This window comes from Dietzia sp. NPDC055877 (assembly GCF_053615975.1).
On record NZ_JBSHCV010000013.1, the window covers coordinates 1 to 89,580 of the forward strand.

The 89,580-nt window shown below is 69.5% G+C and carries 88 protein-coding genes; 54 read left to right on the top strand and 34 right to left on the bottom strand.

The features are described 5' to 3' along the window. The first annotated feature begins 127 nt into the window (after window positions 1-127). Complete coding sequence (gene arfB, locus ACWGLC_RS12940; RefSeq protein ID WP_452100267.1) at window positions 128-568, top strand: alternative ribosome rescue aminoacyl-tRNA hydrolase ArfB; 441 nt, start codon at window positions 128-130, stop codon at window positions 566-568. An 80-nt stretch (window positions 569-648) separates the two neighbouring features. On the opposite strand, the gene ACWGLC_RS12945 is transcribed toward arfB, so the two are convergent. Then, window positions 649-1,596, bottom strand: coding sequence for a LysR family transcriptional regulator (locus ACWGLC_RS12945; RefSeq protein WP_452100268.1), 948 nt, complete (start codon window positions 1,594-1,596; stop codon window positions 649-651). 125 nt (window positions 1,597-1,721) lie between these two features. Between ACWGLC_RS12945 and ACWGLC_RS12950 the strand changes: the two genes are divergently transcribed. Then, a complete protein-coding gene (locus ACWGLC_RS12950; protein ID WP_452100269.1) occupies window positions 1,722-2,714 on the top strand; it encodes a putative oxygenase MesX in 993 nt (330 codons plus the stop codon). Between the two features lie 20 nt (window positions 2,715-2,734). Continuing rightward, entirely contained in the window at window positions 2,735-3,787 is a 1,053-nt protein-coding gene (locus ACWGLC_RS12955; RefSeq protein WP_452100270.1) for a methionine synthase, read from the top strand. A gap of 86 nt (window positions 3,788-3,873) precedes the next feature. On the opposite strand, the gene ACWGLC_RS12960 is transcribed toward ACWGLC_RS12955, so the two are convergent. Next, complete coding sequence (locus ACWGLC_RS12960) at window positions 3,874-4,410, bottom strand: dihydrofolate reductase family protein (RefSeq protein WP_452100271.1); 537 nt, start codon at window positions 4,408-4,410, stop codon at window positions 3,874-3,876. A 152-nt stretch (window positions 4,411-4,562) separates the two neighbouring features. Between ACWGLC_RS12960 and ACWGLC_RS12965 the strand changes: the two genes are divergently transcribed. Next, the gene (locus ACWGLC_RS12965; RefSeq protein ID WP_452100272.1) at window positions 4,563-4,910 is read left to right on the top strand and encodes a VOC family protein; all 348 of its coding nucleotides are present in this window, start codon (window positions 4,563-4,565) and stop codon (window positions 4,908-4,910) included. Window positions 4,911-4,919: 9 nt separating this feature from the next. On the opposite strand, the gene ychF is transcribed toward ACWGLC_RS12965, so the two are convergent. Continuing rightward, window positions 4,920-5,999: a redox-regulated ATPase YchF gene (ychF, locus tag ACWGLC_RS12970; RefSeq protein ID WP_452100273.1), complete on the bottom strand. Its 1,080-nt coding sequence runs from the start codon at window positions 5,997-5,999 to the stop codon at window positions 4,920-4,922. A 98-nt stretch (window positions 6,000-6,097) separates the two neighbouring features. Between ychF and ACWGLC_RS12975 the strand changes: the two genes are divergently transcribed. Beyond that, entirely contained in the window at window positions 6,098-7,597 is a 1,500-nt protein-coding gene (locus tag ACWGLC_RS12975) for an AI-2E family transporter (RefSeq protein WP_452100274.1), read from the top strand. An 11-nt stretch (window positions 7,598-7,608) separates the two neighbouring features. Continuing rightward, window positions 7,609-8,097, top strand: a complete 489-nt coding sequence (locus ACWGLC_RS12980; RefSeq protein ID WP_452100275.1) for a DUF6542 domain-containing protein — start codon at window positions 7,609-7,611, stop codon at window positions 8,095-8,097. Window positions 8,098-8,161: 64 nt separating this feature from the next. On the opposite strand, the gene ACWGLC_RS12985 is transcribed toward ACWGLC_RS12980, so the two are convergent. Then, window positions 8,162-9,148, bottom strand: coding sequence for a 4-hydroxy-3-methylbut-2-enyl diphosphate reductase (locus ACWGLC_RS12985; RefSeq protein WP_230930621.1), 987 nt, complete (start codon window positions 9,146-9,148; stop codon window positions 8,162-8,164). A gap of 71 nt (window positions 9,149-9,219) precedes the next feature. Between ACWGLC_RS12985 and ACWGLC_RS12990 the strand changes: the two genes are divergently transcribed. The 3 genes from ACWGLC_RS12990 to ACWGLC_RS13000 are packed head-to-tail and all read left to right on the top strand — an operon-like array spanning window position 9,220 to window position 11,119. Then, a complete protein-coding gene (locus tag ACWGLC_RS12990) occupies window positions 9,220-9,570 on the top strand; it encodes a hypothetical protein (protein ID WP_452100276.1) in 351 nt (116 codons plus the stop codon). After that, window positions 9,567-10,886 carry an exodeoxyribonuclease VII large subunit gene (gene xseA, locus ACWGLC_RS12995; protein WP_452100277.1) on the top strand — a complete coding sequence of 440 codons (1,320 nt, stop codon included), beginning with the start codon at window positions 9,567-9,569 and terminating at the stop codon, window positions 10,884-10,886. The genes ACWGLC_RS12990 and xseA overlap by 4 nt, the downstream gene beginning before the upstream one ends. Next, on the top strand, window positions 10,886-11,119 hold the full coding sequence (locus ACWGLC_RS13000) for an exodeoxyribonuclease VII small subunit (protein WP_452100278.1): 234 nt from the start codon (window positions 10,886-10,888) through the stop codon (window positions 11,117-11,119). Before xseA ends, ACWGLC_RS13000 begins: the two co-directional genes overlap by 1 nt. A gap of 25 nt (window positions 11,120-11,144) precedes the next feature. On the opposite strand, the gene ACWGLC_RS13005 is transcribed toward ACWGLC_RS13000, so the two are convergent. Further along, entirely contained in the window at window positions 11,145-11,705 is a 561-nt protein-coding gene (locus ACWGLC_RS13005; RefSeq protein ID WP_230930625.1) for a DUF4245 domain-containing protein, read from the bottom strand. Between the two features lie 148 nt (window positions 11,706-11,853). Between ACWGLC_RS13005 and glpX the strand changes: the two genes are divergently transcribed. Both glpX and ACWGLC_RS13015 read left to right on the top strand, forming a co-directional pair. After that, window positions 11,854-12,855: a class II fructose-bisphosphatase gene (glpX, locus tag ACWGLC_RS13010; RefSeq protein ID WP_452100279.1), complete on the top strand. Its 1,002-nt coding sequence runs from the start codon at window positions 11,854-11,856 to the stop codon at window positions 12,853-12,855. Between the two features lie 146 nt (window positions 12,856-13,001). Continuing rightward, window positions 13,002-14,405 (top strand): class II fumarate hydratase, encoded by a 1,404-nt coding sequence (locus tag ACWGLC_RS13015; RefSeq protein WP_452100280.1) that lies wholly within the window; start codon window positions 13,002-13,004, stop codon window positions 14,403-14,405. 71 nt (window positions 14,406-14,476) lie between these two features. On the opposite strand, the gene ACWGLC_RS13020 is transcribed toward ACWGLC_RS13015, so the two are convergent. From ACWGLC_RS13020 to ACWGLC_RS13030, 3 genes are all read right to left on the bottom strand, one after another. Beyond that, on the bottom strand, window positions 14,477-15,832 hold the full coding sequence (locus ACWGLC_RS13020) for a PhoH family protein (protein ID WP_452100281.1): 1,356 nt from the start codon (window positions 15,830-15,832) through the stop codon (window positions 14,477-14,479). 234 nt (window positions 15,833-16,066) lie between these two features. Then, a complete protein-coding gene (locus ACWGLC_RS13025; protein WP_452100282.1) occupies window positions 16,067-16,531 on the bottom strand; it encodes a MaoC family dehydratase in 465 nt (154 codons plus the stop codon). Next, window positions 16,528-17,682, bottom strand: a complete 1,155-nt coding sequence (locus ACWGLC_RS13030; RefSeq protein ID WP_452100283.1) for an acyl-CoA dehydrogenase family protein — start codon at window positions 17,680-17,682, stop codon at window positions 16,528-16,530. Before ACWGLC_RS13030 ends, ACWGLC_RS13025 begins: the two co-directional genes overlap by 4 nt. A gap of 65 nt (window positions 17,683-17,747) precedes the next feature. Between ACWGLC_RS13030 and ACWGLC_RS13035 the strand changes: the two genes are divergently transcribed. Together ACWGLC_RS13035 and ACWGLC_RS13040 are read left to right on the top strand one after the other, a co-directional pair. Next, on the top strand, window positions 17,748-18,779 hold the full coding sequence (locus ACWGLC_RS13035) for a MaoC family dehydratase (RefSeq protein WP_452100284.1): 1,032 nt from the start codon (window positions 17,748-17,750) through the stop codon (window positions 18,777-18,779). Continuing rightward, entirely contained in the window at window positions 18,776-19,543 is a 768-nt protein-coding gene (locus ACWGLC_RS13040) for a FadR/GntR family transcriptional regulator (protein ID WP_452100285.1), read from the top strand. The genes ACWGLC_RS13035 and ACWGLC_RS13040 overlap by 4 nt, the downstream gene beginning before the upstream one ends. 16 nt (window positions 19,544-19,559) lie before the next feature. Here ACWGLC_RS13040 and fabG read toward each other — a convergent pair whose 3' ends face one another. Both fabG and ACWGLC_RS13050 read right to left on the bottom strand, forming a co-directional pair. After that, the gene (gene fabG, locus ACWGLC_RS13045; protein WP_452100286.1) at window positions 19,560-20,303 is read right to left on the bottom strand and encodes a 3-oxoacyl-ACP reductase FabG; all 744 of its coding nucleotides are present in this window, start codon (window positions 20,301-20,303) and stop codon (window positions 19,560-19,562) included. A gap of 199 nt (window positions 20,304-20,502) precedes the next feature. Continuing rightward, window positions 20,503-21,672 (bottom strand): acyl-CoA dehydrogenase family protein, encoded by a 1,170-nt coding sequence (locus ACWGLC_RS13050; RefSeq protein ID WP_452100287.1) that lies wholly within the window; start codon window positions 21,670-21,672, stop codon window positions 20,503-20,505. 123 nt (window positions 21,673-21,795) lie between these two features. Here ACWGLC_RS13050 and ACWGLC_RS13055 point away from each other — a divergent pair, with 123 nt between their 5' ends. Beyond that, entirely contained in the window at window positions 21,796-22,905 is a 1,110-nt protein-coding gene (locus ACWGLC_RS13055) for a zinc-binding dehydrogenase (RefSeq protein WP_452100288.1), read from the top strand. Window positions 22,906-23,232: 327 nt separating this feature from the next. Here the strand turns inward: ACWGLC_RS13055 and ACWGLC_RS13060 are convergent, their stop codons facing one another. From ACWGLC_RS13060 to ACWGLC_RS13085, 6 genes are all read right to left on the bottom strand, one after another. Further along, window positions 23,233-24,375, bottom strand: coding sequence for a thiolase family protein (locus tag ACWGLC_RS13060; protein ID WP_452100289.1), 1,143 nt, complete (start codon window positions 24,373-24,375; stop codon window positions 23,233-23,235). Between the two features lie 94 nt (window positions 24,376-24,469). Then, the gene (locus tag ACWGLC_RS13065; RefSeq protein ID WP_452100290.1) at window positions 24,470-25,675 is read right to left on the bottom strand and encodes an acyl-CoA dehydrogenase family protein; all 1,206 of its coding nucleotides are present in this window, start codon (window positions 25,673-25,675) and stop codon (window positions 24,470-24,472) included. A 45-nt stretch (window positions 25,676-25,720) separates the two neighbouring features. Beyond that, a complete protein-coding gene (locus ACWGLC_RS13070; protein ID WP_452100347.1) occupies window positions 25,721-26,482 on the bottom strand; it encodes an SDR family NAD(P)-dependent oxidoreductase in 762 nt (253 codons plus the stop codon). Between the two features lie 74 nt (window positions 26,483-26,556). Beyond that, the gene (locus ACWGLC_RS13075; RefSeq protein WP_452100291.1) at window positions 26,557-27,636 is read right to left on the bottom strand and encodes a phosphotransferase family protein; all 1,080 of its coding nucleotides are present in this window, start codon (window positions 27,634-27,636) and stop codon (window positions 26,557-26,559) included. 52 nt (window positions 27,637-27,688) lie between these two features. After that, a complete protein-coding gene (locus tag ACWGLC_RS13080) occupies window positions 27,689-29,068 on the bottom strand; it encodes an MFS transporter (RefSeq protein WP_452100292.1) in 1,380 nt (459 codons plus the stop codon). 50 nt (window positions 29,069-29,118) lie between these two features. Then, on the bottom strand, window positions 29,119-30,744 hold the full coding sequence (locus ACWGLC_RS13085; RefSeq protein WP_452100348.1) for a class I adenylate-forming enzyme family protein: 1,626 nt from the start codon (window positions 30,742-30,744) through the stop codon (window positions 29,119-29,121). A gap of 170 nt (window positions 30,745-30,914) precedes the next feature. Between ACWGLC_RS13085 and ACWGLC_RS13090 the strand changes: the two genes are divergently transcribed. After that, the gene (locus ACWGLC_RS13090) at window positions 30,915-31,514 is read left to right on the top strand and encodes a TetR/AcrR family transcriptional regulator (RefSeq protein WP_452100293.1); all 600 of its coding nucleotides are present in this window, start codon (window positions 30,915-30,917) and stop codon (window positions 31,512-31,514) included. A 21-nt stretch (window positions 31,515-31,535) separates the two neighbouring features. Here ACWGLC_RS13090 and ACWGLC_RS13095 read toward each other — a convergent pair whose 3' ends face one another. Together ACWGLC_RS13095 and glyA are read right to left on the bottom strand one after the other, a co-directional pair. Then, on the bottom strand, window positions 31,536-32,300 hold the full coding sequence (locus tag ACWGLC_RS13095; protein ID WP_452100294.1) for a LysR substrate-binding domain-containing protein: 765 nt from the start codon (window positions 32,298-32,300) through the stop codon (window positions 31,536-31,538). Window positions 32,301-32,408: 108 nt separating this feature from the next. Next, complete coding sequence (gene glyA, locus ACWGLC_RS13100; protein WP_452100295.1) at window positions 32,409-33,713, bottom strand: serine hydroxymethyltransferase; 1,305 nt, start codon at window positions 33,711-33,713, stop codon at window positions 32,409-32,411. A 145-nt stretch (window positions 33,714-33,858) separates the two neighbouring features. Here glyA and coaA point away from each other — a divergent pair, with 145 nt between their 5' ends. From coaA to ACWGLC_RS13120, 4 genes are all read left to right on the top strand, one after another. Next, on the top strand, window positions 33,859-34,791 hold the full coding sequence (gene coaA, locus ACWGLC_RS13105) for a type I pantothenate kinase (RefSeq protein WP_230930668.1): 933 nt from the start codon (window positions 33,859-33,861) through the stop codon (window positions 34,789-34,791). 205 nt (window positions 34,792-34,996) lie between these two features. Next, window positions 34,997-35,374, top strand: coding sequence for a GntR family transcriptional regulator (locus ACWGLC_RS13110; protein WP_452100296.1), 378 nt, complete (start codon window positions 34,997-34,999; stop codon window positions 35,372-35,374). Next, window positions 35,375-36,325 carry an ATP-binding cassette domain-containing protein gene (locus tag ACWGLC_RS13115; RefSeq protein ID WP_452100297.1) on the top strand — a complete coding sequence of 317 codons (951 nt, stop codon included), beginning with the start codon at window positions 35,375-35,377 and terminating at the stop codon, window positions 36,323-36,325. Then, window positions 36,322-37,098: a hypothetical protein gene (locus ACWGLC_RS13120; protein ID WP_452100298.1), complete on the top strand. Its 777-nt coding sequence runs from the start codon at window positions 36,322-36,324 to the stop codon at window positions 37,096-37,098. Before ACWGLC_RS13115 ends, ACWGLC_RS13120 begins: the two co-directional genes overlap by 4 nt. Before the next feature lie 28 nt (window positions 37,099-37,126). Here ACWGLC_RS13120 and ACWGLC_RS13125 read toward each other — a convergent pair whose 3' ends face one another. Next, window positions 37,127-38,215, bottom strand: coding sequence for a tocopherol cyclase family protein (locus ACWGLC_RS13125; RefSeq protein WP_452100299.1), 1,089 nt, complete (start codon window positions 38,213-38,215; stop codon window positions 37,127-37,129). Between the two features lie 37 nt (window positions 38,216-38,252). Between ACWGLC_RS13125 and ACWGLC_RS13130 the strand changes: the two genes are divergently transcribed. Further along, window positions 38,253-38,741, top strand: coding sequence for a PH domain-containing protein (locus ACWGLC_RS13130; protein WP_452100300.1), 489 nt, complete (start codon window positions 38,253-38,255; stop codon window positions 38,739-38,741). Next, window positions 38,738-40,201, top strand: coding sequence for a PH domain-containing protein (locus ACWGLC_RS13135; protein ID WP_452100301.1), 1,464 nt, complete (start codon window positions 38,738-38,740; stop codon window positions 40,199-40,201). Before ACWGLC_RS13130 ends, ACWGLC_RS13135 begins: the two co-directional genes overlap by 4 nt. Here the strand turns inward: ACWGLC_RS13135 and ACWGLC_RS13140 are convergent. From ACWGLC_RS13140 to ACWGLC_RS13150, 3 genes are read right to left on the bottom strand one after another with little or no spacing between them, the layout of a single operon-like run. Further along, window positions 40,198-40,884 carry an MOSC domain-containing protein gene (locus ACWGLC_RS13140; RefSeq protein WP_452100302.1) on the bottom strand — a complete coding sequence of 229 codons (687 nt, stop codon included), beginning with the start codon at window positions 40,882-40,884 and terminating at the stop codon, window positions 40,198-40,200. The two genes, ACWGLC_RS13135 and ACWGLC_RS13140, sit on opposite strands and share 4 nt — an antisense overlap. Next, window positions 40,884-41,651 (bottom strand): isoprenyl transferase, encoded by a 768-nt coding sequence (locus ACWGLC_RS13145; RefSeq protein WP_452100303.1) that lies wholly within the window; start codon window positions 41,649-41,651, stop codon window positions 40,884-40,886. The genes ACWGLC_RS13140 and ACWGLC_RS13145 overlap by 1 nt, the downstream gene beginning before the upstream one ends. Window positions 41,652-41,710: 59 nt before the next feature. Further along, a complete protein-coding gene (locus ACWGLC_RS13150; protein WP_452100304.1) occupies window positions 41,711-42,784 on the bottom strand; it encodes a 3-deoxy-7-phosphoheptulonate synthase in 1,074 nt (357 codons plus the stop codon). Window positions 42,785-43,183: 399 nt separating this feature from the next. Between ACWGLC_RS13150 and ACWGLC_RS13155 the strand changes: the two genes are divergently transcribed. After that, window positions 43,184-44,671 carry a DUF222 domain-containing protein gene (locus tag ACWGLC_RS13155; protein ID WP_452100305.1) on the top strand — a complete coding sequence of 496 codons (1,488 nt, stop codon included), beginning with the start codon at window positions 43,184-43,186 and terminating at the stop codon, window positions 44,669-44,671. A gap of 25 nt (window positions 44,672-44,696) precedes the next feature. Here the strand turns inward: ACWGLC_RS13155 and ACWGLC_RS13160 are convergent, their stop codons facing one another. Beyond that, window positions 44,697-45,719: a nuclease-related domain-containing protein gene (locus ACWGLC_RS13160; protein WP_452100306.1), complete on the bottom strand. Its 1,023-nt coding sequence runs from the start codon at window positions 45,717-45,719 to the stop codon at window positions 44,697-44,699. A gap of 246 nt (window positions 45,720-45,965) precedes the next feature. Between ACWGLC_RS13160 and ACWGLC_RS13165 the strand changes: the two genes are divergently transcribed. Both ACWGLC_RS13165 and ACWGLC_RS13170 read left to right on the top strand, forming a co-directional pair. After that, window positions 45,966-47,216, top strand: a complete 1,251-nt coding sequence (locus ACWGLC_RS13165) for an LLM class flavin-dependent oxidoreductase (protein ID WP_452100307.1) — start codon at window positions 45,966-45,968, stop codon at window positions 47,214-47,216. Further along, window positions 47,213-47,914: a CE1759 family FMN reductase gene (locus tag ACWGLC_RS13170; RefSeq protein ID WP_452100308.1), complete on the top strand. Its 702-nt coding sequence runs from the start codon at window positions 47,213-47,215 to the stop codon at window positions 47,912-47,914. The genes ACWGLC_RS13165 and ACWGLC_RS13170 overlap by 4 nt, the downstream gene beginning before the upstream one ends. A 25-nt stretch (window positions 47,915-47,939) precedes the next feature. Here ACWGLC_RS13170 and ACWGLC_RS13175 read toward each other — a convergent pair whose 3' ends face one another. Together ACWGLC_RS13175 and mca are read right to left on the bottom strand one after the other, a co-directional pair. Beyond that, complete coding sequence (locus ACWGLC_RS13175) at window positions 47,940-48,254, bottom strand: hypothetical protein (RefSeq protein WP_452100309.1); 315 nt, start codon at window positions 48,252-48,254, stop codon at window positions 47,940-47,942. Next, on the bottom strand, window positions 48,251-49,174 hold the full coding sequence (gene mca / locus ACWGLC_RS13180) for a mycothiol conjugate amidase Mca (RefSeq protein WP_452100310.1): 924 nt from the start codon (window positions 49,172-49,174) through the stop codon (window positions 48,251-48,253). Before mca ends, ACWGLC_RS13175 begins: the two co-directional genes overlap by 4 nt. A gap of 113 nt (window positions 49,175-49,287) precedes the next feature. On the opposite strand from mca, the gene ACWGLC_RS13185 reads away from it, so the two are divergent. The 6 genes from ACWGLC_RS13185 to ACWGLC_RS13210 all read left to right on the top strand — a co-directional run bounded on the left by ACWGLC_RS13185 (window position 49,288) and on the right by ACWGLC_RS13210 (window position 56,523). After that, window positions 49,288-49,746: a DUF4307 domain-containing protein gene (locus tag ACWGLC_RS13185; protein ID WP_295647548.1), complete on the top strand. Its 459-nt coding sequence runs from the start codon at window positions 49,288-49,290 to the stop codon at window positions 49,744-49,746. A 110-nt stretch (window positions 49,747-49,856) separates the two neighbouring features. Beyond that, entirely contained in the window at window positions 49,857-50,354 is a 498-nt protein-coding gene (gene greA / locus ACWGLC_RS13190; protein ID WP_230930698.1) for a transcription elongation factor GreA, read from the top strand. A gap of 92 nt (window positions 50,355-50,446) precedes the next feature. Further along, window positions 50,447-52,675, top strand: a complete 2,229-nt coding sequence (locus ACWGLC_RS13195) for an McrB family protein (protein WP_452100311.1) — start codon at window positions 50,447-50,449, stop codon at window positions 52,673-52,675. Beyond that, entirely contained in the window at window positions 52,672-54,102 is a 1,431-nt protein-coding gene (locus ACWGLC_RS13200) for an McrC family protein (protein WP_452100312.1), read from the top strand. Before ACWGLC_RS13195 ends, ACWGLC_RS13200 begins: the two co-directional genes overlap by 4 nt. Beyond that, entirely contained in the window at window positions 54,099-55,241 is a 1,143-nt protein-coding gene (locus ACWGLC_RS13205; RefSeq protein WP_452100313.1) for an SGNH/GDSL hydrolase family protein, read from the top strand. The genes ACWGLC_RS13200 and ACWGLC_RS13205 overlap by 4 nt, the downstream gene beginning before the upstream one ends. A gap of 61 nt (window positions 55,242-55,302) precedes the next feature. Beyond that, window positions 55,303-56,523, top strand: a complete 1,221-nt coding sequence (locus ACWGLC_RS13210; RefSeq protein ID WP_230930702.1) for an acetyl-CoA C-acetyltransferase — start codon at window positions 55,303-55,305, stop codon at window positions 56,521-56,523. A 406-nt stretch (window positions 56,524-56,929) separates the two neighbouring features. On the opposite strand, the gene ACWGLC_RS13215 is transcribed toward ACWGLC_RS13210, so the two are convergent. Further along, window positions 56,930-57,781 (bottom strand): Bax inhibitor-1/YccA family protein, encoded by an 852-nt coding sequence (locus ACWGLC_RS13215; protein ID WP_452100314.1) that lies wholly within the window; start codon window positions 57,779-57,781, stop codon window positions 56,930-56,932. 254 nt (window positions 57,782-58,035) lie between these two features. Between ACWGLC_RS13215 and ACWGLC_RS13220 the strand changes: the two genes are divergently transcribed. The 3 genes from ACWGLC_RS13220 (at window position 58,036) to ACWGLC_RS13230 (ending at window position 60,587) form a co-directional block, all read left to right on the top strand. Beyond that, the gene (locus ACWGLC_RS13220; protein ID WP_452100315.1) at window positions 58,036-58,791 is read left to right on the top strand and encodes a PadR family transcriptional regulator; all 756 of its coding nucleotides are present in this window, start codon (window positions 58,036-58,038) and stop codon (window positions 58,789-58,791) included. 132 nt (window positions 58,792-58,923) lie between these two features. Beyond that, window positions 58,924-60,252, top strand: coding sequence for a hypothetical protein (locus ACWGLC_RS13225; protein ID WP_452100316.1), 1,329 nt, complete (start codon window positions 58,924-58,926; stop codon window positions 60,250-60,252). 35 nt (window positions 60,253-60,287) lie between these two features. Beyond that, window positions 60,288-60,587, top strand: coding sequence for a gamma-glutamylcyclotransferase (locus tag ACWGLC_RS13230; protein WP_452100317.1), 300 nt, complete (start codon window positions 60,288-60,290; stop codon window positions 60,585-60,587). Here ACWGLC_RS13230 and ACWGLC_RS13235 read toward each other — a convergent pair. The 4 genes from ACWGLC_RS13235 to ACWGLC_RS13250 form a co-directional block, all read right to left on the bottom strand. Continuing rightward, on the bottom strand, window positions 60,523-61,344 hold the full coding sequence (locus ACWGLC_RS13235; protein ID WP_452100318.1) for a hypothetical protein: 822 nt from the start codon (window positions 61,342-61,344) through the stop codon (window positions 60,523-60,525). The genes ACWGLC_RS13230 and ACWGLC_RS13235 overlap by 65 nt on opposite strands. Further along, window positions 61,341-62,084 (bottom strand): ABC transporter ATP-binding protein, encoded by a 744-nt coding sequence (locus ACWGLC_RS13240; RefSeq protein WP_452100319.1) that lies wholly within the window; start codon window positions 62,082-62,084, stop codon window positions 61,341-61,343. The genes ACWGLC_RS13235 and ACWGLC_RS13240 overlap by 4 nt, the downstream gene beginning before the upstream one ends. A gap of 1 nt (window position 62,085) precedes the next feature. Further along, window positions 62,086-62,484, bottom strand: a complete 399-nt coding sequence (locus ACWGLC_RS13245) for a GntR family transcriptional regulator (RefSeq protein ID WP_452100320.1) — start codon at window positions 62,482-62,484, stop codon at window positions 62,086-62,088. Between the two features lie 456 nt (window positions 62,485-62,940). Next, on the bottom strand, window positions 62,941-64,437 hold the full coding sequence (locus ACWGLC_RS13250) for an MDR family MFS transporter (protein WP_452100321.1): 1,497 nt from the start codon (window positions 64,435-64,437) through the stop codon (window positions 62,941-62,943). A 288-nt stretch (window positions 64,438-64,725) separates the two neighbouring features. On the opposite strand from ACWGLC_RS13250, the gene ACWGLC_RS13255 reads away from it, so the two are divergent. The 8 genes from ACWGLC_RS13255 (at window position 64,726) to ACWGLC_RS13290 (ending at window position 72,681) form a co-directional block, all read left to right on the top strand. Then, window positions 64,726-66,117: an MBL fold metallo-hydrolase gene (locus ACWGLC_RS13255; RefSeq protein WP_452100322.1), complete on the top strand. Its 1,392-nt coding sequence runs from the start codon at window positions 64,726-64,728 to the stop codon at window positions 66,115-66,117. Window positions 66,118-66,125: 8 nt separating this feature from the next. Continuing rightward, window positions 66,126-67,022, top strand: coding sequence for a sulfite exporter TauE/SafE family protein (locus tag ACWGLC_RS13260; protein ID WP_452100323.1), 897 nt, complete (start codon window positions 66,126-66,128; stop codon window positions 67,020-67,022). A 205-nt stretch (window positions 67,023-67,227) separates the two neighbouring features. Beyond that, complete coding sequence (locus ACWGLC_RS13265) at window positions 67,228-68,064, top strand: helix-turn-helix domain-containing protein (protein ID WP_452100324.1); 837 nt, start codon at window positions 67,228-67,230, stop codon at window positions 68,062-68,064. Between the two features lie 125 nt (window positions 68,065-68,189). After that, window positions 68,190-69,221: an iron-siderophore ABC transporter substrate-binding protein gene (locus ACWGLC_RS13270; protein WP_452100325.1), complete on the top strand. Its 1,032-nt coding sequence runs from the start codon at window positions 68,190-68,192 to the stop codon at window positions 69,219-69,221. Window positions 69,222-69,228: 7 nt separating this feature from the next. Continuing rightward, window positions 69,229-70,299 (top strand): FecCD family ABC transporter permease, encoded by a 1,071-nt coding sequence (locus ACWGLC_RS13275; protein WP_452100326.1) that lies wholly within the window; start codon window positions 69,229-69,231, stop codon window positions 70,297-70,299. Continuing rightward, window positions 70,296-71,348: a FecCD family ABC transporter permease gene (locus tag ACWGLC_RS13280; protein ID WP_452100327.1), complete on the top strand. Its 1,053-nt coding sequence runs from the start codon at window positions 70,296-70,298 to the stop codon at window positions 71,346-71,348. The genes ACWGLC_RS13275 and ACWGLC_RS13280 overlap by 4 nt, the downstream gene beginning before the upstream one ends. Then, complete coding sequence (locus ACWGLC_RS13285; RefSeq protein ID WP_452100328.1) at window positions 71,345-72,190, top strand: ABC transporter ATP-binding protein; 846 nt, start codon at window positions 71,345-71,347, stop codon at window positions 72,188-72,190. Before ACWGLC_RS13280 ends, ACWGLC_RS13285 begins: the two co-directional genes overlap by 4 nt. 32 nt (window positions 72,191-72,222) lie before the next feature. Next, window positions 72,223-72,681 (top strand): nitroreductase family deazaflavin-dependent oxidoreductase, encoded by a 459-nt coding sequence (locus ACWGLC_RS13290; RefSeq protein ID WP_452100329.1) that lies wholly within the window; start codon window positions 72,223-72,225, stop codon window positions 72,679-72,681. Between the two features lie 20 nt (window positions 72,682-72,701). Here ACWGLC_RS13290 and ACWGLC_RS13295 read toward each other — a convergent pair whose 3' ends face one another. After that, window positions 72,702-73,826 carry a sterol desaturase family protein gene (locus tag ACWGLC_RS13295; RefSeq protein ID WP_452100330.1) on the bottom strand — a complete coding sequence of 375 codons (1,125 nt, stop codon included), beginning with the start codon at window positions 73,824-73,826 and terminating at the stop codon, window positions 72,702-72,704. 155 nt (window positions 73,827-73,981) lie between these two features. Here ACWGLC_RS13295 and ACWGLC_RS13300 point away from each other — a divergent pair, with 155 nt between their 5' ends. The 7 genes from ACWGLC_RS13300 (at window position 73,982) to ACWGLC_RS13330 (ending at window position 81,115) form a co-directional block, all read left to right on the top strand. Then, window positions 73,982-75,280: a DUF3500 domain-containing protein gene (locus tag ACWGLC_RS13300; RefSeq protein ID WP_452100331.1), complete on the top strand. Its 1,299-nt coding sequence runs from the start codon at window positions 73,982-73,984 to the stop codon at window positions 75,278-75,280. Between the two features lie 71 nt (window positions 75,281-75,351). Beyond that, window positions 75,352-76,371: an AraC family transcriptional regulator gene (locus ACWGLC_RS13305; protein ID WP_452100332.1), complete on the top strand. Its 1,020-nt coding sequence runs from the start codon at window positions 75,352-75,354 to the stop codon at window positions 76,369-76,371. A 38-nt stretch (window positions 76,372-76,409) separates the two neighbouring features. Next, window positions 76,410-77,567, top strand: coding sequence for a hypothetical protein (locus ACWGLC_RS13310; protein ID WP_452100333.1), 1,158 nt, complete (start codon window positions 76,410-76,412; stop codon window positions 77,565-77,567). Further along, on the top strand, window positions 77,564-78,412 hold the full coding sequence (locus tag ACWGLC_RS13315; RefSeq protein ID WP_452100334.1) for an SDR family oxidoreductase: 849 nt from the start codon (window positions 77,564-77,566) through the stop codon (window positions 78,410-78,412). Before ACWGLC_RS13310 ends, ACWGLC_RS13315 begins: the two co-directional genes overlap by 4 nt. Next, entirely contained in the window at window positions 78,409-79,368 is a 960-nt protein-coding gene (locus ACWGLC_RS13320; protein WP_452100335.1) for an alpha/beta hydrolase, read from the top strand. Before ACWGLC_RS13315 ends, ACWGLC_RS13320 begins: the two co-directional genes overlap by 4 nt. A 138-nt stretch (window positions 79,369-79,506) precedes the next feature. Then, the gene (locus ACWGLC_RS13325; RefSeq protein ID WP_452100336.1) at window positions 79,507-80,979 is read left to right on the top strand and encodes a class I adenylate-forming enzyme family protein; all 1,473 of its coding nucleotides are present in this window, start codon (window positions 79,507-79,509) and stop codon (window positions 80,977-80,979) included. Next, window positions 80,894-81,115, top strand: coding sequence for an AMP-binding enzyme (locus ACWGLC_RS13330; RefSeq protein WP_452100337.1), 222 nt, complete (start codon window positions 80,894-80,896; stop codon window positions 81,113-81,115). The genes ACWGLC_RS13325 and ACWGLC_RS13330 overlap by 86 nt, the downstream gene beginning before the upstream one ends. Before the next feature lie 12 nt (window positions 81,116-81,127). Here ACWGLC_RS13330 and ACWGLC_RS13335 read toward each other — a convergent pair whose 3' ends face one another. The 3 genes from ACWGLC_RS13335 to ACWGLC_RS13345 form a co-directional block, all read right to left on the bottom strand. After that, the gene (locus tag ACWGLC_RS13335) at window positions 81,128-83,398 is read right to left on the bottom strand and encodes an alpha-glucosidase (protein ID WP_452100338.1); all 2,271 of its coding nucleotides are present in this window, start codon (window positions 83,396-83,398) and stop codon (window positions 81,128-81,130) included. An 86-nt stretch (window positions 83,399-83,484) separates the two neighbouring features. After that, on the bottom strand, window positions 83,485-83,829 hold the full coding sequence (locus tag ACWGLC_RS13340; protein ID WP_452100339.1) for a cupin: 345 nt from the start codon (window positions 83,827-83,829) through the stop codon (window positions 83,485-83,487). Window positions 83,830-83,931: 102 nt separating this feature from the next. Next, on the bottom strand, window positions 83,932-84,771 hold the full coding sequence (locus tag ACWGLC_RS13345; protein WP_452100340.1) for an SDR family oxidoreductase: 840 nt from the start codon (window positions 84,769-84,771) through the stop codon (window positions 83,932-83,934). A 193-nt stretch (window positions 84,772-84,964) separates the two neighbouring features. Here ACWGLC_RS13345 and phnD point away from each other — a divergent pair, with 193 nt between their 5' ends. From phnD to ACWGLC_RS13375, 6 genes are read left to right on the top strand one after another with little or no spacing between them, the layout of a single operon-like run. After that, the gene (phnD, locus tag ACWGLC_RS13350; protein WP_452100341.1) at window positions 84,965-85,879 is read left to right on the top strand and encodes a phosphate/phosphite/phosphonate ABC transporter substrate-binding protein; all 915 of its coding nucleotides are present in this window, start codon (window positions 84,965-84,967) and stop codon (window positions 85,877-85,879) included. A 20-nt stretch (window positions 85,880-85,899) separates the two neighbouring features. Then, window positions 85,900-86,766, top strand: a complete 867-nt coding sequence (locus ACWGLC_RS13355) for a phosphonate ABC transporter ATP-binding protein (RefSeq protein WP_452100342.1) — start codon at window positions 85,900-85,902, stop codon at window positions 86,764-86,766. Further along, window positions 86,763-87,608 carry a phosphonate ABC transporter, permease protein PhnE gene (gene phnE, locus ACWGLC_RS13360; RefSeq protein WP_452100343.1) on the top strand — a complete coding sequence of 282 codons (846 nt, stop codon included), beginning with the start codon at window positions 86,763-86,765 and terminating at the stop codon, window positions 87,606-87,608. The genes ACWGLC_RS13355 and phnE overlap by 4 nt, the downstream gene beginning before the upstream one ends. Next, on the top strand, window positions 87,608-88,444 hold the full coding sequence (locus ACWGLC_RS13365; RefSeq protein WP_452100344.1) for a tyrosine-protein phosphatase: 837 nt from the start codon (window positions 87,608-87,610) through the stop codon (window positions 88,442-88,444). The genes phnE and ACWGLC_RS13365 overlap by 1 nt, the downstream gene beginning before the upstream one ends. Window positions 88,445-88,446: 2 nt before the next feature. Further along, complete coding sequence (locus ACWGLC_RS13370; protein ID WP_452100345.1) at window positions 88,447-89,055, top strand: TetR/AcrR family transcriptional regulator; 609 nt, start codon at window positions 88,447-88,449, stop codon at window positions 89,053-89,055. A gap of 49 nt (window positions 89,056-89,104) precedes the next feature. Continuing rightward, window positions 89,105-89,479: a DUF1622 domain-containing protein gene (locus tag ACWGLC_RS13375; protein WP_452100346.1), complete on the top strand. Its 375-nt coding sequence runs from the start codon at window positions 89,105-89,107 to the stop codon at window positions 89,477-89,479. Window positions 89,480-89,580 lie beyond the last annotated feature (101 nt).

The window sequence follows — 89,580 nt, forward strand, 5'->3', positions numbered from 1 at the left end:
ACCGCATCAACCAATATCTCTGACCACCCGCATACACAGAAATCTTGACAGGCTCGGTGGGCGTGATCGAACTTCGACTGCCACCTGCGACCGGCGGGAACCTCGAGAACCTCGGGACAATAGAACTATGGACGATCTGCTCATCCCTCTCGGCCCGGGTGCGCCTCATGGCCTCCGAGTGCCAGCAAATGAACTCGTCGAGCTGTTCTCCCGTTCCTCCGGCCCCGGCGGGCAGGGCGTCAACACCACCGATTCACGGGTCCAGCTCAGCCTCGATCTGGCCACCACCTCCGCCCTCGACGACGCGCAGCGATCTCGGGCGCTGCGCAATCTGGACGCCCGGCTTGACGGCACCGTGCTGACCGTCGCCGCCTCCGAGGAACGCTCCCAGAGGCGCAACCGAGCGGCGGCCCGTTCCCGCCTCTCCGAACTGCTGCGCGACGCCGTCGCCCCGGCCGTCCCGCGGCGCCCGACCCGCCCGACCAGGGGGTCACGGCGTCGCCGCCTGGAGGCGAAGACCCGACGCGGCGCGATCAAGGCGAACCGGCGCCGCCCCGATTCGGAGTAAGACCGCCGACGCCGCCAGTCACCTGCACACCGTTGGTTCATACGACGACGAGGTGATCACCACCGTCGGAACTGCGGCGTTCACCGCGAGTCGATCAGCTCGATTCCGTATGCCGCGACGACAGCCCGCACCTCGGCGAGGTAGCGCTGCGCCTGCCCGGTGAGCGGGATCCCGGAATGGCTGATCCAGCCGATCTCGATGCTCTCGTCCACCTCGAGCGGGATGGCGACGATCTCCGGGTCGAGGTCGTCACTGATGATGCCGGTCGAGATCGTGTAGCCGTCGAGTCCGATCATGAGGTTGAAGATGGTCGCGCGGTCGGAGACCCGGATCTCCCGCTTGCTCGACAGGGTGGAGAGGATCTCCTCGGCGAAGTAGAACGAGTTGTTCGCGCCCTGATCGAAAGTGAGCCGCGGCAGGTCAGCCAGATCGTCGAGTGTGACGCGATCCCGGGAGGCCAGCGGGTTCTGCCGGGAGATGAAGATGTGCGGTACCGCCGCGAAGAGCGGGTGAAAGACCAGCCCGGAATCCCGAAGGAGTTTGTCGATGACCTTGCGGTTGAAGTCGTTCCGGTAGAGAACGCCCACCTCGCTGCGGAGTGTGCGGACATCCTCGATGATGTCCCAGGTCCGGGTTTCGCGAAGCGAGAACTCGTACTGTTGAGCGTCGCCGGACCGCACCATCCGGATGAACGCCTCCACCACGAACGAGTAATGCTGCGCCGACACCCCGAGCAGCCGGCGGGACGGTGGCTGACCGAGGTATCGCTGCTCCAAGAGCGACATCTGTTCGACGACCTGCCGGGCGTAGCCGAGGAACTCCGCACCCTCGTCGGTCAGCGTCACCCCCCGGGCAGAACGAACGAGGAGGGTGCGCCCCACTCGGGATTCAAGGTCCTTCATCGCGGCAGACATGGTCGGCTGGGCGACGTACAGCAACTCCGCAGCGCCGGTGATCGAGCCCTCCGCGGCGACCTCGATGAAGTAGTGCAGCTGCTGGAGTGTGATACCTCTGGATTCTCGATGCATAGCTACAGGCTATAGCGATCCATAGTAAACGATAGTTACCCGATATCTGAACTGGGACTGCAGGATGGGGATACAGAATTTCCGTAGCGCCGAGCCCGGCCGACCAAGCCCTGAATTGGACGTACATGTCGAACGAACTCACGTTCAGCATCACCACCACCCGCTTCGACGAGAACTACTCGCCGTCGGAGAGCTCTCGGGCCACCACGAACTTCGCCAACCTGGCCCGGGGCGAGCACCGGCAGCAGAATCTCCGCCGAACCCTGTCGATGATCAACCACCGATTCAACGACCTCGCACGCCGGGATAATCCGACCGGGGACCGCTATTCGGTCGACCTCAAGATCGTTTCAGCGGACCTACAGTTCCATACGGCCGATGCCAATCACCGGTTCCCGCTGATCGAGGTGCTGGATATCCAGATCGTCGACCACCGGACCGGGCACCGCCTGCCGGGGATCGTGGGCAACAATTTCTCGTCCTACGTCCGCGACTACGACTTCAGCGTCCGGCTGCCGGCGGTCAACGAGGGAAGCTCCGAGTTCACCGTGCCCGGCGACTTCGGTGTCCTGCACGGCAAGCTGTTTCAGCATTTTCTCGACTCCGCGGCGTTCGGGGAACGATTCGAGGTGGATCCCGTGATCTGCATCAGCGTGTCGACGAGCAGGACCTATCGCCGGACCGGGAGCCACCACCCGACTCTCGGCGTGGAGTACCAGCAGGACGACTACTCGTTGACCGACGAGTACTTCCACAAGATGGGTCTCCAGGTCAGGTATTTCATGCCGCCCGGCGGGGTCGCCCCGCTCGCGTTCTATTTCCGCGGCGATCTGCTCAACGACTACTCGGACCTGCAGCTCATCGGCACGATCAGCGTCATGGAGACGTTCCAGAAGATCTATCGGCCAGAGATCTACAACGCTCACTCGCCCGCCGCTGAGGTCTACCGGCCATCCTTGGATCAACAGGACTACTCGCGTACCCCGATCGTCTACGACCGCGACGAGCGCAGTCAGCTCGCGAAAAAACAGGGTGCCTACACGGAAGAACACTTCATCAAGCCGCACCGAGAACTCCTCGAGCAGTGGGCCGCCCGCAACCCCGTTCTCGTCGGATGACCACCGGAGGAAAGTCGACCATGAACCGAATCCTGCCCACGTCTACCGTCGGCAGCCTGCCCAAGCCCTCGTGGCTCGCCCAGCCGGAAGTCCTCTGGTCGCCCTGGCGGTTGCAGGGCGACGAGCTGATCGAGGGCAAACAGGACGCACTTCGCATCGCAGCCCACGAACAGAGCAACCGCGGTATCGACATCGTCAGCGACGGCGAGCAGACCCGTCAGCACTTCGTCACCACGTTCATCGAGCATCTGGACGGCGTCGACTTCGAGCAGCGCGAGACCGTCCGGATCCGCGACCGCTACAACGCGAGCGTGCCTACGGTGATCGGCGACGTGAGCCGCTCCGAGCCCGTGTTCGTCGACGACGCGAGGTTTCTCCGGCAGCAGACCGATCAGCCGATCAAGTGGGCGCTCCCCGGCCCCATGACGATGATCGACACGCTCTACGACGGCCACTACAAGAGCCGAGAGAAGTTGGCGTGGGAGTTCGCGACGATCCTCAACCAGGAGGCCCGCGATCTCGAGGCCGCGGGGGTCGACATCATCCAGTTCGACGAGCCCGCGTTCAACGTCTACTTCGACGAGATGAAGGACTGGGGCGTGGCGGCACTGGAACGAGCAGCCGAGGGACTACGCGCGGAGACCGCGGTACACATCTGCTACGGCTACGGGATCAAGGCCAACACCGACTGGAAGGCCTCCCTCGGGTCGGAATGGCGACAGTATGAGGAGTCGTTTCCCCTCCTGCAGCAATCCAGCATCGACATCATCTCGCTGGAGTGCCACAACTCTCGTGTCCCGATTGACCTCGTCGAGCTCGTCCGGGGCAAGAAGGTCATGCTCGGGGCGATCGACGTGGCAGACGAGCGGGTCGAGACCCCGCAGGAAGTCGCCGCCACCCTCCGGCGGGCACTCGAGTTCGTCGACGCGGACAAACTCCTGCCGAGCACGAACTGCGGGATGGCGCCCTTCCCCCGGGACATCGCGCTCGCGAAGTTGAGCGCGCTCAGCGCGGGAGCACACATCGTTCGCGAGGAGATTTCTGCCGCGTCCCTGACCGAGGCAGTGAGGTAGCTAGGGTTCAGTCATCCGGATCCCGGGCGACCCCGTGGCACAGCTCGCGCGTTCATCACGTCAGCTGGGCTCGACCGCGCGCGTTTTCAAGGGCTTGTCAGTGGCCCCTGGACGTCGTACCGGACCACCACGAAGTCACGGTTCCGCTCGCACCCCTTGAGTTCGAGATCGAAGGCACCGCCGAACAGCGGCTTTCCCGAACCGAGGGTCACGGGCGCGATCGAGACCACCACCTCGTCGAGCATCCCGGCCCCGGCGAATTCGGCCGCGATGCCACCACCCCCCATCACCCACACATCGCGGCCGCCGGCCGCGGATTCAAGAGCCCCGCGATGATCCGCAGGGTCCCCGGCGACGAAGGAAACATGCTCGTTCACCGCCTCCAGACTGCGGTGGGTGAACACGAAGGTGGGGATCTCCGGCAGCCACTCACGGTCGTGCTCGAGCACCCACATATACGTGGACGAGCCCATGACCTGGGCCCCCACATCGACGAGGAACGCCGCGGTGTTGTCCGGCCCGTTCTCGTCGATGTCGTGCTTGAACAGCCAGGCCAGGGAGTGCTCATCGTCGGCCAGAAACCCATCGAGGGTCGAGGCGGTGAAGAAGCGGTAACGGGTCATGGAAGTCCTCCTGAGGCGCGGCGGTTCCGCGTGATCGGATCCGGATCGAGGTGCGCGATGTCCCGGTTACTGCATGGTAAACCGGCATCCCACCGAGCCCCGGCACACACCATTCTCTTGTGCGGCGAATCGCAGGGGGCGATGGTGCTGTCATGAGCATCGAACGAATCGTTCCCGATCTGACGGTCACAGACCTCGGACGGGCGGTCAATGAACACGTCACGGTACTAGGGCTCGAAGTCGTCATGGACCACGGGTGGATCGTCACGCTGGCTGACTCTGCAGGCCATCAGCTGAGCCTGATCACCGCCGATGACACAGCTCCCGAGAACCCCGACGTCTCCGTCTTCGTGGATGACGTCCAGATCGCGTACGACCGCACCGTGGCGGCAGGTCTCGAGATCGTGCACCCTCTCACGACAGAAGAATGGGGCGTCGCCCGGTTCTTCTACCGCGACGCGTCAGGCAATGTGATCAACGTCGGCACGCATGCTCGGTGACCGCCCGACTCACACGTTGAACCGGAACTCCACCACGTCTCCGTCGACCATCACGTAGTCCTTGCCCTCCATACGGACCTTGCCGGCGGCCTTCGCAGCAGCCATGGAACCGTGCTCGTCGAGGTCGGAAAACGACACGATCTCGGCCTTGATGAAGCCCTTCTCGAAGTCGGTGTGGATCACGCCGGCCGCCTTGGGCGCGGTGTCGCCCTTGCGGATGGTCCAGGCGCGCGACTCCTTGGGGCCGGCGGTGAGGTAGGTCTGCAACCCGAGGGTGTGGAACCCGGCGCGGGCGAGTGCCGCGAGGCCGGGCTCGGTCTGGCCGATCGACTCGAGGAGCTCCATGGCGTCGTCCTCGTCGAGCTCGAGCAGCTCGGCCTCGACCTTGGCGTCGAGGAACACGGCGTCGGCCGGCGCCACGGCGGCGGTCAGCTCGGCCTTGCGCTCGTCGCTGGTCAGCACCGCCTCGTCGGCGTTGAACACATACAGGAACGGCTTCGCCGTCATGAGGTGCAGGTCGCGCAGCAGTCCGCGGTCGATCTCGTCCTGCGCCTTGAACAGGGTCCGGCCTTCCCCTAGCACGGCCTGAGCTTTGCGGACCTCGTCCAGGACCGGCGCGAGTGACTTGTCCTTGCGGGAGTCCTTCTCCAGGCGCGGGATGGCCTTCTCGACCGTCTCGAGGTCCGCGAGGATCAGCTCGGTGGCGATCACCTCGATGTCGGACATCGGGTCGACCTTGCCGTCGACGTGGATGACGTCCGGGTCGTCGAACACCCGCACCACCTGGCAGATGGCGTCGGCCTCGCGAATGTTCGCGAGGAACTTGTTGCCCATTCCCTCACCGGTGCTCGCGCCCTTGACGATGCCGGCGATGTCCACGAAGGACACCACGGCCGGCAGGATCCGCTCCGAGCCGAAGATCTCGGCCAGGCGGTTCAGCCGCGGATCGGGCAGGTCCACGACGCCGACGTTGGGTTCGATCGTGGCGAACGGATAGTTCGCCGCGAGTACGTCGTTGTTCGTCAGGGCATTGAACAGGGTCGACTTCCCGACGTTGGGCAGTCCGACGATTCCGAGGGTGAGGCTCACGGGACCCGAGTCTACGTCCCACTCCCCTGCCGGCCCGCCTCGCCACCCACGCCGGTGTCCGGCAGCACACCGCCGCTCCCTCTGACATCATGAACCCCATGAGTGACGAGCCGGTACGTCCGCCCACGCAGGACTCCGACGACCAGCATGTCGACCGTTCAGTACTACTCGGGATCGGGGGCCGCTGGCTCACGGACTGGGCACTGCGCCTGGCCATCGTCCTGGTGGCCGGTTGGCTGCTGTCCCGGGTCGGCGGCGCCCTGTGGGTCGGCATTCTGCCGATCCTGCTGGCGCTCATCGTCGCCACCGTGCTGTGGCCGCCGACGGGCTGGATGACGAGACACCACGTCCCCAAGTCCCTCGCCGCGCTCATCTCGATCCTCGGATCGCTGGGCGTCGTCGCCGGAGTGATCGCCCTCATCGCGCCGTCGATCGTCGAGCAGAGCGTCCAGCTGGCCGACCAGACGTCGGAGGCGATCGGCACGGTGCAGGACTGGCTGCGCGGGCCCCCGCTCAACATCCGGGACGAGCAGCTCGACGGGGTTCTCAACCAGCTCAGCACCACCCTTCAGGACCGCGGTGACCAGATCGCCAACGGCGTGTTCACCGGTGTGAGCGCCGTCGGCTCGCTCGTCGTCACCGTCGTCATGGTCCTGGTCCTCACGTTCTTCTTCATCAAGGATGGGCCGCGGTTCCTGCCGTTGGTGCGCCGGGTCGCGGGCCGCAACGCGGGCCGTCACCTCACCGAGGTGCTCACCCGCAGCTGGAACACCCTGGGCGGGTACATCCGTACCCAGGCGATCGTCTCGTTCGTCGACGCGGCGCTCATCGGACTCGCGCTGGTGATCCTCGGCGTGCCGCTGGCGTGGGCGCTGGCGGTCATCACGTTCATCGCCGGCTTCATCCCCATCGTGGGTGCGTTCACGGCCGGCGCGCTCGCGGTGCTCATCGCGCTGGTGGCCAACGGTTTGACCACGGCGATCATCGTGCTCGTCGTGATCATCGCGGTGCAGCAGCTGGAGGGCAACGTGCTCCAGCCGATCCTGCAGTCCCGCGCCATGAACCTGCACCCGGTCGTGGTCCTGCTGGGCGTCGCGGCGGGTGGCACCCTGTTCGGCATCATCGGCGCGTTCCTCGCCGTGCCCGTGCTGGCGGTGGTCGCGGTGATCCTGAGGTACCTCGGCGAGCAGATCGACCTGCGCACGGGCGACGTCACGGCATCGGATCTGGCCTCCGCGACGGATGAGGGCCGACTCACGGCGTGGCTCGGCGAGATGTCCAGCTCGCGGTTCGCTCCGCTGCGCAAGAGCAGCAGCGCGATCATGGCCGGGATGATCGACGAGAAGCCCCACATCGCCGCGACGGGAACCGCGGGCGGGCGCGTCGCCACGGGCACCGGCGAGAGTGTCGGGGACGACGACGACAACGCCGCCACCGCTCCCGGCGGCGACGATCTGGTGCCGACACAGGGTGAGCTTCCCGAGCCCGGCCCGGTCGATCCGGACGCCGTGACCGGTAACCGCCCGTCGCCCGCGGAGCAGAAGCCGAACCCGCTGCGCCGCTTCGGTCGATTCCTCGCTCGCAGGCTCGAGGGTTAGAGTCTTGTCCCGTGAGTAGACGCAGGAGTGGACGGGTGCCGGCGGACGAGAGGTCTGTCGTGTCCTCGATGCGTGGACTGCCCGCATGGACTGCGGTCCTGCTGACGGTGGCCATCTCGCTGACCGGGGTGGCGATCGATTCGCTCTCCGGTGAGCTCGGTGCGGCGTTCACCGTCTTGTTCTTCGTCGGCTGTGTCCTCGCGGTGCTGATGGTCTCGCGCCGTTCGCTGTTCGTCGCCGGCGTGCAGCCGCCGATCGTGATGGCGATCCTGGTGCCGCTCGTCTACGTGATCGCCGGCGTGGGCGGGGGCTCGGGGCTGTTCTCCCGCACCCAGATCATCTCGATCGGCCTGCCCCTGGCCACCCGGTTTCCCCTGATGATCACCACCACCGTCGTGGTGATCGCGCTCGCGCTGATCCGCGCCTACGTCCTGGAGCCACGGAACTCGCGGCCCGTCGCGCGTCCCCAGCGGAGCGCCCCGGCACACGCCCGCCGCTGAGGCCGGGCGCGCCCGGGGCGCGTCGTGTCGGAGAGGCCGATCGGCTCCCGCGGGAAAAATCCGATCAGGCCTTGTTCTTCTCGGTGATCCGGAGCTCGCGCGGCAGCGCGAACGTGATCGTCTCCTGCGCGGTACGTACGGTGTCGACGTCGTTGTAGCCGTGCTCGGCGAGCAGGTCCACCACACCGCGCACGAGGATCTCGGGCACCGAGGCGCCTGAGGTGACACCCACGGTGGTAACTCCCTCGAGCCACGACAGGTCGATCTCCTTGGCGTAGTCCACCAGGTGTGCGTCGCGCGCGCCGGCCTGGAGGGCCACCTCGACGAGGCGCACCGAGTTGGAGGAGTTGGTCGACCCCACCACGATCACCAGGTCACAGTCGGGGGCCATCGCCTTGACCGCGCTCTGCCGGTTCTGCGTGGCATAACAGATGTCGTCCGAGGGTGGATCGATGAGCGTGGGGTACTTCGCCTTGAGGCGACGCACCGTCTCCATGGTCTCGTCCACGCTCAGCGTGGTCTGGGAGAGCCAGATGAGCTTCTCCGTGTCGACCGGCACGTCCAGGGCGTCCACGGAATCGGGTCCGTCGACCAGGGTCACCACGTCGGGTGCCTCACCCGCGGTGCCCTCGACCTCCTCGTGCCCCTCGTGGCCCACGAGGAGGATCTGGTAGCCCTCGCGGGCGAAGCGCTTGACCTCGGTGTGCACCTTGGTCACCAGCGGGCAGGTCGCATCGAATGTGCGGAGCTCGAGACTCTTGGCACTATCGCGGACGGCGGGGGAAACGCCGTGTGCGGAGAACACGAGGTTGGCTCCGCGGGGGACCTCATCGGTCTCGTCGACGAAGATCACGCCACGGTCGGTGAACTGCTCCACCACGTACTTGTTGTGGACGATCTCCTTGCGCATGTACAGCGGGGCACCGTGCTTCTCCAGTGCCTTCTCCACGGTCTCGACGGCCCGGTCGACACCGGCACAGTAGCCACGCGGTTCCGCGAGAAGCACTCGCTTGGTTGCCGGTTCGGCGATCATGTCGGTCTGCTCGGTCATGACCCCAGGGTACGGTTCATACTGGATTTCGACCATTACGTCTCCGGGCCTCCCCCGGCAGGAAGGTTCGCATGCTCCGCCCCCTGTTCCTCACCCGTGCCACGATCGGCCTCGCCGCCACCGCGGTGGAGGGTGTCGTGGCGCTGCCAGGTCGTGCGGCGGACGCGGTGTCCACGATTCCCGGCGTCCCGGTCAAGCTCGCCGGCTCCCTCGTCCAGTCGTACCTCCACGCAGGTCAGCGGCTCACCGATCTCGCGGTCAAGGGTGACCGGGTGATCGCGGCAGTGTTTCCCGCGCGCACCGACCAGCCCGAGTGGGCGACGTTCGACGAGGACCTCGTGACCGACGATCCGATGACCGGCGAGGCGGATGCGGGTGGCGCCGACGTCCCGTCCGGCCGCGTCTCCCCCCGGCACCCGTGAGCGGCTCGGCACCCGGGGCCAAGAGCAGCCCGGAACAGCCGTGGCCGGTGCGGGTCGTCTCCGACCAGATCGCCGCGTGGATCCACCGGCTGGGCGCGGTCTGGGTCGAGGGCCAGATCACCCAGTTGAGTCTGCGCCCGGGCACACGCACCGCGTTCCTGACGCTCCGGGACCCGTCGGTCGACAACTCGTTGACCCTCACCTGCCCGCCTCGCCTCATCTCCGAGGCGCCGGTGCCGGTCACCGAGGGCAGCCGGGTCGTGATCCGCGGCACCCCGCGCTTCTACACTGGTCGCGGCTCATTCTCGTTGCAGGTCTCGGAGATCCGTCCGGTCGGCGTGGGCGAGCTGCTCGCCCGGATCGAGCGGCTCAAGCAGGCCCTGTCCGCCGAGGGGCTGTTCGATCCGCGTCTGAAGCGCCCGCTGCCGTTCCTGCCCGCCTGCGTGGGTCTGATCACCGGACGCGCGAGTGCCGCCGAGCGCGATGTCGTGGAGGTGGCCCGGGGTCGCTGGCCCGACGTCCGGTTCGCGGTCCGCAACACCGCCGTCCAGGGCGTCTCGGCGGTGCCCCAGATCCTCGATGCGCTGGCGGAGCTCGATGCCGACCCCGTCGTCGACGTCATCATCCTCGCGCGCGGCGGCGGCTCCGTCGAGGACCTCCTGCCGTTCTCCGACGAGGCGCTGATCCGTGCCATCTCCACGTGCCGCACGCCGGTGGTCAGCGCGATCGGCCACGAGCCGGACTCCCCCCTGTCCGATCTGGTGGCCGACCTGCGCGCCGCCACGCCCACCGACGCGGCCAAGCGGGTCGTCCCCGACGTGGTCGAGGAGCGGCGCCGCATCGCCGAGGCGCGCGCCCGTACCGCGCGGGCCCTGCGCGCCTGGGTGGACCGCGAGCAGCACCAGCTCACCGCGGTGCGTTCCCGCCCCTGCATGGCCAACCCGCACGGACTCGTGGACTCGCGAGCCGAGATCGTGGCCGAGGCACTACGCGCCGCCCGCCGCGACATCACCCGCATCATCGACTCGGAGTCCACGTCGCTGGGCCACCTGTCAGCGCGATTGACCACCCTGGGCCCGGCGGCCACGCTCGCTCGGGGCTACGCGGTAGTGCAGTCCGTGGCGGGCCCGAACGACGGCCGAGTGGTCTCGTCCATCGCCGACGCCCCGCCCGGCTCGCAGCTGCGCATCCGGGTCTCCGACGGGGCACTCTCCGCCGCGGTGCTCGGCGCCACCCCGGCCGCCGGCCGTCCCACCCGGGCACCGGATCCCGACCCCACCCCGCCCACCTCCCCCACCTCCGAGGAGCAGTCCTGATGTCCGACGAACAGATCCCCGTCTCCGAACTCGGATACGAGAAGGCCCGCGACGAACTGATCGAGGTGGTGCGGATCCTCGAGGCCGGCGGACAGGACCTCGACTCGTCGCTGGCGCTGTGGGAGCGGGGCGAGGAGCTCGCCGCGCGGTGCACCGAGCACCTGGACGGCGCGCGCAAGCGCATCGACGCGGTTCTGGGCGAGGACGACGGAGCCGACGCCGACCGCGGCTGAAGCTGGCGGCCCCGACCGGGTGCCCCTAGCCGGTAGGCAGCGGCTCGGAGTCCTGCACCGCGGTGGCCATGGTCTCGAAATCGGAGTTCGGCGCGGAGCCGGTCACGGCGACCCGCGTGTCTCCGGTGTCGAGCACCCAGACAGGACGCACGTCGTCCCCGTTGTAGACGGACCACTCGCGGCCCGAGATCGGCACCATGGTGCGGCTCGGACGCGGCTCGCCGTCGACCATCCGGACCACGTCCTCCGGCGCGTCGGTCTGGACGAGCTCGATGTAGCTGCGCTCCCCCGTCACCCAGCCGACGTGGCTGGAGGTGAATCCGCCCAGCGACTGGACGCGACCGGAGTTCGACGTCCATCCCTCGGGGACCTCGGGCGAACGGATCGGGAAGTCGAGGGTGCGGGCGTCCTCGGCGAGCGACGCCGCGGCGTCGAACTCGCGGATCGGGCCCTGCTCCGGCCCGGACGGCGAGAAGGCGCATTGTCCGGCGACGCCGGCGAAGACGCCGACGATCACCATGAGCACCACCACCGACCAGAACATGTCGCGGTTGCCCTGCAGGATTCTCGGTTTCGCCTCGGCCACGACCGCCAGTATCCCACCTCGCCGCCGCGCGACCGACGGTCGGTCTACGGCACTGCCCCCGACGTGGAACAATGAGTGTCGACCACCACAGCCGAGCCGCGCCCGTCATCGCCCGCGCGCGGAGCCAATCCGAGGAGCCCGACGATACATGTCTGACGCCAAGCGCCCTGATCGAAATCTCGCCATGGAGTTGGTCCGCGTGACCGAGGCCGCCGCGCTGGCGGCCGGCCGCTGGGTCGGGCGGGGTGACAAGAACGGTGGCGACGGCGCCGCGGTCGACGCGATGCGCGAGCTCATCTCGACGGTCGAGATGGACGGCGTCGTGGTGATCGGCGAGGGCGAGAAGGACGAGGCGCCCATGCTCTACAACGGCGAGCGGGTCGGCACCGGCTCCGGGCCCGCCGTCGACGTGGCCGTGGACCCGATCGACGGCACGCGCCTCATGGCCGAGGGGCGCCCCAACTCGATCGCCGTGATCGCGGTGGCCGAGCGCGGCGCGATGTTCGATCCGTCGGCGGTGTTCTACATGCGCAAGATCGCCGTGGGCCCCGAGGCCGTCGGCAAGATCGACCTGGCCGAGTCCACGGAGTGGAACATCCGCTCGGTCGCCGAGGCCAAGAACATCGATGTGGGCGACCTGACGGTCTGCGTCCTGGACCGCCCCCGCCACGCGGAGCTGATCGCCGAGATCCGCGCCGCCGGCGCCAAGGTCCGTCTGATCATGGATGGTGACGTCGCGGGTGCGGTCGCCACCGCCACCGACGGCAGCTCGGTCGACATGCTCATGGGCGTCGGCGGTACCCCGGAGGGCATCATCGTGGCCTGCGCCATGAAGTGCATGGGCGGCGAGATCCAGGGCCAGCTGTGGCCCCAGGACGACGCCGAGCGTCAGAAGGCCGTCGACGCCGGTCTGGATGTCGACGCGATCCTCACCACCGACGACCTGGTCAAGGGCGACAACTGCTTCTTCGCCGCCACCGGCATCACCAACGGCGACATGGTGCGCGGCGTCAGCTACCGCGCCAACGGCGCCATCACCCGCTCTCTCGTCATGCGCTCTAAGTCGGGCACGGTCCGCCACGTCGAGGGTCGCCACAAGATGGAGAAGCTTCGCGAGTTCTCGGCGGTCGACTACGGCCAGGACGCCTGACACCACCGGCTGACGGTTCCGTCCATAAGAGCGTTCCGCACACGTCGTCCAAGAAGGCGTGTGCGGAAAGCTCTTTTCGTGGCGGGCGCGCGCAAGAGCGCGCCGCTCCCCTGCGGAGAGCGCCGGGCGCGCCTACTCTGGCGAACATGGCCGATCAGAGTGGATTCCGAATCGAACACGACACGATGGGCGAGGTGCGGGTGCCCGTCGACGCCTTGTGGCGGGCGCAGACCCAGCGCGCCGTGGAGAACTTCCCCGTCTCGGGCCGGGGCCTGGAGCGCGCCCAGATCCGCGCGCTCGGTCTGCTCAAGTCCGCGTGCGCGGCCGTCAACGGCCAACTCGGTCTGCTCGACCGGGCAAAGGTCGATGCGATCGTGGCGGCCGCCGACCGGATCGCCGAGGGCGAGGTGGACGAGCACTTCCCGGTGGACGTGTTCCAGACCGGCTCGGGCACCAGTTCCAACATGAACACCAACGAGGTCATCGCCTCACTGTGCGCCGACGCGGGCGTGACGGTCCATCCGAACGACGACGTGAACATGTCGCAGTCGTCGAACGACACGTTCCCCACGGCAACCCATGTCGCGGCGACCGAGGTCGTGATCGGCGATCTCATCCCGGCGCTGACCGTGCTGGCCGAGTCCTTCGAGGCCAGGTCGGAGCAGTGGCGCGAGGTCGTCAAGGCCGGCCGCACCCATCTCATGGACGCGGTCCCGGTGACGCTGGGCCAGGAGTTCGGCGGGTACGCCCGTCAGATCCGGGCCGGGATCGAGCGGGTCTGCGCGACGCTGCCCCGCGTGGGCGAGTTGCCGATCGGCGGCACCGCTGCCGGCACCGGACTCAACGCCCCTGACGGCTTCGGTTCGGCGGTCGTCGAGGAGCTGCGCTCCCTCACCGGGCTGGAGGAGCTGCGGTTGGCCGTGGACCCCTTCGAGGCGCAGTCCGCCCGCGACGGGCTGGTCGAGCTGTCGGGCGCACTCCGCACCGTCGCGGTGTCGCTGACCAAGATCGCGAACGACATCCGATGGATGGGCTCCGGCCCCATGACCGGCCTGTCCGAGGTGCATCTCCCCGACCTGCAGCCCGGATCCTCCATCATGCCAGGCAAGGTCAACCCTGTCCTGTGTGAGACGGTCGCGCAGGTCGCCGCACAGGTGGTGGGCAACGACGCCGCGGTCGCCTGGGCCGGTGCCAGCGGAGCGTTCGAGCTCAACACCGCCATCCCGCTGATGGCCCGCAATGTTCTCGAGTCGGTGCGGATCCTATCGACCTCGTCCGAGTTGTTCGCGCAGCGGTGCATCGACGGGATCGAGCCGGATGCCGACCGGATGCGGCGGCTGGCCGAATCCTCGCCGTCGATCGTCACGCCGCTCAACTCCGCGATCGGCTACGAGGAGGCCGCGCGCGTGGCCAAGCACGCCCTCGCCGAGGGGATGACGATCCGCGAGGCCGTCATCGCGCTCGGTTTCGTGCCGGATCCGTTGAGCGAGGAGGAGCTCGACCGTCGGCTCGACGTGCTGGGGATGACCGGGCTCGACCGCGAGCGCTGAGACTACGACCTCCGGGTGTCAGCCCCCTGCCCGGCCCTCTCTCCCGGCCGGGTGGGGTGCTGACGCGTGGGTCAGGCCGCGCGGATGCGCCGCAGCTCCCCCGGGGTGCCGTCGGGATGGAACTCCTCGAGCATCGTGGTGACGAGCTCGGCGATCGCCGACCGCTCCGACCGGCTCAGCGTGACGTGGGCGAACAGCGGGTGCCCCTTGAGCTTCTCGACCACCGCCTGGATCCCGTCATGCCTGCCGACGCGCAGGTTGTCGCGCTGGGCGACGTCGTGGGTGAGAACGACCCGGGACCCGCTACCGAGGCGGGACAGCACGGTGAGCAGGACGTTGCGCTCGAGTGACTGCGCCTCGTCGACGATCACGAACGAATCGTGCAGACTCCGCCCGCGGATATGGGTCAGGGGAAGCACCTCGAGGATGTCGCGGTCCATGACCTCGTCGATGACGTTCTCGCTGACCAGGCCCTCGAGCGTGTCGAACACGGCCTGCGACCAGGGTGACATCTTCTCCGACTCGCTGCCGGGCAGGTAGCCGAGTTCCTGACCGCCGACCGCGTAGAGGGGCCGGAACACGACGATCTTGCGGTGCCGGCGCCGCTCGAGAACCGACTCCAGTCCGGCACACAGGGCGAGTGCCGACTTGCCCGTGCCCGCGCGACCACCGAGGGACACGATCCCGATCGACTCGTCCAACAGGCAGTCGATCGCGATGCGCTGCTCTGCGGAGCGCCCGCGCAGGCCGAATACCTCGACGTCGCCGCGGACGAGCCGGAGCCCACCGTCGTCGGTCACCCGCGCCAGTGCCGACGAGGATTCGGTCTGCACGCGTACGCCGCAGTGCACGGGCGTGGCGGCGTCGAGTCCGGCGGCGCGGGCCGCCAGGGGGCTCACCCGTCCGTCGGCGAACAATCCGTCGACGAGCTCCTGGGTGGTGGGCAGATCGTCGACGCCGCGGTACCCGGTGAGCACGACGTCCTGGGCGTGGTACTCATCCGCCGGCAGCCCCACGGACCCGGCCTTGACGCGCAGCGGGATGTCCTTGGACACCAGGACGGTCTCGGCGCCCTCGGCCCGCAGGTTGAGCGCGCACGCCAGGATGCGGGAGTCGTTCCCGGTGTTGCGGAAGCCCGAGGGCAGGACGGACTGGTCGGTGTGGTTGAGCTCGACGCGCAGGGTGCCGCCGACATCGGTGACGATGAGGTCGCCGTCGAGTCGGCCGTTGCGCAGCCGCAGGTCCTCCAGCAGACGTAGCGCCTCGCGGGCGTAGTAGCCCAGCTCGGGGTGGTGACGCTTGGCCTCGAGTTCCCCGATCACCGCGATGGGCAGCACCACGTGGTGCTCGGCGAAGCGGGTGACGGCCCACGGATCGGACAGCAGAACCGAGGTGTCGAGGACGTAGGTACGTACGGTGTCGGTCACGGCGCGCTCCTGACCCGCGGCACCCGCAGGCGGTTCGGGATGGACCGGTCGGGCCAGGTCACCGGGTGGTGACGGGGCCGGGTGCCGGCCCCCTCCCGATCGCGTTCGTCGATCATCGGCTGGGACCTCCCGACGGTCGGCTTCCCCACCGACCGTTGGGCCTGACGCTACGCCGGAATCACATCCCTGTAGTTAAGTTGAGGTGAACTCCGCACTCCTGCCAGTCCGCTGTCGTCACTCGACCATCAGGCGGACGGTCTCGGCGACGAGCGCGGGGCGGTCCGCGCCGTCGATCTCGACGGTGACGAGGCTGTTGAGCTGGACGCCGGAGGTCTTGCGCTGCAACGAGGTGAGTTCGATGCCGGCCCGGATCCGGGACCCGACGGGCACGGCAGCAGGAAAGCGGACCTTGTCGAGCCCGTAATTGATCATCATCCCGAAGCCCCGGATCTCCATGACCTCGGCGCCGAGCAGCGGCACCAACGACAGGGTGAGATAGCCGTGCGCGATGGTCGCGCCGTAGGGGCCCTCGGCCGCGCGGACCGGGTCGACGTGGATCCACTGGTGATCACCGGTGGCATCGGCGAAGGCGTCCACCCGCTCCTGCGTGATCTCCATCCAGGAGCTGTAGCCGACGTGCTCCCCTATCGCGGCCTCGATTCCCGCGATCCCCTCGAACACCCGGGGTGCTGTGGTCATTCCAGTCCTCCTCGTGCGACGAGTTGTGCCGCGATGACGTTGCGTTGGATCTCGTTGGTGCCCTCGCCGACGATCATCAGCGGGGCGTCGCGGAAGTAGCGTTCGACGTCGAACTCGGTGGAGTAGCCGTAGCCGCCGTGGATACGGACCGCGTCCAGCGCGATCTCCATCCCCACCTCGGAGGCGAACAGTTTGGCCATGCCCGCCTCCATGTCGCAGCGCTGGCCCGCATCGAACTTCCTCGCGGCCGACAGGGTCAGCTGCCGGGCGGCGGTGAGCTTGGTGGCCATATCTGCCAGGTGGTGTCCCACGGCCTGGTGTTTCCAGATGGGCTGGCCGAACGACTCGCGCTCCTGCGCGTAGTCCAGTGAGTCCTCGAGCGCGGCCGCCGCCACGCCGAGGGCCCGGCTCTCCACCTGGATCCGTCCGGTCTCCAGCCCCGTCATCATCTGCCCGAAGCCCCTGCCCGGCTCTCCGCCGAGGATCCGGGTGGCCGGGGTACGGTAGCCGTCGAACGAGAGCTCGCAGGTCTCCACACCCTTGTAGCCGAGTTTGGGCAGATCGCGGGAGACGGTCAACCCGGGCCCGTGCTCGACCAGCACGATCGACATCCCGCGGTGCCGGGGAGTCGCCTCCGGGTCGGTCTTGCACAGCAGCGCGATGAGCCCGGACCGGCGGGCATTGGTGATGAACATCTTGGCCCCGGTGATCACAAGGTCGTCGCCGTCCCGCCGGGCGACGGTGGTCATGGCCTGCAGATCGGAACCCCCGGCGGGCTCGGTGAGCGCCATCGTCGCGCGCATCTCGCCGGTCGCCAACAGAGGTAGATAGGTTCTCTTCTGCTCCTCGGTCCCGAACCGGGTCAGCAGTGTCGCGACGACCGTGTGTCCACCCATCGCGCCCGCCAGGGTCATCCAACCGCGCGCGAGTTCCTCGGTCACCTTCACGTAGCACGGCATGGACACCGGGGTACCGTCGTACTCCTCGGAGACGGCCAGACCATAGATGCCGATCTGCTTCATCTGCTCGATCCAGCGCTCCGGGTACCGATCCGCCTGCTCCATCCCGCGGACGGACGGCTTGACCTCCCGGTCGATGAAGTCGCGGACGGTGGCGATCAGATAGGTCTCTTCGTCGCTCAGCTCCGACACGCGCGCCCCGCTCCACTCGTCTGGCCTCCGCCCGTCCGGGACCAATGTACGACATAATCATTCGCATGGTTACAGCCCGAGACGATGAACCGGGAAGGAGTCCCGTCCGCTTCGGCGGCCCGTTCTTCGACGACCTGCGGAAGGGGCAGATGTTCCACAGTCCGTCGCTGACCCTCACCGACGGACTCGCCGCCGCCCACCAGGCTGTTCTGGGCGACCGCCTCCGGCTCCCCCTCGATCGCGTGCTGTCCACCGCGGTCACCGGTGGACCGCTCGCCCACCCGGGCCTGGTCACCGATGTCGCGATCGGTCAGTCCACCGTCGTCACGCACCGGGTCAGAGCCAACCTGTTCTACCGCGGGCTACGCTTCCACCGCTTCGCCCGCATCGGCGACACCCTGACGACCCGCACCGAGGTGGTGGGACTGAAGCCCAACCGCAACAGGGACGATCGCCCGCCCACCGGATTGGCGGTCCTGCGTATGACGACGACCGACCAGCACGAGCAGACGGTCCTGGATTTCCACCGCTGCGCGATGCTGCCCCGACGGTCCGGCACGGGCGAGGGAGATCCTGGCACAGCCGACCAGCCCGACGACCCGGCCTCGTTCGGCCACGAGCCCCGCTCCACCTGGTCGGTCCCGGACGACTGGGATCTCACCGCGTATCCCGCTCTCGTCCCGGGTACGGACGAAGGAGCCCCGACCGCCGGCACGGTCCTGCGATCGGGCGCCGATGTGGTCTCGAGCGCGCCGGAACTCGCCCGTCTCACACTCAATCTGGCCGAGGTACACCACGATCACCGCGCGGCCGGCGGGCGCAGACTGGTCTACGGAGGGCACACCATAGGACTGGCCCTGGCCCAGGCGACACGCATGCTGCCGTCGATGCTCACCGTCCTGGGCTGGCAGTCGTGCGACCACACCGGACCGGTCTACGAGGGGGACACGGTGTCCAGCGATGTGATCATCGGCGAGAGCACGCGGTTGGACGGGGGCGGCGCCGCACTCGAACTGCGATCGCTCGTGCGCGCCCACCGAAGCGACGGGGATGTCGACGTCCTGGATTGGGCGTACACCGTCCTGATGCCCTCATGACCTCCTCCCCCGGTACGCCCCGGAGAGCCGGCGGCGTCACGCGCCCGCAGAAGACGGCTCTGCTGGTGGCCAAGCAGATCATCGAGGACATCGCCCGGCGCGGCAACACCGTCGGCGACCGCCTGCCGCCGGAGCACCTCATGCTCGAGGAGTACGGCGTCGGCCGCGGAACGCTACGCGAATCGTTGCGTTACCTGGAACTCCAGGGCGCGATCACCCTCAAGCCCGGGCCCGGTGGCGGCCCGATCGTCCAGCAACCCGACGCCGGGACCCTCGCCGCCTCCCTGAGCCTGCTCCTGCAGTTCGAGAACGCGCCGTTCGCCACGATCATGGAGGCGCGCTCGGTCATGGAACCCTCCATCGCGCGACTCGCGGCGCAGCGGATGAGCCCCGAGGCCCTCGAGGAACTCGGCGCCAACGTCGACGCTCTTCGTGCCGGGAGCGCGGACACCGCCTCCTTCACCGCCGAGTCGGAGCGCTTCCACGCCCTCATCGCGTGGGGCTCGGGCAACACCTTGTTCGGGTACCTCTTCGACGCGATGGTCGGCATCCTCGCCGGGGCCACGATGGGGATCCGGTACCCGAGGCGGCAACGCGACCACACATGTGCGATCCACGAGGAGATCTACACCGCGATAGCCGCCCGCGACGCCGACGCCGCCTCCGAGCTCATGTCCAGACACATCACCGACCACACGGTCTACCTGGAGAAGCGGTACCGCTCGGCGCTCGAGCAGCCGATCCGCTGGGACCTGGGCGGCTGAGCCGCCAGCGGCGGCCTCAGATGTGTCGGCCGCCGGTGACCTCGAGGACCGTGCCGGTCATATAGCTGGACATGTCGCTGGCCAGGAACAGCACCACCCGGGCCACTTCCGCCGGCTCGGCGGCGCGGCCCATCGGGATCTCCTTCATCTTCTCGTCCCATATATGTTCGGGCATCGCCAGCGTCATGGCGGTCCGGATGAGCCCGGGCTGCACGGCGTTGACCCGCACCCCGGCGAACGCGACCTCCTTGGCCGCGGCCTTGGTCAGCCCCACGATCCCCGCCTTGGCGGCGGAGTAGTTGGTCTGGCCGACCAGTCCGACCTTGCCGGAGATCGACGAGATGTTGACGATCGCGCCGGACCCGTGGGCTCGCATGCGGCCGGCGGCGGCGCGGGTGCCGTTCCAGGTCCCCTTGAGGTGGATCGCGATGATGTCGTCGAACTGCTCCTCGGTCATCTTGCGCATCGTCGCATCCCGGGTCACCCCGGCGTTGTTGACGAAGACCCCGAGGGGGCCGAACGCGTCCTCCGCGGCGTCGATCATCGCCTCGACTGCGACCCCGTCCCGAACATCACAACGGATGTAGCGGGCCACGCCGTCACCGCCGAGCTCGGCGATGGCCGCGGCGCCGGCGTCGTCGTCGATATCGCCGAGGACCACCCGCGCGCCCTCCTCGATGAAGGTGCGCGCGATCTCCAGCCCGATTCCACGGGCGCCGCCCGTGACCACCGCGGTTCTGCCCTCGAGAAGTCCCGTCATGTCCCCTCTTTCCCGTCGGGTCCCAGCTCCGCCAGGACCGCCTCTGTGTGTTCCCCGAGCGCCGGAACCGCGCCCATCGGCAGCTCTACGTCCGCAAACGTCCGAGGGTGTACGGCCCGGCGCCGCCGTAGCCGGAGATGGTGACGACGACGAGACCGTCCCTGCGCGCACGGAGTACGTCCGCCCAGTGGCAGGCCGCTCATCCGGGTCCCGCCGCTCTGACCGCGGCGCGCACCAGACCGCCTCCGATGATGAGCTTCTGGATCTCGCTCGTGCCCTCGTAGAGGCGCAGCAACCGGATGTCGCGGTAGATCCGTTCGACGGTCACGCCGCGCATGTAGCCGGTCCCGCCGTGGACCTGGACACCGAGATCGGCGACCGTGCCGGCCATCTCGGTGCAGTACAGCTTCGCCACGGACGGCGCGATCCGGCGATCCTCCCCGGTCACCCATTTGTCGGCTGCGTCGCGGACCAGCGCCCGTCCGGCCATGACGCCTGTCTGCATCTCCGCGAGCATGGCCTGGACCAGCTGGAATTCGCCGATCGGCCGGCCGCCCTGGGTGGTCGCGGCGGCGTAGGCGACGGATTCGTCCAGAACGCGCTGCGCGGAGCCCACGGCCACGGCGGCGATATGAATTCGGCCGCGGGCGAGCGAGGTCATGGCCGCACGGTAGCCGGCATCCACGTCGCCACCGACCACCGCGGAGTCCGGCACCCGCACACCCCGGAACACGACCTCGGCGGTCCAGGCGCCCTCCTGGCCCATCTTGACGTCCTTCGGCCCCACCGAGACGCCCGGTGCTTCCGCGGGGACGAGGAACACGGCGATCCCCGTGCCCGCCGCGTCAGCGGGCCGCGTGCGGGCGAACACCACGAACAGCCCGGCCGAGGGGGCGTTGGTGATGAATCTCTTGGTCCCGTCGATCACCCAGTCGTCGCCGTCCCGGACCGCCCTGGTCGCCAACCCGGCGGGGTTGGACCCGGCGCCGTCCTCGGTCAGGGCGAAGGACGCGATCACCTCGCCGGAGGCGATCCGGCCGAGCCACTGTCGCTTCTGCTCGTCGGTGCCGAAGTCGACCAGCACCTGGCCGGCGATGCCGTTGTTGGTCCCGAACTGCGACCGGACGGCCAGGCTGGTGTAGCCGAACTCCGTCGCCAGTTCCACGTCCTGCCGCAGGTCCAGCCCCAGCCCGCCCCACTGCTGCGGGATCGCGTAGCCGAACAGTCCCATGTCGGCCAGAGCGGCCCGGGTGGCCTCGTCGATCGCATCGGCGTCGGCGAACTCCTGCTCGCGGGGGACCAGTTCCGTCCGGATGAAGTCCCGCGTCGCCGCGAGGATGTCCGCGAAGTCCTCGGCCCCGACCTCCATCGTGCCCTCCGCCCGTTCGTCCTACTCGAGACCGATTCGCCCCGGCCCGAATGTACGCTAGCAACTATTATCATCATTTGTGATCCGCCGACAGCTCCGCGGCAACTGAGTAGTGTCGCCACCATGAAGGCCGCCGTATGTGTCGAGACCGGATCGCCGCTGGTGATCGAGGACATCCCCATCCCCTCCCCCCGCGCGGGCGAGGTGCTGGTACACAACCATGCCTGCGGGGTCTGCCACACGGACCTGCACGTGATGAAGGGCGAGGTCGGCTTCCCACTGCCGGGCGTGTTGGGCCATGAGATCTCCGGCATCGTCGCCGAGGTCGGCGCCGGGGTTACCAACGTCGGGCCGGGTGACCGGGTGGTGGGCTCGTTCATCATGCCGTGCGGGACCTGCGAGAACTGCGCGCGCGGGATGGAGGACCTGTGCTCGACGTTCTTCGCGTACAACCGCCTGCGCGGCACGCTGTACGACGGCGAGACCCGCCTGCACCGCCCCTCCGGCGAGCCGCTGTCGATGTACTCGATGGGCGGGATGGCCGAGTACAGCGTCACCCCCGCCACGAGCGTGTTCCGCCTGCCGGACGAGCTCGACCTCACCGACACCGCGATTCTGGGGTGCTCGCTGTTCACCGCCTATGGTGCGGTTCGCAACGTGGGTGAGGTGCGGACCGGTGAGTCGGTGGCGGTGATCGCCGTGGGAGGGGTCGGACAGAACATCGTGCAATTGTCGGCCGCCAGTGGCGCCGAGGCGGTCGTCGCCATCGATGTCGACGACGACAAGCTGGCTCTCGCCCGTCGAATGGGCGCAACACACACCGTTAATTCGTCCCACACCGATGCCGCCGAGGCGGTCGCGGAGATCACCGGCGGCCGCGGGGTCGACGTGGCGTTCGAGGCCCTGGGCTCGGCGCGCACCACCACTCTGGCCGTGGACATCACCCGGGAGGGCGGCCGCGCCGTCGTCGTCGGCATCCCTCCGGCGGGAACCACCCTCGACGTGGACCTCGCCCGCATCGTCCGGCGCAAGATCCAGATCAAGGGCTCCTACGGGGCCCGCGCCCGGCGCGATGTACCCGACCTCATCCGTATGCTCGCGGCGGGCAAGCTCGACCTGAGCGGCGTCATCTCACGGCGCGTGGGCCTCGATGAGGCGCCCGACACCTACGAGGCGCTGGACCGCGGCGAGATCCTCGGCCGCGCGGTGGTCCTCACCGGCGGTGTCGGGTAGCCGTACCCGCCTGACGCCCGCGTCCTTGACCCCGGCGCTCCTGACTCGCACCGTCGATCCATCGCGTCCTCACCGCATCCCTACCGCATTTTTTCCGCATCCCTACTGGCATCTCCACCGCATTCCCGCGGCCTGCCCACGGCACAAGCTCATCCGGCAGAGGGTTTGGCTCAAAGTCACTCGAGCTATGTGGGCCGAATCCGCTTCTCGATGAGGGGCGCGCCGGTCGCCCGCCAAGGCGCGGCCTGCGTCTGACGCCGCGACCCCGGCCGCCCTTGGCGGGCGACCGGGGTCGAAGTGTGATGCTGCCAGTTCGTGAAGCGAGGCTCAGAGCAGCTCGATGATGGTGGCGTTGGCCTGGCCACCGCCCTCACACATCGTCTGCAGGCCGTACTTGATGCCCTCGTTACGCATATGCGCGATCATGTCGGACATCAGGCGGCCGCCTGAGCCACCGAGCGGGTGACCGAGCGCGATCGCGCCGCCGTTGGGGTTGAGCTTGGCCGGGTCGGCGCCGGTCTCGGCGAGCCACGCCATGGGCACGGAGGCGAACGCCTCGTTGACCTCGAACACCCCGATGTCGTCAATCGACAGACCCGACTTCTGCAGGGCCTTGGCGGTCGCCGGGATCGGGGCGGTCAGCATGATGACCGGGTCGTCGCCCGCCAGCGTCGCGGTGTGCACCCGCGCGATGGGCGTGCACCCGTACTTGGCGGCGGCCTCCTCGCTCATCACCAGCACGGCCGAGGCGCCGTCCGAGATCTGCGAGGCGTTGCCCGCGTGGATGACACCGTCCTCCTTGAACGGGGTCTTGAGCCCGGCCAGGCCCTCCACGGTGCTGCCGCGGCGGATGCCCTGGTCGGTGTCGAACATCCCGTCGGGGGTCTGAACCGGGATGATGTGACCGGCGAAGAAGCCGGCATCCTGCGCGGCGGCGGCCTTCTCGTGCGAGGCCACCGCGAACTCGTCGAGCTGGGTGCGCGTAAAGCCCCAGCGCTCGGCGATCATCTCGGCACCGACGCCCTGGTTGGGGGCTATGCCGTTGTAGCGGGTCATGAACTTCTCGCCGTACGGGAACGACTCGGCCGAGACGTGCGACCCCATCGGGACGCGGGTCATCGACTCGACGCCACCGGCGACAACGACGTCCTGGTAACCCGACTCGATCACCGCGACGGCGAAGCTCACTGCCTGCTGCGACGAGCCGCACTGGCGGTCGATCGTCACACCGTTGACCGTCTCCGGCCAGCCCGCCGACAGAGCAGCCGTCCGGGCGATGTCGCCGGCCTGCTCACCGGCCTGGGTGACACAACCCCAGATGACGTCCTCGACCGCCGCCGGGTCCAGGCCCGCGCGCTCGACGAGCCCGCTCAGCACCGCGCCCGACAGGTCAGCGGGATGAACGCCGGCCAGACCGCCCTTACGCTTACCGACCGCACTGCGCACGGCCTCCACAATCACTGCACCCATATGGTGTTCTCCTTGTCCGATATGACCCCGGCACGGGCCGCGGCCCGTTAGTGGGACATCCTAGTATTGGCCGTGTGTCGGCGGTGGACTGTTCTCAGCCGATGTACGGCGGGGTCCTGCGCAGCTCACCGCGCGCGATGGTGCGGCGATGCACGGCGTCCGGGCCGTCGACGATCCGCAGCGCCCGCGCCCACGCATAGAAGTACGCGAGCGGCGTGTCGTCCGAGACCCCGGCGCCACCGAAGATCTCGATCGCCCGGTCGATCACCGCGCAGGCGACCTGCGGGGCGATCACCTTGATGGCGGAGATCTCGAAGCGCGCGTCCTTGGCACCCACGGTGTCGATCATCCAGGCACAGTGCTGCACCTGCAGGCGCGCCTGGTCGATCTCGATGCGCGAGTTGGCGATGTGCTCCTGCACCACACCCTGCTCGGACAGGTAGCCGCCGAACGCGTGACGCGACTTGGCACGATCCACCATCAGGGCCAGCGCCCGCTCCGCCATGCCGATCGCCCGCATCGCGTGGTGGATACGTCCCGGCCCGAGACGGGCCTGGGCGATCGCGAACCCCGCGCCCTCCTCCCCCAGCAGGTTGGACACCGGCACGCGGACGTCCTTGAACACCAGTTCGCAGTGCCCGTGCTGGTCCTGGTAGCCGAACAGCGGCAGGTTGCGCTCGATGGTCAGGCCCGGGGTGTCCCGCGGCACGAGCACCATCGACTGCTGGCGGTGGGTGTCCGCCTCCGGGTCGGTCTTGCCCATGACGATGAGGATCTCGCAGCGGGTGTCGGCCACGCCGGTGATCCACCACTTGCGGCCGTTGATCACGTACTCATCGCCCTCGCGGCGGATGACGGTCTGCACGTTGGTGGCATCGGAGGAGGCCACGTCCGGTTCGGTCATGACGTACGCCGAGCGCATGGTGCCGGCCTTGAGCGGCTCCAGGTAGGTGGCCTTCTGCTCGTCGGTTCCGAACAGGTGGAAGGTCTCCATGTTCCCGGTGTCCGGGGCCTGCGAGTTGATGGCCTCGGGGGCGATGACCGGCGACCAGCCGGTGATCTCGGAGACGGCGGCGAACTCGAGGTTGGAGATCCCCGACCACTCGGGCAGGAAGAGGTTCCACAGCCCGCGCCGTCGGGCCTCGGTCTTGAGGTCCTCCATGACGGGCGGGTAGGCGTTGTCACCGTGCTCGCGCAGGTATTCCTTCCACACGGGCTCGGCCGGGAAGACATGCTCGCGCATGAACTCCCACATGTTCTCCTGCAGCTCGAGGCTGCGCTGGCTGTGTGCGAATTCCATTGGCACTACTCCTGTTTCAGGTGGCTGGTTCAATGCAGAGTCGGTTCAGTGCATAGTCATGCCGCCGTCCACCACGAGCGTGGTGCCCGTGACGAACGATGCGGCATCGGAGGCGAGGAAGAGCAGGGCGGCGTCCAGCTCGGGCTGGAGGCCGAGACGGCCGAAGATCGTGCTGCCTGTGATGTCGGCGAGCATCTGCTCGGGGATCTCGTCGGTCATCTCTGACGCGAAGTAGCCGGGTGCGAGCGAGTTGACCCGGATGCCGCGACGGCCGCCCCACTGCGAGGCCAGGTCCCGGGTCAGGCCCATGACGGCGGCCTTGGTGGCCGAGTAGGCGGCCTGCGGTGCGAAGCCGGCGGTCAAGCCCAGCACGCTGGCCACGTTGACGATGCTCGAGCCCGGGCCCATGACCGCGGCGCACTCCTTGGCAGCCCAGAACGCCCCGCCCAGGTTGACGTCCACAACCGAGCGGAACTGCTCGGGGCTCTCCTTGAGCGCGGGCACGGCCGTGCCGAGGCCGGCATTGTTGACCAGCACGTCGATCCGACCGTGCTCGGCCATAGCGGCGCGGACCATCTCGGCGCACGAATCGGGGTCGGCCACGTCGCAGGCCACGGTGGAGGCCACCGCGCCGCGCGAGCGCAGTTCCTCGGCCAGCGCCTCGAGCCGTTCCTTGCGGCGGGCGGCCAGCACGACGGTGGCCCCCGCCGAGGACAGCGCGCGGGCGAACCCGGCACCGAGTCCGGACGAGGCCCCGGTGACCACCACGACGCGACCGTCCATCCGGAACCGGTCCAGCACGGGCACCGCGGTCTGCGGCCCGGTGCGGGGATCGACAGGTGCGGGCACTGCGGGTGAACTCGCGGTGTCGGAGTCGGTCATCAGTTGGTCCCCTTCCGGGAGTCGAGGATCGAGTGGCCGTGGTCGACCAGGTCGCGGATCTGCGGACCGATGTCGCCGAAGTCCTGACCGGCCATGTCGCCGGCCAGCGAACGGGTGGCCACGCCCTGGGCGATCGCCGCGAACTTGAACGTGGCGAACGCGAGGTACCAGGGCATGTACGACGGGTCGGTGCCGGTGGCCGCGCAGTAGCGGTCGAGCAACCGCTGCGGCCCCGGCCACCCGGGCTCGGTGGTGATGCTGGGGATCAGCGGCACCTCGGGCCCGTCCGGGTCGCCCCAGTACAGGACCGTCTGCGCGAGGTCGGCGACGGGATCGCCTAGCGTGGACAGCTCCCAGTCCAGGATCGCGAGGATACGGCCCGGGTCGTTGGGCGCCACGACGTAGTTGTCCAGGCGGTAGTCGCCGTGGATGATCCGCGACGACGGCGAGGTGGGCATGCTCTCCCCGAGCCGGGCCGCCAGCTCGGGCAGCCGATCGGCCCGGACGGAGTCGACCGCCTTCTCGGACTGCCCGAGCCACCGGCGCAGTTGCCGCTCGAGGTAGCCGTCCGGGCGACCGAGATCGGCCAGGCCCACTGCGTTCTGATCCACCGCGTGGAGCGCGATCAGAGCGTCGATCTGCGCGTCGGCCATGGCCGCCTTGTCGTCGTCGGACTCGGCGAAGCCCGGCGGCAACGCGTCGCGGATGACGTGGCCGACCACCTTCTCCATCACGTAGTACGGCACGCCCAGGTCCTCGCCGGTGGTATCGTTGAGCACCACCTGCGCGACCGGGACGTCGGTGTCGCCCAACCCGATCTGGATCCGCGCCTCGCGACCCATGTCATGGGCGCTGGGCAGCAGCTCGCCGGTGGGCGGCCTGCGCAGGATGAGTTCGCCGGCGTCCGAACGCAGGGTGAAGGTGAGGTTGGACTTGCCACCGGCGATGAGCTCGGCCTCGAACTCGGTCCAGGCCTTCTCACCGGTCGCCTCCGCGATCTTGGGGCCCACCACGTCGGGCCGGAGCAACTCGTCGACGGGCAGCCCCTCGGACTCTGTGTCTGTCTGGGAAGTGGTCATGAACTACGATCCTCGCGGTCGATGGACGGATGTGTGGCCGGTTCGGGCGCGACTAGCCGCGGCCGACCGTGTGCAGGTTGTCGCCCCGCGTCTCCTTCATGATGGCCGTGGCGATGATGGTGCAGACACAGAGCACGATGATGTACGCGCTGATCAGCCAGTACAGGTCCCACTGGATGAACTGGGCGTTGAGATAGGGAGCGCTTCCGCCGAACACCGCGACGGACAGCGAGTACGCGAACCCGATCCCGGCCGTGCGCATCTTGGTGGGGAACGCCTCGGACATGAACGAGGACAGGATCGACCCGGCCGCGGCGACCAGGGTCATGGCGATGAGCGAGGCCACGAACAGGGTCCACGGGCGGTCGTCGATCATGCCCATGAGGAAGGGGGTCGTGACGATGGTGCCCACCGCGAAGATGAAGATCACCGGACGGCGGCCGATGTGGTCCGACAGCAGGCCCCACAGCGGCAGGGTGCACAGCGCGATGAGCTGGCTGGCGAAGATCATCCAGAAGGCGGAGCCGGAGTCCATGTCGCGCTGGGTGATGGCGAACGTGGACGCGTACGAACTCCAGGTGTAGTGGGCGACCGTGATGCCCGAGACCATGGTCACGACGAGGGCGATGGCGCGAGCGAGGCGACCGCGGGAGAACGTGGTGACGACGGCGGAACCGGCGTCGGACCCGGCTCCCGTGGCCGCGGCGGCGCTGTCGGCGGCCTCGGCGGCCTCGGCGGTGTCGAACACCTCGGACTCCTCCATGCCGGACCGCAGGTACAGCACGAACAGAGCGAACACGGCGCCCAGCAGGAACGGCACGCGCCAGCCCCACGAGCCGACGGCCGACTCGCTGAGCAGCTCGGTGATGCCGCCGCCGATGCCGTAGGCGATCACGGTGCCGCCCATGATGGCCACAAAGACGAGACTGCCCCACATCCCGCGGCGGTGCGGCGGCGCGATCTCGGCGACGTAGCTGTACGCCGTGGCGGACTCACCGCCGTGCGCGAAGCCCTGGACCATGCGGCAGAGCAGCAGGAGGGCGGATGCGAAGACACCGATCGTCCCGTAGGTGGGCAGCAGTCCGATCAGCAGGCTCGCCGCGGCCATCATCAGCATGGTGACGATCAGGACGTGCTTGCGTCCCTTGACGTCGGCGATACGGCCGAAGACGATGCCGCCCAACGGACGCATGAGGAACCCGACGGCGAAGACGGCCAGGGTGGCGAGCAGCGCCGAGACCGGGTTGTCATTGTTGAACATCGCGGCGGCGATGAACGGGGCGAACACCGCGTAGGCGGTCCACTCGTACCACTCGAACAGCTGGCCGGTGGTACTCGCGGCCAGCGACTTGAGGGCGCCGGGGCTCTTGGTGGCCGTCACGGGCGCGGTGGGCTGCCCGGGGACTTCTGGACGGACTGTGGCATCAGCCATGTCGGTTCCCTTCGATGGGGTGAGGGTGGGTGAGGGTTCGGGGCGGGACATCAGGGCGTGTGTGCGTCGCGGAGTTCGCGACGCCGGATCTTTCCGGTCTGGGTCTTGGGCAACTCGCCCACGACGTGGACCTCGGCGGGCCGCTTGTAGGCCGCGAGCCGCTCGCCGGCAAAGGCGGCCAACTCGTCGGAGGTCGCGGTGCAGCCCGCCTTGAGGGAGACGAACGCGACGACCTTCTCGCCGCGGTACTCGTCGGCGAGCCCGACCACCGCCGCCTCGAAAACCGCGTCGTGCTCGTAGAGCGCGTCCTCGACCTCACGAGGCCACACCTTGTAGCCGGAGGAGTTGATCTGGTCCTTGAGCCGGTCCACGAGGTAGACCCAGCCGTCGGCGTCCATGACGGCGACGTCGCCGGTGTGCAGACGACCCCCGGGCATGGTGGACGCGGTGGCCTCCTCGTTGCGCCAGTACCCGGAGACGATCTGCGGGCCGGCGAGCACCAGTTCGCCCTGGTCGCCCGGCGGGACCGGGCGGTCGTCCGGTCCGACGACCTCGGCGGCGATGCCGGGCAGGGGCACGCCGATCGAGAGGGTCCCGCTGGAGGGGTCCACGGGTGCACTCCGGCCCGGCGGCACCGCGATGACGCCGGAGGTCGTCTCGGTCATCCCGTAACCGTTGTGGATGTAGTGGCCGAACCGTTGGGCGAAGCGGTCGACCGTCGACGGAGGGATGGGTGCACCGCCGCTGTAGAGGGCCTTGACGGCGGCGAAGTGCTCGGGTCCGGCCTCGTCCAGTCGCATCAGCGCGTTGTAGGCGGTGATCGAGCCGATGGTGAACGTCACCCCGTGTTCCCGGAAGGCGTCGAGGACGATCTCGGGACGGAAGCGTCCGGCGAAGACCAGGGTGGTGTCCGTGATCAACCCGAGGGTCGCGTTGATCACCGCGCCGGTGATGTGGAACAGCGGGGCGATCGCCAGAACCACGTCCCCCGGGGCCACGTCCACGAAGTCGGCGAAGCTGCGTGCCACCGCCACGACGTTGGCGTGCGAGTTCATCGCGCCCTTGGGCGGACCGGTGGTGCCGGAGGTATAGGTGAGCAGCGCCAGGTCATCGGGCACGATCTCGACCGGCGCCGGGACCCTGCCCGCGAACCGCGTCATCAGCTCGACCAGGTCGCCGTCCTCGGACGCCGGGGCCCGGCTCTCGTCGGTGAACATCCGGGGATCGTCGCGGCTCTGCAGGTCGCGCTCGCTCGTGCTGAGAATCCAGCCCACCTCGGTTCCGACGACGGCCTCGCGGATCGCGGGCACGTCACGGTCGGTGGCGATCACCCCGATCGCGCCGGAGTCCTCGACGGGAAGCCGGAGCTCGCGGCCGAAGTACATCGGGTTGAGGACCACCGCCGCCGCGCCGATCTTCCACAGTGCGAGCATCGCCAGTGCGTACTGCGGGATGTTCTGCAGGTGGATGCCGACACGGTCCCCGGTGCCCACACCGCGATTCTGGAGACCGGCGGCCAGGGCGTCCGCCCTGGCATCGACCTCGCGTGCGGTGAGGGCGGCGTCGAAGTAGGCGATCGCGACCCCGTCCGGGTGGGCGTCGACCCGCTCAGCCCACGCGGCGATCAACGTCGTGGGTCGGGCGACCACTTCCTCGTCGAGCCCCGGGCGGTACATCTCCTGCCATGGGCGCGAGTCCGTACGGCTCATCCTCGACCTCCGTTTTCGTCTCCGACTCAGCACTATCCCGACCGATCGATCGCTCGGTGTGAGATAGTGTTGCCCACACCACATCCGGTGTCAAGCGCGGGGGCCGGGACGTCCCGGGGATCAAGGAGAATGAACTCATGGACAACTGGCGCGAGTTCGGGACCGACGAGCTGACACCACCGTTGCGGGCCGCCCTCGGCGTCTTCGCCCGGCACGGCTATCACGGTGCCTCCATCAGGACGATCGCCGAGGCCGCCGGCCTGTCCGTTCCCGGGCTGTACCACCACTACAAGTCCAAGCAGGCGATCCTCGCAGCCCTGGTCGATGCGGCGATGGCCGAGATGCTGACGCACACCGCCGCGGCGGCCGAGGACGCCGGCGACGCCCCCGCCACCCGGTTCGCCAACATCGTGGAATGCCTCGCCCGCTTTCACATGGCCCGGCGCGATCACGCCTTCGTGGCGTCCACCGAGATGCGCAGCATGGACCCGGACGTCCGGGCTCATCACATCTCGCAGCGGGACGCCCAACAGACGATGATCGAGGACGCGATCCGCGCGGGAGTGGACGCCGGCGACTTCACCTGTCGCCACCCCGAGGACGCGGCGCGCGCCATCGCCTCCCTGTGCGTCTCGATCTCCTCCTGGTATCGACCCGGCGGGCCGCTGACGGCCGACGACGTGGTGGCCCGGCACCTCGGATACGCGCGGGCGATGGTCGGCGCGAAGGAGGCCTGAACCGCGTCCGGCCAGGGCCGATCAGCGGCTGCGACGCCCCTTGGCCCGACCCGGCTGACCCGCGCGGCCGGACGCGCCGCCCTGGCCGCTCTTCTCGCCCCGGCCGGCTCGCTCCGCCCGCGCCCGAGCCTTGGCCGCGGACTTCTCGCGGGCCGAACGCTTCTCGCGCGGCGGCTCCGCCCCGCCACGCGAACTGGCCGCGGAGCGCCCGCGAACGATCCCCACGAACTCGTCGATGAGCTCGTCCCCCTCCCGCGTCGCGGACCACGCCACCCCCATCCGGGTCGCCGGGACGCCGTCGAGTGGACGGACCACCACGTCCCGCCGGCTCAACGCGCGGGCATACGGCAGAGGCAGGACGAGCAGCCCCACATTCGCCGCCACGAGGTCCACGGCAGCAGAGACCTCATCCGGGGTCGCGGTGATCGTGTCGAGGGGATCGAGCCACCGCTCCCCCGCCAGGTCGTCGGCGTTCAGTGAGTCGAACGCGCCGATCTCGTGTTCCTTCTCGGCGAGCACCGACATCGTCTCGGTGTACAGCGGCACCCGCAGCAGCCCGGTCGGCGCCGACCGGGGCGCGTCGGCGGCCTCACGGAAGAAGATCACGTCGAACCCCTCGGCGCCCGCCTCCGCGGCGAGAGTCGCCCGCGGATCACCCACGCGCCTCGCGGTGACCGGCACGTCGCCCCGGCGCTCGCGCCAACGGGCCAGCCACTTGTCGGGCTGTACCCCCGGGACATAGCCGACCGACAGGGCCCCTCGCGCCGGATCGCGCTCCTCGTTCACCCCAACACGGTAGCCTGCCCGCTACTGAACCGAGTTCTACATCGGACGACGAAACCCCCCGCGAATGAACCGCGGGGGGTTTCGTCTTGGCGTGGGGACTGTGTCCACTCAGCCCAGGATCTTCCAGTCCTCGAGGCCCTCGTACAGCGGCTTGGCCTTCGCCAGGGCGGTCACCCGCTCGCGCAGGGCTGCAGTGTCGGCGTCCTTGCCAGCGGCCAGCGCGGTGCCGATGACGTCGGCGACCTCGCGGAACTCCTCCGCGGTAAAGCCTCGGGTGGCCAGCGCCGGGGTGCCGATCCGCAGGCCGGAGGTGACCATCGGCGGGCGCGGGTCGAACGGCACGGCGTTGCGGTTGACGGTGATGCCGACCTCGTGGAGAAGGTCCTCGGCCTGCTGGCCGTCGAGCTCGGAGTCGCGCAGGTCCACCAGCACGAGGTGGACGTCGGTGCCGCCCGTGAGGACCGAGACGCCGGCGTCCTTGCAGTCCTGCCGGGTGAGCCGCTCGGCGAGGATCTGGGCGCCCTCGATGGTGCGCTGCTGACGCTCCCGGAACTGCTCGGTGCCGGCGATCTTCATGGCCGTGGCCTTGGCGGCGATCGCGTGCATGAGCGGGCCGCCCTGCTGGCCCGGGAACACGGTGGAGTTGAGCTTCTTGAACAGCTCGAGATCGTTGGTGAGGATCATGCCCGAGCGCGGCCCGCCCAGCGTCTTGTGCACTGTCGTGGACACGACGTCGGCGTGCGGCACCGGGCTCGGGTGCAGGCCCGCGGCCACCAGACCGGCGAAGTGCGCCATGTCGACCCACAGCTTGGCGCCCACCTCGTCGGCGATCTCACGGAACTTCGCGAAATCCAGCGTGCGCGGGTACGCCGACCAGCCGGCGATGATCACGTCCGGCTTCTCCGCCAACGCCATCTCGCGGACGGTGTCCATGTTTACCTGCATGGTCTCCGGGTCGACCTCGTAGGCGGCGACCTCGTAGAGCTGGCCGGAGAAATTCAGCTTCATGCCGTGGGTGAGGTGCCCGCCGTGCGCGAGCGACAGGCCCATGATCTTGGATCCCGGGGCGGCCAGGGCCATGAGCACGGCAGCGTTGGCCTGCGCGCCGGCGTGCGGCTGCACGTTGGCGTACTTCGCGCCGAAGACCTCCTTGGCGCGGTCCCGCGCGAGGTTCTCGACCACGTCGACGTGCTCGCAGCCGCCGTAGTAGCGGCGCCCCGGGTAGCCTTCGGCGTACTTGTTGGTCAGGACCGATCCCTGCGCCTGCAGTACGGAACGCGGGACGAAGTTCTCCGACGCGATCATCTCGAGCGTGTCCCGCTGACGGGCCAGCTCCCCGGCCATCGCCTCGGCGACCTCCGGATCCAGTTCGGACAGGGAGGCGGAGAACACGTCGGTGTTCGGGTCGGTCATGTTTGCTCCTCGCGCGTCGGCGTACACCGTGGACGAAATCGTGGCGGGTGACGGACCGTGTGGTCGTCGTCATCGTCGTCGTCCACCTTAGTGCCATCGACCCTCACGCCTCCTACCACGTACAGACCTGCCACAATCACGAGTTGTGAGCAGACATGCCGGCGACTACACGCCGTACGTGGAGTTCGACCGCCGAAGCTGGCGGCGGTTGCGTCGCGCCATGCCGATGGTGCTCACCGAACAGGACCTCGAAGGGCTGCGCGGCCTGGGTGAGCATCTCGACCTGGACGAGATCGCGGAGATCTACCTGCCTCTCAGCCGGCTCATCCACCTGCAGGTTTCGGCCCGGCAGCGACTGTTCCAGTCCACCAACCTGTTCCTCGGCGAGGCCTCCGACGCACCGATGCCGTTCGTGATCGGCGTGGCCGGCTCCGTCGCGGTGGGCAAGTCCACCTCCGCGCGTGTTCTGCGCGCGCTGCTCACCCGCTGGGACTCCCACCCGCGCGTCGACCTCATCACCACCGACGGCTTCCTCCACCCCAACCGCGAGCTCGAACGCCGCGGCCTCATGCACCGCAAGGGCTACCCCGAATCGTACGACCGGCGGGCGCTGCTGCGGTTCGTCACCGAGGTCAAGTCCGGTGCGCCGCTGGTGCGTGCGCCGGTCTACTCGCACACCAAGTACGACATCGTGCCCGGCGAGCACATCGAGGTGAAGCGGCCGGACATCCTCATCGTCGAGGGTCTCAACGTGCTGCAGACCGGGCCGCGGCTCATGGTCTCCGACCTGTTCGACTTCTCGTTGTACGTCGACGCACGTATCGAGGACATCGAGCAGTGGTACATCGAACGCTTCCTCGAACTGCGGAGCACGTCGTTCTCCAACCCGAACTCGCATTTCGCGCATTACGCGGACCTGTCCGACCAGGCGGCCCGGCTCGCCGCGCGGGAGATCTGGACCTCGATCAACCGGCCGAACCTGGTCGAGAACATCCTGCCCACCCGGCCGCGGGCGACGCTCGTGCTGCGCAAGAACTCCGACCACTCGATTCAGCGACTGCGCCTGCGCAAGATCTGACGCACCCAGCCGCGGGCCTGCCGCAGCGACTCAACACTCGCCCACGACGCCGAGCCCAGTCGTCCCTGACCGCGCGCGGTCGCCGGGCATCCAGTCGTCGCCGCAAAGCCCCCGAAATCTCACCAACGCACCCGTTGACGCCCTCCGAGGTCAAATGGTTCACTAGTTGGGTAACTAACCCACTAACCCGAGGAGGGCGACGCCCGTGGACGACGGCAAACCGCTCTTCGTGCAGATCGCCATACAGGTCGAGGCATCGGTCCTGGACGGCTCACTCGCGGAGGGCGAACGCGCCCCGTCGACCAACGAGCTCGCGAGCTTTCACCGCATCAACCCGGCGACCGCCGCCAGGGGCGTCAACCTCCTGGTGGACCGCGGCATCCTCGTCAAACGTAGAGGCCTCGGAATGTTTGTCGCGGACGGCGCAAGGGAGCTCCTGCGAGCCGAACGACAGCAGCGCTTCGCGGATCACTTCATCTCCCCCATGCTCGACGAGGCCCGCGCCATCGGACTGAGCCCGGAGGACGTCGTGGACCTGATCCGAAACACCTCTGACCACAGCCAGCTGAAGGAGAAGGCGTAAATGAACAACGCCATCGAGGTCCGCGACCTCACCCGCAGGCACAAGTCGGCTACGGCACTCGACGCGGTGACCGTCTCGTTCGAGGCCGGCGTCATCCACGGTCTTCTGGGACGTAACGGCGCCGGCAAAACCTCACTCATGTCGATCGCGTCCGGCCAGGACTGGCCCACGGGCGGGCAGGTGTCCGTGTTCGGTGAGCGCCCGCACGAGAACGAGCAGGTCCTGCCACGCATCTGCTTCGTACGCGAGGACCAGAAGTACATCGAGGACTCGCTGGCCCGCCACGCGTTCGCGGCCGCCGCCATGGCGTATCCCAACTGGGACCGGCCCCTGGCCGACCGTCTGGTCGAGGACTTCCGCGTCCCGGCCAGGACCCGCATCAAGAAGATGTCGCGCGGCCAGCGGTCGGCGGTCGCGGTGATCATCGGGATCGCCTCCCGCGCCGAGCTGACGTTCTTCGACGAGCCCTACATGGGTCTGGACGCCGTGGCCCGCCAGCTGTTCTATGACCGGCTACTGGAGGACTACGCCGAGCATCCGCGCACGATCGTGCTGTCCTCGCACCTGATCGACGAGATCGCCCATCTCATCGAAAACGTGGTCCTGATCGACCAGGGGCGGATCATGCTCGACGAGCCCGTCGACTCGCTGCGCGGTCGGGCCGTGACGCTCATCGGCGCCGCGGACACCGTCCGCGAGCTGACGGACTTCCGGCAGGTTCTGCACACCGAGTCGCTGGGCCGCCTGACCCGTACCACCGTGTTGGGCGCGCTCGAGGAGCATGAGCAGCGACGGGCTCGCTCCCGGGGCGTCGAGGTGCTCCCGGTGTCGCTGCAGCAGCTGATCGTGCACCTGACGTCGGGAACCGTGGGTGCCGACCGGGACGGGCGAGAAGCGACGACGACAACGACCACCCCACTTCGCTCCATCGACTCGGAGGTCGCATCATGACTGCCGCAACACTGGACACCCCGATGGCCACACAGCGTCGGCGCACCTCGTGGGCCACCCGCATCCCGGCGGCGTTCCGGCTGCAGTTCATCGTCCCCACCAACCTGATCATCGTCCCGGCGTTCGTGTTCCTGACGGTCTGGGCGATCGCGATCGGCATCACGATGTGGATCCACGCGGCCGCCGGCGACCGGATCGCCGCCGCGGAGCCGATGTACGGCGGCGCCTCTCAGGCCGCGGTCTGGACTCTCGGCTTCATGGCCGCGTACACGGTCACGCAGACGCTGCCGTTCGCCATGGCGCTGAGTTTCAGCCGCCGGACGTTCGTGGTGGGCGCCTACCTGGCGTTCGTGGCGGTCTCGGTCGGTTTCGGGGTGGCCTACACTCTGGCCGCCTGGATCGAGCGGGTGACGGACGGCTTCGGCATCCACGCCTATCAGTTCGACACCCCGTTCATGACGAGCAGCAACGGCCTGGTCGGCGGGGGCCTGTTGGCCGGCGCCCTGACGCTGGCGGTCATGGTCGTGACGTTCATGTTCGCCGCCGTCTTCCGGCGCACCTCGATCCTGAGCTTCTGGACGCTCCTGGTGGTCCTGCTCGCACTGCTCGGCGTGGTGGTCCTGCTGATCGTGCAGGACGTCGGCTGGTCCGGTATCGGTAGCTGGTTCCTCCGGCAGACCGCGATGACGGGGTCCGCGTACTTCCTCGGGATCGCGGTGGTGGCCGGACTGCTCGGCTATCTGATCCTGCGCAGGGACACGCCCGTCAGCTGACGCTGATAGCAGCAGTGTCGGGCCCCGTCTATCGCGGCGGCGCGCCGGTCTCCCCCTCGGGAACCCCGCGCCGCCGCAGCTCCGCCTCGGCCCGCGCCAGGCCCCCGTGCTCGAGCGCGGCCAGGTAGCTGTGGTCCGACCACACCAGTCGGCCCCGCCGCCGGACCTCCACCTCGAGCTCGCCGGCGAGGTGCTCGATCGCGCCGGCGGAATTCCGTCCCTGCGACGGCAGCGGCACGGGCAGCACGTGCGCACGCTCGAGCGGCGACCGCCCCAACACGCGCACCTGCCAGCCGTAGCCGCGACCGGCCAGCCGCCATTCGTCGTCGCCCACCTCGGCGCGCACGGGTGAGACGACCGGGTTGCCCAGCCGGATCACCCGTCCCCCGGGCAACCGCACGACCAGCGCGGTGACCTCGGTTCGTAGCGGACCCGAGTGGATCTGCCCGCCGGCGAAGGCGACGCAGGTGTCAGGCTCGCTGAATGCCTGCGCCTGCCCCCACCACCAGGATTCGGGAAATCCCTCCGCGCCCCAGTTCTTCTCGCCGTAGACCTCGGCGCCGTCGAACTCCCAGCGCTGGCCGTCGAGCTCGGCCCAACCGTGTGCGCGCCCGCCCAGCAACCAGGGGTGCCAGTACTGGTTGAGTGCGGGCACCGACTGGAAGATGCTCGACCCACCGACCGCGGGGTGCGGCCACTCGACGGGGTCGGTGATGTCGACGTGCAGCCGCGCGCCGTCGCCCAGGTCCACACGGATTCCGTCGTGGCGGTACTCGAACAGGTCCCCGGACCGGGCCCCGACGCGGTGCGGGTGCGCCCAGCCGTGGGGTGCGGCGGCCAGGCGGAGGGAGGAGAAGATCGACGACGACCGCCCCTCACCGTCCCGCCACGTTCCGCAGGCTTCGACCGGCAGTCGCACCTCGTCCGCGGCCAGCCCGAGCGTGGCCCACTGCCCTTCGGGCCCCCGGTTGACCCCGATCAGCGCGATGACCACCCGCCCGCGATCGGAATCCGTGAGCCGGAGGAAGTAGCCCTCCATGTCCACGCCGTGTGCTCGGAGCGGATCGCCGAAGGGCACGTCTGCGCCGGTGGCCCGGTACCAGCCGAGGAGGCTCATGCTGCCAGCGTCGCACATGAGGCCTAACTTGGATACCGTGACCTCACCGCCTCTCGCACTCCGCCCGCCGAGCAACCGCGTCGACCCGCGCTGCCGGAGGTGGTGGACAGCGCAGGCCGCCCTGGTCGTGGTCGGCCTGCTGATCGCGCTCTCGGTCGTCCCGTTGTTCCTGGGCCCGTTGCTGCTGCTCGCCCCCGCGGTGTGGCTCGTGATCGGCGCGGCGGCGATCGTGGTGGTTCCGCGCGTGCGCTGGTCGATCCACCGCTGGGAAGAGACCGACACCGCCATCTACAGCCGTAGTGGCCTGTTCTGGGAGGAGTGGCGCGCGGCGCCGCTGTCGCGGGTGCAGACCGTCGACAAGACCCGCGGACCCCTGGAGCGGCTGTTCGGTCTCGCGACGGTGGTGGTGACCACGGCGTCGTCGAAGGGCGCGGTCCGGATTCGTTCCCTCGACGCGCAGGTGGCCGAGGAGATGGCCCGGCGTCTCACCGTGACCGCCGAGGGCGACCAGCGGGACGCGACATGACGGCACGAGCACAGCGTCTGGACCGTCGGACCATCACCGCGAGCACGGTCATCGCGGCCGGCGCCCTGCTCCTCGCGGCGATCCCCACAGCGATCGGCATGGTCCTCGGCGGGCTCGGCGCCGGCTGGGTCGCGCTGTGGTGTGTCGCCGGGCTCGTCATCGGCACCGCATCGACCGCGGCCATGGAGGCGATCCGCCTCGCCGTCACCACCTTCCGCCTCGACGACCACCGCGTCGAACGGCGCGTCCGTTTCTTGGCCAGCACCACCACGTCCATCGCCACCTCCCGGGTACGCAGCGTGGAGATCTCGGCGAATGTGGTCCAGCGACGGATGGGCATCGCGACGGTGAAGCTCTCCAGCGGCGAGACCGACGGAGCACGCCTCACCCTGGCCTCGCTCGATCGGCAGGCCGCCGAGGGATTGCGACGCCGACTGCTGGCCGATCGCGCCTCGGCGGACTCCACCGAGGTCGCGCGCGTCGATCCGGGCTGGGTGCGCTACGCCCCGGCGAGTCTCATGACCCCCATGTTCGGTCTCATCGCGGTGGGCGTGGTGTTCCAGGTGGCCGACTGGTTCCAGGCGGTTCCCGAGATACTGTCCTGGGTCTGGGGCCGCATCGAGGACGTCCCGATCCCCCTGCTCGTCGTGGCCGCGATCCTGGCGGTCCTGCTGGTCGGGTCGCTGATCTCGGCGGTGTTGTTCGTCGAGAACTGGTGGGCGATGCGCCTGCATCACCACCGGGACGGCTCGCTCGAGATGCGCCGCGGCCTGCTCGTGGGTCGGCACACGACGCTGGACGGCAGCCGGATCCGCGGTATGACCCTGCACGAACCCCCAGGTTTCCGCATGGTCGCCGCCGCGCGCCTGGACGTCGTCGCGATCGGGGTGGGAATCGGCAACGACGAGAACGGCCAGACCAAGCCGAGCCCCGCCCTGGTGCCGGCCTCACCGCGCGACGTGCCGGTCGGGGTCGCCGAGTCGGTGCTCGGGGTGGAGCTGCCCGGGTCGGGGTCGCTACGTGCCCACCCGCCCCGGGCCCGACGACGACGACACCTCCGCGCCCTCCTGACCACCCTCGCCCTCACCGCGTTCGCACTCGTGCCGGCGCTGGTGTGGTCATGGCTGTGGTGGGTGCCCGTCGCCGTGGTCGCGGTCTCCGGGGCGGTCTCGGCGTGGATCGCGTCCGACAACTCCCGCGGATTGGGCCACGCGGTCACCGACCGTGTGGTGGCACTGCGCAAGGGGTCGATCATGCGGCGAACCGACGTCCTCACCCGGGATGGGATCCTGGGCTGGAACATCCGCCGCACCCCGTTCCAGCGTCGCGCGGGCCTGGTCACCCTGTTCGCGACCTCGGCCGGCGGCACGGGCGCATTCCGGCTCCCCGACCTCGGCCACGACCAGGCGGCGCAGGTCTGGCGCACCGCCGGCGACGTGTGGGATCACCTGGCGCTCTAATCGGCGTCGAGGGGCCTGACGTCCGTGGCGGGATCCAGCTTGCGGACAAGGCTCGGGGCGAGTTCGGCGAGATCGAACTCGGCCAGGAGTCGGCGGGCCTCGTCGTCGTCGACCCCGGCGAGGATCCGCGCGATGGTCACCCCATGCGTGGGAACGGTGACCACCCGGATCTCCTCCCCCGCCTCCACCGGGCCGGCGGTGAGGACCCGCGCATACGCGCCGGGGCGACCGCCCTCGGTGAACCGGCGCACCCACTTCGGGCGACCGACGCGGTGCGCGAAGGTCTGGCACGGGATGCGCGGCGTGGTGATCTGCAGGCGCAGTCCGCCGGTTCCCACCTCGAGCTCGGTTCCGATCTGCAGCTGGGAGGTGTCGATGCCGGTGACCCGCAGGTTCTCGCCGAAGAAGCCCAGCGGGACGGGTCCGCCGAGCTCAAACTCCCACTGCTCGACATCCGAATCCGAGAGCAGATAGACGGCCTTCCACTCGCCGCCGTGATGCTCGCGGTCGGCCTGGATGTCGCCGTGGAGGCCCAGGCGACGCACTGCGACAGGGCCCTCGACGGGGCGCTTGTCGATCGCCGAGACACCCACGCGGCCGGGCACGGTGAGCAACTGGTCGACCACGCACACGGCGCGGATCGTGAAGGCGTCCGGGACGCCGGCCGACTCGACGCCCGACATCAGTGGCCGAATCGCCGGTTGCGAGCGCCGTAGTCGCGCAGCGCGCGAAGGAAGTCGACGCGGCGGAACGCCGGCCAGTAGGCCTCGGTGAACCAGATCTCCGAGTAGGCGCTCTGCCACAGCAGGAACCCGGACAGCCGCTGCTCGCCGGAGGTGCGGATCACCAGGTCAGGGTCGGGCTGACCGGAGGTGTAGAGGTGCTCGCCGATCCCCTCTACGGTCATGGCATCGACCAACTCCTGGCCGGTACGGCCCTCCGCGATGAGCTGCGCGACGAGGTCGCGGGCGGCGTCGGCGATCTCGTGTCGGCCGCCGTAGCCGATCGCCACGTTGACCTTGCAGCCCGGGCGTCCGACGCTCGCCTTCTCGGCGGCGCGCAACCGCGCGGCGATCTTCTCCGGGAGCACCTCGAGGCGGCCGACGATCCGGACCTCCCAGTTGCGGTCGGGCCCGGTGATCTCGTCGACGACATCGGCGATGACCTGGAGCAGTTCCTCGAGCTCGGCGGCGTCGCGGCCCAGGTTCTCGGTGCTGAGAAGGTAGATCGTGGCCACGTCCACGCCGAGCTCGTCGCACCAGCCGAGCAACTCCGCGATCTTGGTGGCGCCGGCGCGATAGCCATGACTGACATCGGTGAACCCGGCCTCGCGTGCCCAGCGCCGGTTGCCGTCCGCCATCACGGCGATGTGGCGGGGCAGCCTCGACTCGTCCAGCGAGGCGCGCAGGCGCGACTCGTAGAACGTGTACAGGGGTGAGGAGGCGTCCACGCGGGACAGAGTACCGCGCGGCGTCCCCTCGACCGAGCGCCGCCTCGACCACCATCGGATCATCCGCGGCGACCCTTTCGCACCGCTTCGGCGAGTGTGCGCAGGCTGTCGGCGGTGGTGTCCCAGCCGATGCAGGCGTCGGTGACGGACTGGCCGTACACCAACTCGGCGGCCTCCACCGACTGGGCTCCGGGCTCGATGAAGCTCTCCACCATGAGACCGGAGATGCCCTGTTCGCCGCCGGCGATCCGATCGGCGAGCTCGCCGACGACCTCGGCCTGGCGCACATGGGACTTGCCGGAGTTGGCGTGGCTCGCATCGACCATGACCAGACCCGGGAGCCCGACCTTCGCGACCGATGCCACGGCGGCGGCCACCGACTCGGCGTCGTGATTCGGGCCACCGGTGCCGCCGCGCAGGATAACGTGACAGTCGCTGTTGCCGGCGGTCTCGACCACGGACGCGCGCCCCTCGGCGTCGGTGCCGAAGAACACGTGCCGCGACGCCGACGACCGGCAGCCGTCCACTGCGACCTGCACCTCACCGTCGGTGCCGTTCTTGAAGCCGACCGGCATGGACAGCCCCGACACGAGCTGGCGGTGCACCTGGCTCTCGGTCGTGCGTGCGCCGATCGCGCCCCAGGAGACGGCGTCCGCGATGTACTGCGGGCTGGTCGGCTCGAGGAACTCGGTGCCGACGGGAAGTCCCAGGTCGAGCACGTCGAGCAACAGCTTGCGCGCGGTACGCAGGCCACGCGGGATGTCGTAGCTGCCGTCCAGCGCCGGGTCGTTGATGAGACCCTTCCAGCCGACGGTGGTGCGCGGCTTCTCGAAGTAGACGCGCATGACGATCAGCAGGTCCTCGGCGAGCTCCTCACTCAGGGCGGCGAGGCGCCTGGCGTAGTCGAGCGCGGCCTCGGTGTCATGAACCGAGCAGGGGCCAACCACCACGAGCAGGCGGTCAACGCGGCCGGCCAGCACATCGGCCACATCGCCGCGGCTGCGCTCGACGAGCGCCTCGCGGGCCGCACCCAGCGGCATCTCACCGAGGATCTCGGTGGGGGTCGGCAGCGGCGAGTACGACAGGACCCGTCGGTCAGCGGTCTGGGTGGGATTCTCGGCGGTGATGGTCACGGCGGTGCGCTCCTGGTATCTCGGTGGTGGCGGGCCGGGTGCCGTGATCTGACGATGCCCTCGTCGACACCCGGGCCGCCTGTCTGAAATGGCGGGAGGCGGCGACCATGCTGGTCACCGCCTCTGGGCTCCGGGTGTCGACGTCCCTTCTAGAGGACGCGTGCGCTCGCGGCGCGGGCTCCACCCGGAGCCCACATAAAGCGCCAATAGGCGCGAGCGTTCGACATGCGGGCCACCATAACAGAACCTCCCATCGGGGCGGCGGCGGGGCGGCCGCGCCCCGGCGGACATCACAGGGGCCAGAGAACAGTGGCTCGAACACTTGATCTAACTATTACTCCCCCGTAGACTAGTTCATACGTTCGATGTCGCGGTTCGACCGACGAGGAGGCGGTGAGCATGGCCATGACGAGGCCTGGGTCCACCGGCCCGCTCCGCGCAGTCCTGGACCCCGTCGACGAGCTCGATCCCGATGCGGTGAGCGACGCCGCCCGACACGCCACGAAGGCACAGAACCTCGCCGGGGCCACGCGCCTGGAGGCCGCTTTCCGCCTCGTCGAGGCCTTCCGCAGAACCGACGAAGCCGAGAAGACCGCGGCACGTCCGGCGTTCGCCCGACTGGAACCCGCCGACCGCGCCAGGAACGAGTTGTCCGCCGCAATGTGCCTGACCAGCTGGCACGCTGCCCGGCTCGTTTCCGCCGGCATACAGCTCCACACTCGCCTTCGACTTCTCCGCGACTCCGTCTCCCACGGCCTGTTCCCCGAGCAGCTCGCCATCGACACCGCATGCCGACTGGCCGAAGTGCCCGACCGGATCGTGCGTTCCGTGGAATCCGACGTAGTCCGCAGGCTGGGCCGGGCACTCGACGGCGGCAGCAGACCCAGCCGCACCGCCCTGGATGCGATTGTCGATGCGGCGGTGACCAAACATGACCCAGGATCTCGCGAAGACGCGGGCGCCGCCGCTTATGAACAGCGCAAAGTCCGTTTCCGCCCGGGGCCCAACGGCATGACCACCATGTGGGCGAATCTGCCCGCAGCTGATGCCGAGAAGCTCCGCCGTCGGATCGACTCGGCCGCCCAGGCCGCACTGGATGCCCTCCACCCGCGTACCCGGGACCAGCTTCGAGCGGACGCGCTGTGCGCGCTCGGCGACCCCACCACGAATGATGTGTGTGACCCGCTCGGCGACGAGACGACCGGCAGCCCGTGGGCCACCGACTCGCCGGTCCGCATCTCCGTCATCGACGGTCGTGCGCAGGGCCTACCCAACCAGGTCGAGTTCGTCCGAGGCGCGTACGCCAGCTTCGACTGGCTGTGCGAGCAGCTGCTAGCGGGCGGCGACTCGAAGGTGCGCTTCGAGGTGGTCGACCCCGCCCCCGGCGCGCTCGACTCTCCCGACGCGGGCCTGAAGTATGTCATCAGTGCGGCGCTCGCCGAGCGCATCCGTCTTCGTGACGGCACCTGCCGGCACCCGGGTTGCACTGTCGATGCGAAAGACTGCGACGTCGACCATATTCTGGCGTTCGACCAGTTGAACCCCGCCCTAGGCGGCCCGACAGCCGAGTGGAACCTGCTCTGCCTGTGCCGCAAGCACCATCGCGAGAAGACATTCGGTCACAACGCCTACCGACCGGGCCCACTCGGCGAGCTGATCATCATCACAGGCTCCGGACACGAGTACCGAACGCTCCCCGGTGGCCCACTCGCCCGCGCCCGCGACCAGATACTCGAACACCAATGGCGAGAACACGTCGCACACCTCATCGCCGAGGACAACCACGTCACCAATCCCCCGGGAGCCGACCGGCAATACCGCCGGAGCCCCTCATATGGCGCGCCACCCTCCCACGAGGACGTCGGCGGCGATCCCCGCTCCGCTTGAGCGCACACCCACCCGCTCGGCATGCTCAGCGCTGCCACGTGTCCGAACGCCGGGCCACCTCATGGATCGCATCGATCTCCCGCAGCCCCATTCGCCGGGGCTGGGATCGTAGGTACCGGCCGACGCCCCTACGCGGCACCACCACGACCGCGCCATCGGTCGGCTGCGCCCTGACCGTGAACCCGCGGCGGGCGCCCACCACGACGATCAGTCCGGTCACCGGGACCGGGAAGCCGACTCGTTCCGCGAGCATGCACGAAGCCCGCATGGCTTCGTAGCGACTGTTACGTACGTAGGGAACTCTGCGTCCGTTGACCATCACCGTGTCTCCGCCCACCCACACCGCCGCCTTCGGGTGGTGCTTGGCGTTCACTGTGACCACGCCGCCGGGGCCGATCACGATGTGGTCGATATCGGCACCACGGTCCCCGACCCGGACCGCGTGCGGGACTCGCCACTCAGTCCCGACGCGCGAGAGTTGTTCGGCGACCGCCTCCTCGCCATCGGCGCCGATCCGCCAGGCTCGCTCATTCGTGTTCGCATCGACGAGCCGGGCCAACAGGTGGCGCACCCGGCCCTGAGCCCGGCGTTCGGCCAACGCACACTCGCGCGCCGCAGCACCGGCACGCACATCAGCGAGGTCGCGCCAGCTCCTCCCCGGCGGCGTCGGCATTGATGAGACGACACCAGCCGGGGGCGGGCCTTGCCGGGCCTGCGTGTCGGAGGTGTCAAAGGTGTCGAAGTGCTCATCTATCGCTGCTCGCAGCAGCGGCAGGTTCGACATGTCATCGGAGTGGAAACGTCCCGTCTTCATGTCGAGGTAGCCCAGATCAGTGCCACCGGGAGTGGCGGCGTACAACCTGTCGTGCCCGAAACGGGCCCACCGGCGAACGATCCACTCCGTCACGAGGTCTCCCCCTCGTCGCACGCCGAGGTCGTCGAGATAGTCAGATAATGCCCGATCATCGGTTGTCCTTTGCCAGTTCATCCGGCAGCTGGAGAACCCGGGCGGGGTGAGGGCGACGAAGACGGCGCGGAGGCGCTGCACGCGCACTCGAGAGGGAGGGGACGCCCGAGGACTCGCGCTACATGAGGGGTTCGTGGCCGCGCCGGGGCGCCAGCACGGCCGCCAACAGCATAGATGACCCGTTTCTCGGCCGGACGGAGTTCCGGAGCGCAAGCCATTAGGTGACCGGGAATACCAGACCGGGTCCTTTTGTTTGACATGTCAGCAAGTTAGAATAGGGCCGACGCCCCAGGCAGATCACGACAGACCAAACGAGAGGCCATCACCATGCAGTTCGGAGTCTTCAGCATCGCCGACATCACGCCGGACCCGCTGACAGGCGAGATACCCACCGAGCACGAGCGATTGGAGGCGATGGTCGAGTACGCGGTACAGGCGGAGCAGGTCGGACTGGACGTCTTCGCGCTGGGCGAGCACCACAACCCGCCGTTCGTCACGTCCTCCCCCACCACGACGCTCGGCTACATCGCGGGCAGGACCTCCGAGATCATCCTCTCGACGGCCACCACGCTGATCACCACCAACGACCCGGTGAAGATCGCCGAGGACTACGCCATGCTCCAGCACCTGGCCGGCGGCCGGGTGGACCTGACGATGGGCCGCGGCAACACCGGCCCGGTGTACCCGTGGTTCGGCCAGGACATCCGCCAGGGCCTGCCGCTGGCCATCGAGAACTACGAACTGCTCCACCGACTCTGGAACGAGGACGTCGTGGACTGGGAGGGCAAGTTCCGCACGCCGCTCCAGCAGTTCACCTCGACCCCGCGCCCGCTCGACGGCGTGGCCCCGTTTGTGTGGCACGGCTCGATCCGCTCCCCGCAGATCGCCGAGCAGGCCGCCTTCTACGGTGACGGCTTCTTCCACAACAACATCTTCTGGCCGATCAGCCACACCAAGCAGATGGTCGAGCTGTACCGCCGCCGCTACGAGCACTACGGCCACGGCTCCGCCGACCAGGCGATCGTCGGCCTGGGCGGGCAGTTCTTCGCCCGCGCGAACAGCCAGGACGCCGTCAACGAGTTCCGCCCCTACTTCGACAACGCCCCCGTCTACGGCCACGGCCCGTCGCTGGAGGACTTCACCGCACAGACCCCGCTCACGGTGGGCTCGCCGCAGCAGATCATCGACCGCTACATGACGATGCGCGAGCACGTCGGCGACTATCAGCGCCAGATGTTCCTGGTCGACCACGCCGGCCTGCCGCGGAAGACGGTCCTCGAGCAGATCGAGATCCTCGGCACCGAGATCGTGCCCGTACTGCGCCGCGAGCTGGACGCCCTGCGCCCGGCCCACGTGCCGGACGGACCCACCCACGCCGGCCGGGTCGCCGCCCGCGACGCCGAACTGGCCGCGTCCGGCGAGCCCGCCTACAACGACGCCTACCGCTTCGGCACCGGCGACAACTGGACGGGCCTGACCGTCGAGGGCGGTCAACGCGCCCAGGAGCAGTCCCTGGCCCGCGACCGCCGCAACCAGACCCGCCTCGAGCAGTCGCAGGCCGGGAAGGAGAACAAGTGAACACCCACGCCACCAACCCCGCCGGCGAACGGCCGCTGAACCTCGTCGTCGTCGCCGCAGGGACCTCGGTGCCCTCCAGCACCAGGATGCTCGCCGACCAGCTCACCAAGGCCACCCGTGACGCGCTGGCGCGGCACGGCCAGGACGTCCACGTGACGGTCCTGGAGGTGCGGGAGCTCGCGCACGAGATCGTCGACGCCACCTTCACGCGGTTCCCCGGCGACAAACTCAAGGTCGCAGTGGAGGAGATCGGACGCGCCGACGGCGTGATCGCGGTGACGCCGACCTACAACCAGTCGTACTCGGGCCTGTTCAAGGCACTGTTCGACGTGATCGAACCCGGCACCCTCACCGGCGTCCCCGTGGCGCTCGGCGCGACCGGCGGCACCGCGCGACACTCGCTGGCGATCGACTACGCGCTGCGGCCGATGTTCGCCTATCTCAAGGCCGACGTCGTGCCCACCACGGTGTTCGCCGCGAGCGAGGACTTCGGCGCGGTGACCACCGCCGCCGACGAGAACTCGCTGGCCTCCCGGACGGCGCGCGTCGGAACCGAGTTGGGTGACTACATGTTGCGCTTCGCCGGCGTGACGGCCGGCGCCGTGGCACCCACCCGCGCCGACGCGGGCCGGGGACGAAGGACCGACGACGACGAGTTCGGCGACTTCGTGCCCATGGGAGATCTGTTGGGCCGCTGATCAGGTCAGCGACACGGGGCGGGGCTCAGGAGCGATCCTGGACCTCGTCGCCTTCCACACCGGCACGGTCCGTGCCCTCGTCGGCGAGCTGATCCGCCTCCGGGTGCTCGGCGTCGAAACTCTCCGGCAGACCCTTGATGTGCTTGTTCATGTTGCGGATCAGCAGGATCGTGGCGATCAGCAGGAGCAGTACCACCGGGATGCCGATCGGCGACGCCTTACCGAACTCCGGTCCGAGCGGGTTGTCGTTGTACCCAGGCGTGCCCGGCGACTGGTTCTGCGCCAGCACCATCGCCGACTCGTACGCCAGAATCTGGACTTCGGGCCCCAGGGTGATCATCGCGGGTCCTCACTCGTGCTCGGTCCGACTGGCAGGTCGACGTGCGGGTCGACGCCCTCGAACAGGTCTGCCTCGTATTGTCCCTCACCGAGCTCCGGCGAGCCCACCCGGCTGGCGGCCAGCTCGAACTCCTCGGTCGGCCAGACCCGCTGCTGCATCTCCACCGGGGCCGCGAAGAACCAGCCGTTGGGGTCGATCTGGGTGGCATGCGCCAGCAGCGCCGAGTTTCGCTGTTCGAAGTAGCCCGCACACTCCACGCGCGTGGTGACCCGCTCCATGATGTCCGGGCGGTCGCCCCAGCGGGACAGGAACTCCTCGAAGTGGCGGACCCCGTCCCGGGCGTACAGCTCGTCGTCCAGCAACTGCAGGCGGCTCTTGGGGAAGCCGTGCGTGTAATAGACCTTGGCGATCGCCCACGGGTCGCCGGCCTCCGAATAGCGGGTGGGATCGGCGGCGGCCTCGTAGGCGGCCATCGATGCTGAATGCACCTTCAGATGATCCGGGTGGGGATACCCACCGTTCTCGTCGTAGGTGATCATCACGTGCGGCCGGAACTCCCGGATCCTGCGGACCAGGGCCCCGGTCGCCTCGTCGTCGTCGACCAGGGCGAAACATCCCTCGGGCAGCGGCGGCAGGGGGTCGCCCTCGGGCAACCCCGAGTCCACGAACCCCAACCAGTGGTGGTCGACGCCCAGGATGTCGGCCGCGCGCGCCATCTCGCGGCGCCGCACGGCAGGTAGGTCCGCGGTGATGTCCGGGCGGTCCATCGCCGGGTTGAGGATGTCGCCACGCTCACCCCCGGTGCAGGTCTCCACCAGGACGCGGACACCCTCGGCCGCGTACCTGGCCATGGTCGCGGCCCCCTTGGACGCCTCGTCGTCGGGATGGGCGTGAACCGCCATCAGCCGGAGACCGGCCATCGTGGCACCTGCCGTTCTGTGCTCGCGCTAGTGTGACCGCCCCATTCTAGGGTCGTCCGCGCCGGAGATGCCCCCGGGCGGCCCCGCCGACCCGCCCCCGATAGCCTGGGGGCATGAGTGAGCCGAGGTCGGACGCCACGTCGCCGCGTCCCCCTGCCCTCCCCGAGGGGCGATATGACGGGGTCGACGAGCGGTCCGGGTTCATGGGCAAGGTCGTCGCCGGGTTCCTCGTGGCGCTCGTCCTCGCGCTCCTGGTGGCCGGTGGGTTCACCATCTACCGCCTCAACGCCACGCCCTCCATCACCAGCGAGGTGATCGGCGTCGAGGTGATCGACGAGCAGTCCATGCGCATGTCGATGACCGTCACCCGCGACGAGCCGGGCGAGGCCGCATACTGCATCGTCCGCGCGCAGGACCAGTCCAAGGGCGAACTCGGCCGCCGCGAGGTCTACGTCCCCCCCTCCGACAACGGCACCGTGCAGGTCGATGCCGAGATCGCCACGACCGGGCGCGCGTACATGGGCGACGTGTACGGGTGTGGCAACGACATCCCCGACTACCTGCGGCGCTAGCCTGTTGGGCGACCGGCCCTGTGTTAGCATCGGTTGCATCAGCACGGCTCCCTTTGGCGGGGCCGTGTTTTTCTTACCTGCACGGCGAAACACAGATTGGAGTGCGCCCCATGGCGAACGACACCCAGGTCCACTGGCTGACCCAGGACTCGTACGACCGCCTCTCGGCCGAGAAGGAGGCGCTCATCGCGAACCGCCCCCTGATCGCCGCCGAGATCAACGAGCGGCGCGAGGAGGGCGACCTCAAGGAGAACGCCGGCTACCACGCCGCGCGCGAACAGCAGGGCCAGGAAGAGGCCCGGATCCGCACGATCGACGACCTGCTGGCCAACGCCCAGGTCGGTGAGGCCCCCACCGAGTCCGGCGTCGCACTCATCGGATCCGTCGTCCGCGCCTACTACAACGGCAACGAGGACACCAAGGAGACCTTCCTCATCGGCACCCGCGGTGAGGGCTCCGGCAAGGACGACCTGGAGATCTACTCCCCGGAGTCGCCGCTCGGCAAGAACATCCTCGGCGCCAAGGTCGGCGAGACCCGCGAGTACACCGCACCCAACGGCAAGACCGTGTCCGTCACCGTCGTGACCGCGGAGCCGTACCAGAGCTGACGGTCTCCGACCGCCTCCCGGTGGTAGGTTTTCCACGAATGTCGGGCCGGATTATCGGACCCGATTCCGCGCCGGTGTAGCAGGAGTTCCACGTGTCAGACGGTTCCCACGACAGGCCCCTCGGCCCCGCGCCGAAGATCGAAGCGGCGGCCGGGCGGGTTCTGGGTCCGGCGCTGCGCACAGGCCAGTCGCCGTTCGAGGAAGACCTGTACACGTGGACCCCCGAGGTCGCAGAGGAGCTCGCCCGCCGACTCGACGCCGATCCGGACGAGTCGGCGGGCGAGTCCATGCGCTCCCCCGTCATGCAGGCGCTGCACGACCAGCTCGAGGGCGCGCCACGGCCCGTCGTGCTGCTGGCCGCCGAGCTGCTCTACATCCAACAGTTGCCGCTGTCCACGGTGACTGCCCGCCTCAAGCGTGGACGTGTCCGCGACGTCCTGTCGTGGACCGAGAACCCCCCGGAGATCCCCGCGGACCTGGACGAGGTACTCACCGAGCGGGGCCCGCTGACCGGCGGGCTGGGCTTCAACGTCCAGATGCGCGAGCACCTGCGTTGGCTGTGCTCGTTCATCATCCACTGGGCGGAGCTCGACGCCTCGGTGCGCGACGCCGCGCTCAGCGACCCGTGGGAGTTCCAGCGCGCCGCCCGCTCCACTCCCGGCGACTGGCGGGCGATCCGTTACAGCCTGCAGTATCTCGTGTGGCCGGGCCACTTCCAGCCGATCGTCAAGCACGAGCACAAGACCCGCATCCGCGATGCCTTCGCCGACCTCATCAGCGGCCCGTCCGGGATCGACGAGCTGGACATCGATCAGGACCTGCACCGGATCTCCGAGGTCCTGTCCGCCCAGCTCGGCCAGCCGGTCGACTGGTACCGGGGTTCGGTGGCCAACCAGTGGCAGCGGCACCGCGACGACCACTCGCGGCGGGCGTGGCTCGTGCGCCCGGGCCGCGGCGGGGTCGGGCAGGCCGGCCAGTGGGTAACGCAGAACCGCATCGCCCTGCCCGCCTCCCATCTCCCGCGGATCCCGGCCCACGCCAGCCGCCTCGAGGTCTCCCAGGCAGTCGAGCAGGGGTACCCGCACCTCGACTACCAGGCCCGTTTCCAGCTCACCGCCGAACTGCACACCTTCCTGTCCCGGATGAGCCCGCAGGACGTGGTGGCCACCGTCGCCGACGCCCGGCTGCAGCTGGGCACGCTGACCGACGATCTCGGTTACGTGGAGGACGGCGGCCAGCAACTCGAGCGGTCGGTGCTGTGGAGCGAGGTCACCCTCGACCTCGACTCGCTGCCCAGCCCGCTGTCGGAGTTGATCGGCGAACCCGGAACCGTCGTGGACCTCACCGACGGGCTCGACGCGCTGCTGTCGGCCATGCACCCGGGGAGCCACTCCTCCGAGTCCGCGATCGCCGAGGCTCCCGCCGCCGGCGCCGTGCCCACACTGCCCGCGGTGACCGACGAGTTGGCCGACGGTCTGCACATGCCCCGCGAGGAGCTGCAGGAGATCGTCGACACCCTGCAGTCGCGGCAACAGATCGTGTTCTACGGCCCGCCCGGCACCGGTAAGACCTACCTCGCCCAGGAGCTGGCCCGTTTCCTGGCGGGTGCCGACGACCCGAGCCGGGTCCAGCTGGTGCAGTTCCACCCCAGCTACGCCTACGAGGACTTCTTCGAGGGCTACCGCCCCACGCTCACCGGGTCCGGCCAGCCGGGCTTCGCACTGCAGGCGGGCCCGCTGCGCCGGCAGGCCGCGCGTGCGACGTCCGAGTCCGGGCGGGACCACCCGAGCTTCCTCATCATCGACGAGATGAACCGCGCGGACCTGGCGCGCGTGTTCGGCGAGATGTACTTCCTGCTCGAGTACCGCGACCGCACCGTGTTGCCGCAGTACAGCCCGGACACCTCGTTCCGGCTGCCGCGCAACCTGTTCATCATCGGCACCATGAACACCGCCGACCGGTCCATCGCGATGGTCGACGCCGCCATCCGCCGTCGGTTCGCGTTCATGGAACTGCACCCCGACACCCCGCCGGTCGCGGGCGTGCTTCGCCGGCACCTCGAGGCGCGCGACGCAAGCACGGAGCCGGCCGACCTGCTCGAGGCGCTCAACTCGGAGATGGACGACTCGGACCGCGACCTGCGCATCGGCCCCTCGTATTTCATGAAGGACGAGGCCACCGAACCCGGAGGCCTGGAGGCCATCTGGCGCTTCGACCTGCTCCCCCTGCTCGAGGAGCACTACTACGGTCGGCTCACCCGCGCGGAGGTCCATGAACGGTTCGGTCTGGCGGCGCTGCGCCGGAAGATCGGCCGGGCATGACCGCACCCTCGACGGGCTCGGCGGCAACGTCTCTGGCCCTCGAGTTCGACGAGTTCGACCGCCGCGGAAAGCTCGTCACCCTGAGCTGGGAGGGTGCCCACCACCTCTCCCAGACGCGACTGGTGGAGGTCCTGCCCGCCGGTCGCGACACCTGGCGTCTGATTCCCAGCGGGGCCGTGGGCTCGGTGCGCGTCGAGGGGCTGTCCGTTCGGGTCATGCCCGCCGCGAGCCTGGGGCTGACCCAGCTGTTCTTCCTCCTGGACCACGCGGCCGACGACGCCTTCCTGCCGTCGGCCGTCCAGGCACGTGACGACGACGAGCTGTGGGTCTCCGTCGCCGAGTCCATGGCCCGGTTGGCGCACCAGGCATTGGCTCCCGGACTGCTGCGCGGGTACCGCCGCGTCGACGAGTCGCTCACGACCGTGCGGGGGCGGATCCGCCTGGGCGACCAGATCCGCCGCCGGCCGGGCATGACCATCCCGCTCGAGGTCTCGTACTCGGAGTTCACCCCGGACATCGCCGAGAACCGGATTCTGCGCACCGCCGCGCATCGACTGCAGTTCCTGCCGGACCTGCCGGACAACACCCGGCGCCGCCTGGCGATGGTCGACGCCCGCCTGGCCGACGCCTCGCTCATCCCACAGGGCGCGCCGGTGCCCGCCTGGACACCGTCGCGGCTCAACGCCCGCTACCAGGACGCACTCGCGCTGGCGGACCGGATCGTTCGACGTATCTCGGTGGAGGTCGAGGACGGGCACGCCTCCTCGGCCGCGTTCGTGACCGAGATGCCGGCCCTGTTCGAGCGTTTCGTGGAATCCGAGTTGACCGCCGCGCTGCACGGTCACGGTGGTCGTCTGCTGCAGAACCCCGTCGTCGACCTGTCGTCCGGAACCGAGGCGGGCCCCGACGACACGGGCGAGGCCGAGGACGGAACCGACGACGACAGCGCGGGACGCCACCGCGCCGCCCCCGGCCGACACCGCGCGCCCGCCGACGACGGCGACCACATCTCCGTGCGCACCGGCCTGGTCTACGAGGTCGACGGTGACCCGGTCACCACGTTCGTCGCCACCTACCCCACCGACCGGCGCGCCCGCGCCGCCGAGCACTACCGGCTTCTGGCCGCCTGTACCGCACTCGGCGTGGACCGGGCCTACCTTATCTACCCGGCGCAGCGCCGCGACGACGCTCCACAGCCGCGGCGGATCGTCCACACCGACATCTCGATCGTCGAATACCCCGTCGACCTGTCCGGAGGGCCCGCGCAGAGCCGCCGGGCTATCGTCGAACTGGCACAGCAGGCCCGGGCGCTCGCGGCCACACCGGCGGCCCCGGCCGCGCGCCACCGCACCGGAGCGCGGCACCACACCGCGGTCCGCCACCACACCGCGACCCAGAACCGCGAGGGGAGACGACACGCGCGATGAGCGAGACCGACGATCCGGCCCGCCGCCTCGTGGTGAGCCTCGCGCTGGTGGCCGTGGGGACGGTCGGCGTCTACCGCGGCGCCTACGAGGTCCTGGCGCAGCAGGCGCGGATCGCACGCCGCGTGATCCCCAAGCCCACCGGTCGCCCCTTCGGGGGCGACGGTCTCTACCGACCCGGCGCCGCGACGCCGGAGCCGTGGCGGCCCGGCATGGAGTGCGACGTCCACATGATGGTGTTCGGCGACTCGCTCGCCGCCGGCCTGGGCGCCGACTCGGCCGCCGAGCTGCCCGGCGTGCTGATCGCGCGCGGCCTGGCCGAGGAATCAGGCCTGAACGTGCGGCTGAGCATCAAGGCGATCGTCGGCGCCACCTCCAAGGGCCTGCCCGGCCAGGTCGAGGCCATGCAGATCGCCCACGGCGACCCGGACATCTCCGTGATCCTCATCGGCGGCAACGACATCACCGCACGCAACGGGATCGGCCCGTCGGCGCGGCGCGTCGGTGAGGCCGTGCACGCGCTACGCGAGGGGGGCTCACACGTGGTGGTGGGCACCTGCCCCGACCTGGGGATCATCAAGCCGGTCCCCCAGCCGCTGCGTTCGGTCATGGCCACCCTCAGCCGGCGACTGGCGTCCGCGCAGGCCGTCCAGGTACGCAAGGCCGGCGGCGTGCCCGTGTCCCTGGCCCAGACCCTGGCGCCCGAGTTCCACCGACGCGGCGAGAGCCTGTTCTCCCCCGATCGCTTCCACCCCAACTCCGCCGGTTACGAACTCTCCGCCGGCCTGCTGCTGCCCGCGGTGTGCGTGGCGCTCGGCGTGTGGGACGAGGCGCCCGAGGAGTCGGCGCCGCAGGGCGCCGGGGAGGCCGCCGCGGCGCTGGACGAGACCGAGGCCGCCGCCGAGGTCGGCCCGCACCGCGACTCCGTGGTCGCCCGGCTCACCACGCGTCTGACCGACTTCGTCCGCAACCACGAGGACGCGGAAGGTCAGGACGAGAACACGTTCCTGCATAATGAGAACGTGGACGGCGACCCGGAGAACACGGGGGACGCCCGCGAGGCCGCGGACACCCTCCGACGCCGGAGCCGCATCCTCAGGTTGGCCCGCCCCGCGCGGGAGGACCCTGGTCCCGCAGACTGACCCGACCGCACGGTGCTCTCACCAGATACAGAGCACTCACCTGACAAAGAAGGAGCCTTCCATGCCGGAAGCCGTGATCGTCTCTTACGCCCGTTCCCCCATCGGGCGCGCCAACAAGGGTTCCCTCGTGGGCATCCGCTCGGATGACCTCACCGCCCAGATGGTCAAGGCGGCCCTGGCCAAGGTGCCCGAGCTCGACCCCACCCAGATCGACGACCTGATGCTGGGCAACGGTCTGCCCGGCGGCCAGCAGGGCTTCAACATGGCCCGCGTCGTCTCGGTGCTCGCCGGCATGGACACCGTCCCCGGCACCACCGTCAACCGCTACTGCTCGTCGTCGCTGCAGACCACCCGTATGGCGCTGCACGCGATCAAGGCCGGCGAGGGCGACGTGTTCATCTCCGCCGGTGTGGAGACCGTCTCCAACTTCCAGTACGGCACCTCGGACCACATCCCGAACACCCACAACCCGATCTTCGCCGACGCCGAGGCCCGCACCGCCAAGCGCGCCGAGGGTGGCGCCGACGTGTGGACCGACCCGCGCGACCAGGGCATCCTGCCGGACGTCTACATCCCGATGGGCCAGACCGCCGAGAACGTCGCGCAGATCACCGGCATCACCCGCGAGGAGCAGGACCACTGGGGCGTGCGGTCGCAGAACCGCGCCGTCGAGGCCGTCGAGCGTGGCCACTTCGCCAACGAGATCACCCCGGTGACCATGCCCGACGGCACCGTCGTCACCGCTGACGACGGCCCGCGGCCCGGCACCACCTACGAGAAGATCTCGCAGCTCAAGCCGGTCTTCCGTCCCGACGGCACCGTCGCGGCCGGCAACTGCTGCCCGCTCAACGACGGCGCCGCCGCCCTGGTGATCATGTCCGACACCAAGGCCAAGGAGCTCGGTCTCACCCCGCTCGCGCGCGTCGTCTCCACCGGCGTGTCCGGCCTGTCGCCGGAGATCATGGGCCTCGGGCCGATCCAGGCCGTCAAGAACGCCCTGAAGATCGCCGGCAAGCAGATCTCCGACATCGACCTGTTCGAGATCAACGAGGCGTTCGCCGTACAGGTGCTCGGCTCGGCCCGTGAGCTCGGCATCGAGGAGGACAAGCTCAACGTCAACGGTGGCGCCATCGCGCTGGGCCACCCGTTCGGCATGACCGGCGCCCGCATCACCGCGTCGCTCATCAACAACCTGCAGGCCGAGGACAAGCAGTTCGGCGTCGAGACCATGTGTGTCGGCGGTGGCCAGGGCATGGCGATGGTGCTCGAGCGCCTCAGCTGATCCCCAGCGCGGCGGGCAACGTGCGACCCGCCATCGCGAAGAGCGTTCCGCTCACGCCCTCTCGGGAAACGTGAGCGGAACGCTCTTTTCGTTGTATCGAACTGCTGCCGGCCACGCTGAGCGCGGTACATGACAGCGGCCCCCGCTCCCTGTCTCGAGGGGGCCGGGGCCGCTCCCCTCGACCGTCGGCCGTCGGCCGCGGTGCCATCAGCCGCAGTGCCGTCAGCCGCGCTGCCGACGCCACCCGTGAGACGCAGCCGAAGCACCAGGCCACCGGTCGAACCCAAGGCCTCCCGTGAAACGGCGCACGGCCTCGGCTCCCTGATGGGGGCCGAGGCCGTGCGGTTTCAGTCCGGGGTGAGGCGGGCCCCGGGTGGGGCCTCGGCGTTCCCGGACGCGTACGAGGTCAGTCGCGGAAGTAGCTCATCAGGCGCAGGATCTCGATGTACAGCCAGACCAGGGTCACGGCCAGACCGAGGGCGACGCCCCAGGCCATCTTCGCCGGGGCGCCGGCGCGCACGAGGCGGTCGGCATTGTCGAAGTCCATCAGGAAGCTGAACGCGGCGAGGCCGATGCACACCAGCGAGAAGATGATCGCGATGGTGCCGCCGTCACGCAGCGGGTTGAAGCCGAAGAACATCGCGCCGACGAAGTTGCCGAGCATGAGTACCAGGACGCCGATGATCGCGGCGGTCATGAAGCGCGTGAACTTGGGGGTCACGCGGACGGCGCCGGTCTTGTAGACGAACAGCATGCCGGCGAACACGCCGAACGTGCCGAGCACGGCCTGGCCGATCACGACCCCGGCGCTGGCACCCGCGATGTTCATGGTGAACACGTGCGAGACGGCGCCGATGAACAGACCTTCGAACGCTGCGTAGACCAGGGTGACGGGCGCCGAGTCCATCTTGCGGCCGAAGGTGGCGACCAGAACGGTGATGAACCCGCCGATGCCGCCGACGAGCAGCAGCGGCATGGCCAATCCCGCCGAGATCGACAGCCAGTAGGCGATGATGCCGATCACGCCGATGACGCCCAGGGTGATCCCGGTCTTGGAAACGACGTCGTCGATCGTCATGGGGCGGTCGTCGGTGGCGAACTGCGGCTGCTGTGCCGCGTAGCCGGGCTGCGCGCCGAAGCCCTGCTGGCCATACTGACCCTGCTGGAAGGCGGCCTGCCCGGCGCCACCGAACTGTGTGGCGCCCTTGGCGCTCGACTCTGACAGTGAGCTGAAGACCGGGTTGCTGCTCTTGCGCATCGGGGTCCCTTCGGGTGTGTCGGGGGAGGTCGGTTGTCGAGAGGCCCCGCCGGGATACCGACGAATCACTCGTAGTTGGTTAACGCACGGTCATCGTTGCTTGTTCCCGCAGGCGGATACTGTCCTGTCCATCCCGGGAACCAATCCCACTGACGTCAGTTAACGATATGTCGTTGACATTCTTCTAGATGTCGTTGATACTCGTATCCAGCCGGGTGCCATCAGGGCACCCAGAACACGAGAGGAGACGTTCGATGCGAAGCAACGACGTCATGTTCAACCCGGAGGGCTTCGGCCCGTCCGGACACGGCGATGGAGGCGGATTCGCCGGCCACCGCCGGGGCGGCCACCCGCGCCGCGGCGGCCGTGGCCATGGCCACGGGCGGCCGCACGGCCACGGTGAGCACGGGGGCCCCGGCGGCCCCTTCGGCCCCGGTGGGCCATTCGGCCCGGGCGGGCCGTTCGGTCCCGGCGGGCCGTTCGGACCCGAAGGCCCCTTCGGTGGGGCGGGCCGGTTCGGGGAGGGCCACGGTGGGCGGCGCGGGCCGTCCCGGCGACGGCGCCGCGGAGACGTCCGCCATGGCACCCTGCTACTCCTCGCGGAGGGCCCCATGAACGGCTACGGCATCATCCGCCAGCTCGCGGAGCGTAGCGGCGGAACCTGGCGCCCCAGCTCCGGAGCGGTGTACCCGGCCCTCGCCCTCCTCGAGGACGAGGGACTGATCGGCCCCGCCGAGGACGCAGGGCCCAAGCACTACCAGCTCACCGATGCCGGCCGGGCCGAGATTGACGAGCTGGCGGACCGCCCGGCCCCCTGGGACGACGCCACGGAGGAGGCCGCTTCGCGGCTCGGCGGGAATGCCGAGTTGTGGAAGGCCTTCGGCGATGCCGCGATGGCGGTTCGCGCGGTGGCCCAGACGGGCGATGAGGCGATCGGGGCCGCGGCCACCGACGAGCTCGTCGCACTACGCAAGCGGCTCTACGGGCTACTGGCGGACGGCACCGACTGACCGCAGTCCACCGCGCGACCCCACTCTCCGCGACCCAACGCCCCGCGACCGCCGATCTCGCGCGAACAGAGCCACAGCACCCACCGCATGGGATATATGTGACATCCAACACAGATACGAGGTGGTGGGCACATGGCCGGAGTGACCGGGGTGTGGGTGGCGAAGCTCGTCGTCGTCGTCGCGATGGTGGCGACAATCGGAGCCGCGCCGGCGGCGGCCGGGGACCCACCGGTCCCCTACTCGACGCCGGCCGCGGCCTCGCTCGACGTGGTCGAGGACAATCCCCACGGAGAATGGAGTGGCGGCTTCGCTTCGTCCCTGCCGACCGACAGCGCGACGCTGCGGCCGATGCTCGACCGCGCACGCGGGTCGGGAGTCGATCCTGCGCGCTACGCCACGCTCGCGCGCCAGTACTGGCTCGCGGTGGGTGCCGAGAAAGCCGGGATCGACCTACAACACTGGGTGCCCGAGCGCGGGCTCGCCGCCAACCTCGAGAACGTCGACAAGGTGTACGTGAACTACCTGCGGCTGGCGAACTCGCGCGACGACTACTTCTGGACGGGGATGGCCGGGCTCGCGGGGATGTCGTTCGCCGCCGGTTTCTGGGATCTCGAGGAGGTCGGACAGCTGCTCACCGTGCCGGCCGTGCACCAGCTGGGCGCCGCCGTCGGCGGCGCGCTCAACGACCTTCCGTGGGAACTCGCACGCGAGATGCCCGAGGATGTCCGACTGCTGGCCACGGTCGGCCCAACGCTCACCCGCGCGGACATCGACTGGTACCTGCACCGCCTGTTGGTGATGCAGCGACACATCTTCATGGACATGATTCCCGCGCACGAGGCGTACGCCGCCGAGGGGTTGCCCGCCGTCGAGGAGCTCGCGGCGGGCGGGGCCTACGACGGGTACGTGGTCGACGCCTGGCGCATGGTCGACGCCGGCGGTCCTGCGAACCTGGCCGAGGCGCTGGTACGGATGGCGTCGCGCGAGCAGAACCAGATCATCGCCGACCAGTGGGACGCCACCGCGGCGGGCCGCGACGGGAGCACAGCGGCGGGCCGCGACGGGAGCACAGCGGCGGGCCGCGACGCGGTGTTGGGCCGCGACGATGTGGGGCGCGTGCTGACCTACATCACGACCGTCGGGGGCAGCCCCGACATCCCCGGCGCCCGTAGTCTCGGACAGTTTCGGCCACTGACCGTGCAGGCGCAGGTGGACGGGCGGCCGATGACCGTCCACACCCCGCTGCCGGCGTTCAACTGGGCTGACCGCTGGCCGCGCTGGGAGTACATCGAGCAGGACCTCGTACCGCGCTATCGCGAGTTGGTCCAGGACCGGCCCGCCGAGGCTAAGCAGGTGCTCGGCGTGGTGTTCCGCGAGCGGGCCGAGCAGAACCGGATCCTGCGGCGACTTCCGGAGTTCCTCACCGAGATGACCAGCGGCTGGGCGGTGGTGGCAGAGTGATCGCAACGGTCGGCCTGCAATAGGAGAAGACCCCGATGCCCGAGCAGCTGTTCGTCTACGGAACCCTCGCGCCGGGTCGGCCGAACGCGCACGTCCTGGCTGATGTGCCGGGGGCCCGGCGGCCTGCGACGATCAGCGGTTCACTGTACGACCGCGGACGCCCCGGCAACGCGAAGAGCGTTCCGCACACTTCCCTCTCGGGCGATGCGTGCGGAACGCTCTCGGCGATGACGGGGCCGGCCAGCTCACGGTGGGTCAGCGTAGGTCGAATCAGCGCAGGGCTACCTTGTGATTCCAGGATCGGACCGTGCGCCAGGCGCAGAACACCAGGATGAGCCCCATGGTCGCCAGGAACCCGATGGGCATCGCCTCGCTGTTGGCGGTGCCCACGGTCATCTCGTCCAGAACGTTGAACGAGACCAGGCCCAGGCGGTCGCCCTCCATCCCGATGCCGAGCGGGATCGCGACCATGCCGAGGAGGGACGCCAGCTGCATGCCGACGTAGAGCACGACGAACACCACGATCGGGCCCGCGGCACCCATTCCCGCGAAACGGTTCTCGTGACCGACGGAGACGGCGAAGTAGTAGTAGATCGGCCACACCAGGAACGAGGCGAGCATCAGAACCGCACCCGCGACGATCATCCAGGCGGGCGCGATCTCCGCGAGGTCCGCCATGATGTCGCCGATCACCGCGACCGACGGCGACGTGATACCCGAGGTGATCGCCACGGCCCACCACACGATCCAGCCGAGCAGGGCGGTGAGTATGGCAGCGGCGAGCGAGACGAGCACCGCCCAGAGGAGCTTTGCCCGGAAGATGGTGGCACCGCGCACCGGGATCGACTGCGTGAAGTACCCGGTCCGCCCGTAGCCCGACCGCCAGTAGTCGGCGACGAGCAGGAGTTGGACGCCGGGTACCAGCACGAACACGGCGAGGAAAGCGAGCAGCAGCCCGAGCACGGACAACACCGACCAGCCCGACGCGCCAAGCAGGCTTCCGAGGAGCCCCACCAGGACGGTGATGCCGAAGTACATGCCGAGTGCTCCGCGCGTACGCAGCCACTCGTGCTTGAGCAGTGTGGTGGTCATCGGTACGTCTCCTTGAAGATCTGGTCGAGGCTGGCGGAGTGGTTCTGGCGCAGGTCGTCGGCGTCGCCCTGCAGGAGCACCCGGCCGTGGCGCATCATCACCGCGGCGTCGAGGATCGGCTCGAGGTCGTGCACGAGGTGCGTGGAGATCAGCAGCAGCGAGTCCTCCGAGAGGTTGCGCACGATGCCGTCCACGATCAGGTCGCGCGCGGCCGGGTCGACGCCCGAGATCGGCTCGTCCAGCAGGTAGACGCGGGCGTCGCGGGACATGGCCAGCGCGATCTGCACCTTCTCGCGCATGCCCTTGGACATCTCCTTGAGTCGCGAGGTCTCGCTCAGGCCGAAGAAGCCGATGAGATCGCGCGCCTTCTCGAGCTGGAAGTCTGCGAAGAAGTCGTTGTAGAGGCCCAGGCAGTAGGTCACTCGGGCGGAATCGGGCAGGAAGCTGGTGTCCGGCAGGAAGGACACGAGCGCCTTGGACTCGGGGCCCGGGGCGTGGCCGGCGATGCGCACGTCGCCCGAGTATCCGGACAGCACGCCGGCGAGGATCTTGAGCAGTGTCGTCTTGCCGCAGCCGTTCTCGCCGAGCAGCCCCACGATCCGGCCGGGCCGCAGTGTCATGGTCAGTTCGTCGAGGGCGCGGGTCGGGCCGTAGCTCATCGTCAGGCCGGAGACCTCGATGAGTGCGTCGTGATCGGCGTGGGGGGAAGGGTCGGCGTGGTGGGCGGTGTTCTCGCTCATGTCAGGCTCCTCCGCCATCCGGAATGTCAGTGGTGTGGTGCTCATGGCTGTCCCATCTCTTGTCGAGTAGTGCCCGGGCCTGGTCGTGCGCCATCCGAAGGCCGCGGACGCGGCGGACGAACTCGTCGGCGGCGTCGGTGGCGAGGTCGGCGCGGACCTCGTCGATGCGGGCGTCGTCGTGGGTCACGAACCGCCCGGTGGCCCGCTCGGACCGGCACAGCTCGAGCCGTTCCAGTTCCGCGAGTGCCCGCTGGGCGGTGTTGGGGTTGACGCCGAGGTCGGCCGCCAACTCGCGGACGCCGGGCATCTTCTCGCCCGCCGCCCACTCCCCGGTCACGATGCGCCGCGAGAACTCCCCGACGAGCTGCACCCAGATCGGGGACGAGGTGTCGAAATGCATCGCCGCTCCCCTCCGTGTTGCTGTATTAGGTACTTAATACAGTGACACGAAGGCGGGGCCGAGTCAAGAAGAGAGAAAGAGAAACCGCGACGACGCCGACACCGATGAGGCCGCCGCCCGGACGGTCACCACAGCACGGCTGGCATCGATGTCGGACACGTGGGATAGACAGGGTCCATGCAACCGGCAGATGAAGAAGAGACCCGAATGGCACGGGTCGTCAGCGAGTACATGGACGGCGGCCTACACGCCGACGAGGTGTGCCGCCGACACGGGCTCACCCGCACCGAACTCGCCCAGTGGTGCGACTGGCTCGATTTCCGGATGACATGGGTGGACCCGAACAGGCGCCCGCCGGTCCCCTCCCCGGCTCCGGACTACGCGCCGCCCGGGACGCCGCCTCGAGGTCGCAGCCCTTCACAAACCCCCCGGTGAATCACCGAGGGGTACCGGGACTCAGCGGTCCGCGTGGGCGGCCTCCTCGGCCAGTGCTTCCGCGGCGGGGGCCTCGGTCTGGGCGGTGTTGCGCAGGAACCACACGCCGATCACGGTGATCAGCGAGATCGCGGCGCCGGCGATCAGGGCGTTGTGGACGCCGTTCATCTGAGCCGCCAAGGCGTCCTCGCCACCCTCGCCGCCAGCGACCTGACCGAGCGTCATCACGGTGATGAACAGGGCGGTACCGGCCGCCGCGGCGACCTGCTGCAGTGTGGTTAGTAGCGCCGAGCCGTGGGAGTACAGGTGCGGCGGGAGCGACCCGAGCGCCGAGGTCATGAGCGGCGAGAACAACAGCGCGAGGCCGAACGTCAGGGTCATATGGAAGGCCACCACCATGCCGAGCGAGGAATCGGCACCGAGGGTCGTCATGCCCCACAGGCCGGCGGAGGCCAGTATCGATCCGGGAATGATCAGCGGGCGCGGACCGACCTTGTCGTAGAGCCGTCCCACGAACCAGCCGAGGACGCCCATGACCAGGCCGCCCGGCAGCAGCGCGAGGCCGGCCTCGAGCGTGGTCGAGCCCAACACCTGCTGCATGTAGATCGGCAGCAGGATCAGCACGCCGAACAGCGACATCATGGCGATGAGCATGAGCACCAGGGCGACGGTGAAGGTGGGCGAGGCGAACGCCCGCACATCGAGGAGCGCATTGTCCTTGAGCGCGAGCTGGCGCCACACGAACACCGCGAGCGAGAGCAGACCGACGATCACCGGGATCCACGGGGAGATCAGCGCATTGCCCATGGCGGCCTCGCCGATCGAACTGAGGCCGTAGATCAGGCCGGCGAAGCCGAGAGCCGACAGGACGCCCGAGAAGACATCGAGCGGGACGTCTCGGTTCTCGGTGACGTTGCGGATCAGCGCGCCGCCGGCGATCAGCGCCAGCACGGCGATCGGCAGGACCGACCAGAACATCCAGCGCCAGCTCAGCGAGTCCAGCACCACGCCGCCGACGGTCGGCCCGATGGCGGGAGCCACGGCGATCACGATGGAGATGACGCCCATCGTCCGACCGCGACGCTCAGCGGGCACGACGTTGAGGACGGTGGTCATGAGCAGCGGCATCATGATGGCCGTGCCGACGGCCTGCACCACGCGCCCGGCGACGAGCATGGGGAACACCATCGCCAGCGACGCCAGCACCGTACCGGCGGTGAACGTGCTCATCGCGATGATGAAGACGGTCCGCAGCGGCAGCCGCACGAGCATCCACCCGGTGAACGGGATGACCACGGCCATCGTGAGCATGAAGGCCGTGGTGAGCCACTGCGCGGTGGCCGCGGTGACCTCGAACTCGACCATCAGGTCGGGCAGCGCCACGGACATGATGGTCTCGTTGAGGATCACGACGAACGCGGCCGCGACGAGCAGCGCGATGAGCCGGATCGTGGCTGCAGGCAGTCGGGTGGATTCGGAACTGCTGCTGTGGTCGGCGGCAGTGGACTGAGACGTCACGGGTCGTCCTTATGAAATACGAACTGCGGGAAAGAGTACAAAGCCCGGGCGGCACGACGCCGCACGCGGGAACCAACGCACCCTACCCGACCACCATTCCCGGGCGCGCGTCAAGTGATGCGCGTTACCCGGACCCGTGCCCGGCGATCGACGGCACCGAGCTCGCGTCATCGGATACCCCGCCCCGTATCTTGCGGATACCCATAGGGGTATGTAGATTCGTCGTTGTCACCACCCCGACCGCCGGGTCGGCCCCGTCGCCGCCCGGCCCACCAGACGGAGGACGCGATGCTTCTCGAACGGATCTATGACGACGACCTGGCCCAGGCCGGGTACCTGATCGGCTGCCAGGCCACGGGCGAGGCGCTCGTGGTGGACGCCCGCCGCGACGTCCGCGCCCATCTGGCGCTGGCGGCCTCCCACGGGATGACCATCACCGCGGTCGCCGAGACGCATATCCACGCCGACTTCCTGTCCGGCACGCGCGAGCTGGCGGCGGCAACCGGCGCCCGGATGTATGTCTCCGGCGAGGGCGGCGAGGACTGGCAGTACGGGTTCGAGGCCACCCGCCTGTACGACGGCGACGAGATCACGCTGGGCAACATCACCGCCCGCGCCGTCCACACGCCGGGCCACACCCCCGAACACCTGTCCTTCCTCATCACCGACGGCGCGTTCGCCGACGAGCCCGGCTACATGCTCACCGGCGACTTCGTGTTCGCCGGCGACGTCGGCCGTCCGGATCTGCTCGACGAGGCCGCCGGCGGTGTCGACACCCGTTTCGGCGGCGCCGCGCAGATCTTCGACGGCCTCAGGCGCTTCGTCGCGCTGCCCGACCACGTCCAGGTCTTCCCCGGCCACGGCGCGGGCAGTGCGTGCGGCAAGGCGCTCGGGGCGTTGCCGTCGACCACGGTCGGCTACGAGCGGCGCCACGCGTGGTGGGCGGGGTATGTCGCCGACGACGACGAGGAGGGCTTCATCTCCGAACTGCTGGACGGCCAGCCGGACGCGCACGCCTACTTCGGCCGGATGAAGCGGCAGAACACCCGGGGCCCGGCGCTGCTCGGGCAGTTGGCGAACCCCGTCCTGCTGGACCCGGACGAGGTCGCGGGTGCCGTCGACGCGGGAGAACTCGTCGTCGTCGACACGAGGGCGGCCGACCAGGTGCACGGCGGCACCGTCGCCGGCTCCCTCAACATCCCCGGCCCCGACAAGGCCGCCACCTACGGCGCCTGGGCCTACGACCCCGACCGCGAGTCGCGGCCGCTGGTCCTGCTGGCCGCCGACGCCGACGAGGCCGCCGCGACGCGCGACCACCTGGTCAGGGTGGGCATCGACGCCATCGCCGGTTACCTCACCGGCCTCGACGGGCTGCCGACGGTCTCCCCCGAGGTCATCACGGCCGACCAACTGGGCGCGCCGGACCAGGCGCTGTTGCTCGACGTGCGCAACGCCAACGAGCACAGTGCGGGCCACATCCCCGGCTCCGCGCAGCTCAGCGCCGGCCGCGTGCTGTGGAACCTCGACCGGCTACCGGAGGACGGACTCATCGTGACCTACTGCCAGAGCGGCACCCGCAGCTCGGTCGCGGCCAGTGCCCTTCGACGGGCCGGTCACCGCGTGGCCGAACTGGAGGGCAGCTACGCCGGCTGGCTCGCCCGCGACACCGTCCGCGCCTGAGCCCGACCATGGACCCGATGATCATCCTGGTGGTGGCGCTGTCCGTGCTGGTGGGCCTGTCGTTGGGCCTGCTCGGCGGCGGCGGCTCGATCCTGCTGGTCCCGCTGCTCACCTACGTCGGCGGACTCGCACCCCACGAGGCGATCCCCACCTCACTCGTCGTGGTGGGGACGACGTCCGTGGTGAGTCTCGTCGGGCACGCGCGCAGGGGACACGTGCGCTGGCGTGCCGGACTGGGATTCGGGGTGGCGGCCATGGTCGGTGCGTTCGGCGGCGGCCTGGCCGGCGGGCACGTCCCCGGCACCGTCCTCATGGTCGCGTTCGCGGCGATGATGCTGGCCACCGCCGTCGCGATGCTCCGCGGACGGCGCGAGGAGCCGGGCCGAACCGACAGCCCCGTGAGAGCACCGTGGCGCGTGCCGCTCTACGGCCTCCTCGTGGGCGCCGCCACCGGGCTCGTCGGGGCGGGCGGCGGCTTCCTCGTCGTCCCGGCGCTCGCCCTCCTCGCAGGGCTACCCATGGCCGCCGCCGTGGGGACCTCACTACTGGTGATCAGCATGCAGTCCTTCGCGGGCCTCGGCGGCTACCTGACCTCGGTGAGCCTGGACTGGCCGCTGGTCGCGGCGATCGCCGCGGCGTCGGTCGCCGGGTCGCTCGCCGGCGTGGCGATGAGTTCGCGCGTCTCGGAGCGGGCGGTGCGCCGGGCCTTCGGCTACGTGGTCCTGGCGATGGGCGTGTTCGTGCTGGCCGAGGAACTGCACGGCGTCGCGCGGACGGTTCTCGTCGCCGTCGTCGTCGCGGCGGTGCTCCTCACGGCCGCACTGTGCCTGTTCACCACCGACCACTGCCCGCTGCGGCGGCGGCCCACCACACAACAATCAACCAAGGAGAAACACCATGTGTAGAGCTGTGAAGTGTCACAAATGCGGCAAGACCACCTGGGCGGGCTGCGGAATGCACGTCGACCAGGTGATGGCCGGAGTCCCCGGATCGGACCGCTGCCAGGGCCATGCCGGGGAGCCGGGTGAGGGCGGCTTCTTCGCGCGACTGTTCAGGCGGTAGCCGTCCGACGGGAACCGCTCGCCCGCGCCGGTGGTGCAGAATCAGCGCATGGCAGCAACGCGCACCGCAGAACGGCCCGGGATCGACAGGCGGACGCTGCCGGCGTACGCGGCGGGCGAGACAGCGATGCCGTTCGTGATCACCGGGATGGACGAGCTGGTCGACCGGGACACCGAGTGGGAGCCGCATTCCCACCCCACGCACGAGCTGCTGTGGAACCGGCGCGGCGCGTCCAGCGCCACCATCGGGTCGCGCACGTGGACCATCACCCCGTCGGTGGGACTGTGGATCCCGGCGGGAATGATGCACTCCGCACGGGCGGCGGCGGGCACGTGGTACCGGACCGCGCACGTGGACGTGCGGACCGCCTCCCCGCTCCCGACCGAACCTGTGGCGGTGGAGGTGACCCCGCTGCTCACACTCGTGCTGGAACGCCTGGTCGACACGGCGCTGACGGCCGACTCGCGCGATCTCACCGAGCGCATGGTGTTCGACCTGCTCGAGCCCTCCCCGGACGCCCTCCTGGTGCAGAAGCCGACCAACGCACTCCTGCGTCCGATCGTGGCCGCCCTCGAGGCGCACCCCGGTGACAGTCGGACTCTCGCCGACTGGGCCGCGCGGCTCGACGTGAGCGAGCGGACGGTGACCCGCGCGTTCCGCGCGGAGACCGGCCTGAGCTTCGGCGCGTGGCACGCGGCACTACGCGCACAGCACGCCGCCCTACTGCTCGGCGGCGGCATGACGGTCGACGAGGTGGCCCTGCGGGTCGGGTACCGCTCGGCGAGCGCGTTCGGCGCCTCGTTCCGGCGGACGACCGGCCTCACGCCGGGCCAGCTGCGTTCGCCCGGCGGCTCCCCCGTCCCTGAGGTGTCCGGATCGCGATAGACGACGTCCGGATCAACTGATTGCGCACGGACGCAGGCCAGTCGTAAGGTTTTAGGCCAGCCTCACCTAACACCCCCGGGTGTGTGGGGCCGTGTCCCATCTCCTGAGAGTGAGAGAGCCGCCCTATGCGTTCTCGTGGTCTTGTCCCGTTCCTGATCTCCGCCACGGCGGCCCTGGCGTTGTCCGCATGTGGCGCCTCCGACGCCGACCAGTCCGACAGCGCGTCCGCGGCCGGGTCGTCGGAGAACTACCCCGTGGTGATCGAGCACGCGCTCGGTACCACCACGATTGAGGAGCAGCCGGAGCGTGTGGCCACGGTCGCGTGGGCCAACCACGAGGTGCCGTTGGCGCTGGGCGTCGTCCCCGTCGGGATGGCCGCCGCCAACTTCGGTGACGACGACGGCAACGGCATGCTCCCGTGGGTCGAGGAGAAGCTCGACGAGATGGGCGCGGAGCCGCCGGTGCTGTTCGACGAGACCGATGGGATCGACTTCGAGGCGGTCGCCGACACCGACCCGGATGTCATCCTCGCCGCCTACTCGGGCCTGACGCAGGAGGACTACGACACCCTCAGCGAGATCGCGCCGGTCGTGGCCTACCCCGAGGACCCGTGGGCCACCTCGTGGCGGGACGTGATCCGGTTCAACGCCCAGGGACTCGGGCTCGAGGCCGAGGGTGATGCCCTCGTGACCGATCTCGAGACCGAGATCTCCGAGGCCGCCCAGCAGTACCCGGACCTGGCCGGCACCAAGACCATGTTCCTCACGCACGTGGATCCGACCGACCTGAGCACGGTGAACTTCTACACCGCCAACGACACCCGCGCCGCGTTCTTCTCCGACCTCGGCCTGGATACGCCCGCCGCGGTGGCCGAGGCGTCCGAGGCCGGAGGCTTCTCCGGCAGCATCAGCGCCGAGCAGCTGGACCGGTTCGACGACGTCGAGCTGATCGTCACCTACGGCGACCAGGAGCTCGTCGAGACCCTCCGCGCCGATCCGCTGCTGTCGCAGATGCCGGCGGTCAAGAACGACGCGATCGTGTTCCTCGACGGCAACGGCCCGATGGGCACCGCCGCCAACCCCACGCCGCTGGCGATCTCGTGGGTGCTCGACGACTACGTCGCGCAGCTCGCGGAGGCCGCCGGCACCGGTAAGTGACCGACCGGTGACCGTCACCCGGCCGGCGCCCGCAGCAGGCAGCATCACGCCGCCGTCCACTGCGGGCGTCGCCGCCGTCCGCCGCCCGGCCCGCGTGCGCCTGTGTTGGCTCCTCGTCGTGATCGCGGTCCTCGTCGTCGTCGTCATCCTCTCGGTCACCATCGGATCGCGCGCGGTGACGTGGGACGAGATCAGCGCCGCGCTCGGCGGCTCCACCGACGGCCTGGGCGCCGCGGCCGTGACCAAGCGCCTGTCCCGCACCGCGTTGGCCCTGCTCGTCGGCGCGGCGCTCGGCCTGGCCGGGGCGGTCATGCAGGGCGTCACCCGGAACCCGCTCGCCGACCCGGGCATCCTCGGCGTGACCATGGGCGCCTCCCTCGCGGTGGTGACCGGCATCGCGTGGTTCGGGCTGTGGACCTACTCCGGCTACATCTGGACCGCGATCGCCGGCGCCGCGATCGCGGCCGTGTTCGTCTACATCGTCGGTTCGCTGGGGCGCGGCGGGGCCACCCCGCTCAAGCTGGTCCTCGCCGGGGCCGCGACGTCGGCGGCGGCGTCGTCGTTCATCAGCGCCGTCGTGCTACCGCGAGGGGACATCGCCGGCGGCGTCCGCTCGTGGCAGATCGGCGGCGTCGGCGGCGCCAGCTCCGAGGCGATCGAGCAGGTCCTGCCGTTCCTCGTGGTGGGCACGGCGATCTGTCTCCTCGCCGCGCGGCCGCTCAACTCGCTGGCCCTGGGCGACGATCTCGCCGCCGGACTCGGCGAACGCGTCCTGCTCACGCGCGCGCTGGCCGCCCTGGGCGCGGTGCTGCTGTGCGGCGCCGCGACCGCCGTGGCCGGTCCGATCGCCTTCGTCGGACTCATCGTCCCCCACGTCTGCCGCCTGCTCGTCGGGGTGGACCACCGCTGGCTGCTGCCGTTCTCCGCGCTCACCGGCGCCGTACTCGTCACCGCCTCGGACGTCCTGGGGCGCGTGATCGCCCGGCCCGCCGAGATCGACGTCGGCATCATCACCGCACTCGTCGGGGCGCCCGTGCTCATCGCGATCGTGCGTCGTCAGAAGGTCAGGGAACTGTGAGCACGCTGACGCCGGTGCGCCCGTCGGGCGTCGAGATCGTGGCCGGCGGCCGACGCAGTCGAGGGCGCCGCCGGCGGATCGTCCTGTGCGCGATGGTGCTCGTCGCCGTGGTCCTGTTCGCCACGACGTTGATGGTCGGCAAGACGGTCTACTCCCCCGCCGAGGTGCTCGGTGTGATCCTCGGGCAGGACGTGGCCGGCGCGTCGTTCACCGTCGGGCGCCTGCGCCTGCCGCGGGCCGTGCTCGCCGTGCTGGCCGGGATCTGCTTCGGCATCGGCGGCGTGACCTTCCAGACCATGCTGCGCAACCCGCTCGCCTCGCCCGACATCATCGGGATCAGCTCGGGCGCCAGTGCGGCGGCGGCGTTCGCGATCGTCATCCTGGGGCTCGGCGGTGCGCAGGTGTCGGTGTTCGCGATCGTCGTCGGCATCGCGGTGGCACTCCTCATCTACGTCCTGGCGTACCGGGGCGGCGTGGTGGGGACCCGGCTCGTGCTGATCGGCATCGGGATCGCGGCGACGCTGGACGCCGTCACCAACTACATCCTCAAATCCGCGCCGCAGTGGGAGCTGCAGGAGGCGATGCGCTGGATCACCGGCAGCCTCAACGGCGCCTCGTGGGACAGCGTCGTCCTGGTGCTCGCGGCGTGTCTGGTGTGCGTGCCGATTCTGCTACTCAAGGCGCGCGACCTGTCGATGCTCGGTCTGGGCGACGACACCGCCTCCGCGCTCGGCGTCCGGACCGAGCGCACGCGGATCCTGCTCATCGTCTCCGCCGTGGGGCTGATCGCGTTCGCCACCGCCGCCACCGGCCCGATCGCCTTTGTGGCGTTCCTGTCCGGCCCCATCGCCGCCCGCATCGTGGGCCCGCACGGCTCGCCGCTGATCCCGGCCGCGCTGGTGGGGGTCGTGCTGGTGCTGGGCGCCGACCTCGTGGGGCAGTTCGCCTTCGACACCCGGTTCCCCGTCGGCGTGGTCACCGGCGCGCTCGGCGCCCCGTACCTCGTCTACCTCATCGCCCGCACCAACCGCACCGGAGGCTCACTGTGACCGCCGACCACACGCTGCACGCCGAAGAGCTCACCCTCGGCTACCGCGAGCGCACCGTCATCCACGATCTGGATCTCGAGGTGCCGGCCGGCCGCCTCACCGCGATCGTCGGCGCGAACGCGTGCGGCAAGTCCACGCTGCTGCGGTCGATGTCGCGGTTGCTCACGCCGAGCGCGGGCCAGGTGCTGCTCGACGGCAAGAGGGTGCACCGGATGCCCGCCAAGGAACTCGCCCGCACGCTCGGGCTGCTCCCCCAGTCGCCCCTCGCGCCGGAGGGGATCACCGTGTCCGATCTGGTGGGGCGCGGCCGCAACCCGCACCAGGGGATGCTCTCGCGCTGGAGTAGGGACGACGACGAGGCCGTCGCCGCCGCGCTGGAGGCCACCGGCTCGCTCGAGCTGGCGGACCGGGCGGTCGATGAGCTCTCCGGCGGCCAGCGCCAGCGCGTGTGGATCGCGATGGCCCTGGCCCAGCAGACGGATCTGCTGCTACTCGACGAGCCGACGACCTTCCTCGACGTGGCGCATCAGGTCGAGGTGCTCGACCTGCTGGTGGACCTCAACCGCGACCGTGGGACGACCATCGTGATGGTCCTGCACGACCTCAACCTGGCCGCCCGCTACGCCGACCACCTGGTCGCGATCGCCGATGGCCGCGTGCACAGCGCCGGGCCGCCCGACGAGGTGCTCACGGCAGAGACGGTCCGTGCGGTGTTCGGACTCGAGTGCGAGGTGATCCCGGACCCCACGTCCGGCCGGCCGCTCATGCTGCCGCTGGGGCGGCACGGGACACTCGACGAGTTCGCCGCCGGGTCACGAACGGCGACCTGCCCGGTCATCTGACGACCGTCGGTGACGCATGCCACACTCGGGCCATGGGGCAATTCCCGAGCGCGATCATGGCAGCCTTTCTCCGGAACAGGCGAGCCGCCCGCTCCCCGATCCTGTTGTATCGGTACGGGCTGGGGTGGCTACTCGGTTCACGGCTGATGCTGCTCGAGCACACCGGCCGCAGGTCCGGCCTGCCCAGACAGGTCTGCATCGAGGTCGCCGAGCGGCCGGCACGCGATGTCCTGGTGGCCGCGAGTGGTTTCGGCCGATCCGCCCAGTGGTACCGGAACCTGGAGGCCGATCCGAGGTGCCGGGTCAGCTCCGGCACCATCCGCCGCCGCCCCGCCACGGCCAGACTGCTCTCGGCAGCCGACTCCGAGGCAGCGCTCGCTCGCTATAAAACACTGCATCCGATGTCATGGAAGCTCCTACGCCAGGTACTGGTGGACGACTTCGGCCAGGATGCGGATTCCATCCCGATGGTCGAGTTCCATCTCCACTGACGCGCACAGTTGTCGAGGGATCAGTCCCTCGGAGCACCCGCCCAGCCGGGTCCGCGAACGAGATAGCTGGCGCGATCCCGCCAGGTTCGCGACCGGAACACGTCGCGGGCGATTGCGCCCCACTCGTGCGTGGCGATCCGCAGAGGGTTGAACGTGTCGATGTTCGTGGTCAGGCCGTAGATGACCCGCTCCCCTTCGGGCTCGTAGGTCCCGAACAGCCGATCCCACACGATGAGGATGCTGCCGTGATTGCGATCGAGGTAGCGGCGGTTGCTGCCGTGGTGCACGCGGTGTGCCGAGGGCGAGTTGAACACCTTCTCCAGCGGCCCGATCGATCGCACGGCCTCGGTGTGGATCCAGAACTGGTAGATGAGGTTGACCGCCCGCGCGTCCTGCACGATCGCCGGCCGAACCCCCAGCAGCGACAGCAGCCCGTACGGCACGGACACGGTCAGCGCCTCGGCCACCGGCTGGCGCAGCGCGGTCGACAGGTTGTAGCGCTCACTCGAGTGGTGCACGACGTGCATGGCCCACAGCCACCGGCTCTCGTGCGACAGCCGGTGGTTGCAGTAGTAGATGAGGTCCCATCCGAGAATCGCAGCGGCGTAGGCCAACGGCCCCGACCCCAGGTCGAGGGGGCTGCGGGCGAACAGTTTCTTGGCGGCGGTCTGCGCGCTCCACAACGTGGACGCGGTGACGACGGTCGAGGCCACCGCCGTGACCGCGGAAGCGCCGGTGATCCGGCGTAGTGCGGGCGGAAGCGCCGCGGCGGGCTCACCGACCGAGGCCGGGGCCGGGGCCGAGCCGGACGACGACTCCGTCACCGAACCCGCCTCCAGCAGCCCGGTGCTGCGGTTTCGGCGGATCACGTCGCCGGCGGTGGTCGCGGCCGCGGCGGCCACGGTCAGGCCCATGAGGGCTTTGGCGTACCGGCCGGTTCGCGGGGTGAGCGGCGCCAGGATCTTGTCGGTGATGTACGGGGCGATCAGGCTCCCGATTCCCATCGACAGGCTGGCCAAAGTGTCGGCGAGTTCGTAGTCGCCGGCCCGCGCGTCCTCGGCGGGGTGACGCTTCTGCCACGCGTATTCGGCGACCATCGACCCGACGAACCCGGGGATCGCCAGCACTGTCAGATCCAGCTTCATGGCCACAGGATAAGCGACGCGTGACGGCGGTCACGGCTCGGCGGCGGGAGCCGGCACGGGCCGCGTAATTTTTGCCGCCGGCAAGAGAAGAACTCACAGCCAACCCGAAGGTGACATCCAGTCACCCTGCAGGCGCCGTTCATAGTGTCGCTTTCATGAAGCACACCACCGCATCGACCAGAGCCCGCCGGCCACGCCGCCGGGGCGCCCTCCACCTCGCCTCGCTCGCGCTGATCGGCGGGCTCACACTCACCGCGTGCGCCCCGGGAGGCCCCGACGATGCCGCGATGGTGGCGACGGCCCAGACCTCCACTGAGCAGACGTCTGTATCGGGGGCAGGCTTCTTATCGTCGTCCTCCGTGGACGCGACCACCACGACCGAGACGATCTCCGCCACCCGGACCGCCGCGGAGGCGTTCATGGCCACACTGTCCGACGAGCAGGTCGAGACGCTGACCTACGGCTACGACGACGAGACCAGGTCCACCTCCTGGTCCAATTTCCCCGTGACCTTTGTCGAGCGCGCCGGGTTGAACCTGGCAGAGCTGACCGACGAGCAGAAGTCCGCCGCCCTCGGCGTGCTCGAGGGTCTGCTGAACGACGAGGCGTACCAGACGGTCGTGGGCATCATGAACGGCGACCAGTATCTGCTGGACAACAGCACCAGCTCCGAGGATTCGCTGGGCCAGTACTACATCGCGATCTTCGGTGACCCGTCCGACACGGAGGCGTGGGCGGTCCAGTTCGGTGGCCATCACTTCGGGATCAACGCCGATCTGAACGGCGCCGAGAACTCCATCACCTTCGCTCCTACGCACCTCGGCGTGCAGCCCGCGGTCTACACGGACGCCAGCGGGCAGGAGATCCAGTCGTTCGATGCGATCTACTCCTCGGCGTTCGCGTTCTTCGACAGCCTGACCGACGAGCAGCGCGAGGCGCTCTACCAGGGCGAACAGGTCGAGTCGATGGTGTGCGCACCCGGCGGTACCTGCGACTTCCCGACCGGCACCGGTCTACTCGGAGCAGATCTCACGGACGAGCAGAAGAGCCTGCTGCTGGGGGTCATCGCGAACTGGGCCGGCATGGCGGATGAGGAGACCACCGCGGCGACGCTCACCGATATCGAGGCCACCCTCGACACCACGTACATCAACTGGTCGGGCGCCACCGAGTACGACATGTCCACCGGCGACGGTATCTACTTCCAGATCTCCGGCCCGGACGTCTACATCGAGTTCGCCGCCCAGCAGGGCTCGGCCGGGGCGGATGTCGACGGCGTGACGACCTCCGGCTGGGGCCACGTCCACACCATCTACCGCGACCCGACCGACGACTACGCTGGCAGCGTGACCCAGCAACAGTCCTCCGGCCCCGGCGGCGGATCCGGCGACCCTGGCGGCGGTGGCGTGCCGGGGGCCGGGGGTCCCGGGGCCGTACCGCCCGAGGCACCGTAAGCCGCAGCGCGGAGGACCACCGCGTGCCCCACGGGCCGTAGCGTAGGTGCCGTGACCACCCGGGAGCCGTCGTGCAGCCGCTGATCCGCGCGGCCAGCCTGCGCGGGTTCGGTGCGCTCGTCACCGAACTCGGCGGCGACCCAGCCCGTCTGCTCGAGAGATTCGACATCGCGGCGGACGTCCTCGAACACGACGACGGGCTGCTGTCGATCACCGCGCACGACCGGATGCTCGACGCCGCCGCGTCCGCGCTGCACTGCCCGGACCTGGGCCTGCGGCTGGCCGAGCGGCAGGACCTGACGATCCTCGGTCCGGTGGCCCGCGCGGTGCGCACGTCGGCCACCGCGACCGAGGCGCTCGACGCGGCCGCCCGCTTCCTCTTCGTCCACAGCCCGGTCCTGACCATCGGCGTGGACGACGACCCCTGGGGCCGGCGCGGGGTCGTGGCACTCACGTACCGCAAGGAGGTCTCCGAGTCGCCGTACTCGCCGCAGGCCGTCGAACTCGGCCTGGGCGTGTTCTACCGCGTCGCCGTGCAGCTGCTCGGCCGGCCCACCGGGTTGCGTTCGGTCGAGATCCCGCACGGGCCGCTGTCCCCGGTGAACCGATACCTGAACTTCTTCTCCGCGGACGTGAAGTTCGACCGGCCGGTGGCCGCCCTGTGCGTGGACGCCCGCGTACTGGACTCGGCCTTCGAGACCGCGGACGAGGAGATCCGCCGCGCCGCGGTCGAGCACCTCGCCGGCGCATACGCGGACCCCGCGCACTCGATCGCGACCCAGATCCGCCGAATGGTGAGCGAGAGCCTTCCCGGCTCCATTCCTTCACTTTCGGAGGTGTCGAGGACGCTTCATCTCCATCCGCGGACTCTTCAGCGGCGCCTCGTCGTCGTCGGCACTTCTTTCGGACAGATCGTCGACGACCTGCGCCGCGACCGCGCGCACCGGTACATCACCACCACCGACCTGTCCTTCACGCAGATCGCCGACCTGGTGGGCTTCGCCGAACAGGCCACGCTCAGCCACGCGGTCCGGCGGTGGTTCGGCGTCTCCCCCAGACGGCTCCGCCACCAGGCCAGGTTGTCGCGCTGACACAAGTTTTCTGTCGGCGGCCATCCGATCCTAGAACGATGACCACGCAGCAGCTCACCCCGAAGGCGGGCACCGCGAGCACGCTCGACGAGATCGGTGCCCGCTCCATCCCCGAATTCGACGGGCTCCACGACATCTGGCCCCGTGGCGAGCGTCTCCGCGCGATCCGCGCCGCCGCGACCGAGTACAAGCAGCGCTTCGCCGCGCAGGGGCAGGTGCGCGCCGTGAAGTCCGTCGACGTGGCCGGTGCGCCGTACCCGGTCAACTACGCGTTCGACAACGCCGTGTCGGTGCCCAGCCTGCCGCTCATCACGATGATCAACCGCATGGTCGTGGTGCAGTACGACGATTTCAACGGCCGCCCCCGCACGCTGGTGTTCGAGCCGACCGTCCCCGCCGGCTCGGCCGAGGCGCCGTTCTACAACAACCTGCAGAAGATGGTCGACAAGATCCCCGGCGGCCAGCTCGCCAGCAAGGTGATCCTCAAGTACTTCAACGAGCCGGACGTGGCGTTGGCCAAGGTGGGCCTGACGCCTGCGGACGTGGACTTCTGCACGTTCGACCACCTGCACGTGCAGGACCCGCGGATGATCCTCGGCTCCACCGAGACGATCCCCGGCGACTCCGCCCCGCGCGAACCGCTGTTCGGCGACGCGAGGATGCTCGTGCACCGCCGCGAGCTGGCGACCCTGCAGGACCTGCACCCGATGCAGTGGGCCTGGTACGTCGAGGACGGCCTCGGCGGCGTGGACATGGACAAGTTCGCACTCTTCGACGGCGACATCGAGCTCGGCCCCGGCATCGCCCTGCTGTGGACGCCCGGCCACACCGACGGCAACCATTCGCTGGTCATCAATACCCCGGACGGCGTGTGGGTGTCCTCGGAGAACGGCATCTCGCTGGACAACTGGCAGCCGGAGCTGTCGAAGATCCCGGGCGTGCGCCGCTACCACGAGCAGTACGGCCGCGAGATCTGCCCCAACGCCAACACCCTCGAGGACGCGCTGGATCAGTACGACTCCATGATCAAGGAGAAGACCATGGCGGATACGTGCCCGGCAGATCCGCGCTGGCTGCAGATCCTGCCGTCGACCGAGCTGGCGCCGTGGAAGCGGTTCTGGCCCGTGGTGCCCACGTACTGCCACGGCGGGATCTCATACGGCCGCATCGAGTCGGGTCTGAAGGACGAGAAGTGACGACGACAACACGGCCCGGCGCCCTCGTCACGGGCGCTGGTCGCGGGCTGGGCCGAGCGATCGCCGAACTGCTGGCCGATCGCGGGTACCTGGTCATGGTCACCGATCTCAGTGGCGAGGCCGCCTCCGCCGCGGCCGCGGAGATCGGGCGTGGGGCGCTCTGGGCTGAGGTCGATGTGCGCGAGCACACGCAGGTCGAGCGGGCGCGCGATGAGCTGATCGCCGCGGCCGGGTCGCTGAAGGTGTGGGTGAACAACGCCGGCGTGCTGGTCACGGGGCCGGCGTGGGAGCAGTCGGAGGAGCTGCGCAAGCTGCACCTGGACGTCAACGCGCTGGGCACGATCAACGGCACGATCGCGGCGATCGACGCGATGCGGGGCGGCGCCGGCTCGGGCCCCGGCGGCCACATCATCAACATCGCATCGCTCGCCGGCATCTCGGCTGTTCCCGGTGAGGCCGTGTACGCGGCGTCCAAGCACGCGGTGATGGGATTCTCCAGCAGTACCGTGGCCGATCTGCGGCTCGCGGGAGTGCGCGACATCGACATCTCGTGCGTGTGCCCGGACGGCATCTGGACGCCGATGCTCTACGACAAGCTCGAGGATCCGCATGCGGCACTATCTTTCTCCGGCGTGCTGCTCCAACCCGAGGACGTGGTGAAGGCGGTCGGCACGGTGCTCGACAAGCCGCGGCCCGTCACGGCGATCCCGCGGTGGCGTGGGGCGCTCGCCCGCCTGGGCGCCGCGTTCCCCAGTCTCGGCTCGGCGGCGCTGGCGCTGCTCGTGACGCAGGGGCGCCGGGTGCAGAAGAAGATGGTGGAGAAGAACGGACCCACACTGCGATGAGCGCACACACCAGTGACGTCGTCACCACCTACCGGTCCCCCAGCCCGACGTCGCGCGTCCTCTACTGGGGCTCCCGTGCAACCCTGCGGCACGTGTACCGGGCGTGGCCGTTGACCGAGTCCGGCATCCGCGGACTCGCCGCAGTGGAACGGGGCTTCGCCCGGCTACCGCATGCGCCGGGCGTGGCCGTGGAGGCCAGCTCGCTCGGCGGTGTCCCGGCGGTCACCACGACGCCTCGGTCGGGCGCCGACGGGTCGGACGTGACGGTGCTGTACCTCCATGGCGGGGCGTTCGTGTTCTGCGGTCCGGGCACGCACGCCCGGCTGTGCTCGAGTCTCGCCGTCCACCTCGACGCGCCGATCCACGCGGTGCGGTACCGCAAGCTGCCCGAGGTGGACCTGGCTGCGCTGATCGACGAGGTCTATTCGGCGTACCGCAGTCTGGCCGAGCAGCTTCCCGCGGGGCATCGGATCGTGGTGGCCGGGGATTCGGCCGGCGGGTTCCTCGCCGCCAAGATCTGCGAGCTTGCGGCGCTCGACGACGTACGGGCGCCCGCCGCGATGGTGGGGTACTCCCCGTTGTTCGATCTCGACCGCGAGGTCCGCGACGGATCGTGGTTCACGCGCGATGCCTACCAGCCCGCGGCGACCCTTCAGCGCGCTCAGGCGCTGTGGTCGCGCGGGCCGGCCGGCATCCGGGGCGAGCGGTCCATGCTCGAGGTGGACCCCGAGGCGTTCCCGCCCACACTCATCACGCTGGCTGCGGGCGAGTTGGTGGAGGACGGCGCGATCGCGCTGACCGAGCGTCTCCACGCGGCCGGGCGCACGGTGGAGACGCACCGCTGGTACACGGCCGTTCACGCCTTCCCCGTACTCGACGGCCTGGCACCGGAAAGCCGGCGAGCACGCGAACTGACGGTGGAGTTCCTGCGCAGGACGCTGCCCCGCGTCGGGTAACCCGGCCGCCGACGGGAACCGCTCTGCCCACACCGAGAAGAAAATAAAGCAATCTCGCTTGCTTTAACCCGCGTCCATCTAGCGTGGGGCACATCACCCCTCGCGCACGACGTGCCACACGCTTGATTGGAACGACCCATGGGCCCGCTCCCCGACCCCCTCGCCCTCCCCGTTACCGACGACTCCGATCTCACTCTCCTGACGGTGCTCGATCACCGAGCTGCGACCACCCCCGACAGCACCTTCATCGAGTTCATGGGCGAGACGGTCACCTTCGCAGACCTGTCCGGACGCGTCGACCGCGTCGCCACCGCCTGGCTGCAGATGGGACTCGCGCACGGCGACCGAGTGGGTATCGCCTCCCGCAACTCGGTGGACTGGCTGGTCGCCTACCTCGCCACCGTCCGCGTCGGTGCGGTTCTGGTGACGCTCAGCATCATGTACCGCGAGCGCGAGTTCACCCACATGCTCGGCCAGTCCGGGGCGCGCGTACTCCTCTGCGAATCCGCGGTCGCGGACTTCGACTTCCAGGCCTTCCTGTCCGACCTCCGGCCGCAGCTCCCGTCCGTGGAGCAGTTCGTGTTCTTCGGGACCGAGCAGCCCGCCCTCGGGCACGGCTGGACGGGGATCGCCGCAACGCCGGCCGACCCCGTCGCCGTGGCCGCCGCGTTCGACCGGGTGCGGGCCACCGACCCGGCCGTTATCCTCTACACCTCGGGCACCACGGGCCAGCCCAAGGGCGCCACGCTGACCCACCGGAGCCTGCTCGGATCCGCGGTCGGACAGGTCGAACGGTATGCACAGGGCCCCGACGACACCATGCTCGGCGTGATGCCGTTCAACCACGTCGGCGGACTGACCTGCACTGTCGGCTCCAGCCTGGTCTCCGGCGGCGCCGTCGCCCTCCTGCCCGGCTTCCATCCCGACCTCGTGGCCGAGGTGATCGCGCGAGGGCACATCACCCTGTTCGCTGGCGTGCCCACCATGTACACGATGCTGCTGGCCTCCGAGACGTTCGCCGCCGTGGACACCTCCCGGATCCGAACCTGCGTCGTCGGCGGTTCGAACCTCGAACCCGCGCTCGCCGAGAGGGTGCGGGCCGCCTTCCCCTCCGCTCGCCTGTCCAATCTCTACGGGCTCTCGGAGACCTCGGGCGCGAGCGTCATATCCCATCCCGACGACTCCCCCGACCTGGTCGACACCACGATCGGGACCCCGATCGGCGACGTGCAGGCCCGCATCGTCGACGATTCCGGCGACCTGGTGCCCCCCGGGAGCCGAGGGCGAACTCCAGCTCCGCGGGACGTCTGTGGCGGACGGCTACTGGGACATGCCCGCCGAGACCCGGAGCACGTTCCTGCCCGACGGGTGGCTGGCGACCGGCGACATGGGCACCATGACGGGGGACGGCCACATCACCATCCGCGGCCGCAAGAAGGAGATGTACGTCCGGGGTGGCTACAACGTGTACCCGGCCGAGATCGAGAACGTCCTGTCCACCCACCGGTCGGTCGCCCTGTGCGCCGTGATCGGGTACCCGGACCCGACTTTCGGGGAGAAGGGCTGCGCGTTCATCGTCCCCGCACCCGGCCAGGTGGTGGACATCGATGAGCTGCGCGGCCTGTGCACGCAGCAGCTGGCCGCGTACAAGGTCCCGGACCAGTTCGAGGTGGTGGACTCGTTACCCATGACCCCGGCCGGAAAGATCAGGAAATCCGAGCTCACGTGGGGGCCGCCCGCGCAGTGACGGGCAGTCCGCTCAGCCGGCTCCCCGCGCAGCGGCGCCGACGTCGGCCACGAGCTGGTCGGCCAGCGGGTGCGCGGTGTCGATGAACGCCGCCGGGCTGCCGATAGGTGCGGCCACCGTGATCGTCGAGTCGCCCTGGTAGACCTGCCCGGTGATCAGGTGCCGCCAGGTGCCCGGCGGCAGGGACACCGCGACCTCGGTCTGGCCAGGCGCCATCACCGGCGCCACGAGCAGGGAGCCGCCCAACATGAATTGGTCGTCCGCTCCTGCGGCGGCGGTGCCGGGGTGGGTGAGCCACATGTGCCGGATCGCCGGGACCCCGGTACGGGCGGCCTCGTCCAGAACCTCGGCCCGATAGGGCGCAAGCGCCGCGAAGATCCGACTGTTGCGGGCGAACGCGTCGATCTCCTCGGGGTCGAAGACCTGACGGTTGACCGCCGGCCGGTTGCCCTCGTGGCTGCGGAACATCGGGCCGAACGCTGCGTACTCACCCCAGCGGGCGAGCAGTTCCGCGTCGCGGACGTAGTCGGTCAGCTGCAGGTTCACCGAGGTGTAACCGCCGATGTCGGAGTGGACGACCGGCCAGCCCGACACCCCGGCGGCGAACGTCCCGGCGAGCGCCGAGGCGAGTCCGTCCTCCTCCGACCAGCCGACCATCTGGTCGCCGTTCCAGAACGCCGGACTCTGCGAGTCCATCCCCGAGGTGCCGGCGCGGAACCAGGTCACGCAGTCGGGGCGTCCCGCCTTCTCGCAGCCCTCACGCACGACCTCCGACCACAGGCGGGGCCAGGCGTTGTGCATGAGGGTGGCGTCACCGTCGTGAAGGACGGCATCCATCGGCAGCGCCTCCCCGAAGTCCGCCATGAATCCGTCGACCCCGTTGGCCAGCACCTCCTCGGCGATGACCGTGGACATCCAGTCCCGGCCCGCCGGGTTGGTGAAGTCCACGAGCGCCGCCGAGTACCCGCCCTGGTCGACCATGTAGGGGCTGCCGTCGGGCGCGCGCACCAGCAGCCCGGCGTCCCGCGCCTCCGCCCACAGGTTGCGGATCCCGGGGTCGTTCTTGGGAGCGGCGTCGACGAGCCACGGGTTGACGTAGGTGGTGGTCCGGATGCCGCGATCATGCAACTCACCGACGAGCTGCTCCCACCCCGGGTACCGCTGCTCGTCCAACTGCCACGTCCACCACAGGCGATCGCCGAAGTCCGTGGTGCGCTGCCCGGTCCAGTCCTGGAGCCACACGCCCGCCACCTCGGTTCCGGAGGTCTCCAGCCTGTCCACGGTCTCCCGCACCGTGTCCGTGCCGCCCTGGATGCCGACGATCGCGCCCTGCTGGGTCCAGTCGGCCAACCGCGGCCGCTCCACCGAACCCTGCTGCGTGGCGATCAGGTGCGCCGGGGTGTCGCCGCGGGTGAGCTCGAGCCGCATCGACGGGGCCCACACCTCGAGGCCGACCCGGTCGGGAGTGCGGGTGTCGCCCACCGCGAACGCGTGCGCGGCCTCGTCGTCCGGGTCCACCCGGACGCCCTGCAGGTCGCCGGTGACATACGACGGCCACGCCGCGTAGGTCATCGAGGTGGTCCCGCCCGCCCCGCCGTTGGTGACGTCGGCCAACAGGGTCAGCGGCTGTTCGCCGCGGCCGACGCCCTGTTCGCGGGCGACCACGGGGACGAGCCGGCCGTCGAGGTTGAAATCGTCGAACTGTTCGCCGAAGCCGTGCACGCCTGCGCCGGCCGACCGGCCGCCGATCCACTGCAGGACCGGGTCGTCGCCGCCTGCCGAGGTGGCGCCGGTGTCGACGTCGGCCGCTACCCCGCCGTCAGCGCGCTCGGTGAAGCTCACCGTGAACGGGACCGCACCGTCCGCGGAGACGAGGTCGCCGGTGAGAGTGACGGATCCCGGGGCGGCCTCCACCCCGGTCAGCTGCTGGGCCGTCCACTGTCGATCGTGGTTCACGTCGGCCCAGAAGTATCCTCGGTGCTCCTCCCAGGAGACGTGCCCTGTCCCGGCGGACAGGTAGGCTGCGCCCGGGGCGTTCGACCACACGGTCTGCTCGCCCTCGACCACCCGCACCGCGCCGTCCTCGACGACCACGGAGTGCGCGCCCAGCGGGTGCACGCCGACCGCGCCAGGGTCGACGGTGAGCCCGCTGGGAGACATCACCTCGAGGTGATCGGTGGGCACGCCCAGGAGATCGACGCTGGCCGCTCCCCCCAGCGCGAGAGATCCGGTCACTGCGGTACCGACGGCGCTCAGCGCCCACCTACGAATTGTGTCGCCCATCACACCGGGCACTCTAGCGGTCGATCACGCCTATGAAAAATAATCCATCATTCGTCCAGCGCACAGCTTTCGCCTGGGCCGGAGGGTCAGGCGCGCGAGTCCTGGCCCGGTTGGCTGGTGACCGTGGTCAGCAGGAACACGCTGTCCTCGAGCGCCAGCACCGAGTGCCGCTCGTGGGTGAGGATCCAGAGTTCGCCCTCGCCGAACTCGCCCTGGGATTCGTTGTCCAGATCCACGCGGACCCGCCCCCGGAGGACCTGCAGGCTCGCGGCCGGCGGGGAGTTGTGCTCGGCCAGCCGGACCCCGTCGCGCAGGGCGATGACCGACTGACGCAGGGGCCCGTCGTGAGCGACGAGCTCGGCGCTGCGTCCGTGCTCCTCGGCGCGTGCGGTGGCCAGGTGGGACTCGGCCAGTTCCTTGAGATTCGCCATGATCGACCTTTCCGAAGCCGGGCAGATGGGGCGCCGTCCGCTCGGCCGCGGAGGGCGTGTCCTCAACGTACCTATGCCGGACGGCCCTGGCTTCCGAAGCGATCAGTCCTCGTCCGCCACGACGCCGCGCAGGCCGTCGGCCCCGAACAGCGGCTCGAGCATCGAGGAGAAGTCGGGGCCGCGGCGGAGCATCTGGCCGCCGTCGACGTTGATCACCTGCCCGGTGATCCACGTCGAGCCTTCGCCGAGAAGGAACGCGGCGGCCTCCGCAATGTCCTCGACCCGGCCGACCCGCGGGAGCGGGGTGTTGACGCGGTAGTCCTCGGCGATCGCCGGGTCGGACAGGATCGGCGCCACCAGATCGGTCTCGATCAGGCCCGGGCGGATGCCGTTGACGCGCACGCCGCTCGCGCCCAACTCGTCAGCGGCGAGCCCGACCAGATGGTCGACGGCCGACTTGGTCACCCCGTAGGCGCCGAACCACCGGTGGGTGTTGCTCGCGGCGATCGAGGAGATCGCGACGAACGAACCGCCGCCGCGGGCGACCAGCGCTCGCGCTGAATGCTTGAGGGTGAACATCATGCCGTTGACGTTGAGGTCGACGGTCCGCTTCCAGGCCTCGGTGTCCATCTGGGTGAGCGGGCCGATCGTCTCGCTGCCACCGGCGCAGGCCACCACACCGTCGAGCGCGCCCCCGTGTTCGACCGCCGCCGCGACCGCCGCGGCCACCTGGCCCTCGTCTGTGACGTCGGCGGCGTGCGCACGGACGGCGTCGGCACGTCCGGAGTTCTCCGCGATCCGCTGCGCGGTCTCCGCTAGCCGCTCGGCGCCCCGGCCGACGATCGTGACCTTCGCGCCGCGGCGCACCAGCTCTTCTGCCACCCCGGCGCCGATGCCGCTTCCCCCGCCGGTGACCAGGACGGACTTCCCCTCAAAGCTCATGCCCGCAGCGTAGAACGCGTTCCAGTTCCGTGGGGGCGGTTCGGAACCGCGGGCGCATATTGCGAGACCGCGGATTCCGTTACCTCCCATTCACAGAAGCTTCCATTGCCGTACCGCCGGTCTCGTAATACCCGGCAACCTTGCCCGCCTTGAATGGCTGTCGTTCCCGCCCCTGTCACGAAAAGGCCATCCCATGAAGTCACGTCTGCTCCCCGCGCTCGGCGGCGCCGTCGTCGTCGGCACCCTCGCCCTCACCGGCTGTTCCTCGTCCGCCGACGCGGCGCAGGACGACCGCACCATCCGCTTCGCGACGCTGCCCATCAGCGACGACCCCAACGCCGAGACCCCGGTCGAGGAGATCGCCGCCCTGCTGGCCGAGGAGACCGGCTACGAGGTGGAGATCACCGACGTCCCCAACTACTCGGCCGTGATCGAAGCCATCCGATCCGGGCACGAGGACATCGGGATCATGAGCGCCTTCCCCACCGCCATGGGCGTCAACACCGGCGAGGTCGATCCGCTCGTGGCCTGGCCGGGCGACGACTCCCCCGTCGCACGGTGCGTCGTGCTGGCCGACTCCCCGATCCGCACCCTCGAGGACATCACCCCGGACGACACCGTCGCCTTTGCCGACCCGGCCTCCAGCTCCGGCTACTTCATGCCGGTGTACATGCTCGACCGGGCCGGACTCACCCAGGGCGAGGACTACGAGGTCCTGTTCTCCGGCGGCCACGACCGCAGCCAGCTCGCGCTGAAGAGCGGCCAGGTGGACGTGACCTGCACCGCCGCGATGTTCACCGACATGGCCGGCCAGGGCAGCCCCTACTTCCCGTTCGAGGAGGGCGAGACCCGCGTGATCGGCGAGAGTCCCGCCATGCCGGTCTCGCTGGCCGTGCTGGGCAACCAGAAGATGAGCGAGGACAAGCGCACCGCGCTGCTCGAGGCGCTGCCGGTGGTGTTCTCCGCCGCGAACGCCGACGCGCTCGGCACCTACGGTGAGGCGCTGCCGGAGGGTGTCGAGCCGATGATCGAGCCCGGTCCGGAGACCTTCCAGACCCTGGTCGACATCGCGGCCGTGGCCGGCGTGGACATCTCGGACCTCGAGTGATCGGGACAGGATCCGCCGCCATGACCTCCCCCAACCCCGTCCTCACCAGACCCGCCACCATCCCGGCGACCTCCGCCTCCTCCGCCTCCTCCGCCGGTGCCGCCGCGGGTCCCGCGCACACGCCCCTCGGCCCGCCGCGGGTACGCGTGCGCGAGCTGTCCGTGCGCTACGCCCCCGACGCCCCGTTGGTTCTCGACCGGGTCGACCTCGAGCTGCACCCCGGCGCGACCGTAGCTCTGCTCGGCTCCTCCGGGTCGGGAAAGTCGACCCTGATGAAGTCGCTGACCGGCTTCGCGCCGATCACCTCCGGAACAGTGACGATCGACGGCGCCGACGTCGCCGACCTCACCGGCCGCGGGCTCCGGCAGCTGCGCTCGAACGTCGGTCAGGTGTTCCAGCAGTTCAACCTCATCGGCCGACTGTCGGTGCTGACCAACGTCCTGCTCGGATCCCTGCACCACGCGGGCCCGCTCAACCGGTTCGGCACCTTCCGGGCCGTCGACCGGCAGCGTGCCTACGAACTCCTCGAGCGGGTCGGGATCGCCGACAAGGCCCTGGTCGAGGCGCGGCAGCTGTCGGGCGGCCAGCAGCAGCGGGTCGCGATCGCGCGCGCCCTCATGCAGAAGCCCCGGTGCATCCTCGCCGACGAGCCGGTCGCCTCGCTCGATCCCCGCACCAGCCACACCGTCCTGCACCTGTTGCAGTCGATCGCCCGGGACGAGCAGGTCCCGGTCCTGGTCAGCCTCCACGTGCTGCCGCTGGCGCTCGAGCACTCCGACCGGGTGATCGGGCTCCGCGAGGGCCGGGTCCTCATCCAGGGCCGGACCGCCGACCTGGACGCCGAGGCCCTGTCCGCGGTCTACGACCACGAGGAGGAGCAGGCATGAGTCGGCCCCAGACATTGACCGCCAAGCCCGGCGGCACCCGCGCACCCGAGGAGACCGCCGAGGTCGAACGCCAGCTACAGGCGTTCCGTATCCCCCGGGCCCGGTTCACGGCCGGCGTCGTCGTCGCCGTGATCATCTTCCTCTGGTCGGCCGACGGCGCGCAGTTCAACTTCCTCCAGCTCGGCGACGGCGCGGCCAACATGGGTGAGTACCTCGCCCGGTTGTTCCCGCCGGACTTCTCCCAGTTCCCGCTCATCGTGGAACTGCTGGTCGAGACACTGCAGATGGCGATCGTCGGCACCGTCCTCGGATCGTTCCTCTCTCTGTTCATCGCGTTCGGTGCCGCCAGCAACATCGCGCCCCGATGGCTGTACTACCCGTGCCGCTGGACGATGAACATCATCCGCTCGGTGCCCGACCTCGTGCTGGCGCTGATGTTCGTCTCCGCCGTGGGTCTGGGGCCGTTCGCCGGCATCCTCGCCATGACGCTGGGCTCGCTCGGGTCGATCGGCAAGATCTTCGCCGAGGCCATGGAGTCGGTCGACCGCGGGCCCGTCATCGCGATGGAGGCCGTGGGGGCGTCCAAGCGGCAGATTATCCAGTACGCCGTGCTCCCGCAGGCCATGCCTCTGCTCACCAGCTACACCCTGCTCATGTTCGAGGGCAACGTCCGCGGCGCCACCATTCTCGGACTGGTGGGCGCCGGCGGCATCGGACTCGAGCTCACCACCGCCATGAACCGCTACGAATACGGCCATCTCAGCGCCATGGTCCTGTGCATCATCGTGCTGGTCACGGTGATCGACCAGGCCAGCGCTCTCATCCGGAAGAGGATCCAGTAATGACCGCCACCGCACCCGCCACCGCAGCGACCGCGACCACGCCGGAAGCGACGCCCGCACCCGCCGCTCCGGTCGCCATCACCCTGCCGCTGTCCCCGCCCGCCAACCTCCGAGACCTCGGTGGGATCGCCATCTCCGGCGGGACCACCCGGGCGGACTTCGCCTGGCGCGCCGACGACCTGTCCATGATCGACGACGCCTCCGCGACCCGCCTGATGTCCGCAGGCCTGAGCACCGTCATCGACCTGCGCTCGATCGCCGAGACCGAGATCACCGGCCGCGGCCTGCTCGGCGCGTACCCCGTCGCCTACCACCACGTGCCGTTCATGGCCTCGATCAGTTCGGCCGTGGACCACGTCGCCGACCCGTCGGAGATGTGGGACCAGTCCCGCTTCGCGCAGATGTACATCTCGCTGTTCGAGAACGCGGCGCCGCAGATCGTCACGGCGATGGCCGTGATCGCCCACGCGCCCGGCGCCGCGGTGTTCCACTGCGCGGCTGGCCAGGACCGCACCGGGGTGTTAGCCGCGGCGCTGCTGCTGGCGGTGGGGGCGGACAGCGACGCCATCGTGACCGACTACGCCGAGACCGGCCACAACATCGCCGCGGTCTCGGTCCGGGTGCGGCCGGTGATCGAGCCCATGATGGCCAGACTGGGCCTGCAGATGGACGTCGCTGCCAGGGCCGCAGTGCGGACCGAGTACTCGCGGGCGCCCATGCTCGGACTCCTCGAGCACCTGCGCACCACCTACACCGATCCGCTGCAGCCGCTGTATGACGCCGGCCTGACCACGGGCCTCGTCGACCAGTTGCGTCGACGGGCGCTCGGCGCCTGACCATGACTGCCACGCAGGCGGCCGGGCGGCGTTCCGGGCCGGGCCGCCCCCCGGAGCCCGGGCACGACGAGAGGATCATCCAGGCCACGCTGCGCCTGATCGACCAGGGCAAGCCCGTCACCGTCAACGCGGTGGTGACGGGCAGCGGGGTCTCCCGCGCCGCCGTCTACCGGCGGTGGTCCTCGCTGACAGACCTGGTCTCGGATGCGCTCGACCACGGCCGCGCCATCCCCGAGGTGGACATCAGTGGAGATCTCAGGCAGGCGGTGCTCGAGATGCTCTTCGAGCGCCAGGAAGAAGCGCGCGGGGTGACCTACCCGCAGCGCCGGTTCCGCAAACGGCTCGAGCTCGTGATGTCCGATCAGGAACTGCAGTGGGCGTACTGGACTTCCCACGTCAGTCGCCGCCGGCGCGGGATGATCGAGGCCCTGCGCGCCGGGGTCGACCGCGGCGAGTTCCGGGTGGACCTCGACGTCGAGGCGGCCCTGGACGCACTGTTAGGGGTCATCTACTACCAACTCGTGGTCCGCGGCGCGAGCCTCTCCGACCGCGAGACCGAGCTGCGCTGCCGGCACGCCCTCGACACGATCTGGCGGGGGATGCAGGCCTGACGCCGCCGATTCGACCCGGTGAGGGCGGGACCGTGGTACTTCAGGAGCCATGGACTTCCAGGAATCAATCGAGATGGTCGGTCAGGTGATCGACGCGGCGGGCGTCGCGGCGATCGTGATCGGCACGGTCGCCGCCACCGTGCTCGCCGGGTGGCGGCTGCTGCATCGCGAGCCCGGCGTGTACCGGCAGTTCCGCCGCTTCCTCGGCCGGTCCATCCTGCTCGGCCTGGAACTGCTGGTGGCCGCGGACATCATCAAGACCGTGGCCGTCATGCCGACGCTCAACGACATCGCGGTGCTGGCCGCGATCGTCGCGATCCGAACCTTCCTCAGCTGGTCGCTCGAACTGGAGATCTCCGGCCGGTGGCCGTGGCAGAAGGAGAAGGACGAGGCGAACGAGCAGGAGAACACCACGAGCCGGTGATCGCGCGGGGCGGTCACCGGCTCGTGGCGTCGGTGCGGGGTGGTGCGGGTCAGAGGGCGTAGGCGCCGCGGTTGCTGGCGGTGCGGCCCTCCTTGAGGACC

Bases quoted from the DNA above. Each gene is read 5' to 3' on its own strand.
- arfB (WP_452100267.1), top strand. From the start codon at position 128: ATGGACGATCTGCTCATCCCTCTCGGCCCGGGTGCGCCTCATGGCCTC.
- ACWGLC_RS12945 (WP_452100268.1), bottom strand. From the start codon at position 1,596: ATGCATCGAGAATCCAGAGGTATCACACTCCAGCAGCTGCACTACTTC.
- ACWGLC_RS12950 (WP_452100269.1), top strand. From the start codon at position 1,722: ATGTCGAACGAACTCACGTTCAGCATCACCACCACCCGCTTCGACGAG.
- ACWGLC_RS12955 (WP_452100270.1), top strand. From the start codon at position 2,735: ATGAACCGAATCCTGCCCACGTCTACCGTCGGCAGCCTGCCCAAGCCC.
- ACWGLC_RS12960 (WP_452100271.1), bottom strand. From the start codon at position 4,410: ATGACCCGTTACCGCTTCTTCACCGCCTCGACCCTCGATGGGTTTCTG.
- ACWGLC_RS12965 (WP_452100272.1), top strand. From the start codon at position 4,563: ATGAGCATCGAACGAATCGTTCCCGATCTGACGGTCACAGACCTCGGA.
- ACWGLC_RS12975 (WP_452100274.1), top strand. From the start codon at position 6,098: ATGAGTGACGAGCCGGTACGTCCGCCCACGCAGGACTCCGACGACCAG.
- ACWGLC_RS12985 (WP_230930621.1), bottom strand. From the start codon at position 9,148: ATGACCGAGCAGACCGACATGATCGCCGAACCGGCAACCAAGCGAGTG.
- ACWGLC_RS12990 (WP_452100276.1), top strand. From the start codon at position 9,220: ATGCTCCGCCCCCTGTTCCTCACCCGTGCCACGATCGGCCTCGCCGCC.
- ACWGLC_RS13000 (WP_452100278.1), top strand. From the start codon at position 10,886: ATGTCCGACGAACAGATCCCCGTCTCCGAACTCGGATACGAGAAGGCC.
- glpX (WP_452100279.1), top strand. From the start codon at position 11,854: ATGTCTGACGCCAAGCGCCCTGATCGAAATCTCGCCATGGAGTTGGTC.
- ACWGLC_RS13015 (WP_452100280.1), top strand. From the start codon at position 13,002: ATGGCCGATCAGAGTGGATTCCGAATCGAACACGACACGATGGGCGAG.
- ACWGLC_RS13025 (WP_452100282.1), bottom strand. From the start codon at position 16,531: ATGACCACAGCACCCCGGGTGTTCGAGGGGATCGCGGGAATCGAGGCC.
- ACWGLC_RS13035 (WP_452100284.1), top strand. From the start codon at position 17,748: ATGGTTACAGCCCGAGACGATGAACCGGGAAGGAGTCCCGTCCGCTTC.
- ACWGLC_RS13040 (WP_452100285.1), top strand. From the start codon at position 18,776: ATGACCTCCTCCCCCGGTACGCCCCGGAGAGCCGGCGGCGTCACGCGC.
- fabG (WP_452100286.1), bottom strand. From the start codon at position 20,303: ATGACGGGACTTCTCGAGGGCAGAACCGCGGTGGTCACGGGCGGCGCC.
- ACWGLC_RS13050 (WP_452100287.1), bottom strand. From the start codon at position 21,672: ATGGAGGTCGGGGCCGAGGACTTCGCGGACATCCTCGCGGCGACGCGG.
- ACWGLC_RS13055 (WP_452100288.1), top strand. From the start codon at position 21,796: ATGAAGGCCGCCGTATGTGTCGAGACCGGATCGCCGCTGGTGATCGAG.
- ACWGLC_RS13060 (WP_452100289.1), bottom strand. From the start codon at position 24,375: ATGGGTGCAGTGATTGTGGAGGCCGTGCGCAGTGCGGTCGGTAAGCGT.
- ACWGLC_RS13065 (WP_452100290.1), bottom strand. From the start codon at position 25,675: ATGGAATTCGCACACAGCCAGCGCAGCCTCGAGCTGCAGGAGAACATG.
- ACWGLC_RS13075 (WP_452100291.1), bottom strand. From the start codon at position 27,636: ATGACCACTTCCCAGACAGACACAGAGTCCGAGGGGCTGCCCGTCGAC.
- ACWGLC_RS13080 (WP_452100292.1), bottom strand. From the start codon at position 29,068: ATGGCTGATGCCACAGTCCGTCCAGAAGTCCCCGGGCAGCCCACCGCG.
- ACWGLC_RS13085 (WP_452100348.1), bottom strand. From the start codon at position 30,744: ATGTACCGCCCGGGGCTCGACGAGGAAGTGGTCGCCCGACCCACGACG.
- ACWGLC_RS13090 (WP_452100293.1), top strand. From the start codon at position 30,915: ATGGACAACTGGCGCGAGTTCGGGACCGACGAGCTGACACCACCGTTG.
- glyA (WP_452100295.1), bottom strand. From the start codon at position 33,713: ATGACCGACCCGAACACCGACGTGTTCTCCGCCTCCCTGTCCGAACTG.
- ACWGLC_RS13115 (WP_452100297.1), top strand. From the start codon at position 35,375: ATGAACAACGCCATCGAGGTCCGCGACCTCACCCGCAGGCACAAGTCG.
- ACWGLC_RS13120 (WP_452100298.1), top strand. From the start codon at position 36,322: ATGACTGCCGCAACACTGGACACCCCGATGGCCACACAGCGTCGGCGC.
- ACWGLC_RS13125 (WP_452100299.1), bottom strand. From the start codon at position 38,215: ATGAGCCTCCTCGGCTGGTACCGGGCCACCGGCGCAGACGTGCCCTTC.
- ACWGLC_RS13135 (WP_452100301.1), top strand. From the start codon at position 38,738: ATGACGGCACGAGCACAGCGTCTGGACCGTCGGACCATCACCGCGAGC.
- ACWGLC_RS13140 (WP_452100302.1), bottom strand. From the start codon at position 40,884: ATGTCGGGCGTCGAGTCGGCCGGCGTCCCGGACGCCTTCACGATCCGC.
- ACWGLC_RS13155 (WP_452100305.1), top strand. From the start codon at position 43,184: ATGGCCATGACGAGGCCTGGGTCCACCGGCCCGCTCCGCGCAGTCCTG.
- ACWGLC_RS13165 (WP_452100307.1), top strand. From the start codon at position 45,966: ATGCAGTTCGGAGTCTTCAGCATCGCCGACATCACGCCGGACCCGCTG.
- ACWGLC_RS13175 (WP_452100309.1), bottom strand. From the start codon at position 48,254: ATGATCACCCTGGGGCCCGAAGTCCAGATTCTGGCGTACGAGTCGGCG.
- mca (WP_452100310.1), bottom strand. From the start codon at position 49,174: ATGGCCGGTCTCCGGCTGATGGCGGTTCACGCCCATCCCGACGACGAG.
- ACWGLC_RS13185 (WP_295647548.1), top strand. From the start codon at position 49,288: ATGAGTGAGCCGAGGTCGGACGCCACGTCGCCGCGTCCCCCTGCCCTC.
- greA (WP_230930698.1), top strand. From the start codon at position 49,857: ATGGCGAACGACACCCAGGTCCACTGGCTGACCCAGGACTCGTACGAC.
- ACWGLC_RS13200 (WP_452100312.1), top strand. From the start codon at position 52,672: ATGACCGCACCCTCGACGGGCTCGGCGGCAACGTCTCTGGCCCTCGAG.
- ACWGLC_RS13205 (WP_452100313.1), top strand. From the start codon at position 54,099: ATGAGCGAGACCGACGATCCGGCCCGCCGCCTCGTGGTGAGCCTCGCG.
- ACWGLC_RS13210 (WP_230930702.1), top strand. From the start codon at position 55,303: ATGCCGGAAGCCGTGATCGTCTCTTACGCCCGTTCCCCCATCGGGCGC.
- ACWGLC_RS13215 (WP_452100314.1), bottom strand. From the start codon at position 57,781: ATGCGCAAGAGCAGCAACCCGGTCTTCAGCTCACTGTCAGAGTCGAGC.
- ACWGLC_RS13220 (WP_452100315.1), top strand. From the start codon at position 58,036: ATGCGAAGCAACGACGTCATGTTCAACCCGGAGGGCTTCGGCCCGTCC.
- ACWGLC_RS13225 (WP_452100316.1), top strand. From the start codon at position 58,924: ATGGCCGGAGTGACCGGGGTGTGGGTGGCGAAGCTCGTCGTCGTCGTC.
- ACWGLC_RS13230 (WP_452100317.1), top strand. From the start codon at position 60,288: ATGCCCGAGCAGCTGTTCGTCTACGGAACCCTCGCGCCGGGTCGGCCG.
- ACWGLC_RS13235 (WP_452100318.1), bottom strand. From the start codon at position 61,344: ATGACCACCACACTGCTCAAGCACGAGTGGCTGCGTACGCGCGGAGCA.
- ACWGLC_RS13240 (WP_452100319.1), bottom strand. From the start codon at position 62,084: ATGAGCGAGAACACCGCCCACCACGCCGACCCTTCCCCCCACGCCGAT.
- ACWGLC_RS13245 (WP_452100320.1), bottom strand. From the start codon at position 62,484: ATGCATTTCGACACCTCGTCCCCGATCTGGGTGCAGCTCGTCGGGGAG.
- ACWGLC_RS13255 (WP_452100322.1), top strand. From the start codon at position 64,726: ATGCTTCTCGAACGGATCTATGACGACGACCTGGCCCAGGCCGGGTAC.
- ACWGLC_RS13260 (WP_452100323.1), top strand. From the start codon at position 66,126: ATGGACCCGATGATCATCCTGGTGGTGGCGCTGTCCGTGCTGGTGGGC.
- ACWGLC_RS13265 (WP_452100324.1), top strand. From the start codon at position 67,228: ATGGCAGCAACGCGCACCGCAGAACGGCCCGGGATCGACAGGCGGACG.
- ACWGLC_RS13270 (WP_452100325.1), top strand. From the start codon at position 68,190: ATGCGTTCTCGTGGTCTTGTCCCGTTCCTGATCTCCGCCACGGCGGCC.
- ACWGLC_RS13290 (WP_452100329.1), top strand. From the start codon at position 72,223: ATGGGGCAATTCCCGAGCGCGATCATGGCAGCCTTTCTCCGGAACAGG.
- ACWGLC_RS13295 (WP_452100330.1), bottom strand. From the start codon at position 73,826: ATGAAGCTGGATCTGACAGTGCTGGCGATCCCCGGGTTCGTCGGGTCG.
- ACWGLC_RS13300 (WP_452100331.1), top strand. From the start codon at position 73,982: ATGAAGCACACCACCGCATCGACCAGAGCCCGCCGGCCACGCCGCCGG.
- ACWGLC_RS13310 (WP_452100333.1), top strand. From the start codon at position 76,410: ATGACCACGCAGCAGCTCACCCCGAAGGCGGGCACCGCGAGCACGCTC.
- ACWGLC_RS13320 (WP_452100335.1), top strand. From the start codon at position 78,409: ATGAGCGCACACACCAGTGACGTCGTCACCACCTACCGGTCCCCCAGC.
- ACWGLC_RS13325 (WP_452100336.1), top strand. From the start codon at position 79,507: ATGGGCCCGCTCCCCGACCCCCTCGCCCTCCCCGTTACCGACGACTCC.
- ACWGLC_RS13335 (WP_452100338.1), bottom strand. From the start codon at position 83,398: ATGGGCGACACAATTCGTAGGTGGGCGCTGAGCGCCGTCGGTACCGCA.
- ACWGLC_RS13340 (WP_452100339.1), bottom strand. From the start codon at position 83,829: ATGGCGAATCTCAAGGAACTGGCCGAGTCCCACCTGGCCACCGCACGC.
- ACWGLC_RS13345 (WP_452100340.1), bottom strand. From the start codon at position 84,771: ATGAGCTTTGAGGGGAAGTCCGTCCTGGTCACCGGCGGGGGAAGCGGC.
- phnD (WP_452100341.1), top strand. From the start codon at position 84,965: ATGAAGTCACGTCTGCTCCCCGCGCTCGGCGGCGCCGTCGTCGTCGGC.
- ACWGLC_RS13355 (WP_452100342.1), top strand. From the start codon at position 85,900: ATGACCTCCCCCAACCCCGTCCTCACCAGACCCGCCACCATCCCGGCG.
- phnE (WP_452100343.1), top strand. From the start codon at position 86,763: ATGAGTCGGCCCCAGACATTGACCGCCAAGCCCGGCGGCACCCGCGCA.
- ACWGLC_RS13365 (WP_452100344.1), top strand. From the start codon at position 87,608: ATGACCGCCACCGCACCCGCCACCGCAGCGACCGCGACCACGCCGGAA.
- ACWGLC_RS13370 (WP_452100345.1), top strand. From the start codon at position 88,447: ATGACTGCCACGCAGGCGGCCGGGCGGCGTTCCGGGCCGGGCCGCCCC.
- ACWGLC_RS13375 (WP_452100346.1), top strand. From the start codon at position 89,105: ATGGACTTCCAGGAATCAATCGAGATGGTCGGTCAGGTGATCGACGCG.